Raw genomic sequence first — 115,343 nt, 5'->3', positions numbered from 1 at the left:
ATATAGGCTATGGTCCTAAAGATTTCCTGGTGAATGAATATAACGCTTTAGTTTCTCCCTGTTTTGATACTCAACACTTTGCCATGAACATGGAAAGACTTATGGCTGATGAGAACTTACTCAGTCAACTTGGAGAGAACAGTCGAAAAACCTATCTTGAAAATACGAAATATCTAAAGTTATGGATAAGCTATTAAAGGAGTGTGAATGATGACTAAAACATCAAAATTATTAAATACCCCCGGTCTTTTCGTTAAGGATGCTTTTAAGAATATTCTGGGTGGAAGATCAAAAGAAATAATTAATGCAGTAAACACAACGCCAACGGTTGAAACAATCACTGAGCCTCCATTACTAAAATATGATAATGAAAAATTAAACATTCATTTAATAGTCATCGACACTATAAGTGATAAAATAAAATTCAAAGAAAGCTTAGTAAGGTATCAGTATCGTAGTATTATTAAGTACACTAATTTTAAAAGTCTCTCATACATTAGCCAAAGTATAATAAGCAACAACAGTGACATAAGTGTTTTTAAAAACTACAGTGAGGCTTTCAAAAATAAGATAAGAAACATCAGTCCAAAACGAGAATTATTTATATTTATAGATTTGAACTTTCTATTCCTTAAGAAGGTTACGAATAAAGATTTTATATCTCCAACGGGTATTCCTTATACTTTTATTAAGAATAAAAAAAGGAACATCGACCGAGTAAAAAACACCTTCGCAGAACACTTCTGTGAATTTGATTATAATTTTTCACCCGCTGAAAAATTCTGTTGCGTTGATAATATGCAACTTTGTCATTACAACAACATACTTGAGTCTGTCAGTAACCCACATGATTACTTATTCGAGTTCTTACCCATTTCTAACACTATGACTAAGGGAGAGCAAAGTATAATTAAATGACCCATTCAGTTTGCCCTGCTTGATAGAGGATATGAAGAAAAATTCATCTGGATACAATCTGTGCATGGCTCGAAAAGATGTCCTCTCGCCGTAACATTCAACAAGATGAATGATAAAAACGATGACTATGCTATGTTTTTAGATACGATTGTTCCTCATGTTTCACGTGACGAACACTATTTATCCGTGAAGCAGGAATTGAGTCATTAAAATAAAAAAATAAATTAGTCCATTCTCAAAAATCACAGGGTGGATTAATTTTAAAAATGAAACCCAATAAGATGCTAACTATTTCTCTTAGAAAAATCAGGAAATTCAAAAGAGCACCAATACTCTTTTTGAGAGATTACCTATTAAAACGACACCCTTTAATCTTAAATCATAACAATATAATCAATGCAACAGAAGGTATTATTGTTAGTGCTTTACAAAACTCAATAGCTTCCTTCAAACCTGCCTTCAAAATCGATGTTGTATACACCTGGGTCGATGCAAATGATTCAGCATGGTTGCAAAAAAAAAGGCTGCACAGCAATGCAGACATATCATATGCACTTTATGCAACTGAAGAATCAAGATTCAGTAACCATAATGAACTCTATTACTCTCTACTCAGTATTGAAAAAAATATACCGTGGGTAAATAGGATATTTATAGTCACTGACCATCAAACACCATTAATTCCAGATAGCCTCAAGGATAGAGTGGTGTTAGTTGATCATTCCGAAATCATCCCACAACAATATCTGCCCACATTTAACTCACATGTAATTGAAGCTTACCTACACAAAATTAAGGGATTATCAGAACACTTTATTTACTTTAACGATGACTTCTTTGTTGCTCAAAAAAACACCCCTGAGCATTTCTTCAAGTCAAATGGGATAGCGAGTTTATTTGTCAGTAACAAAAGCACTTCATATTCTCCAGGTAAAGAAAGAACAACAGCAACGTTATCAGCATGTCAAAATTGTAACGGTATTTTCGAATCAAAATTTGCTGTTCGATTTGACAATACACTGACTCATACTTATGTACCTTTGATTAAATCTGTTTTTGAAGAAAGTACGTCTATGTTTCAACATGAAATCGCTGCATTTTCCAGAAACAAATTCAGAGCGACGAATGACTTAAATGTTGCTACCTTCCTCGTTCCATATCATCAATATATTCTGGGTAAATCCGCGCCGAATCTGGACATCTGTTTTTATTTTAATATCCGTTCTCCTGCATCAGGCAGTTTCTATCGAGCGCTTATTAATGGCAAAAAAGACAATAATCTCCCACATTCATTTTGTGCGAATGACTTTAGCTCTAATGAATTTAATCATGATGGTTACAGTGAAAGATTGAATGAATTTCTATCATCATTTTTTATCTCGTAAAGTCATGACGTAAAAAGAATGACAAAGCTTCTTTATAGTGATTGCAATCGAAAAACATTTAAAATGAATAGGAACAACGTTGTTATGAATGATAGTTATGAGAAACAGATTGCAAGCTTCATTGCAGCAGGGAATGTTGTTATAGGTAAACCCGAAAAAGTTTTAGGTGATTTCAGTCTAAATTTCCAATCAGGTAAGAACTCCAGCATTACTTTCAGCGAAGGATGCATATTAAATAATGTATCTATTAATATGGAAAATGGTAACGGTGAATGGAAAGTTGGTAAAAAAACCTACATTCGCGGACGTTACTTTATTGGTGCTGGATCTAAAATTGAAATCGGAGATCAAACAGCAATGAATCGTCATGTACTTATTGTTGCTACTGAAGGCGCATCAATCACCATAGGCAAGGATTGCCTTTTCTCTGACATAACGATGTCTACGACAGATTGGCATTCAATCATTGATGATATGACTGGAGAAAGAATAAATCCTGCCAAATGTATCGTCATTGAGGATTCAGTATGGTTGGGTGAGAATGTCACAATTCAAAAAGGCATTACGATTGGAAAGAATAGCATAATTGGCTCCAAAGCATTAGTGACAAAAACCATTCCGCCCGGAAGTTTAGCCGTTGGTATTCCTGCAAAAATAATCAGAGAAAACGTCAGGTGGCAGCGCGCACTCATTCCTATGGACTTCCTGCCAGCAGAACCTTACTAAACTAAAATAGAGTAAATATTCAATGGGAACCCGCAATAGACGAACCATGCTGCGCTTGAGTGTCAGCATGGCGTTAATTAACAACGCTGAAATTGAGCTCATTTAAAGTTTTGCACGTCTTCTAATTCACTCCAAACTTTACTCGAAAAAACGTTCCATTGGTAATAATGGATATTAACTTGCGTCTGGCAGGTCAAATGTGACATAAAATTTTTGAACAAATAATCATCTATAGTAAATTGATCCCGCCAAAAAAAATCCAAACCCGACTGAAACGTTACTCCTCGAATGTCGTACAATGCCTCTCCCATCACTTTTATCCGCTTACCATGCATCAACGCTAAAATCCCTGCGGTGCTGTTGATCGTAACCACACCTTGAGCATGTAAAATTAATTCCCGCAAAGGGAGGTCATGAATATAAACTACTCTATCTATAATATTTAAACGCTTGCAGAGCTCATTGATCAGCGCTGCGTAATTGCGATGCCCACAATCCATTGGATGATGTTTAATCACCAGATAAGTATCCGCTGGTGCATGCTGCGCAAAGGAGCACATTACCTCATAGATATAATCCCGCACATCATTATAAGGGCTATGATGCTCTATTTGGCTGTCATTATAAACCTGTAAAATCGCCAGGTAATAGCGTTGATCTAGCTCAATCGTTAATCTATTAAGTATATATCTCTGCTTAAATTGATATAATGTCTTGCGCCACCCAGCACGAAACCAATATGTGGCTTCGCGCCAAGGTGAAAATGGTTTATGGTGACAATATTGGTCAAAAGTATGTCGATAATACCAGCTAATGAAGTAATACCAACTGGCATGCGCCATCTTGCGAATTTTAGATGGATAACATGCCTCTATTTTTGCTGCTGGCTGCGCCAGTAGCTGTCGATAGAACTCAGCATCGCGCGGCAATGAAGAGTTGGCATTGACACCGCCCTCCTCGAGCGTAATAAAATTTGGTCGCAGATATCCTTCTTCGAAAACAAAAAATCTAACCCCTTGCGTATGCGCCCAGCCTTTCGCTACCTTATGTAGCGTCCGGCAATCGCCAAAGCATAAAATCGTATCAAATTCATAATCCCGCTTAACTTGGTTGAGCCAAGCCGAAAACTCCTTTTCTGTTTGCATGAACGCGAGGTATTTACGTTTACGGCAATAGAAGCGGTCGCCGCCGTTGAATACGACATTCACGGCTTTACGCCCTAATGATTCCAGCCAATAAGCCATGTCATTAAAGAAAGGCCCCATTGGGCCTTGCAACAACAGGAACTGCTTTCCTTTTAGCAGCTTTTTAATAGCTTCACTCATGGTTTAAAATGCTAACTTAACCTTAATAAACATTGATAACTTTTTTCCCATCCGCATAAGTCTGTCTCGCCAATTTTTATCAATCACCATATTTGCTCGTGGTGTATTGATGAGAATTTCAATGGCTTCTTCGACTGAAATAGCATCCAGTCGTAACGGATGAATGTAAGTTGGATAGGCAATTAATGCTTGATAGATTAAATCGTAAAGGCCTAACTGTTTCACACGGCGGAAACAATCATGCTCGTCATATGTTAATCCCCATCCAGCATAGAATGGCATGCCGTAGCAGTACACGCGTTTGCCATGCAATAAAGCTTCGAATCCTGAAAGCGATGTCATGGTATGTACTTCATTGGAAACCTGAATACATTGAATAATGTCTGCATCCAGCGCCTGATAATCAGCATATTGATTAATTTCTCTATCAGTAATATGCCCTTTGCGGTTGCCTACTACTACATCTGGATGTGGCTTGTAAATAATGTATGCCGCAGGATTACGCTCCCGTACGGTTCGTAACAAATCCCGATTAGTACAGATTGTAAAGGTGCTGGTCTGAATAGATGCATCATTTTCTACCTGACCTGGCACCAATAATACACGTTTCCCTTTTGAATCGGCTGGCAAAGTAAAATCAACTCCAAGATTGTATTTACTGATTCTGTTATTTACGAGTCGATGATGAACCTTCCTCGCCTGCGAACATTGAGCATCGGTTAATTCACTTTCATTGAGCAACACCTCTAAATCACTGGGTCGCGTGGCATCGTAATAAATACCACGTTTATCCAATACCAAGGACAACGGCGGCATAAGATCTGAACCCAGGCCCGAAGAGCGTAAAAAACCATCTTCCATCCGCCAAACAGGTAATTGTTGGGCTTGCGCTTTTTCCAACCAACGCTGCTCGCCAGCAATTCCCCACACCACACACGCGGTAGCCAGCTTATTACTTTTTGAAAAACTCAGCGTATTGGTAGCGGTACGCAAAAACGGTTTAAGGATGGTGTATTTCCACATCGATAAACCCGGCGCCCAAAGGTGTCCGATACGTGGTAGCTGATAGTTGCGTTGCAATTGGATCCAATGCAAAACATCAAACAGCGTTGCGGGCTCGCCGGTCAACGGGTGGATATAGCGGCTATAGCGCAAGTAGGCCGCCGCAAACAGTTGCTCAAGCGTAGCGTTGCCACGCCGTTCACTTAGCTGCTTAGCTTGTGGATGGCGATCGTCGGTCAATCCCCAACCGGCATACCAGGGTTGGCCAAAGCACGTCACCGGTTTACCTGCCATCAATGCTTCAAATCCATACTGCGAAGTCATGACATAGACACGTGAGACATGCCGCAACAGAGATTGTGGGCTCACATCATCAGCCATGAGATGTATATGATGCGTGGATTGGAAGGAGTGGTAATATCCCGACTTCTTGCCTTGTAGTACGTCCGGATGGACCTTTATCCAGACCACGGCACCAGGATTTTCCCGCATCGCCGCCTCTAACATCAGGACAAAATTATTCGGCCCCGCATTGCCATAGGTTACGGACATGTCACCTAGCGTTTGGTCAATAACTAATACTACATTGCTGGTTGCACATGCTCCTGCAATAAAAGCCGGGGCCTGATTATATTTCGATAAATCTTGCTCAACGATGATGCTCATTGCTCGTTTGGCGTCATCGGCAAGCCGTTGATTAACTTCTCTTTCCTGGATCATCTTCTCTAACTCGCTGGGCCGGTTAGCATCGTAATAGATCCCCAATCTATCCAGCACCAGTGAAAAAGGTGGCGCGCCATTAACGCCAAGATCCAGCGAGCGGATATAGCCATCTTCCAGTCGCAGCACTGATTTTCCTACACTACGCGCCCACGCCACTGGCTGACGTGTATTGGGACGATATCCCCACACTGCAATGGTGGTCACGGCATCGGCGACAGGCCGTTGCAGCGATAATTTCTGGCACGGCTGGGCCAGGAAATTACGCAAAAATGGAATTCGCCAGATGCCCGAAGAGAATATACCAATCATCACGATGCACCCTTACAGCGTAAGAACCACTTTCGCCGCAACGGCTAATTGATACAGGATGGTGGAAATGCCACGCGTCACTTCGATGCTCTTCGATTCATACTTCGGCAGCACCATTAACTCATCACCTGGATTCAGCGCACCGACATCTTCCGCGTCTTCGGCTGCGCCGTTCTGGCGAATAACGATGACGCGCGCATTACCGGACTTCTGCGTAAAGCCACCACTTTTGGCGATGTAATCTTTCGCGCGTAAGCCTTTCTCCCAGCTCACTGCATTCGGGAACAGCACTTCACCATGTACCAGCACCAGTGAGGTTTTCTGAGGAATGCTAATCACATCACCATCTTCCAGCAGGGTGGCCGCGAGGTTTTTCTCGTTCAGAATGACTTCACCTTTTGGCACGACCTGACGCGCTTTCGCCACAAATCGGCTGACCAATTGCGCTTCCTGGAAGCGAAGGCCAGCCTCTTCCTTGGTGGATGATTGCGCAGAAAGCGAGGCTTCCTCTAACTTCTGCAACGCCAGGTTCATCATCTCTTTCTGGCGGGAGGCCACAGAGGGACGATACAGCTTGATAGCGCTCATCTGCGACATACTATTAGGTCGAATCTGCTTCAACACCGCCTGCATGTTGGATCCGTAAGGCAGTACCATCGCGTGTTCACCTGAGTGTGCGCCTTCAACGCGGACCTGAATCGTGCTGGCATAGCGATCGGTGCTCACAATCAGTCTGTCACCATCTTGCAGGAAGCGGCCGTTCGCCTCGCGAATTGGATAATATTCGCTGCGCTTTGCTAAACCTTGCTGGCGCACAATAGTAATATGCGTCGCACCCGGTTTGACTCGCGCCCAGCTCAAAGCTTCGGTGACAGGAATAGTGCTGTTGCGAAATTCAAAGTTATAGCTATTGAATACATCGCCTTGCACATTGAACGTATGCTGACGCGGCCCGACCACAATGGTGTCGCCATCGGCAAATTGTGATAATCCCAATTTACCGTTAAGCAAAAAATCATACAGGTTGATATTGGATCGCACTTTATTGCCACGTTTCACTGCAATATCGACGTAGCTACCACGTTCAGGATCAACGCCGCCCGCTTTAATCAAATAGTTCAATAGGGAATCCGACGTCACGCCGCCATATAAACCCGGGCTGTGAACAAAACCGGTGACGTAGACTTTCACAGGCTGTGCCTGTAATAGCGATGCATACACACTGACGTTCGCTTGGTAGACCTGCTTCACTTTGCTGGTAATCAACGCGTTTAGCTGGCTGTTACTGATGCCAGCAACTTTTACCGGCCCCACATTTGGCAGAAAAATGTTGCCTTTGGGATCAACCTGCAACGCGCCGTCAAAAGTAAATGCGCCCCATAAACGCACCTGAATGCTATCTCCTGGATTCAGGATATAGCCGGGATTGAAACCTACGCTTGCCCCGTTCTCTCCGCTATTGCCATTAAACAGCTGGGCACCAAACATACGGCTAAGTACCACAGGTGCAACTGGCACAGGCGTATCATCAAATCCGCTGTTATTGCTGCTGATATTTACCGGTGCCGAATTGAGCAAAGATTATGTTTTAACGCCGGTTAAGTTTGCATCAGAATTAATATTTAAGGCCGCATTGGCCTGCGCAGTGAAGCAAGCTGCGATCATTACAAATGATTTTAAAATTTTCATAACAGACTCATTCTGCGACAGCATTAATCCCGATGATCTTCAATCACTGCCAATAACAGTTTCAGGGTGCCAAACATTAAGCAGCACACCAGCAACCAGCAGGCGATCAAATACGGAATGTTGGGGAAAGTGGACTCTTGCGGCTGCTGCGGTGAACTGATCACCGAAAGCACTTTCAGTTTGCGAGCGGCTTCCACGCGTGTTTTTTCGATGGAGGTCAGCGCGAGCTTGTAAAGCTCATTATCAAAGGTGACACGCGATCTAATCTCTTCAAACTCCACCGCCATGCGGTTGAGTTTGTCGCCCTGCGGCGCGGTGATTTTGCCTTTCTCGTTATCGATCTGCGCCTGCATCGAGGCAATGGCGTTACGTACGCTGACAACTTGCGCAGCGTCATCACGCAGATAGGTCAGCAGAGTACGCAGCTCCGCTTCCATCTGGATCTTCTGGCCCATCAGCGTGTTAACCAGTGAACTGGCTGCTAACGCTTGCGCTTCAGGATCCAGCACATTGTTGCTGTTCTGATACGCCAGCAGCTCGGATTTACTGTTATCCAGGCGTGAGCGGGACTTTTCCATCTCCTTTTCCGCAAAGGTCAGCTGATCACGCGCAATACGGTGCGACAACTCATTAATGAAGCGTTCGGACTCTTTCAGCACCGCTTTATTAAAGTTAAGGGCAAACTCCGGCGTAAAGCCTTGCGTGCGAATAGCCAGCAATCCGGCTTTATCGTCATACGTTACGCTGATACGTTCACGATAATAACGCAGGAATTTTTCGGCAGTTTCATCAGGAGACAGATGGTGCAAGAAATCCAGCCCGCTTTGGCTGAAGGCTTGACGGAAATTAAGTTGTTTATCTAGCACTGCCAGCATATCCGGCGAATTGATGTACTCCTTTAAGTAAAGTGCATCTTCCACCGAACTGGGATTAATCGCCCCTAACAACAAGCCAAAATTCACGCTATTGCTGGCAAGATCATCTGAGCGTTTAATCGCGACTTTGGATTCGCTCACAAAACGCGGCTGACTGAATATTGCCAGATAAATAATCAGCAACGTCATTGGGAGAAAAATGATCGCTTTTCCGAGGTGCCGTTTAAGATTGGCGAAAGAAACAACGCCTAATCTTTTTTCAAATTTTGATAAGGTGGAATTCTCTTTTATTAACATGGAGCAATCATCAAATATTCATAAGCGTGCCGTAGCACATCATTGAGGTTCGGCCTGCGGCTCTGCGCATTAATAACCCTGCCGCCCCTCGAGGAAAATCCAATATTTCGGGATGTTTTTTGGTGACAAATTGCAGCGCATTAAATAAAAGTACCGCGTCCGTCTTCCCGCGCTCGAAAATAAAACCACATTGATTTGTTCATAATTTCATGTGCGTAACGTATCAAAGCGCTCAGCTTAGCGTTAAGCGCACTTAGCGCCTTTGAGAAACGGCTTGTTATCGTTCACTTCGGGAAACCCTTTTCTCTAATAACAAGCCGGCTCAAGACATTTCTTGCTGTAATTAATTATATAAGTGCGGGATTTATATTTAACGGTTCGTGTAATAGTTGCCGAAACTTCATGGTGCCCTCATCAATCACCCAAATAAAAAACCGCCGTTTCCTGAGGAAAACAGCGGTTTTAAACTAACGCATTATACCGTTCCAATCAGCGTTCGCGCATCGCCTCTTGCGCTTTGTTAAACGGCTTAATTAGATAATCCATCACCGTCTTCTCACCGGTTTTAATATCCACGGTAGAAACCATGCCGGGACTGATGGAGAAGCGCTTACCGGCTTTATTCTGCACGTAGTCGTTATCGGTGCGGATAAACACGCGGTAATAGTAAATTTCCGGTTTCACCTCATCCTGAATGGTATCTGGCGAGATGCTCTCCACCACGCCGTTCAGGCCGCCATAAATGGCGTAGTCATACGCCGAGATCTTCACCACCGCCCGCTGGCCGGGACGGATAAAGGCGATATCGCGCGGTGACAAACGCGCTTCAATCAGCAGACGATCGTTCATCGGCACAATGTTCATCAGCTCGCCATTCGGTGGGACCACGCCGCCCACGGTGGAGACTTTGATGTTTTTTACGATGCCGCGCATCGGCGAACGGATGGTCAGTCGCGTCACCGTGTCTTCACGCCCTTTCACCACTTGCGCCATGCTGTCGGCTTCGGCGTTGGCTTTCGCCAGCTCCTCACGCGCCTGCACGTAATATTGCGAACGCATATCGGTGAGTTTCAGCTCCAGATCTGATTTATCGCGCTGCAAACGCAGCACTTCCACGCTACTGGCGGCACCGGTTTTGGCCAGACGCTGCGTGATGACCAGCTCGCGGTTAGCCAGCGCCAGCGACTCTTTAAACTGCGCAGTCGCATCAGTGAGCTGTGCGCGGCGGGTTTTATACAGCCGCGTTTCTGACGCCATCAGATCGGGGAACTTATTCAACTCTGCCGGGAAACTCAGCGGCTGATCGTTCACTTCCGCATTGAGACGCGCGGCGGCAGCCAATGCCGCACGATAGCGTGCCGCACTTTCGCCGACGTTGGATTGCGAGCGCGTGGCATCGAGGCGCGCCACCACTTGCCCGGCCTGCACCTGATCGCCTTCGTGCACATACAGCTCGGTGAGGATGCCGCCTTCCAGCGATTGCAGCACCTGATCGCGCGAGCTGGGGATCACTTTGCCGGTGCCGGTTGAGACTTCATCCAGCACGCCAAACCAGGCCCAGATCACCGTAACGAGGATCAGTGCGGTGCTGATGACGATCAGCCGCACTGCGCCGGTGTAATGGGTTTCTGATCGCAGCTCGCCGAGCAGATCGTCGGAAGAATCCACTTCTGCCGCCGTCACTAAGCGCAGTTTTGCCGGTAATTGTTTGATCATGATTGCGCCTCCGGCAGGTTGCCGTTAGCACGCGGTGCCGGCAAGGCGTTCTCTTTCGGGCTGTCCATCACCAGTTGTCCCTCTTTCAGCACCAGCACACGATCCACTAGCGCGAGGATCGCCGCACGGTGCGTCGCCACGATCAAGGTGCGCCCGTTGAGCCACTGACCGAGACGTTCGATAAACTCTTTCTCGGTGTGATCGTCGAGCGCCGCCGTCGGTTCATCCAGCAGGATGATGTTGGGATCGCGCAGCAGCATGCGCGCCAGCAGCAGCGACTGACGCTGTCCGCCCGAAAGCCCAACGCCGCCTTCCATGATCGGATGGTCGAGGCCGAGCGGCAGACGACGAATGAAATCTGCGCCGCCGCTGACGGTAAGTGCACCAAAGATGGCATCATCGGTGGCGTGCGCCGCGCCCATGGTGAGATTCTCGCGCAGCGTGCCGTGGAACAGCCGCGCATTTTGCGTTAGCAGGCCAACGTTACGCCGCACATCGGCCACATCAATGTGCGGCAGGCTGAGGTTATCCAGCCGCAGTTCACCGCCGACCAGATCGATGCCGCCAATCATCGCCTGCAGCAAGGTCGATTTACCCGAACCGTTGCGTCCCAGCACCGCAATACGCTCGCCCGGTTTGATGGTCAGGCTTTTAATGCGCAGCGCGATGTTCATCGAATCGGTGTAGTAACGGAACATTGCATCGGTGAACTGATAGTGACCAAACAGCACCGGCGTGTGGATCCGCGTTTCGTCTTTGCTGTTTTCCACCGGCAAATTCATCAGCGCATCGAGGCTGCCTTTCGCCGCTTTCACCTGCTGCCAGCGCGCCAGCACGCCGCACAGCGTCGCCATCGGCGCGATCATGCGCGAGGAAAGCAGCGACGCCGCCACAATCGCACCGGTGGTGATATCGCCGTTGATCACCATCGGCGCACCGATCACAATCACGCTGGCGTATACCAAACCCTGCACCGTCACGCCCCAGGTAATCAGCGAGTGCATCACTTTGCGCATCTCCACGCCGGATTGCGCGGTAATGCGAATGTAGCTGTTCCACTGTTGCAGGAAGCGATCTTCCGCCTGCATCAGCTTGATATCTTCCAGCCCTTGCACGCTCTCCACCAGCACCGCATTTCGCAGCGTCGACTCTTTCAGGTTCTGCTGCGCCAGCTTCGCCAGCTTCTTCTGGCTCAGCACGCCTGGCAGGATCATCAGCAGCACCGCCACCGGCGCAATCCACGCCAGCTGCGGCGCGATAATCGCCATCACCAGCATGAACAGCAGGAAGAACGGCATATCGACAATCGAGGTGACTGTGGTGGACGTAACCATTTCGCGGATCGCCTCTAGCTCGCGCAACTGCGAGATAAAGGTGCCGGTCGAGCGCGGCACCGCGCTGTTACGCAGCCGCAGTGCGTGACCAAATACCCGATCGGAGACGCGCATATCGGCACGCTTGCCCAGCAGATCGGTCACGTGATCGCGCCCAACGCGCAGAATATAAGTGAACACCACCGAGATGATCACGCCGATATACAGCACATACAGCGTGGGATAGGACTGCGCCGGAATCACCCTATCGTACACCTGCATCGAGAAGATAATACCGACCAGCGCCAGCAGGTTGATCAGGAAGGATCCGAGCATCACGTAGCCGTACGGCCGCAGATCGTGCAGCACCAGACGGCGCAGCCAATCCGGTTTTACCGTGGCGAGATAGCGATCGACGCGGCTATCTTTGGCGGCGGTAACTGGACGCAGCGCGGCGGCAAAGCGGATTTCCGGCAGCAACGTCTCCAGCGCAATTGGTGCTGGCTGTTCATCACCGGCAAAATGCACCCGCACTTCATCGTCGCCATCAAACTGGGTGATAACGCCCACCTGACCGTCGGCCAGCTCGATCGCCAGCGGCAAGCGCCAGCTGGTGATCTCCCACTTATTCTCTTCATATAATTGCAGCGATAAGCCGGCCTGGCGCGCCAGATGGCGTAACGCTTTATCGCGCGACTGTTTGCCCTGCCATTCGGCAGCGGCCATGATCATGCCCGGCGAACAGGGCAAGCGATAATGGCTGGCAATCAGGATGATTGCGGTGGCCCATCCGTGTAAGGGCTCGTTTCCCCCGGACGCGCTATCAGGCGCGTCGGGAATCTGTAATTGCGTCATGGCTGGATCTCCACGGACTGGATCCGCTGATTATTCAAAGCAAACGCCGACCGCATATGCCCGGTGCTGTAGAGACAATCGAGCTGCAGTGAGCGTAACTGGCTGATGGTTTGCTGCAATGTGAAACGGGTCTGGAACACTTCCTGCTCGGCGTTGAGCACGTCCAGCAGTGGACGCGTACCGAGTTGCAGATACTGATCCTGATAGAGCGACTGGGTTTTCTCGCCCAGCGTCTGTTGCCGTCCCATGATCGCCAGGCTGAGCGCCAGGCTTTGCGACGCGTTCTGCGACTCGCTTAGCTGCTGACGCGCTTTAAGCCGCGCCGAGTTGACGGCCGCATTGGCGGCCTGCAATGCATTGGCGGCCGCGTCCCGGCTGGCGGTGATGCCGCCGCCCTGATAGAGCGGCATTTCTACTTTCACAAACGCCGAATATTGGGTGCGATCCAGCGATTCGCTGCCGGAATAGTGATTATTGAGATAATGCGTCACCTGCGGTTCCAGCGAGATAGTTGGCATGTTTTGCGCGTTAGCATTATCGAGTTTGGCCTGCGCCTGATTGGCCTGCGCCCAGGCCGCCAGCACCGACGGATTGAGCTTGTCATCGGCTTTCGCCACCTGACAGAACTGGGTGAGTTTGGTGGGAAAATCGTCGCTGACCTTTTTCACCAGCGGCCAGCCAAGATAGGTTGCCAGCGTGGCGCGCCAGCGGTCGAGGTTGGCTTGATACTGCGTTAGGGTGGTACGCGCGCCTTCGATACGCGCATCGGTTTGGGTGGCATCCGAAAGCGACGCCGCGCCTTCTTCATTACGCTGGCGCGCCAGATCGCCAATCTTACTCAACGCCGTGAGCTGCTCACGCGCAATTTTGACCAGTTGCTGATAACCCTGCACTTCCACCAGCGCCGAGGCGGTATCGTGCGCCACGGTATCAATGCTCACCAGCACGTTGGCCTGCTCCTGCGCCACGCCCGCTTCGGCGGAACGCACTGAACTGCTGACCTTGCCGAAGTCATACAACATCTGTGAAACCGACAGCACAAAAGACGGGCTGAAGCCCTTTTCGCTGTAAGCATTGCTGTAGCCGTTGTTCATGCCGGCACTGATTTGTGGATAGTATTTGGCTTTCGCCACATCAACCTGATTAGCCTGCTCCAGCATTTTTCCTACTGCCTGAGCGATATCGGGATGCCACTGAACGGCGCGCTGCACCGCCTGGTTGATGGTGAGAAAGTCGGGGACGTTGGCGAGGGCGGGTTCCGCCACTTCACCGGTTAATGAAGGCAGTTCTTGCTGTTGCGCTAAACCTGCTGAGGTGATGTGCCCCGCCCGGGTTAACGCGTCACTGACCGCTAAAAGTGGAGAACTGTAAAGTAAAGCCATGCCCGCACAGAGAACGCTGAGCTTAAACGAACGGCGAAAAGTTGCGCCTGAGTGCATCAGTTCCATCGATAGTCCACCAGTCAATAAAGAGAAAGGGGCGCATCCCTGCGCCCTAACTGCATCCCTGCATCACAGAGCGATTACGCCGTGTGGTTTTGGTGCGGTTGTTGCAGCAGCTCCTCCAGAGAAACGTTCACGCCTTCCAGCGTAATCAGCTGAGTGGTGCTGTAACCCGTACCGGTACCATCACGGTCAATGGAAAGCACCGTATTGCCATCTGAAGTATGATCCACTTTCACGAAATCATTAATATTACTTGTGGAATCATTCCAGCCGATAAGCAAGTTACTGACGTCAATTTTGTCGCCTTGCGCGACATTGAAGTCGGTCCAGGTATCGTGACCGTTACCGCCGGTAGCATCCGCACTCGCCAGTAAGTGATACACCAACGTATCTGCGCCGGCACCGCTGGTGATGGTGTCGTCGTAGGCACCGCCGGTTAGCGTGTCAGCCCCCGTGGTTCCTGTGATGGTTGGATGCAGCTCAATGGTGAACGACTGCGTGGTGATGGTGCCATCGCTCGCCGCCAGGGTGTAACTGAACACCTCTTTATGGGTAATGGATTGTCCATCCACGCCCGCATTCAGTGAATAGGTGTAGTTACCGTTGGCGGCAATACTCAGCACACCAAAGTCGCCGGCAATCGACGTCGTACCCACGCTGTGAACCGTGGTGATATCGCCGTGTTCATTAGTGATACTCAAGGTTCCGGTGTGCGTGCCCGATGCTGAACCGTAGATGCTGCCGCTGGCGTCGTGGTCATTGGTGGCTTCGGCCACCAGACTGTTGGTCGCCAGCAGCGTGCTGGTGGATGCACCGTTGTGCAGGTTCACCGTCAAGCTGGCCGAGGTCACCGCGCCGCTGGCATCACGCACCGAATAGGTGAAGACGTCGGTGGCTGGTACCAGATCGGCATCCAGTCCCGCCTTCAGCGTATAGGTGTAGTTACCGTGCGAATCGATGGCCAGCGTACCGTAGCTGCTGGTGATCACCGTGTTACCGGTAGCCGCAATCGCATTGCCAGTCACCTGGGTGACCACCGTACCGTTCGGCACCGTACCGGCGACGGAGCTGGTATCGTTGGTCAACAGGTTGCCGGTGACAGTTGCCGCCACGGTCAACGCCAGCGTTGTAATATCCGACGTGGTGGTGACGGTAGTCGATGGCAACACGCCAACACCGGTGCTGGTGCCCAACAGCACGGCATAGTTACCTGTACCGAGGTTGCTGTAAGTCACGTTGCCACCGGTTTGTGTACCAATGGTCAGAACCGTGGTGATGTAGTTGGCGTTGCTGGATTTCAGCGCCCAGGTGCCGTTCGCCTGCTGTTGATAGAGGTACAAGGTATAAGTCGATGTCAGCGCCGCCAGGCTGGTGGCCGAGGCGTGTAATGTCACCGTGCGCGTATCCCCTGCGCCAACGTTAAACATATAGGCGTTAGTGCTGCTCAATACTCCCACACCCAGCACGCTGCCGAGGTTAACGCTCAGCAATGCGACGCTGGTCGAACTGGTATTGGCATTGGTGATGGTGCCGATTTGGGTGGTGTAATCCACTTCGTTGACATCATTCGCTGCCACGATTTGAATCGCACCGGTCAGCGGGGTGCTGGTCGATACGTTGCCTGCGCGGTCAGTCTGAATCACCGACAACGAAGCACCGGTGGTTTGCGCCGTACTCAGGCTCACCGACCATGAACCGCCGCTGCCTACCGTCGTTGTACCCAGCGCGTTACCGCCCGCATCACGTACCGTTACCGTTGCCCCCACTTCACCGCTACCGGTGACCGTGGTACCGGCACCGTTGATTGCCAGGCCACTTACCGCCGCAGGCGGCACAGTATCGACGTTCACCGTCACCGCCGTGTTACCGGTGCTGACGTTACCCGCCGAATCGGTCACCGTTACGCTCAACGGATGCGCACCGTTCGCCAGTGCGCTGGGGGTGTAAGTCCAGCTGCCACCGGCGCCAACCGTTACTGAACCCAGCGCGGTGGTGCCATCGTAGATGGTGACAATCGCCCCCACTTCCGCCGTGCCGTTCAGCACTGGCGTGGTGTCCCGGGTGTACGCGCCATTGGTCAGCGTCACCGGCGTGCTGCCGGCGTCGTCGGTAATGGTGAGCGTACTGGCCGTTGGTGCCACGGTGTCGATGCGCAGCGTGGTCGAGGCGTTCGGGCTGACGTTGCCCGCCGCATCGGTTGCCGTCACGTTCAGTGTATGGATGCCATTGCTCAGCGCAGTTGAGACGAAGCTCCATGTGCCACCGCTGCCCACCGTGGTGGTGCCCAGCAGTGTGGTGCCGTCGTACACGCTGATCCGTGCCCCGACTTCGCCGTTACCGGTCAACAGCGGCGTGCTGTCGTTGGTAATGCCGTTATTCGGAATGGTCACCGCCGTGCTGCCGTTGTTATTGGCAGCGACCAGGTTGGTGACCGCCGCTGGCGGCGTGGTATCGATAATGACCGACGCCGACGTCGTCCCGCTGACGTTACCGGCCGTGTCCGTTACCGTCACGCTCAATGGATGCGTGCCCTGCGTGAGCGCGGCGGTGGTGAAGGTCCATGCGCCAGTGCTACCCGCAATCGCCGTGCCTAACAAGGTGCCACCATCGTAGATCGAGACGCGGCTGCCCGCTTCCGCCACGCCGCTCAACGTTGGCGTGGTGTCGTTGGTAGCACCGCCGCTCGGCACCACGGTACTGGTGACATCATTGGTGATCACCAGCGTTGACGCCGCTGGAGCCACGGTATCCACCGTAATGGAAACCGTCGCCGATGCCGCACTGGTGTTACCCGCTGCATCGGTCACCGTCACGCTCAGCGGATGGGAGCCGTTGCTCAGGGTCGCGGTGGTGAAGCTCCATGCACCTGAACCATTGGCGGTGGTGGAACCAATCACGGTGGTACCGTCGTAGATGGTCACAATCGCGTTGGCTTCCGCCGTGCCGCTCAGGGTTGGCGTGGCGTCATCGGTAAAGGCACCGTTCGCCAGCGGCCCCTGAAGAGTGCCGACGTCATCATTGATCACCAGATTGGTCACCGGATTCGGCGCCACGGTATCAATCGTCAGGGTGGTTGAGGCGTTCGGGCTCACGTTACCCGCCGCATCGGTTGCCGTGACGTTCAGCGTATGTACACCGTTGCTCAGCGCCGTCGAGACGAAGCTCCATGTGCCACCGCTGCCCACCGTGGTGGTGCCCAGCAGCGTGGTGCCATCGTAAACGCTGATCTTCGCGCCAATCTCTCCGGAACCGGTCAATAGCGGCGTATTGTCGTTGGTCACGCCGTTGTTCGGAATGGTCACCGCCGTACTGCCGTTATTGTTAGCGGCCACCAGATTGGTGACTGCCGCTGGCGGCGTGGTATCGATGATTACCGAGGCCGAGGTACTGCCACTAACGTTACCCGCAGCGTCGGTGACCGTAACGCTGAGTGGATGCGTGCCGGCGGAGAGTACGTCGGTGGTGAAGGTCCACGCGCCTGTGCCATTCGCAATCGCCGTCCCCAGCAACGTCGCGCCATCATAAATCGACACGCGGCTGCCCGCTTCCGCCACGCCGCTCAGCGTTGGGGTGTTGTCGTTGGTGAAGCCACCACTCGGCACCGTGCTACTGGTGATGTCATTGGTGATCACCAGCGTTGAGGCCGCTGGCGCCACGGTGTCTACCGTGATGGAAACCGGCGTGGTGGCGGCACTGGTGTTACCCGCTGCATCTTTCACCGTTACGCTCAGCGGATGCACACCGTTGCCTAGCGTGGCAGTGGTGAAGTTCCACGCACCGCCCGCGCCGGCCACCACTGAACCCAGCACCGTGGTGCCGTCGTAAATGGTGACAATCGCATTCGCTTCTGCCGTACCACTCAGCGTTGGCGTGGCATCATCGGTCACCGCACCGTCCGCCAGTGGCCCCTGAATGCCGCCCACATTATCGTTGATCACCAGGTTAGTGACGGGCGCCGGTGCCACGGTATCCACCGTTAGAGTCAGCGTTACATTCGGGCTGACGTTGCCCGCTGCATCCGTCGCCGTGACGTTGAAGGTGTGCGCCCCCTCCGCCAGCGTTGGCGTGGTGAAGCTCCATGCGCCGTTAGTGCCTGCGGTAACAGAACCGATAATCGAGGTGCCATCGCGGATAATCACCAGACTGCCCGCTTCTGCCGTACCGCTCAGCGCTGGCGTGTTGTCATTGGTGCTGCCGTTATTGGCAATCGCCACCGGCGTACTGCCGTTGTTGTTGGCCGCGGCCAGACCGGACACCGCCCCCGGCGCGACGGTATCGATAATCACCGTGGCCGAGGTGCTGCCGCTGACGTTACCCGCCGCATCGGTGACCGTGACGCTCAGTGGATGAGCGCCTTGCGTCAGCACATCGGTGGTGAAGGTCCATGCGCCGTTGCTGCCTGCCACTGCCGTACCCAGCAGGGTGCCGCTATCGTAAATCGACACGCGGCTGCCGGCTTCCGCCGTACCGCTCAGCGTTGGCGTGCTGTCGTTGGTTGCACCACCATTCGGCACCGTGGTGCTGGTGAGATCACTAGTGATTAACAAGGTTGCGTTGGCTGGCGCCACCGTATCGACATTGACCGTGAAGTTGGTCGCCGCGCTGGTGTTACCGGCTGCATCGCGTACCGTCACGCTCAACGGATGCGATCCGTCGCTCAATGCGGCTGTGGTAAGGCTCCACGCACCATTGCTGCCCGCCACCACAGAACCCAGCACCGTGGTGCCTTCCGAGATAATCACGATGTTGCCAGCGGTAGCATTACCGCTCAGCGTTGGCGTGTTGTCATCGGTCGCCGCACCGCTGGTGAGCGGTCCTTGTGTTGCACCTACGTTGTCAGAAACCACCAGATCGGTGACTGGCGTTGGTGCTGCCGTGGTCACAGTGAAGCTGATCGCCGCATTCGGGCTGACGTTACCGGCGAAATCGGTCGCCGTCACGTTCAGGGTATGCAGACCATCAGCCAGCGTGGGTGACGTGAAGCTCCATGCGCCGTTGCTGCCTGCGGTGACAGAACCGATAACGTCGGTGCCATCACGGATCACCACCACGCTACCCGCTTCCGCCGTACCGCTCAGTGCTGGCGTGTTGTCATTGGTGCTACCCCCCGCAGCAATGGTCACCGGCGAACTGCCGTTGTTGTTGGCAGCAGTCAAACCGCTCACCGCCGTTGGTGCGACGGTATCTACGATCACCGTTGCCGTGCTGGATGCCGCGCTAGTATTACCGGCGGCATCTGTCACGCGCACGGTGAGCGAATGGCTGCCTTCGCCCAGTACCGGTGAAATAAAGCTCCATGCTCCGCCTGTTCCGGCAGCAACCGAACCGAGCAAGGTCGTACCGTCGTAAACGGTGATCACACTGCCCACTTCTGCGGTACCGCTCAGCGTCGGCGTGTTGTCGTTGGTCGAACCGCCATTTGGCACCACCGTGCTGGTGACGTCGTTGGTGACCACCAGCGTCGAGGCGTTGGGTGCCACGGTATCGACAGTGAGGTTCACGACATCAGAGCGCGGACCGACGTTACCCGCAGCATCCGTCACGGTGACGCTCAGCGCATGTCCGCCCTGACTCAGCGTTGGCGACGTGAAGCTCCATGCGCCGAGATCATTAGCGGTGGTTGAGCCGATAACGGTGTTGCCATCATAAATGGTGACAATGCCGTTGGCTTCAGCGGTGCCGGTGAGTTGCGGAGTGCTGTCGTTGGTCGATCCGTTGTTAGCAATCGGCACGGGCGAGCCACCGTTGTTATTCGCAGCGGCCAGGTCGGTGACTGCGACAGGGGCAATGGTGTCGATGGTTATCGTAATCGGATCCGATTGCACCCCGTCATTACCGCCAGAATCCGTTACCAGAACTGAAAGTGCATGAGAACCGTCAAGTAATGCTGTTGGCGTGTAAGTCCATTGCCCATCAGCACCGGCGGTGACACTTCCCAATTCAGTTGTACCGTCAAAGATTCTGACAATGTTGCCTGCCGTCGTCAGTCCGCTTAAGGCTGGCGTGCTGTCTTTGGTGTTTGCACCATCGCCCAAAGCAACCAGGGTGCTACCGCTGTTATCGGTGATTTGTAGCGTAGTGGTTGCAGGTGGCAGACCCGCTTCAATGTCGATAGTGAATTCAGAGGACGCTGGGCCTACATTTCCTGCCAGATCCTTGACCGTAACGGTAAAGGTATGGCTGCCATTACTGAGCGCCGCAGGGGTAAAGGTCCACGCACCATTAGTGGCGGTAACTGTACCCAGCAATGTTGTGCCATCGTAAACAGACACCACGCTGCCAGTTGCGGCAGAGCCACTTAATGTCGGTGTGTTGTCATCGGTGATTGCGCCATTCACCAGGTTGCCGGTACTACCACCGACGTTGTCGTTAACCACCAAATCGGTGACCGCCGCTGGTGCCTCAGTATCAATATTAATCGTAATCGGTATCGCTTCCGGGCCCGTCGTGCCCGCAGCGTTGGTGACTGAAACGGTAAAGCTGTGCTGGCCATCATCTAAAGCCGCAGTTTCAAAGCGCCACTCGCCGTTGTCGCCTACCGTGGTGGTGCCAAGAAGATCGCTGCCCTCGTAGATGTTGATGATGGTGCCCGCTACACCGGTTCCGCTCAGCAAAGGCGTGTTGTCGTTGGAGTCACCGTCATCCGCCACCTGCACGGTGGTAGTGGCCGCATTATTGTAAATAGCAAAGCTCGACACCGCTGCCGGCGTAGAGGTGTCCACCGTCAATGATACCGAGGCATTGGCGCTCACGTTGCCCACCGCATCGGTCACGGTGACATTCAGCGTATGCGTTGCGTCCGTCAGCGCGCTGGTGGTGATGCTCCATGCGCCGTTGCTGCCTGCTACGGCTGAACCCACTAAGGTGGTGCCGTCATAGACGCGAACAATCGCGTTGGCTTCCGCCGTGCCGCTGATGGCTGGCGTGCTGTCATTGGTAATGCCGCCATCGGCAATGGTCACCGGTGAGCCACCATTGTTATTTTGCAGCAGCAGATCGTCAGCCGTTTGCGGTGCGGTGGCATCCACCACCACGGTAAAGGTCGAGGATGGCGAACTGACGTTGCCGACCTCATCGGTTACGGTAGCGGTCAGCGTATGCGAACCCTCAGTTAAGGTCGGTGAGCTGAAGCTCCAGGTTCCGCCCGCCGTTGCGGTGGTCGAGCCGATAACGGTGGTGCCATCATAAAGAGTGACCAGGCTGCCCGCTTCCGCTGTGCCACTCAGCAACGGCGTGTTGTCGCTGGTGGTGGCGCCGTTCGGCACCAGTACGGGCGTCCCGCCGTTGTCATTGTTCACCACCAGCGTGGCTGGCGCTGGAACCACGCTGTCGACGGTGAAATCAATCGCCGCTGACGCTGTACTCACGTTGCCCGCCGCATCCACCACGGTGGTGCTCAGGCTGTGCGCGCCCTCATCCAGCGTGGGTGAGGTAAAGCTCCACTGGCCGTTACTGCCCACCGAAGCGCTACCGATGATGGTTGTGCCGTCACGGATAATCACCGTGCTGCCCGCTTCGGCGGTACCGGTAAGGAATGGCGTGTTGTCGTTGGTGAAGCCGCCGTTGGTGATAGCCACCGGCGACGTGCCTTCATCATTACTGGCGACCACGTTCAGCGCTGCCGCTGGCGGTGTGGCATCAATCACGACGCCAATGGTGCTCGGCGCACTGACGTTTCCTGCCGCATCGCTGGCCGTGACGCTAAAGGTATGGGTTCCATCCGCCAGCGCGCTCGCCGGCGTGAAGGTCCAGGTTCCGCCCGCCCCGACGGTGGTGGATCCCAACACGCCGTTCTGATCGGACACGGTGATGATGCTGCCCGCTTGTCCAGAACCGCTCAGCACCGGTGTGCTGTCGTTGGTGAGCCCGCCGTTCGGAATGCTAACGGGTGTACCAATATCGTTGGTCAGCGTCAGGCCGGTCGCCGCTGGTGGTGCCACGGTATCTACGGTGACGGTGATGGTGCTGCTTGCCGGTCCGGTGTTACCTGCGGCGTCACGCACCGTCACGCTCAGGTTGTGCGTGCCATCGGTCAGATTGGGTGAGAAGCTCCAGGCGCCCTGCGCATCGGCGACGGCGCTGCCCAGCACGGTGGTGCCGTCAGACACAATCACAATGCTGTTGGCTTCTGCGGTACCGCTCAACTCTGGCGTGTTGTCGTTGGTGGTGCCGTTGTTAGCAATCGGCACCGGCGAACCGCCGTTGTCGTTGTTCAGCACCAGTCCGGTTGCCGCAACAGGCGCAACAGTATCAACGTTAAAGGCAATGGCTGCGGAGGCAGGACCGACGTTACCCGCTGGATCGGTGACGGTCGCCGTCAGGCTGTGCGCACCTTCACCCAGCGTTGGCGTGGTGAAGCTCCACTGTCCGTTACTGCCAACAATCGCGGTGCCCAGCACGGTAGCGCCATCCAGCACGGTCACGGTGCTGCCGGCTGCTGCGGTACCGCTGATCGCCGGTGTGGCATCGTTGGTGGTGCTGCCTGCCTCAATCGTAACCGGTGAACTGCCGTTGTTGTTGTTCAGCGCGATCGCACCTGGCGCCACTGGTGGCGTGGTATCAATGCTGAAGTTCAGGGCCGCGGACGGCGAACTGACGTTACCTGCGGCGTCGGTCACCGTGGTGGTCAGGCTGTGATCGCCCTCGCCCAGCTCCGGCGAAGTGAAGCTCCAGCTGCCGCCGCTGCCGACCACAACAGATCCCAGCACGTTGCTGCCGTCAGAAACAATCACGATGCTGCCTGCTTCAGCGCTGCCGCTCAACACCGGTGTGGTGTCGTTGGTGGCGCCGCCTGCAGCAATCGGTACCGGCGTTTGGCCGGAATCATTACTCAGTTGCAGCCCTGTCGCCGCATTCGGTGCCTCGGTATCGACGGTAAAGGCGATTGCCGTAGACGGAGCGCTGCTGTTGCCTGCGGCGTCAGTGACGGTTGCCGTCAGGCTGTGCGCGCCCTGGCTCAGCGCTGGCGAGGTGAAGCTCCAGGTTCCATCGGTGCCAACAATCGTCGAGCCCAGCACGGTGGTGCCGTCACGCACGATGATGATGTTGTCCGCCTCGGCGGTACCGCTCAGCACCGGCGTGGTGTCGTTAGTGGCTCCGCCCGAGAGGATTGGCGTTGGCGTGCTGCCCTGATCGTTACTGAGTGCTACCGTAATCACGGCTGGCGGCGCGGTGATATCGATGGTAACCGCGTACGGCGTAGAGGCCGGGCCGACGTTACCGGCCGGATCGGTGACGGTAGCGGTCAGGCTGTGCGCGCCCTCGTCCAGCGGATTGGCCGGAGTGAAGCTCCATTTGCCATCGGTGCCGACGGTGGTGCTGCCCAGTACCTCGGTGCCATCACGCACGGTGACGACGCTGCCCGCTTCGGCACTGCCGCTCAACACTGGCGTGGTGTCGTTGGTGCGACCGCCGGTATCAACAGGAATCGCCGTGCCGCTGTTGTTATTGCTGAGCTGCAGATCGGTGGCGGCGGCTGGCGGTGAGGTATCCACGGTAAAGGTAACCGGCGTGGATGCGCCGCTGCTGTTGCCCGCCGCATCGGTGACGGTGGTGGTCAGGCTGTGTGCGCCCTCGCCCAGCGCGATCGTTGGCGTAAAGCTCCAGTTGCCGTCGGTGTCCGCCGTGGCGGTGCCCAGCACGGTGGTGCCATCCAGTACGGTGATGGTGCTGCCCGCTTCGGCGCTGCCGCGCAACACGGGCGTGCTGTCGTTGGTGATACCGCCAGCGGCAATCGCCGTGCCGCCGTCGTTACTCAGTTGCAGGCCGGTTGAGGTTGCCGGTGGCTGCGTATCCACGGTGAAGTTAATCGGCGCAGACGGATCGCTGACGTTACCCGATGCGCTGGTGACGGTGGTGGTCAGGCTGTGCGCGCCTTCGCTCAACGCCGGCGTACTGAAGCTCCAGCTGCCGCCGCTGCCAACCACAACGGTGCCGAGCACGGTGGTGCCATCCAGTACGGTCACGGTGCTGCCCGCCGCTGCGCTACCGCTGAGCACCGGCGTGGTGTCATTGGTCGCGCCGCCGGACGCAATCGGAACTGGCGTGCCGCCGTTGTCATTGTTCAGCTCAAGATCATCTGCGACTGGCGGTTGGGCGGTGTCGATATTGACGACGATGGGGGCCGATGCCGGGCCAACGTTACCGGCCGGATCGGTGACGGTCGCAGTAAGCGTGTGCTCTCCCGCCGTCAACGGTGCGGTTGGGATCACGCTCCAGCTGCCATCGCTGCCAACGGCTGCGCTGCCGATCACGGTAGTGCCATCACTCACCGTGACGATGCTGCCCGCTTCTGCGATGCCGCTCAGCGCAGGTGTGGTGTCATTAGTGGTGCCGCCCGCAGCAATCGGTACCGGCGTCGCTCCTTCGTTGTTGCTGAGTTGCAGACCCGTTGCCGCCGCAGGTGGCGTGATATCCACGGTGACCACAATGGGCGCAGAGGGCGCACCGGTGTTGCCCGCCGGACTGGTAACGGTGGCGGTCAGGCTGTGATTGCCCTCGTTCAGCGCTGGCGTGGTGAAGCTCCATGTTCCGCCGCTGCCGACAGTGACGGTACCGAGTACGGTAGCGCCATCAGAAACGGTAATGGTGCTGTCCGCCGCTGCGGTGCCGCTCAATACTGGCGTTGCATCGTTGGTTGCCGCACCAGAGGGAATAGGAACAGACGTGCCGCTGCTGTCGTTACTCAGCTGCACACCGCCCGGTGCTGGCGGTGCCGTGGTATCGATGGTGAAGGTCAATGGCGCGCTGGCCGCGCCGGTATTGCCCGCCGCATCGGTCACGGTGGTGGTCAGGCTGTGTGAACCATCGCCGAGCACCGGAGAGGTAAAGCTCCAGTTGCCATCGTTGCCGACGGTCACCGAACCCAACGCCGTGCTGCCATCAGACACCGTCACGACGCTGCCCGGCTCCGCACGACCGCTCAACACCGGCGTGACATCGTTGGTGGTGCCGCCATCCGCGACCGGCACCAGCGTGCCGCTGCCATCGTTGCTCAGTTGCAAATCGGTCGCCGCTGCCGGTGGCGTGGTATCCACAATCACAATCACCACCGACGACGCAGGGCCGACGTTACCGGCCGTATCGGTGACGGTGGTGGTGAGATTGTGCTGCCCTTCACTCAGCGGATCGGTTGGTGTAAAGCTCCAGTTGCCGTCGATGCCGGTGATTGCGGTGCCCAGCACCGTAGTGCCATCGCTCACCGTCACGGTGCTGCCCGGTTCGGCGGTGCCGTTCAGGGTTGGCGTGGTGTCGCCGGTAGTGCTACCTGAAGCCAGCGGTGTGCCATCATCGTTGGTGAACTGCACATTGCCCGCTGCGGCAGGCGGCTGGGTATCGATGGTCACCGTCACCGGCGTAGAAGCCGGGCCAGTATTGCCAGCGGCATCGGTAACGGTTGAGGTCAGGCTATGATCGCCATCGCTCAGCGGTGGCGTGGCGTAACTCCAGCTGCCATCGTTGCCCACCGTGGTGGTGCCGAGCACGGTGGTGCCATCCGAGATGGTCACTGTGCTGCCAATTTCACCGCTGCCGCTCAAGGTTGGCGTGTTGATATTGGTGCTGCTGCCTTCCGGGATCGGCACACCTGCACCATCTTCCAGCGCCACGCCGGTTGGCGCGGTCGGCACCACGGTATCAATGGTGATGTTGATGGTTGGCGAATCGGTCTCCACGCCGGTTGTGGTGTTGGTGGCGACCGCGTGGAAAGCGTAAGTGGCATCGGCCAGCGCCGCAGGCGTGAAGTTCCACTGCCCATCGCTACCCGCGACCGTGCTGCCAATGATGGTGGTGCCGTTATACAGCGTGATCAGATCGCCCGCGCCCGCCTGGCCGCTAAGAATCGGCGTGGTGTCGTTAGTGCTGGAGTTGTTTGGCAGTTCAACCAGCGTGCTGCCGCTGTCGTCGGTCACCACCAGCAGGCTGCTGGTCGCCGGAACGCCAGCATCGACATTGAGGGTAAATACCGGCGACGACGGGCTAACATTGCCTGCCGCATCGGTGACGGTGGTGGTCAGGCTGTGTTGGCCGTTAGTCAGCGCGGCATCTGGCGTGAAGCTCCAGCTACCGTCGCTGCCCGCTGTCGCTGAGCCCAGTAGCGTGGTGCCGTCATAAACGCGCACCACCGATCCCGCTTCGGCGGTGCCGCTCAGGGTTGGCGTGCTGTCGTCGGTGATAGTGCCCGAAGTCAACGGACCGGTGCTGCCGCCGACGTTATCGTTCACCACCAAACCGCTCACCGGCGCTGGCGCAGTGGTATCTACGCTGAAGGCGATCGGTGTGGTCGCCGGGCTAACATTGCCCGCCGCATCGGTCACGGTGGTGCTCAGGCTGTGATTGCCCTCCGCCAGCGTCGGTGTGGTAAAGCTCCAGTTACCGTCGCTGCCGACCGTCACGGTACCCAACACGGTGGTGCCATCGAGTATAGTAACGGTGCTGCCCGCTTCCGCGCTGCCGCTTAAGACTGGTGTCGCATCATTGCTGGCCCCGCCAGCGGTAACTGGCTGCGTAATGCTGCCCGCATCGTTGGTGAGTTCCACGTCGGTTGCGGCATCGGGCGCGATGGTATCCACGGTGATGTTGATGGTGGCGGTATCAGTGACGTTGCCGTTGGCATCGGTAATGGTGCCGTGCAATGCATGCGGACCATTGCCTAAACCGGTGACATAGAAAATCCACTGACCGTTACTGCCCGCCGTGGTGCTGCCCAGCACGGTGGTGCCGTCATACAGGGTTATGATATTGCCGGGCCCCGCCAAACCGGTTAATACCGGGCTGTCATTGTTGGTGCTGCCGCCGTCAGTCAGCTGACCCACTGTATTGCCGTTTTCATCCGTCACTTCCAGCGACGATGTGGCTGGCGGGATAGCCGCATCAACGTTGATCACAATCGGCGGACTGGCTGGGCCGACGTTACCGGCGCTGTCCGTGGCGGTGACGGTGAGGGTATGGCTGCCATTGCTCAACGCTGGCGTGGTGAAACGCCATGTGCCGTCGGTGTCCACGGTGGTGTTACCCAGCAGCGTGGTGCCATCGTAAATACTGATGGTGGCATTCGGCTCGCCGGTGCCGCTCAGGGTTGGTGCGCGGTCATCGGTGGTATCGCCGGACGTTAACGGTCCTTGTACCGCGCCGACGCTATCTTCGATCACCAGATCGGCAATAACGGCTGGCGGCGTGGTATCCACTGTTAAAGTAACGGCTGGCGACGCCGGACCGGTGTTACCGGCCGGATCGGTGACGGTGGTGGTGAGGCTGTGGTTGCCGTCACTCAGGGTTGGCGAGGTGAAGCTCCAGCTGCCGTCGCTGCCCACCGTTACGCTGCCGAGCACGTTGGTGCCATCCAGCACGGTAACGGTGCTACCCGGTTCTGCGGTGCCGCTCAAGGTTGGCGTGTTGTCATTGCTGGTGCCGCCAGAGGCAATGGGTACCACGGTGCTGCCGCTGTTATCGCTCAATTGCAAGTCGCCAGCCGCTGCCGGCGCGGTGTTATCAATAGTGATGTTGAGGGTGCCGGAATCGGTCACATTGCCATTGGTATCAGTGGCCGTGGCGTGGAAGGCATAAGTCCCGTCGGCCAGCGCAGTGGCTGGCGTAAAGCTCCATTGCCCATCTGCACCCGCGACGGTGCTGCCGAGCAGCGTGGTACCGTTATATAACTCGATAAGCGCGCCCGCCGAGGCCAGACCGCTCAAGGTTGGCGTGGTGTCCTGCGTGGTGGAACCTTCTGGCAACAGGCGAAGTGTGCTGCCGCTGTTATCGGTGATTTCCAGCGTGCTGGTGGTTGGCGGTACGCCAGCGTTGACGGTGAAGCCAACACCGGTTGTCGCCGGGCTGACGTTACCTGCCGCATCGGTCACCGTTACGCTGAGCGAATGGCTACCGTTGCTCAACGTTGGCGTGGTAAAGCTCCAGGTGCCGTCGTTGCCAACGGTGACGCTGCCGAGCAGCGTGCTGCCATCATAAATTTTGACGATGGCGTTGGCTTCACCGTTACCGGATAGCGTGGGTGTGCTGTCGTCGGTGGTGCCGCCCGCGGTGATTGGGCCGGTTGCAGCACCGACGTTATCGCTGATCACCACATTGCTGGCACCCGCAGGTGCCTGAGTATCCACGGTGAAGGCGATCGGCGTCGAGGTTGGACCCACATTACCTGCCGCGTCGGTGACCGTGGCGGTCAGGCTGTGACCGCCTTCGGTTAAGGTCGGCGCAGTGAAGCTCCATGACCCATTGCTGCCCACGGTTGCCGTACCGAGCACGCTATCGCCATCACGCACGGTGACGGTGCTACCCGGTTCAGCGGTGCCGCTCAGCACCGGCGTGGTGTTATTGGTCGCGCCACCGGCGGCAATCGGTTGTAGCGTGCTGCCATCGTTATCGCTCAGCGTTACGCCACCGGCCGCAGCAGGTGCGACGGTATCCACCGTGATGGTGATGGTTGGCGTTTGCGTCACGCTGCCCGCGTTGTTATCAACGGTGGCGTGCAGCGCGTAGGCACCGTCAGCCAACGCAGTTGGGTTAAAGGTCCACTGACCATCGCTGCCCGCAACCACGCTACCCAGCACCGTGGTGCCGTTATACAGCGTGATCAGCGCACCCGCCGTCGCCAGGCCGCTCAACGTTGGCGTGTTATCCTGAGTACTGGCGCCGTTGCTGAGCTGCACCAGCGTGTTGCCGGAGTCATCGGTGATTTCCAGCGACGTTGTGGCAGGCGGAATAGCGGCCTGCACGGTGATTTCATAAGGGGCTGATGGCGCGCTGACGTTGCCAGCCGCATCGGTCACGGTCACCGTCAGGCTATGGCTGCCGTTACTCAGGGCGCTGGTGGTGTAACTCCAGCTGCCATCGGAACCCACGACCGCCGTACCCAGCAACGTTTGCCCATCGTAGACGCTGACAATCGCCCCCACTTCACCGCTGCCGGTAAGCGTCGGCGTGTTGTCATCGGTCGTCCCGCCGTTATTTACGGTACCGCCGCTGCCGCCTGAATTATCGTTAACCTGCAGGTCGATGACTGCTGCTGGCGCTTGCGTATCCACGGTGAAAGTGATGGTCGCTGGCGTGCTGACGTTGCCCGCCGCATCGGTGGCGGTGATGCTCAACGTATGGCTGCCCTCACCCAGCGCTGGGCTGGTAAAGCTCCATGCGCCATTGCTGCCCACGATGACACTGCCGAGCACCGTATCGCCATCGCGGATAGTGATAATTGAGCCCGCTTCTGCGGTTCCGCTCAGCACTGGCGTAGTGTCTTTGGTCGCGCCGCCGTTAGCTATGGGCTGCGCAGTCGAACCGCTGTTGTTGATGACGCTCAGGTCGCCAACCGTTGCGGGCGCCACGGTATCCACGGTGAAATCCACCGGATTGGTCGCTGGGCTGGTGTTCCCCGCCGCGTCGGTGACGGTAGCGGTCAAACTATGCTGACCCTCCGCCAGCGCTGGCGTGGTAAAGCTCCAGCGGCCATCGGCGCCAACGGTCACGGTGCCGAGCAGCGTGCTGCCATCGTAAATGCTGACAATCGCGCCCGCTTCAGCGGTGCCGCTCAGCGTGGGTGTGTTGTCATCGGTAATGGCACCCGCGCCAATCACGCCCTGGTACGGACCTACGGCGTCGGTGATCACTAAATCCGTGATGGCGGTTGGCGGCGTAGTGTCGTTTTCACCGGGATCGGTGGGATTGGTTGGGTTGGTTGGGTTGGTAGGATTAGTTGGGTTGGTGGGATTGCCGCCGTTGTTACCGTCATCGGGATTGGTCGGCGAGGCATTACCGCCACCACCACCTGAACCGGCAAACAGCGCACCTAAGCCCGCCAGCGCCGCACCACCGATACCAAAGGCGGCAATGGTGCCGTTATTGGTGGTGTTTTCCGCTAACAGCCCTTCGGTGCTGTCGATTGAAACGTACTGGAAACCTTCTGTACCGGGATCTTCAACCCACCACATGGCGCCGCGATCGTCCTGCAGAACCAGATCGCTATCGCCATTCGGGCTATAAAAATTATGAATAACAACCACTTCACCAGACTTCGTGGTGACGACTAAATCATTACCATTGCGTGTGAAAGACTTAATATCAGACTGATTAAGATGCAGCTTCACCAAACTCGGAGCGGTCAAATTAACTTGATTTCCACTCAGCTCAGAAGCAACGGTCCCACCTTTTGGGGTTACTGAGATATTATTCATGTTATCGAGATCCCGCAGTTTCCATAATCACGCCCGGTATCAGCAGACACCGGCTTTTACAGCGAATAATCGCGACGATTATTCACTTCTTCTCTTGATCGATTTCATACAGGCTGAGAATGAAATCGCGTTGAGTTTTGTTTAGCCGCCATCCTGATAACTGATTGGTTTTATTTCTTAAAATCACCACGGGAAAAATATATTTATTCTCAAGCGGCCGGGCACAAATGACGTGAAACGCATAAAGCCTAGGCTTTGACATTTTTTTACTTCCCCGAGGGATGAAACCAACCCAATAATTTCAGGATTAAGCTAATAAATCATCGAGATAGACGCTCTGCCACAAATAGCCCTGCATGCCATAAATTGCTTTATGCGACAGCAGGTCGACCTGTTGTTGATTTTCAACACCCTCAACGATGACGCCGTTGCATAATTCGTTGAGATGGTCGAGCAGAATGTCAAAGGTGCGACCGTCGCCAAATTGCCAAAAAAATTCTTTGTCAATCTTGACGATTTCAAATATTCCGCTATCAAACATGGAAAGGTTGGAATAACCCGGACCAAAGTCATCGAGCCATAAAGGGGCCGGCGTCACTTTCGCGACACCTTTTAAAATCAACAGATCGGCGCTATTAAATCGCGCAGTAAAGAATGCTGATATTTCCAGACGCAACAGCGTCAGTTGAGCCAGTTTTTCTTGTATTTCAGCATCTTTAAAAATGCTGGCTACGATATCTCTATCAACATTGATACTGACAATCTGGTCGAACCCTTTCTGGTATAGCTGAATAAGTTTTTCGATCTGGTGGAGGAATAACTGCCATTTAACGTCAGCAGAAAGCTGACTGAAGAACCCAACATCCCTTTCAGGGTTACGCTTATTATTGATATCTGCGTCGTCTGCAAGACGCGTTAACAATTCCCTGGCAATCACCTGGCCGGATAAATCGTAAACCGGCTCCAACAAGAACACTGTCTTCGGTTGATTGCTCATTTCATATCCTTACTGCAACTGCCTGATAGCCTTAAACTGTCAGGATTTCTCATGTAAGAAGTAAGGTAAACATTGATAAAACTTAATGTCTTAACTGAAGGTTAACGTACTACTTACACTTTGAGAAATAGATTTCAGTAAACACTTCAGGCAACTTCAATCGTTTAAATCAATCAATAACGTAAGTAAATTTCTCTAAAATTCACAAAAGCTCAGAAAATTCTTAACTTAATTTAACTTATCGTTTACTTTAATAGATCTGTAAAAACCTTATCGAATTGAAAAATAATGATAAAAAAAGATTCTGCACGATTTGATAGCTCTCCTTAACTCAAATTGCAAAATGTTTTATCTGGCATCTATGTTTCCAAAAAGCGCCAATAACCACTAATTTCTATGGTGACTATTAAAACATTAATGTTTAAATTTTTATTATGCATTACAAAGAATACATAACAGAATAACTGCTTAATCCATGATGAATCAGTAAGTAAGGTAAGGATATTAAGAAAATAATCAGCGTTGCCGACTCGCTTTATTAGAGAAAAGAAGGAGATAGCATTTGGGGAGGTAAATGTGGGATTTACGTGGCGGGTTACAAATAAGCCAAAGGTGATCGTCTTCACAAATCAAATTAAATTATTGTTGCCATGCGCGGATATAGCAGGAAAAGCGAAAACCGAGCCCTTGCGAGCTCGGTTTAAGAGCAGTTAATCACTCATCTTCTAAATAGGTATAACCGTACAAACCACTCTCGAATTCAGACAAGAACTGCGCGCGCAGCTCTTCATCTATATCCGTTTGTTGCGTTACCTGATCGCGGAACAGCGTCATCAAATCGTTAGGATTCAGCTGCACGTACTCAAGCATATCCGCTACGGTATCGCCCTCATCCGACAGCTGAACTTCCACGCTGCCATCCGGGAACGCAAACACATCAACCGCTTCGGTATCACCGAACAGGTTATGCATGTTGCCGAGAATTTCCTGATACGCGCCCACCATAAAGAAGCCGAGCATCGGCGGATTGTCGATGTCGTATTCCGGCATCGGCATGGTGGTGGCAATGCCATCGCCATCGACGTAGTGATCGATGGTGCCATCGGAGTCACAGGTGATGTCGAGCAACACCGCACGACGCTTCGGCATTTTATTCAGCCCTTCCAGCGGCAGCACCGGGAACAGCTGATCGATGCCCCACGCATCCGGCATTGACTGGAACAGCGAGAAGTTGACGTAAATCTTATCCGCCATGCGCTCCTGCAGCTCATCAATGATCGGGCGATGCGCGCGGTTGCTGGGATCGAGATGCTGCTGAATGTAGTGGCAGATGCTCAGATAAAGCTGCTCTGCCCAGGCGCGCTGGCCGAGATCGTAGGTGCCTGATGAATAACCGGTATGGATGTCGAACAGATCCATTTGGCTATCGTGCAGCCATTCGCGCAGCGAACGACGCACGTCGGGTTCGTGCATCTCCTGCCACGTATCCCACAGGCTCTGAATCGGACGCGGTGAATCGGCATCCGGTGCCACCGGCGTGCTGAACTCGTTACGCTCAACACCAATGATGTTGGACACCAGCACGGTGTGGTGTGCCGTCACCGCACGACCTGACTCGGTGATCACGGTTGGATGCTCCAGCCCGTTCTCTTCACAGGCATCGCCAATCGCCCAAATCACGTTGTTGGCGTATTCGTTCAGACCGTAGTTGACCGAGCAATCTGACTGCGAGCGGGTTCCTTCATAATCCACGCCCAAACCGCCGCCCACATCGAAGCATTTGATGTTAACGCCCAGCTTCGCCAGCTCCACGTAGAAACGCGCCGACTCACGCACGCCGGTCGCGATGTCGCGGATGTTGGACATCTGCGAACCGAGATGGAAGTGCAGCAGCTGCAGGCTATCGAGACGGCCCGCTTTGCGCATGATATCGACCAGCTGTAACACCTGCGATGCCGCCAGGCCAAATTTCGATTTTTCACCGCCGCTTGACTGCCACTTGCCTGAGCCCTGCGACGCCAGACGCGCGCGGATACCAAGACGCGGAATCACATTCAGACGCTCGGCCTCTTCCAGCACCAGACGCACTTCGGTCATCTTCTCGATCACCAGATAGACTTTGTGGCCGAGCTTTTCACCGATCAGCGCCAGACGAATGTATTCGCGGTCTTTATAGCCGTTGCAGACAATCACCGAACGGGTTTTACCGGCGTGAGCCAGCACAGCCATCAGCTCGGCTTTCGAACCGGCTTCCAAGCCCAGCGGTTCGCCAGAGTTGACCAGCGACTCGATCACGCGCTTATGCTGATTCACCTTGATTGGGTAAACCAGGAAGTAGTCACCTTTATAGCCGTAAGATTCACGCGCGCGTTTGAAGGCGGCATTAATCGAACGCAGACGATGCTGGAGAATCTGCGGGAAGCAGAACAGCGCCGGCAGACGTTGACCGTCGGCTTCGCGCTCTTTCACCAGCTTCGCTAAGTCAACGCGCACTTCCGGCTGATCCGGATCGGGACACACGCTGATGTGCCCCAGCTCGTTGACGTCGTAATAGTTGTTTCCCCACCAGGCAATGTTGTAGGTACGCAGCATTCTGCTCGCTTCCTGATCGTTCATCGCCACCTCCTGCATGGAGCGGAGTACACCTTGTTCGCCAGCTGACGAACCCTTGATATTCTTCATGTCGTCAGACATCGCGAACCTCAATTTTCCGTTGAAATATGAATTTGTTACCGAGTTTTGTCATGGTGGCGCCAGGTAAAAATTGCCTCATCCTGCTTGCTGCCTCTGTAAGGTTGCACTGTGCAATGCTGACTCTAAGTGTAAAACACCGCGCCAAAGTCGGGGCAAATAGCCTGAGACTTCCACGGTCAGTAGACAGCGAAATAGAGTAATAGATGCAGAGAAATGTTAACCGGCGCGCGTGTCGGGAGAATGAACACAACGTCGATAAGAGAAAAAAACGGGTTTGGAGTGTGAAAGGAGTGCCAGCGCGCCGGAACAGCGCAGTGAACCAAAGCGAGAGAAAGAGTGGTTCATTACTTTAATCACCTCCATCGCCTGCTTAAAGCATGCGAGAAACGGCTTGGGTGAAGGTCAGACTAAATGGCATCTGACGGCGCGACGCACGGCGGCGTCATCCTTTGCGGCTGTGGTCGACAGCAGCGGCGTTTTATACAGCCACGCGGGGTAAATTGCAAAATCTTTGTCAGTAACTGCGCGCGGTGTCAGGAAATGATTCCACTTAGGATGTTGCGGAAAATGCGGGATCGGAAAAAGCACTGGAAAAGTGCTCACTGAGTAACCTAGAATAGCCGTCCAGATGGTTTTCCATCTAAACTGATTAACATTCAGGCGGTGTGAGTTAATGCTCTCGCTGCCACTGCTTGCGGCTTTGCCTGAAGGGGCGTCGAGTCGGTCTGATCCCGCTTACGCTATGCAGTCGTATTCAAACCATTTTTAAGGTAAAGAACAGAATGGCTAAACACCTTTTTACATCTGAGTCCGTATCAGAAGGACATCCTGATAAAATCGCTGACCAAATTTCCGATGCCGTGCTGGATGCGATCCTCGAGCAGGATCCGAAAGCGCGCGTGGCCTGCGAAACTTACGTGAAGACCGGTATGGTGCTGGTTGGCGGTGAAATCACCACCAGCGCATGGGTGGATATCGAAGAGATCACCCGTAATACCGTACGTGAAATCGGCTATGTCCATTCCGATATGGGCTTTGATGCGAACTCTTGCGCAGTGCTGAGCGCGATTGGTAAGCAATCTCCAGACATCAATCAGGGCGTTGACCGTACCGATCCGCTGGAACAAGGCGCGGGCGATCAGGGCCTGATGTTCGGCTACGCCAGCAACGAAACCGATGTGCTGATGCCAGCGCCGGTCACCTACGCGCACCGTCTGGTGCAGCGTCAGGCTGAAGTGCGTAAAAGTGGTTCACTGCCGTGGCTGCGTCCGGATGCAAAAAGCCAGATTACCTTCCAGTACGATGACGGCAAAATTGTCGGTATCGATGCAGTTGTACTCTCGACCCAGCATGCTGAAGATGTGACCACCGCCGATCTGCGTGAAGCGGTGATGGAAGAGATCATCAAGCCGGTTCTGCCGACTGAGTGGATCACCGCCAGCACCAAATACCACATCAACCCAACTGGCCGTTTTGTCATCGGTGGTCCAATGGGCGACTGCGGTCTGACCGGTCGTAAAATTATCGTTGATACCTACGGCGGTATGGCGCGTCACGGTGGCGGCGCGTTCTCAGGTAAGGATCCGTCAAAAGTCGACCGTTCTGCCGCTTACGCCGCACGTTATGTGGCGAAGAACATCGTCGCGGCTGGCCTGGCTGACCGTTGTGAAATCCAGGTTTCTTACGCCATCGGCGTGGCTGAGCCAACCTCGATCATGGTTGAAACTTTCGGTACCGAGAAAGTCTCCACCGAGCAGCTGACGCTGCTGGTGCGCGAGTTCTTCGACCTGCGTCCATACGGCCTGATTCAGATGATGGATCTGCTGAAACCGATCTACAAAGAGACCGCAGCATACGGTCACTTTGGTCGTGAGCACTTCCCGTGGGAGCAGACTGACAAAGCCGCGCAGCTGCGCGAAGCGGCGGGTTTGAAGTAACAGACTCCTCTGCGGGCTGATGCCCTCTCCCACGGGAGAGGGCGACGCTGCACGATTTGACATCGAAGCTCGCTTTTGGCGGGCTTTTTTTATGCCTTTGCATCGTCAGGCACATTTTTCTCCGCCGTCTACACTTCTTTCACCTCGCTTACAACTTAGTGATAACGATTACATTTTGAAATCCTTTATCAATCGGCAATTTAGAGATTTTTCAGCGTAGTTATTACTCTGAAAATGCGTTATTTTCAGCGTCGTCTGATAGCCGGTATTTAGTGCGATGTCAGAAACTTAAAGGGTGCTATACCTTACTGGTTACGTAACTATTTCGGGCGGAAAATGCTGGATTGCAGGGTTTCAGCGTGTGTAACCGATTACACTGGTGTGATCTTACTCACTTTTTTCCGCCGACAGGTTTCATAACATTGATAACAACAACGATGGATAAACTTTGGAGGCTTCATGCCTGGTAATAATCACAAGAGCAGAACTTCAAATAAGGTCATGACCTTGTTTGTCTGCTTCTTAGCGGCGCTGGCCGGCTTGCTGTTTGGTCTGGATATCGGTGTTATCGCCGGTGCTCTGCCTTTCATCGCGAAAGACTTTAACGTCACTGCCCACCAGCAAGAGTGGATCGTCAGCTCAATGATGTTTGGTGCTGCCGTCGGTGCTGTCGGCAGCGGCTGGATGTCATCGCGTCTGGGTCGTAAAAAGAGCCTGATGGCCGGTGCGATTCTTTTCGTTATCGGTTCACTGTGGTCTGCGGGTGCAACCAGCCCGGAAATGCTGATCGCCGCGCGTGTGGTGCTTGGCCTGGCCGTGGGTGTTGCCTCTTACACCGCGCCGCTGTATCTCTCGGAAATCGCACCAGAGAAGATTCGCGGCAGTATGATTTCGCTGTATCAGCTGATGATCACCATCGGTATTCTGGCGGCGTATCTCTCCGATACCGCGTTCAGCGACGCTGGCGCATGGCGCTGGATGCTGGGCATCATCACTATTCCTGCGGTACTGCTGCTGATTGGCGTCTTCTTCCTGCCCAACAGCCCACGCTGGCTGGCGGCTAAAGGTGACTTCCGCAGTGCTGAGCGCGTGTTATCGCGCCTGCGTGATACCAGTGAACAAGCAAAACGTGAACTGGATGAAATCCGTGAAAGCCTGAAAATTAAACAGTCGGGCTGGCAGCTGTTCCAGAGCAACAGCAACTTCCGCCGCGCAGTGTTCCTTGGCGTGCTGTTGCAGGTGATGCAGCAGTTCACCGGCATGAACGTCATCATGTACTACGCACCGAAGATCTTCGAAATCGCTGGCTTTGCTAACACCACGCAGCAAATGTGGGGCACGGTGATTGTTGGTCTGGTGAACGTGTTGGCGACCTTTATTGCTATCGGTTTGGTGGATCGCTGGGGCCGTAAACCTACGCTGCTGCTGGGCTTCCTGGTGATGGCGCTGGGTATGGGCATTCTCGGCACCATGCTGCACATCGGCATCCATTCTCAAGAAGCGCAATACTTCGCGGTGGCGATGCTGCTGATGTTCATCATTGGTTTTGCGATGTCTGCTGGCCCGCTGATTTGGGTACTGTGTTCCGAGATTCAGCCGCTGAAAGGCCGCGACTTCGGTATCACGGTGTCCACCGCGACCAACTGGATTGCCAACATGATTGTCGGTGCGACCTTCCTGACCATGCTGAATACGCTGGGCAACGCGCCAACCTTCTGGGTTTACGCCGGTCTGAACGTGTTCTTCATTCTGCTGACGCTCGCGCTGATTCCAGAGACCAAAAACGTCTCGCTGGAGCACATCGAGCGCAACCTGATGTCCGGCAAAAAACTGCGCGACATCGGTCAGAAGTAATCCCGATGAGCGAATGCAAGGGCTGCCAATTGGCAGCCCTTTTTATTTGAGATCGTTCCGGCAACCTTTTATGCTGCCCTCCATGAAAACACCGCGCCTTCCCATCGCCTTACAACAAGCCGTTATGCGCTCGCTGCGCCACTATTTACAGCTGGCCAACGAGAAGCTGGAACGTCGCTTTGATGAGCCCTCGCTGGTTTATCAGCAGCGCGGCACCGCTGCAGGCACTGCATGGCTGGAGAAGTGGGAAATCCGCATCAATCCGGTGCTGCTGCTGGAGAATCAGCAGGCATTCGTTGATGAAGTGGTGCCGCACGAACTGGCGCATCTGCTGGTGTGGAAAACCTTTGGCCGCGTGCCGCCGCACGGCAAAGAATGGAAATGGATGATGGAGAGCGTGCTCGGCGTGCCTGCGCGCCGCACCCACCAGTTTGAAATCGCCTCGGTGCGCAGCAACACCTTCCCCTATCGCTGCCGCTGTCAGCAGCATCAGCTCACCGTACGGCGCCATAATCGTGTGCTGCGTGGAGAAAGCGAATATCGCTGTGTGCACTGCAAATCCCTGCTGCAACCCGGTGAGTATTTATCGAATTAGTTCAGCAACCTAGCCTAATCTCATATCCCGTGCGTCATCATTCTGTTACCCTGCCGCCCTTTTTCAGGACCAGGTTAATTTTTGGAATATGTCTCGCAAAACGTTGCTGTTACTTACCTTGTTAGTTGCCCCACTTAGCGCTTACAGCCTCAGTTTCACTCACTATCATCAAAACAATTTTAGTCAGGCCAAAGCCTATGCGGCGCAGATCAACGCAGATGCGCCCGCCGACTTTTACTGCGGCTGCAAAATCAGCTGGCACGGCAAAAAGGGCGTACCGGATCTAAGCAGTTGCGGCTACAGCGTGCGTAAGAACGCCAATCGCGCCGAACGCATTGAGTGGGAACATGTGATGCCCGCGTGGGAGTTCGGCCATCAGCGTCAGTGTTGGCAAAACGGCGGCCGCAAAAGCTGCAGCAAAGATGCCGATTACCGCCGCATTGAGAGCGATCTGCATAACCTGCAGCCGGCGATTGGTGAAGTGAACGGCGACCGCAATAATTTCCAGTACAGCCAATGGAACGGCGGCGAACAGCAGTACGGTCAATGCAGCATGAAGGTCGATTTTAAGCAGAAACTGGCGCAGCCGCCGGAGCGTGCGCGTGGCGCCATTGCCCGCACTTACTTCTATATGCGCGACCAATATCACCTGCGCCTGTCGCGTCAGCAAACCCAGCTGTTTACCGCGTGGGATAAGCAATATCCGGTGACGAGCTGGGAGTGTGAGCGCGACAATCGCATCGCCAAAGTGCAGGGAAATCACAATTCCTACGTACAGCAGGCTTGCCAGCGCTAAAAGCGCTACCCTACACTAGCTTTTTTCGATTGCGCCGTGTCCGCTGACACGGCATAACGCTGGCAGGAACCGCATGCGTATACCTCGCATTTATCATCCCGAATCTCTCGAAGTTAACAGTGAAATCTTCCTCGATGAAGATGCCGCTAACCATGTTGGACGCGTGCTGCGCATGACGGCCGGTCAGCAAATTGAGCTGTTTGATGGCAGTAATCTGACTTTTAGCGCCGAAATCACCCAGGCTGATAAAAAGCGTGTAAAAGTAAGGGTCCTTGCCAGCCAGGCTGATGACCGTGAATCCCCGCTGCATTTACATCTCGGTCAGGTGATGTCGCGCGGTGAAAAAATGGAATTCACTATCCAGAAATCGATCGAACTTGGCGTGAATGTGATTACGCCCTTGTTTTCTGAACGCTGCGGCGTAAAGCTGGACGCCGAGCGGCTGGCAAAAAAAATTCAGCAATGGCAGAAAATCGCGATTGCCGCCTGTGAACAGTGCGGCCGTAATCGTGTGCCGGAAATTCGCGAGCCGATGACATTGCAAGCCTGGTGCGCGGAAGCCGAAGACGGTTTGAAGCTCAATTTGCATCCGCGCGCCAGCCACAGCATCAACACGCTGCCGCAGCCGGTAGAGCGCCTGCGCTTGCTGATTGGGCCGGAAGGTGGCTTAACCGCCGATGAAATTGCCATGACCGCGCAGCAGGGTTTTACCGATATTCTGCTTGGACCCCGCGTGTTGCGCACCGAAACCACTGCACTCACCGCCATTACGGCACTTCAGGTGAGGTTTGGTGACCTCGGTTAAGCGATACTTTCGGGTTCGAACGTAACTTCACAGCACAACGCTTTCGGGGTAAATGCTTCCCCATTTAGGAGAGAATAATGATTAAGCTTGGCATCGTTATGGACCCGATTTCGTCCATCAATATTAAAAAAGACACCAGCTTCGCCATGTTGCTGGAAGCACAGCGCCGTGGTTACGAAATTCATTACATGGAGATGGGCGATCTCTCCCTGCGCGGTGGCGTGACTTACGCGCGCACGCGTCTGCTGAGCGTTGAGCAGAACTACGACAACTGGTACACGTTTGGCAGCGAGCAGAATATCCCGCTGGCCGATCTTAACGTGGTGCTGATGCGTAAAGATCCGCCGTTCGACACCGAATTTATCTATGCCACATACCTGCTGGAACGCGCAGAAGAGCAAGGTACGCTGATCGTGAACAAACCGCAGAGCCTGCGCGACTGCAACGAGAAGCTGTATACCGCATGGTTCGCCGACCTGACGCCAGATACGCTGGTCACGCGTAATAAAGAGCAGCTGCGCGCCTTCTGGCAGGAGCATGGCGACGTGATCCTTAAGCCGCTGGACGGCATGGGCGGCGCCTCGATCTTCCGCGTGAAACAGGACGATGCCAACTTCGGCGTGATCACCGAAACCCTGACTAATCACGGCCAGTACTTCTGCATGGCGCAGAACTATCTGCCGGCGATCAAAGACGGCGACAAACGCGTGTTGGTGGTGGATGGCGAACCCGTACCTTACTGCCTGGCGCGCATTCCGCAAGGCGGCGAAACGCGCGGTAATCTGGCAGCCGGTGGCCGTGGTGAAGCGCGTCCGCTGAGCGATAGTGACTGGGAAATTGCGCGTCGCGTTGGCCCCACGCTGAAAGCCAAAGGGCTGATTTTTGTCGGCCTGGATATTATCGGTGATAAACTGACTGAAGTTAACGTGACCAGCCCAACCTGCGTACGTGAAATCGAGGCCGCGTTCCCGATATCGATCACTGGCATGCTGATGGATGCCATTGAGAAACGCCTGGGCTGATGCCGTCGGAGTCTCCACTCCGTGAACACCCAAAACCGGCGCTGCCGCGGCTGCGCCGGTTATTTTTGGTATACGAGTGATAATGAATTTACAGCATCATTTTCTAATTGCGATGCCGTCGCTGCAGGACCCACTGTTCAAACGCTCGGTAGTCTATATCTGCGAGCACAATGAAGATGGCGCCATGGGTTTGATCGTTAATAAGCCAATGGACAACCTGACGGTCGAAGGCATCCTTAAAAAGCTTAAAATTAGCGCATCCGAACGCGATCCTGCCATCAAACTGGACAAGCCGGTGTTTGCCGGTGGTCCGCTGGCGGAAGATCGTGGTTTCATCCTGCACTCGGCGCAGCGCATTTACTCCTCGAGCATTCGTATTTCAGACACCACGGTGATCACCACCTCACGTGATGTGCTGGAAGCGATCGGCACCACATCACAGCCCGATAACGTGCTGGTGGCGCTGGGTTATTGCGCCTGGGAGAAAGGTCAGCTGGAAGAGGAGTTGCTGGAGAATGCCTGGCTTACCTCGCCCGCTAACACCAATATTCTGTTCCAGACGCCCATCGCTGAACGCTGGCGTGAAGCGGCACGCGGATTGGGCGTCGATATTCACAACATTGCCACCGATGCAGGGCACGCCTGATGGCCAGTGAAACCTTACTGGGCTTCGATTTCGGCACCAAAAGCATCGGCGTTGCTGTCGGTCAGCAATTAACGGGCACCGCGCGCGCGTTGACGGCTCTAAAAGCGCAGGATGGCACGCCGGACTGGAAGCTGATCGAAAAGCTGCTGAAAGAGTGGCAGCCCGATTATGTGGTGGTGGGCTTGCCGCTGAATATGGATGGCACCGAACAGGAACTTACTGCGCGCGCACGTAAGTTCGCCAATCGCCTGCATGGTCGTTTTGGCGTACGCGTCGAGCTGCAGGACGAGCGCCTGAGCACCGTTGAAGCGCGTGCCGATCTGTTTGAACGCGGCGGCTTTCGCGCGTTGCAGAAAGGCCAGGTTGATTCCCAATCCGCGGTGATTATCCTCGAAGATTGGTTTGATACGCATTAAAGCCATCCAGATCTGGCACATGGCGTAGCGGCGCATTTATTGCGCATTGCCACGGATGAGCAGGGCAGCGGCATAAATATGCGCGATGAATCGCGCCGCTACAATGGGTTGGTTTTCCGCCTTTGAGCGCCTATCTGGCTCTCTTCAAATCATCCCCGCCGCCTGACGCCCCTGCTCGCTCTGCGCAAAGGTTTGCATGCCCGCCTGCGCGCCGGTTTGCAACACGCCAGGCAACTGATGCATCTTGCCTTCGCGGATCAGGTTCGCCACCGCCGGCGTCGCCACCAACACTTCAAACAAGCCAATCCGCCCGCCCGCTTTTGCCGGCACTAAACGTTGCGCCAGCACCGCTTTCAGGCTGCCCGCTAATTGAGTGCGCACCAGGTTTTTCTCCTCAGCGGGAAAGACATCCACCAGCCGATCAACCGCCTGGGTTGCGCCGCGCGTATGGAGCGTAGCCAGCACCAGATGTCCGGTTTCTGCTGCAGTGAGCGCCAGGCGGATGGTTTCGCTGTCGCGCAGTTCGCCGAGCAGAATCACATCAGGATCTTCACGCAGCGCGGCTTTCAGCCCGTGTTGAAACGAGGCGCAGTGCGCACCCACTTCGCGCTGTTGAATCAGCGAGCGTTGGCTGCGATGCACAAACTCAATCGGATCTTCCAGCGTCAGAATGTGTCGCGCCTGCTGACGATTCAGACAATCCACCATTGCCGCCAGCGTGGTCGATTTGCCGCTGCCGGTGGCGCCGGTAATTAAAATCAGCCCCTCTTCCAGCTGTAACAGCTGGCTCACCACCTCGGGCAGATGCAGGCTGCTGAGATCGGGCGCCTGGCTGGCAATCAGCCGCAGCGCCAGCGATAAGCCGTGACGCTGCATAAACAGGTTGGCGCGCAGCCGTATGCCGCTGGCAAGCGTAATAGCGAAGTCAACGTGGCCGTTCTCCTCCAGCTCGGCCTGCTGCGACGTCGTTAGCCACTGCTGCATAAAGACTTCCAGCCAGCCGCCATCCAGCGCGCTCTGCTGCGGAATCGGCTCCAGCACGCCTTGTCGCCGCCAGTGCGGCAAATGTCCGCTGCAAAGGTGCAGATCGGCGGCGTTATGCTTTACACTAAGGGCCACTATTTCATCCAACTCCATTTAGCTTCTCCTGACTATGACTTCCATTGAGCACAACTTACAGCAAGTGCGTGAGCGTATCGCCGCCGCCGCCGCACGTTGCGGCCGCGCGCCAGAAGAAATTACGCTGCTTGCAGTGAGCAAAACCAAACCTGCGAGCGCGGTCGCAGAAGCCATTGCCGCTGGACAACACGTGTTCGGTGAGAATTACGTGCAGGAAGGGGTTGAAAAAGTGGCTGAGCTGGCCGCACATCCTGATTTGCAATGGCACTTTATCGGCCCGCTGCAATCCAATAAAAGCCGTCTGGTGGCGGAAAACTTCGCCTGGTGCCACACCGTGGACCGCCAGCGCATCGCGCAGCGTCTGAACGATCAGCGCCCGGCGTCGTTGCCGCCGCTCAACGTGTTAATTCAGGTAAATATCAGTGACGAGAACAGCAAATCTGGCATCATGCTGGAGGCGTTGCCGGAGCTGGCACAGCAGATCGCCGCACTGCCGAATTTGCGCTTGCGTGGGCTGATGGCGATTCCGGCGCCAGAGTCAGAATACGCACGGCAACTGGCGGTGTGTCAGCAGATGGCCGCCGCGTTTCAAACCTTAAAACAGGACTATCCTGACGTCGATACGCTTTCTCTGGGAATGAGCGACGATATGGACGCGGCAATCGCCGCGGGCAGCACCATGGTGCGTATTGGCACCGCCGTTTTTGGCGCGCGGGATTATGCGCGACCTTCACAACAATAATTGAGGAACCTCATGTTAACACTGACGTTTTTAGTCAAAACGCTGATCGATTTGTACGTGATGGTGCTGCTGCTGCGCATCTGGATGCAGTGGTCGCGCTGTGACTTCTACAACCCGCTGGCGCAGTTTGTCGTGAAGATCACCCAACCGATTATCAAGCCGCTGCGCCGCGTCATCCCAGCCATTGGCCCGATTGATACCGCATCGCTGCTGCTGGCCTTTGTGCTGACCACGCTGAAATATCCGATCCTGCTGCTGATTCAGGTCGGCGTGTTCTCCGTTGATCCCACCAACCTGCTGGTTGGCCTGCTGTCGCTGGTGAAGTCCGCCGGTTATCTGGTGTTCTGGGTGATCATCATTCGTTCGCTGATGAGCTGGATCAGCCAGGGTCGCGGCCCGGTGGATCAGGTTCTGATGCAGCTGACTGAACCGCTGATGTCACCGATTCGCCGTATTCTGCCGGCGATGGGCGGTATCGATTTCTCTGCCATGATTGTGATTCTGGTGCTGTACGCGCTGAATTTCCTCGGCATGGACCTGTTCCCAGGTCTCTGGTATTTGCTGTAATTCGTCTATCTGGAACTGTTATGCAAAAAGTTGTACTCGCGACCGGAAATCCCGGCAAAGTCCGCGAACTGGCCGATCTGTTAGCGGCCTTCGGACTTGATATCGTGGCGCAAACCGAACTCGGCGTTGAGTCGGCGGAAGAAACCGGCCTGACCTTCATCGAAAACGCCATCCTGAAGGCGCGTCATGCGGCTGAGATTACCGGTTTACCGGCGATTGCCGACGATTCCGGTCTGGCGGTCAATGCGCTGGGCGGCGCGCCGGGGATCTACTCCGCGCGCTATGCGGGTGTTGATGCCAGCGACCAGCAAAATCTGGATAAGCTGCTGGTGGCATTGGAAAACGTGCCGGATGGCAAACGTCAGGCTCAGTTCCACTGCGTGCTGGTTTACCTGCGTCACGCTGCCGATCCCACGCCGCTGGTGTTCCACGGTAGCTGGGCTGGGGAAATCACCCGCGCGGCAGCGGGCGCAGGCGGTTTTGGTTACGATCCCATCTTTTATGTCCCTGAATTGGGTAAAACGGCGGCAGAGCTGAGTAAAGACGAAAAGCGCGCCGTCTCTCACCGTGGTAAAGCATTGACGCTGCTGCTGGAAGCGATGCGCAATGCCTGAGTTTTCACCTACGTTGCCGCCATTAAGCCTGTACATCCATATTCCGTGGTGTGTGCAGAAGTGTCCGTACTGTGATTTCAACTCTCACGCGTTAAAAGGCGAGGTGCCGCACATTGAGTATGTGCAGCACCTGCTCAACGATCTCGAACAGGATTTACCGCTGACTGGCGGCCGTGAAGTGCGCACTATTTTCATCGGCGGCGGCACGCCAAGCCTGTTGAGCAGCAATGCGATGCAGATGCTGATGGACGGCGTGCGTGCGCGTTTGCCGCTGGCGGCCGATGCGGAAATCACCATGGAAGCCAATCCAGGCACCGTTGAAGCCGATCGCTTTAGCGCCTACCAGAAAGCCGGTATTAACCGTATTTCGATTGGCGTGCAGAGTTTCAGTCCACAGAAGCTTGAGCGTTTAGGCCGCATTCACGGGCCGGAAGAAGCCGTGCGCGCCGCCCAGCTGGCTGAAGGATTAGGCCTGCGCAGTTTTAACCTCGACCTGATGCACGGCTTGCCGGATCAGTCGCTGGGGGAAGCGCTGGATGATCTGCGCCAGGCGATTGCGCTCAATCCGCCGCATCTGTCGTGGTATCAGCTGACGATTGAGCCGAACACCTTATTCGGTTCGCGCCCGCCAAAACTGCCGGATGACGATGCGCTGTGGGATATTTTTGAGCAAGGTCATCAACTGCTGAGCGCCGCAGGTTATCAGCAATATGAAACCTCGGCGTATGCCAAACCGGGTTATCGCTGCGAGCACAATCTCAACTATTGGCGCTTCGGGGATTACCTCGGCATTGGCTGTGGTGCCCACGGTAAGCTGACGCAAGCCGATGGTCGCATCGTGCGCACGGTGAAAACCCGTCATCCGCGCGGCTTTATGAAAGGCAACTATCTCGATAAGCAGCACGTCGTGGCCGAGAACGACAAGCCGTTCGAGTTCTTTATGAACCGTTTTCGTCTGCTGGAAGCCGCACCGCGCGCCGATTTCCGCCGCTATACCGGCATGGATGAGCAGGTGATTCGCCCGCAAATCGATGCGGCGATAAGTGCAGGATACGTGGAGGAAACCACGGAGAGCTGGCAGATCACTGAGAAAGGCAAACTGTTCCTGAACTCGCTGCTGGAACTGTTCCTGACGGAAGAGTAATGAAAAATGCCCGGCTTATACCGGGCATTTTTTTTGCGTATTAGCCGTAAGTAATTTCAATTTCCTGATTCACTAACAGTGTGTAATGCGCCTGGCTATTGGTTAACAGTGTCCAGTTTTCCCCGCCGATCTGGACTTTATTCTGCGAAGTTAACCAGCCGTCGCTGAATTGCGTGCGATCAAGCGTGATGCGGTCACCCATGTCGCCATCAATCATCAATTGCTGACTATCGTCGTTAATAAATAGCCCCTCACCGCCTTCATTCAGTAACGAGTGCAGATCGAGATTAAGCAGATTATTACCTTTGCCACTTATATCTATTTTCTGCAAACCTTCCACACGTGCACTTAGCGCAGCAAAATCAATTATCTGGTTTTCACCCGAAAAAATAATATTTGCCGCTTTCACCAGATAATGAGACGGATAAGTATTTAACCAGCTCGCGACATCATAAATGTGGCGTTCTCCTGGGATGGGCAAATAGCTCGTCCCATTCCCATCATCTCTTGATTCACTTTCATAATTGGCTTGATATTGGGGTGACGGGATGAATCTCACCGGATAATTTGCAGAGTAGGAACTTTCATTCCCTGCTTCATCTATCGCCTTCACACCAAAATTATTCAGCCCTGCACGCATATCTTGCTGCGGAGTCATTCTCCAGTCACCCTGACTATTTGCATAAGCCGATCCCACCGCCGTACCATCCTGATACAAAATCACCAGGCTGTTAACTTCGGCCTTACCGATAAAATCCAGACGTGCATCGTCGGTATTTTGCCCTGGCAATACCGATTCAATGGGTCCCCTATCATCGAGCACCTGCATAATGAGGGGCTGAATTGTTGTGGTATCAATCAGCAGCGTGACGGTGCTGCTCCATTTACTGACGTTGCCAGCATGATCAATGTTACGTACGCGAAAATTCCATTCACCATCGGAGAGATTTTGCGGTGGAGTCCACAGCCAGGTGCCATCACTGTCTACCGCAACGGTCGCGGTTGTTACCCAACTGCCGTTTTTGCTGGCGTATTGAACGCGTACATATTCATTAGGGTCGCCAGTGCCATACAGCTCAGGGCGGCGATCGTCAGTGGCCCGGATGAGATCAAACTGTCCGCGATACAAACCAACATCATCCTCAAAGTAATTGATGGTGGCGCTATCCGGTTTCTCGGTATCAAGCTGAAATGGCCACTTTAGCGACGGCTGGCTGCGATTATTTGCCCGGTCTTCTGCCACGGCACTCAACTCATATGCACCGTCGTTAGGCAGGTTCACTTCCACCTCCCATTTGCCATGCTGATTAGCGGTTACCGAAGCCAGGGGCGTTTTGCTGTTTTTGTTGTAGATGTATACCAGGCTATTTGCTTCTGCCTCGCCACGCACGACAGGATTTGCGTCGTTGGTGTAACCATGTCGCTTAATGCTATTGCCGTTATGTATTCCACCCGCTGCATAGTCTTCGATTGCAGTAATTTGCGGCTTGTCAGGCGCGATAGTATCAATGTTGTAATTGACCGAAACGATATCACTTTGGTTATTAGCGCGATCAACGGCAATAAAGGTCAGCACATGTTCACCGTCAGGCAACGGTTGAGAAGGCGTCCAGGAAAAACGGCCGCCACTCACTGGCACACTTATTGGGTTTTTACCATTGACCATGATGATGACTGCAACGGTATCTGGCGAATGCGCACTGCCTTCCCATCGCTTCTGCGCATCGTTATACCAGTCGGATTGAATATGCACGGTGTGAGGTGAAGGGGTATTACTGGAAGCAGAGGCGTTAAAAAATAACATAAAAACTCCTTAAAAATAAATAATTTCAATGAGTTGCCAACTCACTTTCATCTTTATTATTTTGGTGTTTTTACGGTTATCAGATTCGTCCCGAATCTAAGGTTCTTAAATGCAGTGCATCTTAAAAGCAAAAAGCCAGCCGGGACTGGGCTGGCTTTGTTAGCTGAAGCAAATCATTAGCTTTTAACGTTCTGCATCAGTCCTTTGCGCTGCTCTTCCAGCACGGTTACGCGGTTGCATACTTCATGGCCGAAGTTCTGGAAATCCTGCTCCTGCTTATTCCACTCCGCCTGCACCGACTGTTGTAAACCGCCAAGGTTGCCCATAATGGCCTGCAGTGGATTGCTGCCACTCGCCGCCTGGCTGCTGCCCATTTCGTTGAGACTATCCTGCATGATGCCGCCTAGCGTGCTCTGCACCAGCTTCTCGCCTTCCGCGCGCACCTGATCGATAGCCTGATGATGGAACGTCAGTCCGTCGGGACGATGCTCAATAATGCGGTTCATTTGTTGCTTGAGCTGGCCATCCAGTTTGGTGAGACGATTACGCACATTGCTGTTCGCGCCGAGCTTGTCGACAATCACTTTATCCAGCGCCACGCGGCTGCGCTCCAGACGCGAGGTTGCGCCGCTATCGATCCACGGCAAATCGCGACGCAGCGCGGTCTGGTAGTCGATGGCTTTCTGGCGCGCGGCGTTATCAACGTTGACCTTCTGGCCATTAAACTGCACGTCACCCTGCGGAGTGATTTCGAGGTTGCCGTTGGTTCCCACCACCTGCACGCTCTGCGGTTTAATGATCACATCATCCTGTGGCTTGACGCTGCACTCGTATGCAGCCTGAGCCTGAGTTGCCGCCAGCAGCAGCGCGGCGATAAGTGCCTTACGAACCATGAAATCTCCCTTTTTACGCGCTGAAAGGTCGGGCGTTGAGCGTCGCAGCCATTTTTGTGGCGGCCAGCGCGCAGCATCCGGAGCGTACATAAGTACGTGAGGAATGCGAGCACTGCCCGGTGCAAAAAGGGCAAGTAAGCTAGCCCGATACGATCTTTAGTCCCACCAAACGTCGAAGAGTTCAGTCACCTGCACATCCGTCAGGTTATGAGCTTCCAGCCACTTACGCACCAGTTCGCGGTGCTCGTCGGTGCATTTGCCGGTTTCCTGCAAGCACACCAGACCTTCCCACACCAGATAACCGCTGCCGTCATACGCCAGACCGTTCGGCGCGATCACTTCATTAATGAACTGATCAACAGTGGCGTCGATTTGCTCCTCGGTGGTGCCTTCGGCGAAACGCCAGGCGACGGAGAAGCCTAATTCCTGAAACTCATCAATATGCAGTTTTTTACGCAAACGACGGCTACGCTGTACGGCCATTATTTCACCCTCTCAAACATCAGATCCCATACGCCATGGCCCAGTCGCTGCCCGCGCTGCTCAAACTTGGTTAACGGACGCGTTTCAGGACGCGGCACGTAATTGTTACTTTCCGACTGATTTTTATATCCGTCGATGCTGCTCATCACTTCTAACATGTGTTCGGCGTAGGCTTCCCAGTCGGTCGCCATATGGAATACGCCGCCCAGCTTCAATTTGCGCATCACCAGCTCAGCAAACGGCACCTGTACGATGCGACGTTTGTTATGACGCGCTTTGTGCCACGGATCCGGGAAGAACAGCTGCACCATGCGCAGCGAGTTATCCGGAATCATCTTCTGCAGCACTTCTACCGCGTCGTGACACATTACGCGCAGGTTCTCCACGCCCGCTTCCTTCGCCGACGCCAGGCAAGCACCCACGCCCGGCGCATGCACTTCCAGGCCAAGGAAATTCTGATGTGGATTGTTCTGCGCCATGGTCACCAGCGAGGCGCCCATGCCGAAACCGATCTCCAGCACTACCGGCGCGTCACGGCCAAACAGCGTCACCAGATCCAGCGGCTCCTGCTGGAACTCCACGCCCATCTCCGGCCATAAATTATCGAGCGCGAGCTGCTGTCCTTTCGTTAAGCGCCCCTGACGGCGCACAAAACTGCGGATACGGCGTAATGGCCGCCCGTTCTCATCAAATTCTGGGGTGATGACGTCATTAATCATGTTGAAGCCTGCTGGTTAGCCTGTTCTGGGAAACGGGCATTATGCAAAGTTAGGAAGCAGAAGCAAGCCTTTGCAATGTTCCGGTTTACACCCTGAGGTCTCTGTGCTGGAATTCCTGCCTGATTGTAGAGTAAACACGGAAAATTTCCTTCTTATGATGCAAGCGCCGACGTTCGCGCAACAAGTGCTGGATTGGTATCAGCGCTTTGGCCGCAAAACCCTGCCGTGGCAGCAGGAGAAAACGCCGTACAAGGTATGGCTCTCTGAAGTGATGCTGCAGCAAACCCAGGTTGCTACCGTCATTCCCTATTTTGAACGCTTTATGGCGCGCTTCCCGACGGTGGCCGATCTGGCAGCGGCACCGCTGGACGAAGTGCTGCATCTGTGGACCGGTCTCGGCTATTACGCGCGCGCGCGCAATTTGCACAAAGCCGCGAAACAGGTGGTGGAGAAGCACGGCGGCGAGTTCCCGCGAAACTTCGACGATGTCGCAGCGCTGCCGGGCATTGGCCGTTCTACCGCGGGCGCGGTGTTATCGCTGTCGCTCGGTCTGCACTTCCCAATTCTGGATGGCAACGTAAAACGCGTGCTGGCGCGCTGCTACGCGGTGGGCGGCTGGCCGGGTAAAAAGGAGGTTGAAAAACGGCTATGGCAGATCAGCGAAGATGTGACGCCAGCGGCAGGCGTAAGCCAGTTCAATCAGGCGATGATGGACCTTGGCGCATTAGTATGTACTCGCTCACGCCCTAAATGTGAAATCTGCCCGCTCAACAGCAGATGCGTAGCTTATGCCAACAACAGCTGGGCGGCGTATCCCGGTAAGAAACCCAAACAGACCTTGCCAGAACGTAGCGGCTGGATGCTGATGATGCAGGATGGCGATGACGTGTGGTTAGAGCAGCGCCCGCCGGTTGGCCTGTGGGGCGGACTGTTCTGCTTCCCGCAGTTTACAAGTGAGCAAGCGCTAACTGACTGGCTAACTGAGCGCGGCATTTATGTTAAACCGCAGCAGCTCACCGCATTCCGCCATACCTTCAGCCATTTCCACTTAGACATTGTGCCTATGTGGCTCGCAAAGCCTTCCGCTGGGTCGCTGATGGATGAAGCGGGCGGTCTCTGGTATAACTTAGCGCAACCACCGTCAGTGGGTTTGGCGGCGCCGGTTGAGCGCTTGCTGCATGAATTGCGCCATCCCCAGCAGCTTACGCGTCGAGCAGACGTGACCGAAGAGGAAGAGTAATGAGCCGCACCATTTTTTGTACTTATCTGCAACGCGACGCTGAAGGTCAGGACTTTCAGCTCTATCCTGGCGAATTGGGTAAGCGCATCTTTAATGAGATCTCCAAAGAGGCCTGGCAGCAGTGGATGTCCAAGCAAACCATGCTGATCAATGAGAAGAAATTGAGCATGATGAACCCGGAAGATCGCAAAGTGCTGGAGAAGGAGATGATCAATTTCCTGTTCGAAGGCAAAGATGTGCACATTGAAGGTTACACCCCGCCAGAAAAATAACCGTTCAGGGCTTCCCTTTGAGGCCCTCTTTTTCGATTCAGGCACGCATTAACAATGAATAAAAAACTGATAGCGCTCTTGGTGATTGCACCACTTTTGGTCTCCTGCTCCGGACAAAAAAAATCGCAGTTTCATGAAGAGTGGGTCAAGGACACCAACGGTTTCGATATTTTGATGGGCCAGTTTGCCCACAATATTGAAAACATTTGGGGAATCAATGAAGTTCTGATCGCCGGACCGAAAGATTACGTCAAATATAGCGACGGTTATTACACCCGCAGTCACATCAACTTTGACAGCGGTAGCATCACAATTGAGACCATTTCCGGCACCGATCCGATGGCCAGCCTGCGTCAGGCGATCATCACCACGCTGTTGATTGGCGAAGATCCGGGCAATGTCGATCTCTACTCCGATGCCAATGATATTCAAATCAGTAAAGAGCCGCTGCTGTACGGCCAGGTGCTGGATAATACCGGCCAGCCGATCCGCTGGCAGGGCCGCGCCGGCAGCTTTGCTGATTATCTGATTCAAAACAAACTGCAGAAACGCACCTCCGGATTGCACGTCATCTGGTCGGTTACCATTCCGATGGTGCCAAACCACCTCGACAAACGTGCGCACAAATATCTGCCAATGGTGCGTAAAGCCGCTGAACAATATGGCGTGGATGCGTCACTGATTCTGGCGATTATGCAGATTGAATCGAGCTTCAACCCGTATGCGGTGAGCCACGCTGATGCGCTGGGGTTAATGCAGGTGGTGCAGCATACCGCCGGTGTTGATGTGTTCCGTATGAAGGGCAAAGGTGGCAAACCGAGCCGCAGCTATCTGCTTGATCCTGAGAATAATATTGATGCGGGCACCGCGTATTTGTCGCTGCTGCAGAGAAGTTATTTAGGTGGGATTCAGGATCCGACATCACGGCGTTATGCGGTGATCACCGCGTACAACGGCGGTGCGGGCAGCGTGCTACGCGTGTTCTCCAGCGATAAGGATCGCGCGTTCTCGTCAATAAATAGTATGTCGCCGACGGAAGTTTACCAGACGCTGACCACCAACCATCCATCGGCAGAATCACGGCGTTATCTGTATAAAGTGAGCCAGGCGCAGCGCAGTTATCGACGATTTTAAGCTGGTGCGGTTTGTCCCTCATCCCAACCTTCTCCCGCTCGCGGGAGAAGGGGCCGATCCAGCACGTACGTAACAATGAGCGCCCTCTAAACATTCCCTCTCCCGCGTGCGGGAGAGGGTTAGGGTGAGGACAAGTGCAATCAGCTCACCATCATATTCGCCACCAGATGCTTACGCCCGTGCTCATCTTCTTCGGTGTAAACCCCTTGCAGCTCTGGCGAGAAGCCCGGCAGCAGATTGATGCCCTCTTCCAGCGCGAGGAAATAGCGCTGTACCGCGCCGCCCCACACTTCGCCTGGCACCACGCACAACACGCCCGGCGGATATGGCAACGCGCCTTCGGCCGCTATGCGCCCTTCAGCATCGGCAATCTTAACCAGCTCCACTTCGCCACGAATATAGGCCTGATGCGCATCCTGCGGATTCACTTGCACCGGCGGGAAGCAGGCTGAGCGGAACATCGCTTTCTGCAGATCCTTTACGTCAAAACTGACGTAGAGATCGTGCATCTCCTGACACAAGCGGCGCAGCGTGTAGCCTTTGTAACGCTCAATATTCTTGCGATAAACGCTCGGCAGCACTTCCGCCAGCAGCGCATCCTCGCGCACGTGCTGCTCAAACTGCACCAGCATCGCCACCAGATGCGCCATCTTCTCAGGCGTTTTTGCTGGCGTCAGCAGGAACAGAATCGAGTTGAGGTCGCACTTCTCCGGCACGATGCCGTTCTCGCGCAGATAGTTGGCCAGAATGGTCGCTGGAATGCCGAAGCTGGTGTACTCACCGCTGGCGGCATCAATCCCCGTGGTGGTGAGCAGCAGCTTGCAGGGATCCACCAGATACTGCTCCTGTGCATAGCCTTCAAAACCGTGCCACTTTGCGCCCGGCTCAAGGCTGAAGTATGCCGGATCGATGGCGATGGCTTCCGTTTCCGCCGCTTGCCACAGCTTGCCGTGCACTTTCTCCGGCAGGAACGGCTGAATCATTTCGCAACGTTCAAGAATCGCTTTACGCGCATCAATGCCGATGGTGACGCACTCGTGCCACATGCTGCGTCCGGCCTCGCCTTTATGCATGCGGGCATTGATGTCCAGCGCGGCAAACAGCGGATAGAACGGGCTGGTTGAGGCGTGCAGCATAAACGCATTGTTGAGGCGTTTGTGCGGACAGAAACGCTGCTGCCCACGGATGTGATTGTCTTTCTTATGGATTTGCGACGTCTGTGAGAAACCGGCCAGCTGCTTGTGTACCGACTGCGTGACAAAAATGCCCGGATCGTTCTCGTTCAACTCCAGCGTCAGCGGCGAACAGCCGGCCATCAGCGGAATAAACTGCTCGTAGCCAACCCACGCCGAATCAAACAGGATGTAATCGCACAGATGTCCGATGCGATCGACCACCTGACGCGCGTTGTACACCGTGCCGTCGTAAGTGCCGAGCTGAATAATCGCCAGGCGGAATGGACGTTGATCGTTGGCACGATCGGGCGCTACTTTGGCAATTTGATCACGCAGATAAGCATCGTCAAAACAGTGCGCATCAATGCCGCCGATAAAGCCAAACGGATTACGCGCCGCTTCCAGATACACCGGCGTGGCGCCCGCCTGAATCAGTGCGCCATGATGGTTGGATTTGTGGTTGTTGCGGTCAAACAGCACCAGATCGCCGCGCGTCAGCAGCGCGTTGGTGACCACTTTATTGGCGCTGGAGGTGCCGTTAAGCACGAAGTAGGTTTTGTCGGCGTTAAACACTTTCGCCGCGAACTTCTGCGCATCTTTGGCTGAGCCTTCGTGGATCAGCAGATCGCCGAGCTTGACGTCGGCGTTGCACATATCCGAACGGAAGACGTTCTCGCCGTAGAACTCATAGAACTGACGTCCCGCCGGATGTTTGCGGAAGAAGGCACCACCCTGATGTCCCGGGCAGGCAAACGTGCTGTTCTGCATATCGACGTAGCGCGTGAGCGTGTCGAAAAATGGCGGCAGCAACTCGGCTTCATACGCCTGCGCGGCGTCCTCCAGCGCGTCCCACTCTTCTGGCGCGCCGTTGATTTCGCCAGTGACGCCCGGCAGCTTCAGCACTTCTTCATCGAACGCATTGGCGACAAACACCGGCAGATTAAAGCCGACCTTGCGCAATAGCGTCAGCACGCCACTGCGCGTGTCCGACAAGGTGATCACGACCGCAGCGACATCGGTAAAGTCGGTATTGTCCAGCGTCACCACGTCGCGCGCAGTGTTAAGACTAAGGGTTGGCGCTACAGCAACGCTGGCAGCAATTTTCAATGGGTTCATAACACAAATCCCTGAGAGAGGATGAGTGGGTGCCGATGGCACAGCAATGAGGAGGTTTCCTCGGCGAAGTCAATCTGGGAGTTGAACACTAACTGGGGCGCAATCATGTCATCTTTTTTTTGCCGGAACAACCGCTGCGCTGGCCCTCTCTCGCAAGCGGGCGAGGGCGCCGTCCGAGCGAGAGTTAAGGTATGCTGGATCAGTTCCCTGTCCCACCTGTGGGAGAGGGTTAGGGTGAGGGCAAAAAAGGAGTACTATACCCCCACTTTCCTCAACCAGCCGGAGGCTGCATGTTCAAGGCATTGGTCATTGAAAATGATGAACAGGGATATCGCACATCCCTGAAAGATCTGTCAGAAAAACAACTGCCCGATCAGGATGTCACCCTCGAAGTAAGCTACTCCACGCTCAACTACAAAGACGCGCTCGCCATCTGCAACAAAGGCCCGATTGTGCGGCAATTCCCGATGGTGCCGGGCATCGACTTTGTTGGTCGGGTGATCAGCAGCCGCCATGCCGAATGGCAGCAGGACGACGTGGCGCTGCTCACTGGCTGGGGCGTAGGCGAAAAGCATTGGGGCGGGCTGGCGCAGAAAGCCAGCGTCTCGGGCGACTGGCTGGTACAAGTGCCGGCCGCACTGAGCCCGCTACAAACCATGGCAATTGGCACCGCGGGCTTCACCGCCATGTTGTGCGTGCTGGCGCTGGAAAAAAAGGGCATCACGCCGCAGCACGGCCCGGTTTTAGTCACTGGCGCGAGTGGCGGCGTTGGCAGCTTCAGCGTCAGCTTGCTGGCACGTCTCGGCTATGAGGTTATTGCTTCCAGCGGTCGCGCCAGCGATAGCGATTACCTGATTAACACGCTGGGCGCGACGTCGATTATCGATCGCGCAGAGCTGAGCGATCCGGGCAAACCGCTGGCGAAAGAGCGCTGGGCGGCGGCGATTGATAGCGTCGGCAGCCACACGCTGGCCAATGTGTTAGCGGGCATCAAGCGCGATGGCGTGGTAGCCGCGTGCGGCATGGCGCAAGGTTTGGATCTGCCGACCAGCGTCGCGCCGTTCATTTTGCGCGGCGTGGTGCTGGCGGGCGTGGATAGCGTGATGTGTGCAAAACCGCTGCGGCAGCAGGCGTGGCAGCGCCTGGCGGAACTGGTGGATGGCGACCTGCTACAGCAGTTAACCAAGGTGATTCCGCTGAGCGAAGCGCGCGAAGGTGCCAAGCAGCTGCTGGCCGGTAAAGTACGCGGCAGATTGATCGTCGATTGCAGATAATCGCACATCACGTAGCGGCGCAATTTATGGCGCGTCTTTTCACAGAGCGCGATAAATCGCGCCGCTACGGTCTCAGGCACGCAGTTGAATCTGCGGCCTGCCCTTCTCATTCTGCATCACCACATCCAACTCCGCCTGATACCAGCGCGTCAGCGTGTGTTCGGTCATCACCTCATTGGGTGCGCCTTCCGCCACCAGCTTGCCCTGATGCAGTAACAGCACGCGATCCGACCACAGCGACGCGAGGTTAAGATCGTGCAGCACGGTGCAGACGCTGAAGCGTCCGTTGCGCGTCAGGCGATGCAGCAAACGCAAACTGTGCTGCTGCCAGAACAGATCCAGCGCGGAAGTGGGTTCGTCGAGAAACAGCCAGCCGCGCGGGCCATCATCGTGCCACAGCTGAGCCAGCACGCGCGCCAGCTGCACGCGCTGCTGTTCCCCACCGGAAAGCGATCGATAGTCGCGCTGTGCCAGCTCAAGGCTGCCGGTAATGTGCATCACCTCGTCAATCACCGCTTTGGAATGAGCGCGCGGCCAGGGCGCGCGGCCCATCGCCACCACATCGGCGGCGGGCAGCGGAAAACTCACGCTATTTTGCTGACGCATCACCGCGCGGCGCTGCGCCAGCGGTTCCCGCGGCCAACTGTTTAGCGGACGATCGCCGAGCCAGCACTCGCCCGCTTGCGGCGTGAGAAAGCCGGTCAGCAAGCGCAGCAGCGTGGATTTCCCCGCGCCGTTGGGGCCGATCAGCGCGATCATTTCGCCAGGCTGCAAAGTCAGGGAAACGTCGTCGATCAACGCGCGTGAGCCGTGGCTAAATCGCAGCCCGCGTGCCTGCATGCAGTCACTCATTCATCCCCCTTTGCTCACGCAGAATCAGCCAGAGAAACCACGGGCCGCCCAGTAGGCTGGTTAACAGGCCAACCGGCATTTCCGCCGGCACCACCACGGTGCGCGCCAGCGTATCGGCCAGCAGCAGCAAAATCGCGCCCGCCAGCGCCGAACCGGGCAGCATCCAGCGATGATCGCTGCCGAGACAGAAACGCATCAGGTGCGGCACCACTAAACCGACAAAGCCGATAATGCCACTCACCGCCACGGCGGTGCCTACCAGCAACGCGCTCAACACCAGCAGCTGACGCTGCGTGCGCTTAACGTCGATGCCCATGTAATGTGCATCCTCTTCGCCGAGCTGCAGCAAATTGAGACGACGCGCGCGCAGCTGAATCGCTATCAGCGCCGGCAGAATCAGCACCGCGCACACCGCCAGGCTCGGCCACTGCGCCGCACTCAAACTGCCCATGCCCCACAGCGCCAGCTGACGCAGTTGCTGATCGTTACTCAACCACGACAGCACGCCGACCGCCGCGCCGCATAAGGCGTTGATGGCGATCCCGACCAGCAGCAAGCGCGACAAATTGCCCAGCGCCAGACGGCTAAAGCTGAAGATCAGTAGCGTCACCACCAAACTGCCCACAAAGGCCGCGAGTGTTGGCAGCCACAGCGCCAGCAGCGGCGGCAAGCCGAGCGGGATAACGATCGATATCGCCACCGCTAAACCCGCTCCGCTGCTGATGCCGAGCAAACCGGGATCGGCCAGCGGGTTGCGAAACAATCCCTGCATCACCGCGCCGGACACCGCCAGCGCCATGCCGAGCAGCACCGCCAGCAGCACGCGCGGCAGACGGATGTTGATCCAGATTTGCCACGCCATATCGCTGAGCGGCGCACGCAACAAAGTGCGCATTGAAAGCGGCATCGCGCCGAAGTTGGCCGCCATCAGCATCACTATCAGCATGCAGATGGCCATCAAACCGAGCCAGCGCATCACGGATGTAGTTGCCATATTTTTCCCCTAAATAATTCAAGGTGCAGGAAGGCAGCAAGTGTTCGAATCCCCAGGAGCTTACACAAGTAAGTGACTGGGGTGAGAACACGCAGCTAACGCGCCTGCGGCTTGAAGTATGACGGGGAAGCCGCTTCGGCTGCGTGGCGCAGTTTGATAATCGCGCCCGGCGTATCAAGGCCAAAGCTCAGCAGCGCCATCTCATCCACCACCAGCAACGCGCGATGCTGACCGGCTGGCGTCAGTGCCAAACCTGGCAGCGACCACACTTTCTCTTCGCCGCCCAGCGTACGCAGGCCATCTTCACCCACCACGATCAAATCCGGTGCCGCCGCAACCACGCCTTCCTGCGACAGCTGCTGATAGTGCGGCACCGCCGCCATCGCGTTAATCAGACCCGCGCTGCGAATCGCGCCGTCCGCGCCAGTTTGTGCGCCCGCCGCCTGAGTGCGCATGCCGCCGTGCGCCATGATAAACAGCACTTTGATCGGCAACGGTTTTTGTGGGATCTGCGCGCGCTGCTTGTTGACCTTCTCGATCAGCGCGTTGGCTTCCTCTTCACGATGCAGCGCCTTGCCGATGGTAGCGATTTTTTCCGCGATGGCGTCGAGGCTGTTTTTGCCGGTGACATCCACCACTTTTACGCCAGCTTGCGCCACTTGCTGCAGCACCAGCGACGGTTTTGCCAGCTCGCTGCTCAGCACCAGTGTCGGTTTCAGTGCCAGAATCCCTTCGGCATTCAACTGCCGCATATAACCGACATCCGGCAACTTGTTGGCCTGCGCCGGATGCTGGCTGGTGCTGTCACGCGCTACCAGATCCTGCTGCGCATCCAATGCATAGATGATTTGCGTGACGTCACCGCCAATCGAGATCACCCGCTCGGCCGCAACAGCAGGCAGCGCCAGCGCAGTCAGCAGCAACAGAAGTTTTCTCATGCTAACGCCTCCAGCGACATCACCTGCTCGCGCCAGCGCGCCTGCTCCGGCGTGCCTTCGCTGCGCTGACCGTACAACTGCGCGATCTGCGTGCCGTCGGCGGCAAACAGTTCCAGGCTGGTGACGAAGCCGTCGCCGCTCGGTTTGCGCGTCACCCAGCTTTCGCTGATGTGATCCGCCATCAAATGCAGTGTGAAGGTGGGATTGAAGATGTTGATCCAGTTATCCATCGGCATCAGCTTCTGCACCGCGCCGGTGAAGATCTGCGTGCAGCCACGGTTGCCGATAAAAATCATGATTTCATTGCCATCCTGCTGCGCCAGATCCAGCAGCTGCGCCAGCGAGTCATTACTCACCTGACGCGCCAGATCGTCCGCCACCGCGCGGAACGCCTGCGGGCGCGAGATGTTGTGACGCTTCAGCAGACCAAAGAACTGATGCACATCGGTGATGGCGCGCCATTCGGCTTCCACTTTGCTGGCATCAACCGCCCTGCTGTATTGCGACGCGCTGGCGGGCTGCGGATCTAACACCGCCGCGTTCTCCAGCACAAACGCCGCAATCAGCGCATCCCACGCGGGGCGATCGGTATTTTCAGTGGGGTAGATTTTCAGCACCGCATCAGCGTGGCGATCAAAAATCTGGATGCTTTGACGTTCACCGTGGGCGCTCAGCTCACGCAGGAAGAACGCGCTGTGCCACTGATGCGGGAACAGACGCTGATCGAGCGCGCGCGGGTTGAGAATTAGTCCGGCGTGTTCGCCGAGGTGCAGGTTTTCATATTTGCCCACCTGCTCGTGAACCGCATATTCATTGCGGGTGATGCTTTTGGTTTCACCCACCGCCGCCAGTGCTGCCAGCAGCGCAGGGAAATCAGCTTTTAACGCCTTTGCATCCTGGCCGACACGCGCTTCACACAGCTGCGCTTCGCCAATGCCCATCAGCGCGGCGAGATCGCGCGCGTACTTTTTCGGATGCTCGCCTTTCAGCGCCAGATAGTGATCGTAACGTGAGTTCATTGCCTTGCTCCATGAAAATGCCCTGCGCTGCCGCAGGGCGAAAAGGGATTAGAAATCGACGTTCACACCCAACTGGAAGGTGCGGCCTGGCATCACCGCCAGGTTGATGTCGTTGCGTTCCTGGGCGTTGCTGCTGGTCAGCGTGCGGCTGCTGGTGTAATCCCAGTATTTGCGATCGGTAATGTTGTAGATACCGCCGCTCAGCTTGACGTTTTTCGTCGCCTGCCAGTAAGCCGTTGCATCCACCATGCCGTAACCCGGCACGCGCATATATTCCGTGGTGGAATCGGTGATCGCCGTGCCGGTGTTGGTGTAGCTTTCGCGGTTGGTCGCCGTGGCCTGCTTGCCTTTCACGAAGGTGGCGGTCAGCGCGGCGCCGTAGCCGCGCGCTTTGTCATCCCACGCCAGGCCAACAATCGCTTTCAATGGCGCGACGCTATCGAGATCGATGTACTTGTCACCGGCGTAGCTGGACTTGGATTTACCTTCGTTATAGCCCAGCGCAAAGGTGCTGCTCAGGCCATCGACCTGCGGGAACCAGGTGCCGTAATTCACTTTGGTGGATATCTCAGCACCATAAATGTAGGCCTTATCGCGGTTTTCAGCCTGATAGCTGGTGTAGATGTTGCTCGGAACGTTGACGAACATCTCCGGATTGGTGGCGCGGCGATAGCGGGTGTAGGCGATGAAGTTTTTGTACTGGTTATAGAACACCGAGGTGTTGACCGTTACACCTTCTGTCGCCTGGCCTTTCAGGCCCCACTCAAAGTTGTTGCTGGTTTCGGTTTTCAGATCGGTGTTACCAATCAGCGCATATTGCGCGCTACCCGCATAGCTGGAACCCAGGTTCCATGAGCCATACAGCTGGCTGGTGGTGGGGAACTGCACGCCGCGTTTGTATTGCAGATAGGTGGTCAGCGCTGGCGTTAAATCGTACTGGAAGGTCAGCGATGGCAGCACCTGCGTATCGGAGTTAGTTTTGCCATACAGCGCATCAACCTGCTCTTCGGTCAGCACCGTGCTGCCGGTGGTGAGATCGCCGAGATTTTTCGGCTTAGTGCTTTGATACATCACGCGCACGCCGGGGATGACCGCGAAGTTGTGGCTATCTAGATCGAAATTGATCTTATCTTGCAGGTATCCTGCCACCGCAAAAGTGCGGCTGTCAGACTGCGGTTGGGTGATGGCGCTAAAGGCGCTCGGCGCTGGCTCCTGGCGGAACGGACGCTCGCTGTTGTCCAGGCGCGCATTGACACCGGCACTCAGCTCGTGGCGGCCCAGCGTTTTGGTGCCGCGCGTGTCGAAGCCATAGCTATCGACGTTGAAATCGGAATAGACAAAGCCGTACTCGCTCGCGCTGGTCGGCAGATAGGTATTGTCGTGCGCCTGAGTTTGCTGCCAGTAAAGGCGCGTGGTCAGCGTATCGATAAAGTCGTTATACGGCGTCCACTCATCCGCCAGATTGATGCCCCAACGGCGCGTATCGCTCTGCTGCTGCGCGGTGCCCCAAACGGTGTTGCCGCTGGTATCCCAGGTATCGTAATGGCTGTGGTTGGTTTTGTGGTAGTAATCAAAGGTGGCGCTCAGCTTGTGCTGATCATTCGGCTGCCAGATCCCGGACGTCATAAAGGCGTCAGAGTGCCAGTTGGCCGGATAAGCCTGTTTCACGTCGCTGTTGTTGCGGGTTTCCTGGCCGTCGCGACGGCTGTAAACAAATAGGCCGCGCAGCTCGTCATCGCCAGCAGCGGCGGTGATGCCGTTGTGCCAGCTGCGATTCGATGAGTCGTAATCGCTCTGGTAACCGAAGTAACTATTTTTGTCGCTGCTAAGGTAATCGTCAGCGGTTTTATTGTGGAACGAGACGTTACCGCCAATCGAGGTATTCGGCTGATCCACCGCCGTGGCGCCCTTCTCAATATCAACGCTGCCGAACAGGTAGGGATCGATGTAATCGCGGCCAATACCAAAGGTGTTGTTGCCGGTGCGGCTGACATAAGGGCGGCCGGTGGCATCCGGAATCGGAATGCCGTCGATATCCATACCGACGCGGTTACTCTCCAGACCACGAATGTTGTAACCGGTGTAACCCGCGCGGTCGAAACCGCTTTTGCCGGCAGAGGATCCGCCGCTGGATCCGGTGGCGCTGATCAGCGGCTCATAACGCATGATCGAACCGAAATCGTTCGCACCGCGTTTTTGCAGCTCTTGTGCCGTGATAGTGGTTTTATTGCCGGCCTGCTGTTTTGGCGCGGTGACGGTGAGAACCGGTTCATTGCTGGTGCTATCGCTGGCGGCAAAGCTGCAAGCGGCATGAATAGCTGAAGATAAGATGGCAACTTTGAAAAGACGTTGCTGGGCCGTTCCCTGAAAGAGTGAAGACATGCGCGAAATACCTGGTTAATTGTTAGTATTCGCTCACTTGCTTGCTGCCGGAAAGTACGGACCTTGGTTAAAAGACCGTAAAAATTATGGACTTATTTTTTGTAATAAATGATGTCGAAAGGAATGTAATGCAAGTGGTAATCATTATCAACTAGCAGTAAGCTAAGATGTATCTTGGACCGCACATTTTGTTAACTTCATTATCTAAATGAGACACGTTATGTCACAGAAACCAGCGATTACCATTCATTACTGCACACAATGTAACTGGCTGCTGCGTTCCGCCTGGATGGCGCAGGAGTTGCTGCATACCTTTGCCGAGGATTTAAGCGCGGTAACGCTACAGCCGGGAACCGGCGGCGTGTTTGAGATTACCATTGATGGTCAGGTGATTTGGGAGCGTAAGCAGGAAGGCGGATTCCCGGATGCGGCAGCGCTGAAGCAGCGCGTGCGCGACCTCTGCTGGCCGGATCGCGCGTTGGGGCATGTGGATAAGAAGAAGAGTTGATTTGGGGTTCGTGCGTTATCGGAATAAACGGATGTACACGCACCTAAGGTCGTCATTCATGGCGACCTGCTAACTTTTAGCGATCTTTTCCGCCGCTTCCTGCAGGGCGTTGATCACTATCTCCAGCGCCTCATCCGAAATATCTTCCTGCGCCAGACGATGATTCAAGGTGTGTTTGATCAGATGAATCGCCTGTTCGACCTGCGGAATGCTGCGGTTATTCACCAAAATCGCCAGCGAGGTTAATCGCTCGATAATCGCATTCACGTTGTCACGATTCTCCGCCAGCAGCGCCTCGCCGCCTTCATTCAGCGCATAGGCTTTACGCGATGCCTGCGCATCGACCACGCGAATCGCGTCCATCTCTTCGAGCAGCGTCAGGTTAGGATAGATAATGCCGGGGCTGGGTGAGTATTCACCTTTGGAGAGCTCTTCAACCGATTTGATCAGCTCATACCCGTGCGCAGAGCTGATGGCGAGAAAGTGCAGCATTAACAAGCGGATATCGCTGGCATCCAGCATCCGCTCCCGACGCTTCTTGCGTGCGCCTGCACAGACGGTGCGCTGTGCGTGATCGGACTGCCATGGAAAATCCCGCTGCTGTTTCATTGCCTTCCTGAGCGCTAATTAAGGGAGGTTGATAGTAGTCTGCCACCTGGCAAAATTCAACACAGGCGGCAGCGCGCGCGGCGTTGGCGTTATTTTTGATGCCAATAAGCTACGGCGCGCACGAAATCGGTATGTGCACCGCGTCCCTGGGTGAAGTAATCGCTCAGCAGTTTCACCGCTTCGCCCTCGCCCGTCAGCCAGATGAAGTATTCAGTGGCAGGCAGCGCAATCCTATCCAGCTGCGCCTTAATCGGTGCCAGGTTATCGGCCTGCATGGTGCCGCTGCCCAACCAACTCACCTGCACATTCGGCAGATCACCGAGATAATCACGGCCGGTGGCTTCATCGGCATAGGCCAGCAGATGAATTTCCTGCGCCTGGATTTCGCTGTAACGACGTTTAAAGGCGGGCAGACCGGTCTCATCACAGACGTAAATCTGGCAGGCGTAATCCGCCGGGATCACCAACGAACCGCGCGGGCCGCCCATCGCGATTCGATCGCCCACTTTGGCTTGGTTTGCCCAGCTGCTGGCAACGCCGCCATCGTGGATGTAGAAATCGATGGTCAGAGAATCGACGCCGTTAAATTCCAGCGGCGTGTAATCACGCGCGGCAGGACGCACGCCATTCGGCCAAACGATGCCTTCATCGGTGATCTGCGGTAGCGCCAGCTCTGCACCAGCATGTTCCGGGAAGAACACTTTGATGTGATCGTCAAACGATGGCGAGTTGAAGCCGGCCAGATCGCTGCCGTTGAAAACAATGCGCCAGAATTCACCGGCAATCAGCGTCTTGCTGACCACGCTGATGTGGCGGAAACGCAGTTCATTGCGCACACGACGTGGCGCGCGTTCGGAAGGGTGAGTTTGCAAGTGGTGTCTCCCTAAAAGATAGTGAAAGTCATTCTCATCTGATGGGGAGAGAATAGTTATGATATATCTTCGACGCAATGCCGAAAAATGCTATTGGAAAATTGGCATGTTTAAACAGCGCGATAAATCGCGCCGCTACGATGAAGAGCAGTGAGGGATAAGGTGCAAATGACAAGCTGGAATTGTAGCGGCGCAATTTATTGCGCAATACATAGATGCGTTTGACTGCCGAGACCGCGCTTAGATTGCAGCGGTCGCGGATTTTAAAAACGGATTACGCCTGGCGATTGCCGCAGGTCACGAAACTGCCATCATCCTGGCTATGTTTCGGCAGCACATTGTCGCCCAGAATTTCATGCTGCGCACAATGCGGTTGATGCGGATGCAGTCCGCCCGGCGGTGAAAAAGGCTCAGCCATTTGTGCACTTGCCAGCGAAGAAAACGCTACAAGCGCTGTCATGAGGAACAACGGTAGAAGTCGCATAATTTTTTTGTCTGTTCACTATAGCGGCCCGGAATGGACCAGAAATGCAGGTGATTATCCAGCCTGATGTGTGGCGGCTGGTGATTTACGCGGCCAATCAGGTTTCAATGAAGAATTTTACGCTCATTACACCAGTGAGTTTATAAAATCGTGCGGTTTGTCACGGTTTACCGCACGAATTATGCATTACTTATCCGTCACCGGAATATAGAAGGTGCCTTGCAGCAGATCGGGCGTGCTGTATTTCAAATCCAGCTTAAGCAAATCTTTACCCGCACGGCGTGCCACGCCCAGCGCTGGCAAGTGGTTGTAGTAAATCTCCGCGGTGAACGCGTTGATCTCTTCCGGCGCGCCGTGCCAGTCAATCTCCGCACACAAACCCCTCTCGCCGGTCCAGTTCTGCACGTTACGCGGCAGCACATCGGCGTATTGACTCTCCAGCGCCTGGAACAGGCTGATGTGTTGCTGGTCGGCAGAATGCACGCCCGGACTGAACTGAAAGCCCAGCCAGCCGCGGTTCACATGCTGACCGGCAAAAGTGATGAAATCGCGCGTATGCTGCGCCACCACATGATTTTGATGATCGATGTATTCCCCGAAGCGGCATTCCCACTCAATCACTTCGCCACACAGCTGAATCTCCGGCTTCTGCGCCAGACGCGCATTGACCCACTCACGCTGCGTGGAGATGCGGCTGTGGAAATCCTTCATCAGCATTTCCGGAATGCGACGATAAGCACCCGGCGTCATCGAGAAGTGGCTTTTAAACACACGGGTAAAATTCTGCTGATTATCAAAACCAAAGCGCACCGCAATATCGATCAGCGGCATACTGGTCAGACGCAGCGCCATCGCCGCCATGGTCAGACGACGTTTGCGCGTGTAGGACGCCAGCGTTTGTCCGGTCATCTCTTTGAACATGCGCTGCATGTGCCATTTGGAGTAACCGGATTTCAGGGTAATCAGATCGATGTTGAGCTCGTCGGTCAGGTTCGCTTCTATCCAGTCCACCAGATCGTTGATGTACTGTTTTTTTACATTCAGGCTGAGCATGATTTTGATAGTCGAATGAGGTGGTTAACGTCATGAATTTGCGTTATTCGTCACATAAATATAACAAAAACGTATTACCAACGTAAGGAAGAGTAAAGGTAGCGCAGCGGGAAAAGCATTAATTGCTTAGGTTACTAACGTTTTTATCGCGCACGAAAAGAAAAAAGGTCGTCACGAATGACGACCTTGCGGTGATATCAACTGCTTGAAGCGGTGCGCGGGCTCAGTGCGAACGCATGCCTGCTGCCGTCATCATCATACGAAACAGTGATGCCACCACACCGAGTGCCAGCACGCTTGCGCCGTAAATGACTACCAGCCACATCACCTGCTTCCACCACGGAATCTTCGTTTCAGAGTGAGTTTTCATGTTGCTGACCTCGGTTTTCATATCAATGGTATCCTTCGTCGGCTTTGATTTTTCCGCGGAACACGTAGTAACTCCAGAAGGTGTAACACAGAATTACCGGAATAATCAGCAGGCCGCCCACCAGCATAAACGCCTGGCTGCTCGCCGGAGACGCCGCCTGCCAGATGGTGATTGACGGTGGAATGATGTTCGGCCAGATGCTGATACCGAGGCCCGAGAAGCCAAGGAAAATCAGCGCCAATGTCAGGATGAACGGCGAGTAATGCGCTTCACGTTTGATGGCGCGCACAATCCCCCACGAACACAGCACCACCAGTACCGGAACCGGCAGGAACCAGAACAGGTTCGGACGCGAGAACCAGCGCTGCGCGATATCCGCGTGCGTCAGCGGCGTCCAGATACTGATAATGCCCACCACCAGCAGCAACGTCAGCGTCAGCGGCGTCGCCAGCGCAGACATCTTACGGTGCAGATCGTGTTCGGTTTTCATGATCAGCCAGGTACAACCCAGCAGTGCATAGGCGATGACCAGACCGACGCCGCAGAACAGCGGGAACGGCGCTAACCAGCTCATCGCTGAACCCGCATATTCACGGCCCACCACCGGGAAACCATTCAGAATAGCGCCCACGGCCACGCCCTGACTGAAGGTGGCCAGCAGTGAACCGGCAATGAATGACTTATCCCAGAACGCACGGTGTTCTAGCGTGGCTTTAAAGCGGAACTCAAACGCGACGCCACGGAAGATCAGGCCAATCAGCATCGCCGTCAAAGGAATCGACAATGCATCCAGCAGCACCGAGTAGGCCAGCGGGAACGCGCCATACAGTGCCGCGCCGCCCAGCACCAGCCAGGTTTCGTTGCCATCCCAAACCGGAGCAACGGTATTAACCATCATGTCGCGTTCGATGGGATCTTTATTGAACGGTAACAGCAGGCCAATGCCGAGATCGAAACCATCCATCACGATGTACATCAAGGTGCCAAACACGATGATGGCAAACCAGATAATTGAAAAGTCGATCATCTTAGTGCTCCCCACTCTTTTCGCTATGGGTTTTGGCCGCCGACAACGGACGCGCTGGCGTGTGATGCTGACCCGGACCACCGTGATCAACCTCTTTACCTTCGCCGGTCACCGGACCCTCTTTGATCAGACGCATCATGTAGAGGTAACCGACACCAAACACCGACGAGTAGACCAGAATGAACGCCAGCAGGCTGATGCTCATGTGCATATCGCCATGTGCCGAGACCGCATCAATGGTGCGCTGCACGCCATATACCACCCACGGCTGACGCCCAATCTCGGTGGTAAACCAACCGGCCAGAATGGCGATCAAACCCGATGGACCCATCAGCAGCGTGAACCACAGGAACGGACGCGAGTGATACAAACGGCCTTTGAAACGCAGCCACAAAGACACCACGCCGAGCGTAATCATCAGCAGGCCCAGCGCCACCATCACGCGGAATGACCAGAAGATGATGGTGGAGTTTGGACGGTCCTCTTTCGGGAAGCTCTTCAGCGCAGGAATTTGCTTCTCCAGGCTGTGCGTCAGAATCAGGCTGCCGAGGTACGGGATTTCCAGCGCGTACTTGGTGCGCTCCTGCTCCATATCCGGCACACCGAACAGAATCAGCGGCGTGGCTTCACCCGGCTTGTTTTCCCAGTGTCCTTCAATTGCCGCGATTTTCGCAGGCTGATGCTCAAGGGTGTTCAGGCCGTGCGCATCACCGATCATCGCCTGAATCGGTGCCACGATCAGCGCCATCCACAGCGCCATCGAGAACATCTTACGAATCGCTGGATTGTCGTTACCGCGCAGTAAATGCCATGCGCCCGACGCGCCGACAAAGAAGGCGCTGGCCAGGAAGGCACCGACCGACATGTGAAACAAGCGATAAGGGAACGAGGGGTTGAAGATGATTTTCAGCCAATCTTCCGGTACCACGATGCCGTTCTGGATGATGTAGCCCTGCGGCGTATGCATCCAGCTGTTTGACGCCAGAATCCAGAAGGTGGAGAAGATGGTGCCGAGCGCGACCATGCAGGTTGCAAAGAAGTGCAAGCCTGGACCGACGCGGTTCCAGCCAAACAGCATTACGCCAAGGAAGCCCGCTTCAAGGAAGAAGGCGGTTAACACTTCATAGGTGAGCAGCGGGCCGGTGATACTGCCAGCAAACTGTGAGAAACCGCTCCAGTTAGTACCGAACTGGTACGCCATCACCAAGCCGGATACCACGCCCATGCCGAAGTTAACGGCAAACGCTTTTGACCAGAAATGGTAGAGATCGCGATAGGTCTCGTTACGGGTTTTCAGCCACATCCCTTCAAGCACCGCCAGGAAACTGGCGAGCCCGATGGTGATGGCTGGAAAGATAATATGGAAGGAAACAGTAAATGCGAACTGAATCCTGGCCAGATGAAAGGCGTCTAATCCAAACATTGCTTACCTCATTGCCACAAATTACACCGAATTTTTACTTATAATTAACAAGCAGAGCGCAGCGGTTATTTCGCCGTGCTTAAAGAAATGTCGCGCCAATGTAAAAGGAAGTGGTGCGAACAAAAAGATACAGGGGAAGTCGGTAAAACTATAACAGTGTTTTTTGATTTCGATCATTGTTTTCAGCAGAAACTAATACTTTAAAAATCACGACGTTAAGGTTAATCACCCTCATTCATTGTGACAATATTGTTATTGTTTTCCGCCTATTCCCGCTGTGCTTATCAGGTAAGCACTTCATTTATTTATTTTTTAGTGCGAAGAAAAATGGCGTTATTTACGGTAAATACGTTGAGCATGTAAATATTTCCGGACAGCGCAGGATGATCAGAATTGTTAATTAAAAGCTAATATTTTTAGAACAAAAAGATATATTTCTGCTGTTTATTAAACAGGTGATGTAAACGCAGTGACGTTAACCTGCTGCGGCATGGTATTTGCCAGCGGCGACAAGCTGTGCTTTTTTAGAGCAGTAATCAACCAGTTAAACAGCGAAGGAGAGGTTATGGCCCGTCTTACTGCACAGGATTTCCCTCAGGAACTGCTCGAGCTTTACGATTACTACGCGCACGGCAAAATCAGCAAACGCGAATTTATCGCGATGGCGGCGAAATTCACCATCGCCGGCATGACCGGCGCCACGCTGCTCAGCGCCATGAGCCCCAATTATGCGCTGGCGCAGCAGGTGGAATTTACCGATCCGGCGATCAAACCGGAATACATTCACTATCCGTCACCGCAAGGTCACGGCGAGGTGCGCGGCTATCTGGTGCGACCGGCCAATGCATCCGGCAAAGTGCCTGCGGTGGTAGTGGTGCACGAGAATCGTGGCCTCAATCCCTACATCGAAGACGTGGCGCGACGGGTAGCGAAAGCCGGTTACATCGCGCTGGCACCAGATGGTTTGAGCTCGCTGGGCGGTTATCCGGGGAATGATGATGAAGGCAAAGTGATGCAGGCCAAAGTCGACCCCACCAAGTTGATGAATGACTTCTTCGCCGCGATTGATTTCCTGATGCACCACGAAGAGGGCACCGGCAAAGTGGGTATCACCGGCTTCTGCTACGGCGGCGGCGTAGCCAATGCGGCGGCCGTCGCGTTCCCTGATTTGGCCTGCGCGGTACCGTTCTACGGCCGTCAGCCTAAAGCGGAAGATGTGCCGCGCATCAAAGCGCCGCTGTTGCTGCACTACGCCGCGCTGGATAAAGGCATCAACGAAGGTTGGCCAGCCTATGAAGAGGCGTTGAAAGCCAATCACAAAATCTATGAAGGCTATGTATATCCCGGTGTGAATCATGGCTTCCACAATGATTCGACGCCGCGTTATGACAAAGCCGCCGCCGAATTAGCATGGAGCCGCACGCTGGGTTGGTTTGAGAAGTATTTACGCGCTTGAGGGTGCGGCGGTCGCCATAAATGGCGGCCCTTCTCAATGCGCCTTCAAAATCCGATGCACATTGCTCTCCAGCCAATCCGCCAGTCCGGTCACCTGCCCTTCCACTTCGCGGCCTAACGACGTCAAACGATACTCAACGTGCGGTGGCACCACGTCATAGGCAATGCGTTCAACAAAACCATCCTCTTCCATATAGCGCAGCGTCTGCGCCAGCATACGTTCGCTGACGCCGCCAATCTTGCGGCGCAGCTCGCTAAAACGCAGAGTTTCTTCGCGCAGCGCCAGCAAAATCAGTACGCTCCAGCGGCTGGTAATGCGCTTCAACACGTCGCGTGACGGGCAATTCACGTTAAGCAACTCACCGCGCGTAAACTTTTCACTCAACTTTTCAGACATTTAACTCAGCTTCTCCAAACTAACAAATCCGTAAGTACTTACTAAAAGTTAGTTTATCGCTTAGGCTGTTTTCATACCAGTTCAACAGGAGAACAACATGATTGCGATTACAGGTGCCACAGGCCAACTGGGCCGTCTGGTGATTAACGCGTTATTGAAAAAAGTGCCGGCTAGCGAAATCATTGCGGCGGTGCGTTCGCCCGAGAAAGCGGCCGATCTGCAGGCGCTGGGCGTAACGCTGCGAGCGGCGGATTACAGCCAACCGGAAACGCTGCAAAGCGCCTTTGCCGGTGTCGATAAACTGCTGCTGATCTCTTCCAGTGAAGTCGGCCAGCGTGAAGCGCAGCACAAGGCGGTGATCGATGCGGCAAAAGCCGCTGGCGTTGGCTTTATCGCCTACACCAGCTTACTGCATGCCGATACCTCGCCGTTGGGTTTAGGCGTTGAGCATCGTGCGACTGAAGCCCAGCTGAAAGCCTCAGGCATTCCTTTCGCGCTGCTGCGTAACGGCTGGTACACCGAAAACTACGCGGCGAGTATTGCGCCCGCGCTGGCGCATCATGCCTTTATTGGTGCGGTCGGCGAAGGTCGCATCGCTTCCGCGGCGCGCGCTGACTATGCGGCGGCAGCGGCCGAAGTGATCAGCCGTGACGATCAGGCGGGCAAGGTGTATGAACTGGCTGGCGACGACAGCTACACGCTGGCGCAGTTCAGCGCCGAGATTGCTAAACAGTCTGGCGAGCAAGTGGATTACATCAATCTGCCACAAGCCGAATTTGCCGCCGCGCTGAAAGGTGCCGGTTTGCCAGAGGGCTTGTCAGAGATGCTGGCAGATTCAGATGCCGGCGCCGAAAAAGGCGGTTTGTTTGACGATAGCCATACGCTAAGCAAACTGATTGGCCGCCCCACCACGCCGTATGCGGACGTGATAAAGGCGGCGTTGCAGAAGTAAGGTGCGGTCTGATGCCCTCACCCCGACCCTCTCCCACGGGGAGAGGGAGTCGCTGCCACGTGTTAACTCGATCGGTTCCCTCTCCCTGTGGGAGAGGGAGTCGCTGCCACATGTTAGCTCTATCGGTTCCCTCTCCCGCCTGCGGGAGAGGGTTAGGGTGAGGGAAATACAGCTCTATTTCCGCTGCGTTTGCCATAAATTGATCAAGCCACCCCACGCTTTTCTGCGCAAATTTTAGCGATTTTCTTAAATACAGATATTTCTGTGCAGCTATTTAAACATCCATCCTAAAAGCCGCTTTCATTTCCTGAAATATAGTCCGTTGTAATCCCTGAAAAATCATAAAAACACCGGATCCATCGACATGATTTATTACGTTCATAGATAAATCGCATTGTTGTTTCGCCCGTTCAGAGCTCTATAATTTGTTCTTTACGCATTCAAGAATTTACCAGGAGGCTGCTATTAATACTAACCAACAGCAATATAACGCTTTCGAGGATCGACGCGCTGATGCTGAACTGGAGTATCAATATAATCCTCACGAGTTCGTTCGCGAAGGTATGCAGGATTCGGAGCCGGAACCCGAGCTGATTGAAGGTTTGCCCGCGCCGGATGCGCTGACGCCTGCCGATCGCTACATGGAACTGTTTGAGCAGGTACAGACATCGCACATATTTGCTGACAGCAAAACGTTTCCGGACTGCGCACCAAAATTCGATCCGCTGGATATTTTAATCCGTTTTCGTCGCCGTAAACGCGCAGCGGATTTTGATCTGGAAGCATTCGTGCACGAACATTTTTATTCACCTCAGGTGAATGAGAGTTTTTATGTTTCCAATCCAGATAAAACCTTAACCGAACATATTGACGATCTGTGGCCGGTGTTAACAAAAATGCCACAGCAACATTTAGCGCACTCATCGCTGCTGCCGTTGCCGAAACCTTACGTGGTGCCCGGCGGCCGATTTGGAGAAACCTATTACTGGGACTCCTACTTCAGCATGCTCGGTCTCGCCGATGCAGGCCGTGACGATCTGCTGCGTCATATGGCGGATAACTTCGCCTGGCTGATTGATAACTACGGTCACGTGCCGAATGGCAACCGTACTTACTACCTCAGCCGTTCGCAGCCGCCGGTGTTTGCGCTGATGGTGGAACTTTTTGAAGAGGATGGCATTCGCGGTGCGAAACGCTATCTCGATCAGCTGATGAAAGAGTACCAGTTCTGGATGGACGGCGCGGGTGAGCTGATGCCGCATCAGGCCTATCGCCACGTGGTGCGCATGCCAGATGGTTCGCTACTCAACCGTTACTGGGACGATCGCGACACGCCGCGCGATGAGTCGTGGCTGGAAGATATTGAAACCGCGAAGAAATCAGGTCGTCCGGCCAACGAGGTTTATCGCGATCTGCGTGCCGGTGCCGCATCGGGTTGGGATTACTCTTCACGCTGGCTGCGCGATCCGCAGCGTCTGGCGAGTATCCGCACCACGCAATTTATTCCGATCGATCTCAACGCGTTCCTCTACAAGCTGGAGCTGATGATTTCGACGCTGTCGCACGCTAAAGGTGAAGAGTTAACGGCGCTGGCGTGGCAGAAAAAAGCCGATGCGCGTAAGCAGGCGATTCATCGCTATCTGTGGGATAACACAGCCGGGGTGTACCGCGATTACGACTGGCGTCGCGAACGCTTTGGCGCCTTCACCGCTGCTGCGGTGGTGCCGCTGTTCCTCGGCCTCGCCTCGCCCGAGCAGGCGCACCTGCAGGCCGTTGCGCTGCGTCATCTGTTACTGACGCAAGGCGGCTTGTTGACCTCAATGGTGGAGAGCGGCGAACAATGGGATAAACCCAATGCTTGGGCGCCGTTGCAGTGGATGGCGGTGGTCGGTTTGAATCACTACGGTGAAGAGACGCTGGCGACAGAAATTGCCGTTAACTGGCTGAATACGGTAAATAATTTCTATTCACTGCATCATAAGCTGGTGGAGAAGTATGACATCAGCGGCGATCGCGCCCGTCCGGGTGGCGGCGGCGAATATCCGCTGCAGGACGGCTTCGGCTGGACTAATGGCGTCACCCGCAGATTGATGACCATGTATGGGCATTTGCTGGCGGATTGAGATTGGTGCGGCTTGATGCCCTCACCCTGACCCTCTCCCACAGGGAGAGGGAAACGCTGCCATATGTAAGCTCGATCGGCCCGGGGAGAGGGAAACGCTGTCACATATCCACACGTATCCGCTCGATCCGTCCCCTCTCCCGCCTGCGGGAGAGGGTTAGGGAGAGGGTTAGGGAGAGGGTAAAAGCTACCCCGCCAACCCAAAACCCTGCTTACCATTCTTCTTAATCTGATACATCGCCTCATCGGCCCGCGTCAGCGCTTCATCGAAGCTGTCGCGTTCCTGCACCTGCGCAATGCCAATTGACGCACCAATCTGCGCATGTCCATTATCAATATCAAACGGCGTCAGCGCGGCATCCAGCACCGCCTGCATCATAATGCGCACTTTCGGATAGTCGATCAGGAACGGCATCAGCAGCACAAACTCGTCGCCGCCGAGTCGGCCAATCACCACGTTTGGCGGCACCACGTCGATGATGCGCTGGCTCAGTTGAATCAACACCTCATCACCACTGCGATGTCCCAAGGTATCGTTGACGTGTTTGAAGTTATCAAGATCGATAAACGCCACGCACAGTGGGCCCAGCGCTTTCATCCTGCTGAACTGCGTATTTAGCGCATGGCGATTAGTCAGTCCGGTTAGCGGATCGTGATGCGCCAGCGATGAGAGCTGCGCTTCGTACTGCTTCTCTTTGGTCATATCGATGTGCGTGCCGGTGACTTTGAGCGGATTGCCCGCTGCGTCCCATTCGGTAACGCGTCCGCGATCCAGCACCCATTTAATGTTGTCGTTTTTGCCCAGCATACGGTGCAGCGCTTCGTAATAAGGCGCGCGCCCTTCAATGTGATCGTAAAAAGCTTTGAGCACTTCGTCGGCGTCATCCGGATGCAGGCGTTCGCGCCACACATCGAACTGCGCTTTGGTCTCTTTCGGCTGAAAACCCAGCATCGCCCCCCAGCGACGATTAAAAATCACCAGCTTGCCGCTGGGAATATCCAGCTGCCACAAACATAAACCGGTTCCATCCAGCGCTGCACTCAGCTTATTACGCGCGTCATGCGCTATACGCTTTAACCGCGCATTATGTTTTTTCAGGTTCTGAATCTGCTGACGCAGCGCTTCTTCTGACATGGTTGGCTGAAGGAGAGGAAATAAGCGCTATTTTGCCTGCCGGGAAGTTTCTGTAAATAAAACAAATGAAAAGCCGATTAGCAGCGGCAAATTGGAGAAACTTCAGGAGTTACGTCGAAAGTTTCCTGTCAAAACAGCTGACTTAACTTACTTAAGTACCAGCCTGTAGTAAGCCCCGCCTACATACGTAAGAAATTTCTTAAAAAGCATTTAATAACCGTTGAGTTTCGTGCCGCTGTGAAGGGTCACTGGCGCATTAAAGCGCAGCCAGAGGGCCGCACCGCCGCACGGCAGTGCCTAAAGCAGCAAAGAAAACTGAGAATCAATTCGTGGGCAAACGCATTTTTAGCATGATTTTTTTGTTGGGCTTTTGCCTGTCGGCCTGGAGCGCCACCACCTTAAAATTCACGCCGCGTTACGGTCTGGTTTCCCCTGAAGTGACGCTGAATGCAGAGGGACAGCAGTGGCTAAAACGTCATCCGGTGCTGCGCATCGGCGTATGGAGCCATACGTTACCGCCCTATTCGGTTGAATTCGAAGAGGACACCTTTGAAGGACTGTCCGCCGATTATCTGGCCATCATCGCGAAAACGCTGAATCGCCCGGTCGAAGTTAAGCGCTATAACACCCGTCTCGATCTGGTTAACGCGCTCAATAACAAGCAAGTCGATTTAATTCCTTACTACCCGCAGGCTGCTAATCATGAAACCAAACTGGCGCTGAGTATTCCCTATTCGCTGGCGCAAAGCGTGTTGATTAGCCGCCGCCAGGCAAAATTTGATCGTCAGCTGAATGATAGCCGCTATCGCCTGATGTACTACGGTGACGACGAACTGAAAGCGCTGCTGCATAAACGCTATCCCGAAGCCACATTAGCGCCCGCCTCACCGCCGCTCTGGGCCTATACCGATACCGCTTTCAATGAGGACATGGTGTTCTGGAGCAACTCCGCCACGCAGCGTTATTTATCGCAGCGCGGCTTGCAGAACATCATTGAAGGCCATAGCACGCCTTACATGAATGATGTGGATGCGCGCTTTGCCGCCCGCGCGGACAATGCTGAGCTGATCGACGCCATTAATGAAATTCTTAAAAATATCCCGCTACGTAATGCCGTACAAATTGCCGAAGCCTGGGGGCTTGATTACCGGTCGGTGGTGAAGAATCATCCTTTGGACCTTAGCGAAGCCGAAGCAAAATGGCTGGCGGAGCACCGCGACATCACGGTGAATTACGACCCTACACATCTGCCTTTCACCTTTCTCGACAGCAAACAGCGTGTCGCCGGACTCAGCGTCGATTTGTTAAATCTCATCTCGCAACGCACCGGTATTCGTTTTCATTACAACCCAATGCGGGGCTTGAGCAATATGCGCGATGCGCTGGTTAATCAACGCGATTCCCTGATTGTGGTGAGTGACGGCGCGTCAAAGCAGAGCCCGCAGATTCAATACACGCGATCTTATGTCTATTCGCCTTGGGTGGTGATGACCCGCAGCGACAGTAACTGGCACAGTTTCGATGAGATGACAGGGAAACGCATCGGCATCTACGAGCGTTCTTATTATCGCTTTGATCTGCGTCGCCGCTGGCCAACCATCGATTTTAGTGAAAATGCGGTTTCGCTCGACTCCCTCGGGCAGCTGCAGGACAAAGAGGTTGACGGCTTTATCGTGCCCTACGAATCGGCGCAATATTTGCTGAATAACCACTTCAACGATCGCTTCAAAGTGGCGTTTGTCGCACCGTTGCCGATGTTTCGCATGGCGATGGCCACCAATGTGGCGGATGAGCATCTGAATTCAATCCTGAATAAAGCGCTGTCCGATATTCCGCAGCCAACCATGCAGTCACTGATGGAGCGCTGGATCAAGTACACGCCGCCCGCCACCAGCACGTCCTGGCAGAGCTATCGCAGTTACGTGCTGCGTATTGCTGCGGTGGCCGGCATTTGCCTGCTGTTTTTCCTGTGGCGTAACCATCTGCTGAAATCGTCGCTGGCGAGGCAGCGCCAGCACGAGCGCGAAATCAGCAACCAACTGCACACGATCGAAACGTTGTTAGAAGACGTGCGTAAAGCGAAGCGTGCGGCACTGCGCTCCAGCGAGGCGAAAAGTACTTTCCTTTCACATATGAGCCATGAAATCCGCACGCCGTTGGCGGCACTGATTGGCCTGTTGGAGATTGAACATTTAGGTCAGAGCGACGAAGCGCAGCGGCAAAAGAATATCGATTTGGCGTGGGAATCTTCCCGTTCACTGCTCTCGCTGGTCGGCGATATTCTCGACCTGGCGAAAATCGAATCCGGTCATTTCAGCATTCGCCACATGCCGATGTCACTGAGCGATGTGGTTTACGACACTGAAGCGCTTTTCCGTCAGGTGGCGCTAAATAAAGGGCTGGCGCTCAATGTCATGCTGGATATCGATCAGGACAGCGTGCTGTTCGATCCCGTGGCGTTGAAGCAGATCCTGGCGAACCTGGTCAGCAATGCCATTAAGTTTACCGCGCGGGGTGAAGTTGAAGTGGCGCTTTACCAGGCAGATATCACTAAACCCGAATACGTACTGGAAGTCTGCGACAGTGGGGTGGGTCTCACGCCAGAACAGCAAAAGGCGATTTTCGAGCCCTTTGTTCAGGTGGATCAGGGCACTAATCGCGTCAGTGGCACCGGACTGGGTCTCAACATCTGTCGCCGTCTGGCGGTGATGCTGGGAACCGAGCTGCATGTAGAGAGCGAGCCCGATGAGGGCAGCGTATTTATGCTGCGCTTCATCGCCCAGCCCGCCACGCTGACTGAAGCAGAAGCTGAGCCAGTTGATGACGTTGTGCACGCATCCTTAAGAATGCTGGTTGTGGATGACAACGCCACCAATCGCCTGCTGCTGGCACAACAGTTGCGTTACGCCGGGCATCATGTGTTGGTGGCAGAAGACGGTGAAACGGCGCTGGCACTGTGGCGCGAACATGACGTTGATCGTGTGATCACCGATTGCAATATGCCAGGCATGGATGGCTTTGAATTTACCCGCCAGTTACGTATTGAGGAGAAGCTAATGAATCGCCGCGCAGTCCCGATTTATGGTCTGACGGCGATGGCAGAAGAGCGCGTTGCACAACTCGCGACGCAGGCTGGCATGGATGGTTGCCTGTTTAAACCGCTGGAGCGCACCCAGCTGCTGCGAGTGGTCACCGGCAGCGCTGCCAGCAGCATGCGTAATGAAACCCTGCTTACCCTGGAAAACCTCGCAGCCAATGATCCGCAAGCCTGGCGCGATCTGGTCACCACCGCTCAGCAGCAAAATGCGCGCGATCTTGCACAACTGGAGCAAGCTGCCATGGCGGAGGACTTCCCTGGTGCACACCACGCTGCACATCAATTACTTGGCAGCGCCAAATTACTGCGCGCTGAAAGCCTACAACAGAGTTGCCTCGCCGCCGAGCAGGCAGCCGAACAACGAGAGAGTGCGTTCCTGCAGCAGCTGATTCCCGCAGTCGCTACAGCAGTGGCCGAACTGGAAGCGATCTTCCTCCACGCACTAAAAAATAATCCTGATAATGAGGTGAAACCATGAAACAAGATGCAATCTGGCAGGTTGCCGTATTAGACGATCATCCACTGATCGGCAAAGCAATTCAGTATCGTCTGGCGCAGGAAGCGCTGCTGGAGCTGGCTGGCGCCTTTTCGCAACGCCAGCAGCTGATGGCATTTTTGCAGCGTCATTCAGTGGACGTGCTGGTGCTGGACTACATGCTTGGCGAAGACGAACTCGACGGCCTGCAGATGGTGAAACAGCTGCGCGCGCGTTATCCCGATTTGAAAATCCTGATCTCCTCGGCAGTAGAAAAACCGGCAATAGTGCAACTGCTGTTAAAAGCGGGTGTGCATGGCTTTGTGGGTAAAAGTGAAGATCAGGAAGTGCTGATTACCGCCCTGCATCAGGTATGCCGTAACAAGCGTTTTCTCACCGCTGATATGCTGCTGGAGATGGATAAGTTTCAGGAAAGCGATCGGGAAATGCATGACTATTTATTGCCGCGTCAAACTGGCGAAGATATCACGCTGCTGCTGCGCAATCTCAGCCCACGTGAGATCGAGGTGATCCGTTGCTATCTGGATGGATTAAGTATTACGCAAATCGCCGGAAAATATGCGCGCAGCCGTAAAACCATCAGCGGGCAAAAACAGACTGCACTGCGTAAATTGGGTCTGCGATCTGATTTGGAATTATTCAAATACAAAGAGCATTTCGGTGAAATTGTGCTGCATCACTGATGCATAAATTGTGTTCTGTGACGCGGATCAAGGCTTATTGGCCGCGCTGCACTGTCATGATGTTTACTAGAATGGTAGTTTATCAGTTATCACAGACACGATAACGGTGGATGACATTATGCAACTGACAATGCGTTGGTTTGGTCCGAAAGAAGATAAAGTTTCGCTGGAATATATTCGTCAGGTGCCGGGCGTGCGCGGCGTCGTGGGCGCGCTGTATGACGTGCCGGTAGGTGAAACCTGGCCGAAAGAGAAAATTAACGCGCTGGTTAAGCAGGTGCATGCCGCCGGGCTGACCGTGGAAGTGATCGAAAGCGTCAACATTCACGACGACATCAAAATCGGTCTGCCAAGCCGCGATCGTTACATCGAAAATTATCAGCAGAGCATCCGTAACCTGGCCGAAGCGGGTGTGAAAGTGATTTGCTACAACTTCATGCCGGTGTTCGACTGGATGAAGACCGACATGAACTACGTGCTGCCAGACGGCTCGCTCACCATGGCGTTCGAGAAGAAAGGCATTGATAAGAGCCTCGACGAAGTGGTGCAGGAAGTGCTGGGCAACGCCAATGGTTTCGCCCTGCCGGGCTGGGAACCGGAGCGTCTGGCAAAAGTGCAGGATCTGTTTGCCCAATACAAAGATGTTGATGACGCTAAGCTGCGTGAAAACCTCGCTTACTTTCTGAAAGCGGTGATCCCGGTATGTGAAGAAGTGGGCGTGAAGATGGCGATCCACCCGGACGATCCACCGTATTCGATCTTCGGCCTGCCGCGCGTGGTGAAGAACCGCGACGATCTCGACTGGATCTGTAACGTGGTCGATTCCGAGGCTAACGGCATCACGCTGTGTACCGGATCGATTGCCGAAGATCCGAGTAATGATGTGTACGCCATTCTGGCGGAGTTCTCGCGCCGCAAACGTATTCCGTTCGCCCATGTGCGTAACATCAAGATTATTCGGGATAAAGATTTCTACGAATGCGCGCACCCAACCGAATACGGTTCGCTGGATATGTATAAAGTGCTGCAATCAATGCATGACAACGGCTTCGATGGCTACATCCGTTCGGATCACGGCCGCTTTATCTGGGGCGAAACCGGCCGTCCGGGCTACGGTTTGTACGACCGCGCGCTAGGCACCACCTATCTGCTGGGATTGTGGGAAGCGCTGAGTAAGCGCTGAGTTGGGTGCGCTTTGTCCCTCACCCTAACCCTCTCCCGCAAGCGGGAGAGGAACTTTTTGCTCCCTCTCCCCGTGGGAGAGGGCCGGGGTGAGGGCATCAACGCGCAGCAGCCTTCACCGCACAAGCTATCAAACTCGCCTTCCCCACTTGCCGTTAAATATATACAGTCAAACTGTACATATTCAGCGGGGAATCACCATGTCAGAACATAACAAAGCCGTTGTGCGTCGATTCAATCAGCAGGTGATTGCCGAAGGCGATCGCCAGGCTTTCGATCAACTCGTCGGCGAAAACTTCATTAACCGCTCAGCGCCAGCCGGCGCGCCCAGCGATCGCGAAAGTCTTTGGCACACCTTCGATCAGATCCTGCGCCCCGCTTTCTCCCATCTTCAGGTGCACGTTGAAGATCAAATCGCCGAGCGCGATTGGGTCACCACGCGCAAAACAATAACCGGCGTTCACAGCGGATCGCTGATGGGCATCGCGCCCACCGGTTTACCCGTAACGATCGCGGTGATCGATATGGTGCGAATTGAAGAGGGAAAATACGCGGAACATTGGGGCATGAACACGCTGGCGGCGGTGATAACGCAGTTAAAGCAGTTTGCGTAACGCAGCCAGCCCTTTTTGCAGATCGTCGCGATCCTGCTGGTCGAGTGTTTCATTGATGCGCGCCGCAAGCCAGTCGGCACGCTGTTGACGTGCGGCCGCCAACGCAGCGCGCGCCTGATCGCTCAGCACAATCACCTGCGCCCGCGCGTCCTGCGCGCTTTTTTGTCGCAGCACCAAATCTTGCGCCTCGAGTTCGTTAATCACTAATCGCATGCTTTGATGCTTCACGCCGCGCAGCCGCGCGAGATCGGCGATAGAAAGCGCGTCATGGCTGTCGAGCAGATCTAAGGTTTCATATTGCGAGGTGCGCACGGTCGCGGTGCTGACGCGGACGTTACGTACCAAATGACTGACCATCTTACGGAGCTCTTCCGCCAGCTGCTGGGTTTCATTTTCAGTGCTCAAAGGGGCGATTCCTGCGCGCTATCGTCGGTCCATTATAGGAAACCTATTGCCTAATGCCTCAGTTAAGCACCCTATCAAATCACCGCACATTTCGTAGCGGCGCGATTTATCGCGCAATGAATTGCGCCGCTACAATGTGTGCTCTCAGTGATTAAGGGTTTTCATATCTTAACTGACGAGCATTAGGAAACCTATTGCCAGGCTTTAAACAACAAACTGGCATTCACGCCGCCAAAGCCAAAACCGTTGGAAAGCGCATAGGTCATTGCCGTCGGCTGTGGCTTGAGTGCCACCAGATTCAGCCCAACAGCCGCTTCATCCGGATGCTGCAGATTGAGCGTCGGCGGAGCAACCTGATCGCGCAGCGCCAGAATCGAGAAGATCGCTTCCACGCCACCCGCCGCACCGAGCAGATGTCCGGTGGCCGATTTGGTGGAAGTGATTGCCACCTTGCTGCCAGCAAACAGCGAGCTAATTGCTGCCAGTTCGCCCTTGTCGCCGACCGGCGTCGACGTGGCATGCGCATTGATATGCTGCACCTCGCTCGCCGTAATGCCCGCCTGCGCCAGCGCGGTTTCCATTGCCCGGCGTGCCCCTTCACCATTTTCCGGACCGGCGGTGAGATGGTAAGCGTCTGCGCTGGTGCCGTAACCCACCAGCTCCGCCAGCGGTGTCGCGCCGCGCGCCTGCGCATGTTCCAGCGATTCAATCACCAGCAATCCCGCGCCCTCACCCATCACAAAACCGTCGCGGTCGCGATCAAACGGACGCGAAGCCTGCTCTGGACGATCGTTAAAGCCACCCGACATCGCTTTCGCTGCGGCAAATCCGGCCAGGCTCACGCGATGGATCGCCGCTTCGGTGCCGCCGCACAGCGCAATATCCGCTTCGCCGCTGCGAATTAGCCGTGCTGCATCGCCAATCGCCTGGGCACCCGCCGCGCACGCCGTCACCGGCGCGCCAATTGGCCCACGAAAACTGTGTGCAATCGAAACGTGTCCGGCGGCCAGATTGGCGAGAAACGAAGGAATAGTAAACGGCGACAAGCGACGCGGCCCACGCTCGGCGGTGGTTTCAACCGCGTTGGCGATTTCGTTAAAGCCACCGATACCGGTGGCGATCACCGTGGCGGTGCGCTGCTGTTGCGCACTGTCCTGCGGGAACCAGTTGGCTTGCGTCAGCGCTTCATGCGCTGCCACCAGCGCGAACTCGATAAAGCGATCCATTTTCTTGCGATCTTTGGCGGCGATAATGCCGTCGGGATTAAAACCGTGCTGGGGATCCTGCTCCAGCGTCGGCACCTGTCCCGCCACTTTGCAGGCGATATCCTGCACCATCTCTGGCGGCAAGGCGCTGATGCCCGATTTCCCCGCTAGCAGCGACTGCCAAACCGCTTCCGTGCCGCAGCCCAGCGGCGATACCAGCCCCATGCCGGTAATGACAATTCGTTTCATTTTTCATTCCTTAATCTGCGGATGCTTACTTGCGCGTTAGCGTTATGACTGCGGCTGGTGCAGCGGCGGCGGCGCAAATTTCTGGGTGTTATCTCCAGCGCGTTTTTTCTGCAGATAATCATGGCGATAGTGCATCATCGGCTCCGCTGCCGGGCCGGGCACCATCTGATAGTTATCCAGCGTCAGCGGCTGGCCGTTTTCGCTATCGACCAGCTGCATCTTCACCGGACGCTGCGTAGCGCTTTCCACCAGCTGCATCTGGCGACCTTCCGGCGAGAAATGCGTGCTGCCCCACTCGGTGAGCGCCAGAATTACGCCGCGAAAATCGCGACCGACGGCCGTCAGGTGATATTCGAAGCGCGCCGGGCTGGTGCTGTAACACACCTTCTCCAGCAAGCCATCGTCCACCAGCTCTTTCAGCCGCCGCGACAATATGTTGGGCGCTACACCGCTGCTTTTCTGAAACTCATCGAAGCGCGTAAAACCGGCCAGCGCATCGCGCATAATCAGTATGCTCCAGCCATCGCCAATGCGCCCAAGGCTGCGCGCGATGGGACAAGGCATGTTGTGGAGCGTTTGGTTTTTCAAGGTTAGCTATCCCACATCGGTTTGATGGCGGATACTGTTGCAGAGTGACTTTCATTTTGCAAGTAACTTGCAGAATGAAAGTGATTTGGCGGTGGCTTCTTTGCACAAAAAAGTGCGCCGCTACGGTTGGGCGCACTTGATCGTAGCGGCGCGATTTATCGCGCGGATTGGGTCAGGTCCGTACCCGCAATCTCGCCTCAATCTTATCGGCGATCTTGGTCACCACATAGGCAATCACCATGTAAAACACCACCGCCACCAGGAAGGCTTCGAGGTAGTAGAAATTCAGCGCCGCGGTCAGTTGCGCCTGGGCGAAGATATCCACCACTTCGATGGCAAACGCCAGCGACAGCGCTTTCATGATCACCATAAAGGCGTTGGCCAGATCGGGAATCGCCGCCACGATAATCTGCGGGAACATCACGCGGCGGAACAGCTGGCCGCCGCTGTAACCGAGCGACAGCGCTGCATCCGATTGTCCGCTATCAAATGAGTTGAGCGCGCCCTTCCACACTTCCGCCTGAAACGCCGCGACGCAGGCGCTCAGGGCGACGATGATGATCACCCAGTTCGGCAGCGAGTGCGCATTCACTTTCACGCCAAACAGCGTGGCGACGAAATCCAGCGCCGGCGGCAAACCGTAATAGGCGAGGAAAATCACCACCACCATCGGCACGCCTTTAAAGGCAATTTTGTAGGCGATCACCAACTGGCGCAGCACAGGAATGCGGCGATGTTCAATAAAGGCAAACAGCCCGCCGAGCAGCGTTGAACAGATAAACACCGTCACCGCCATCAGCAGCGTCACCGGCACCGCATCGAGAATGCTCCAGAAGTCCGGCAGTAAAACCTCAAGATCAAACATGGTTTCTCTCCCTTATCAGACGCTGGTGAATTTGACGCGTGCAGCAGTTTTCGAGCTGTACTTCGCGTGACGTTGTTCGAAGAAACGGATAATCAACCAGGCCACGCCGCACAGCAGCGAATAGAGCACCGCCAGCACCAGATAAGTGCCGAACTGATATTGGTTGTAGTCGCGTTCCATGATCAGATGCGCAGTCGCCATTACATCCGCCGCACCGATGTACATCACCAGCGCCACGTTATGAATCAGATAGATAATCGCATTGCCGTAACCCGGCAGCGCATAGTGCACCGCTTGCGGACCGACAATACGCAGCATTTTCTGGCGGAAGCTGTAGCCCATGCTGTCGGCGGCGTCATGCTGGCCGCTCTCCACGGCGAGAAACGCCGGGCGCATCACTTCCGACAGATAACCGCCGTGATACAGGCTCAGGCCAATCATCGCCGCGATGTTGGCGGTGACAAAATCGCTGAAGCCAAACTGCTCGGCCACCAGCGGCAAGCCATAAAACGCGACAAACAGCTGCAGCACTACCGGCACGCTGCGCGCGTATGAGACGTATAAATCCACAAACTGGCTGATAACCGGGATGCGGCGCACGCGGAACACGGTGGCGATCAGCGCCAGGAAGAACCCGACGATCATCGCGACAAACATTATGCCAAGCGTCAACGGCAGCGCCGAGAGCAGCTCAGGAATCATCGAAGTCAGATTCACGGTGAAACACTCCTGCTAACAATGAAGCAACGCCCGGCTCAGCACCGGGCGCAGCTTTAGTGAATCCTTACTTCATGTACTTCGTGACGTCTTCGCCAAACCACTTCTGCGCCAGCTTATCCAGCGTGCCGTCCGCTTTCAGCTGTTGCAGAGTTTTGTTGATGTCATCGTTCAGCGCCTGGTTCTCGGCTGAACGGTGAATCAGCACGTAAGTGTTGTTGATGGCAACCGGCTCGCTGGCTTTGATCGCCAGTTTCTGGTTGTCGATCACCGTTTGCTCGCCGAGGTTCGAAGGCAGGATCAGCGCATCATATTTGCCACGCTGCACCTCTTTCAGACGATCCGGATAAGGCACGCCAGCGCTCGAAGCTTTGATCTCAACTTTGTCGTTCGGGTTGTCCTGCTGCCACTGTGTCACGAATTTGTACACGCCGCCGCCGGCGGTAACCGGCACAATCTTCTTGCCGACCAGATCTTTCATGCTGTTGATGGTGCTATCGCTGTGGCTGTAGATCTTCATCAGGCTGGCACCGATCGGCGCATCCGGGATCAGGAACTGTTTGCTGCGCGTTGGCGCTTTGTAATAACCGCCGGTCGCCATGTCATATTTGCCGGTGGCGAGGCCCGTTTCCTGGGCGATATCCGCCGCACCTTCCATCACAAATTTGTACTGCGGCAGTTTAGCGTTGATGGCTTTCAGCACGTCCGGCTCGTAGCCCTGCGGCTCGTGACCAATCGCGCCCCACGACAGCGGTTTAGACTCCGCCGCAGTGGCGATTTTGATGGTGCGCACCGCGTCGGCGAAGCTGTTACCGCTGATGAGTGCCAGCGCGATGATGCCAGGCGCGGCCAGGCGACGTAAAGTGGTTTTGATTGCAGGCATGTCGTTGATTCCTTTAATTATTAGAATACGCGTTCTGAATTGAGGAACTGAGCAAGTCGCGGCAGGGTTGGATTATCAAATATCTCAGTCGGGCTGCCCTGCGCGGCCACCACGCCCTGATCCATAAAGACGATGCGGTTCGAGATACTTTTGGCGAACTGCATTTCGTGCGTCACCAGCAGCGAGGTAATGCCGGAGGACGCCACATCTTTAATCACTTTCAGCACCTCGCCCACCAGCTCCGGATCGAGCGATGAGGTCGGTTCATCAAACAACATCACATCAGGACGCACCGCCAGCGCGCGGGCGATGCCGGTACGCTGCAGCTGACCGCCGGAAAGCTGCGACGGATAGTGATCGAGTTTGGCGCCCAATCCGACGCGCTCCAGCTCCTGCACGGCGATATCGCGCGCTTGCTGTTTGCTTTTGCGTTGAATGACGATCAGCGGATCCATCACGTTTTCCAGCACCGTCATGTTTTTGAACACGTTGAACTGCTGAAACACCATCGCGGTGCGCAGGCGGATCGCCTGGATCGCCGCTTTATCCGGTGCCTGATAATCCATGCGGATCTGATCGAGCTGAATGGTGCCCGACGCCGGTTTCGCCAGATAGTTAATGCAGCGCAACAGCGTGGTTTTACCGGTGCCGCTTGGCCCGATGATCGACACCACATCGCCGCGTTTCACCGACAAATCGACACCTTTCAGGATCGGCGTGCTGCCGTAAGAGAGCTTAATATCGTTGAGTTCTAACATGCAGCAGCCCTTATTTGTTCAGGTCAGCATGGCCAAGCACATGCATTAGACGGTTAGCCCAGCCAAAAATGGCGATGGCGTGGATCAGATCGATAATCTCCTGATCGTTCATGCCGACCGCGTGCAGTGCCGCCATATCTTCGGCGCTGGCTTCTGACGGCGTCACCGACAGGCGGCGGGCAAAACGGTAGATCGCCGCATCACGCTCGCCGAGCACATCCGCACGATCAAAGTAGATGGCGCTCACCACTGCATCACTTTCGGCCAGCTGCGCATGGCGACGCGCGTGCACCACCGCGCAATATTTGCAGCCGTTAACGATCGACGCGCCCAGCGCGCCGAGTTCACGATCCGCGCGATCCAGCCCGCCATCGACATACATAATGGCGTTGAAGAGCACGGTACGCGCCACGTAGCTGTCGGGATCGTGCGCTAACGTGCGCACATATTCGGAGATTTTCTTGTTGGATGGCGTCACTTTCATCGCATCGAGCTGCGCGGGCGTGGCCTCTTCTACCTCAACCGGCGCAATATACGGATGCCAGTGCAGCGGCTTGAGATTAACCGACGGAATCATGCAGACCTCAGCAAACGTAATCCGGCCGCGACGCGCGTCTGGAAGTTAATAAAAGCGATCAGCTCGGAGAGCGCCACAATCTGCGGATTGCTCAATCCGGTCTGCTCCAGCAGGCGAATGTGCTGCTCCGTGGCGTGCATTGGCTGCTGGGTAATGAGATCGGCGTGGCGCGCGATGCTCGCCAGCGGTTCTGGCAGATCGGTGGCGCCTGCCGCCAGCGCCAGCAGCGCCTCTGACGGCTGCAACGCCGCCAGCTGCGTCTGATAATCCTGTTGCAGCGCGGCATCGTTATTCAGCTGCGCCATGCGCTGCGCCAGCGCAAAACGTACATCCGGCGCTAAACCCTGATCGTCGTTGGGTGCCAGCACCGAGATGCGGCACTGCTCCGCGCCGTCAACAAATTCCGGACGCAGGCGGCGCGTGCCGTACAGCACATCTTCAGCGTTTAAGCCGACTGCGCGATCAATTGCGTCACTCACTGCGCGTTCTCCTGGTTGAGTAAGGGCGTGGAATCCACCCATTCATCGCCCTGCAATTCAGGGGTGTCAAAAGCCTGTAAGTTGGCGTAATGCTGCTCGACATCTTCAGCAAACAGCGAAGCGGTAATGCCGCGCACCAGACGATCGGCACCGGCGCTCACCGCCGGAATATCGCCGGAGACTTTGCCGTGCGTCAGCATCGCGGCATCGTTGAAGCAGTGAATGTGCGCCAATAGCGGGCATGCGCCTGGTGTCAGTTCGCGAAATTCAAAGGCGGGGCCGAGATCCGGCGCTTCCAGCAGATTGGCCCGCGGCGCGCCCATTTCGGGCTGATAACGTCCGTCGCGCCAGCTGCGGATATGTGGCGCGAGCGCGGCAAACTCCGGGCGGTCGTGGAAATCGTTACTAAAGCCGGTAGCCGCAATGAGGTAGTCGTAGCGCAGCGCGCCTTGCGTGGTTTCGATCAGCAGCCCATTGACCTCTTGCTTGACCGCTTTGATGCCGCAATCAAGCAAGAAGCGAGCATTGGCATGACGCGATACGCGCAGCGTCGATGAGCGCGGCGGCGGCGTTTGCGTGGTGGCGGTGTAATCGACAAACTTCCACTTCCACGCGTCCGGCAGCTGATGCATGCCGTGCACCACGCCCTGACTGCCGATGCCGGTCATTTTGTTGATGCGCGGCATCTGCTTACGACGAATCAGCAGATCCACCGCGCCCGCGCCGTTTTCCAGCGCGGTGGCGGCGTTATCCATTGACGATGCACCTGCGCCAATCACCGCGATGCGTTTGCCCTGCAGGGCAGCGAAATCAATGTCGTCGGCGGAGTGCGCCCAGAACTGGCGGCTAATACCTTGCAGGAAATCCGGCACGGCGAAGCCGCCAAGACCAGAACGTCCGGTGGCCAGCACCAAGCGGCGAGTGTATATGCGGCCGGTTTCGGCACCGCTTACATCGAGCGCAATCAGATCGCCAGCAAAGCCAATGTGGGTGACGCGCACATTGTTGCGCACCGGCAGATTCAGCACCTTGCGATACCAAATCAGATAATCCATCCACTGCGCTTTGGGAATTTTATCCAGCGCTTGCCAGGCTTCTTTGCCCCACTGCGCGGTGAACCACGCGCGGAACGTCAGTTGCGCCATGCCGAGCGCCGGGCCTTGTAGAGATTTCGGTGAACGCAGCGTTTCCATGCGCGCAAAGGTCACCCACGGACCTTCCAGCCCAGCGGGTGTGGCGTCATACGCCACCACATTGCTGATGCCGCTGAACTGCAATTTCGCCACCGCCGCCAGCCCGCACATGCCCGCGCCGATCACCACCACGTCACGCACGGGTGCGCCATCCTGCGTGCGCTCGGGCACCCAGGATTTAGCGGGCAGTTCAAGATATTCCAGATCCTGCTGAAGCTGAGCTTCCAGCGCGGCAAGGCCATCGGCGGCATAAGTCATACATGTTTTCCCAGAAATAAGCGGCGGCCAGGGTGCGGACGAAACCACCAAATCGCGTAAGTGATTGTGCATTTCCATTATCCTGATAACACATAGTTAATGGTCATTAATCACTAAATCACATAGTAAGAGCTAAGGTTTCGCATAATCCTCTTGCCCTAAAACAGAGTCAATAATCGCGCTCAGCTTTTGACCAATGGATTTCTTATATCTTATGCCGGAAATGTTATAAGGCTTTTAAAAGAAGATTTTCATACGCAAGCTGATGACTGAAATCACGTACATTCCGTAGCGGCGCGATTTATCGCGCAAAACATTGCGCCGCTACAAAATACGATTGGGGTGAGATATTTAATCCTGATTAATCAACCGCATAATACGCGGATGCTCGCTGGCGGGCAGACGCTCAAAACCCGGCAGCAAATCGGCGGCCGCGCTGGCTAACGCCTCAACCAGCGCCTGCGCGGCAGCTGAAATCTGTCTTCCCTGCGGCGTGATCACGCCAAAGTAGTAGGGAATATCCTCCTCAATTGGACGAATCGCCACACCGGCCAGCGGCATGCCCCAACCGGTGACCGGTTCGAGAATCGCCACGCCCAGCCCGGCGCGCACGCAGCCAAGAATATTGGCGGAGGAGTTGGTTTCGATGGTTTCGTGCAGCGGCGTTTTGACCATTTTCAGCGCCTTTTCGTAGCGCCCGCGCAACCGCTGCGGGCTCCACGGTGCAATCAAACGGCGTCCCGCCAGGCTGCTTAACGACAGCTGAGATTGCGCCGCCAGCTCGTCATGCTCTGGCAGCGCCACCACGCATTGCGACTGGCCAATCCAGTGCAGCTCCACCGCGTGATGCTCCAGCGGCAAACTGCATAAACCGAGATCGGCTTCGGCAGTGATCACCGCATGCGCCGTCTGCACGGCGGATTCGCTGATGATCTGCACTTTATTCTGCAGGTTCAGCGCGGCCAGCGCCTGCGGCAGCAAACCCGCCGCCAGTGCCGGCGTGGCGGCGATGCTCAGCGGACGATGCTGCTGATGGGCGATCTCCTGCGCGCGCAGGCGAATCTGCTGCAGTGAGAGCAGCGCTTTCTGCACGTATTGATGCAGCTGCAGCGCCTCTTCCGAAGGATGAATGCGCGGCCCGTTGCGGATAAACAACGGATAACCCAGCGATTGTTCCAGCTCCTGAATCAAACGCGACACCGCCGGCTGCGAGCGATTGAGCGCCTTCGCCGCCGCCGTGACGCTACCGGCAGAGATCACCGCCGAAAAGGCTTCCAGCTGCCGCAAATCCAGGTCGTTTAAAATGGTCATCGCGCAATTTTTCCCTAACTCATTGATCGTTCCCGACATTGGCGCGGGAAAGTTTTCATCATAGAGAGAGTGGTGGGAATTAGCCACAGGGTGGAAAGTGCGCATTGCCCCTCACCCTGGCCCTCTGCCGCAGGCGGGAGAGGGAATTGTTAGACTCCGCAGCGGCCAGTTTCCTCTCACTCTGGGAGAGGGAATTGTTAGACTCCGCAGCGGCCAGTTCCCTCTCCCTCTGGGAGAGGGTTAGGGTGAGGGAAATCACAACTTATCCGTCAGCTCACGCTGATGCTCATGCAACAGGCGCAGCATCTCGCGCAGAAACCGATCTTCGTTGCCCTTCTGCCAGGCAATGCTCAATGGCAATCCTTTAATCTGCTCCGGCAGATCCAGCGCAATATAGCTAACGCTGTCGCTGTTCATGGTGCGATACGAGGCGGGCACCACCGCCAATCCCAGCCCCGCAGCAACCAGGCTCAGGATGGTTTGCTTCTCTTCAGCAAACTGCGCGATGTGCGGCGTGAATCCCGCCAGTTTAAACAAGCTCATGGTGAGATCGTGACTGTGCGGGCGTGTGCGCCGGTCTGGAATGATTATCGCTTCGTGTTGAAAATCAGCCACCGCCACCCGTTCACGATCCGCCAGCACATGCTGAATCGGCACCGCCAGCACGCAGCTTTCGCGCGTGATAAAGCGCACCGCTAATGACGCATCAATACTTTGCGGCTCGCGAATAAAAATCATATCCAGCCAACCCGACTTTAATTTCGGAATTAAATTAATGGTTTTGTCTTCAATAATATGAATATCGCTGTGCGGATGCAGCGGAACAAATAAATTAAGTAACGCCGGAACTAATCCACGCGCGGCACTATCAATCGCGCCAATACGTAATGTGCGGCGTTCATCTTTTAATCCCACTTTAAAACGTTTCGCCAGCGCATCAAATTGATCGATTAATTTGCTGGCGTCGTCAAAAAAGAGCGCGCCTTCGGCAGTTAATGAAACATTACGCGTCGATCGATTTAACAGACGCACGCCGAGGTCCTCTTCCAGTAAACGAATGAAGCGAGAAAGTGACGCAGGCATCATTTCCATCTTTTGTGCGGCACGACCAAAATGCAGTTCTTTACCGACCGCAACAAAGCAACGCAATTGATTTATATCCACATTCCCCTCACCCGTTGATTATGCAAATAGTTTATATAATCCACATCTGATGATAAGCCAAAGTAAAACTGCATACTGAACTCGATTACAAAAAATAACACCACCCTACACAATCTGGAGCACTTTAATATGAACTCTCACCTCGAAAAAAGGGTGATGCGTAAAGTGACGTTACGCATTGTGCCCTTCATCATGCTGCTCTACTTCATCGCTTTTCTCGATCGCGTCAATATTGGTTTTGCTGCATTAACTATGAATCAGGATTTAGGTTTCTCGCCCACGGTATTTGGCTTTGGCGCTGGAATCTTTTTCCTCGGTTATTTTCTATTTGAAGTACCGTCGAATTTAATTCTGCATAAAGTCGGCGCCCGCATCTGGATTGCGCGCGTCATGATCACATGGGGATTGGTGTCCGGCTGCATGGCATTTGTGCAGGGCACCACCAGCTTCTACCTGCTGCGCTTTCTGCTTGGCGTGGCAGAAGCCGGTTTCTTCCCCGGCATCATCCTCTATCTCAGCTACTGGTTCCCGGCGGCGAAACGAGCGCAGGTCACCGCCATCTTTATGGCTGCGGCCCCACTTTCCACTGCGTTAGGTTCGCCCATTTCCGCCGCATTACTGGAGATGCATGGCCTGCTTGGCTACGCCGGTTGGCAATGGATGTTTGTGCTGGAAGCAATACCGGCACTGATATTCGGCATCGTGGTGCTGTTTTACCTCACCGATCGCCCGGCGAAAGCCAAGTGGCTCACCGATGAAGAACGGGCGTGGCTGGAAAAGACCATGCAGGCCGAAGAACAGGCGCGCGCGGCCAATCAAAGCCACAGCAGCGCCTGGCGCGGACTGGCCGATAAGCGTGTGTTAGCGCTGGCGCTGGTCTATTTCGGCACATCCGCAGGCTTGTACACGTTGGGCATTTGGTCACCGCAAATCATCCGCAGCTTCGGCGCGTCCTCAATAGAAATTGGTTTCCTCAACGCCTTCCCGGCGGTACTGGGCGTGATCGGCATGATTCTGTGGGCGCGCCATTCGGACCGCACCAAAGAGCGCAGCTGGCATGTTATCGGTGCCTGTTTGCTGGCGGCTGCCGGACTGATTTATGCCGGGAACGTCAGCACGCTGTTTACGGTGATTATCGCCCTGACGCTGGTCACCGTCGGCATCAGCGCCTCCAAACCGCCGCTGTGGAGCATGCCGACGCTGTTCCTGAGCGGTCCCGCGGCGGCCGCGGGCATCGCCACCATCAACTCTATCGGCAACCTTGGCGGTTTTGTCGGCCCGATGATGATTGGCGTGATCCGTCAGCAAACGGGCAGCTATACGTGGGGACTCTATTTTGTTGCCGGGCTGCTGGTGCTATCGGCGATTGTAGTTCTGATTCTCTCTGCCCGCGGCAAAACACCGCATCCCGCAGAGCTTGCTCATCCTCATACACATTGACCTAACTGGAGAAACATCATGCGTAACTACTCAATTGCCGCGATTCCTGCGGATGGTATTGGCCCGGAAGTGATCTCTGCTGGCGTAGCCGTGCTGCACGCGTTGACGCGTCACGATCCGCAGCTGACGTTTACGGTGCAAACCTTTGACTGGGGCTCGGATTACTACAAGCAACACGGCGTAATGATGCCGGAAGATGGCCTGCAAACGCTGAAGACGTTTGATGCGATTTACTTTGGTGCGGTCGGCGCGCCCGACGTGCCGGATCACATCACGCTGTGGGGTTTGCGTTTGCCAATTTGTCAGGGCTTTGACCAGTACGCCAACGTGCGTCCGACCAAAATTCTGCCGGGCGTCACCTCGCCGCTGCGCAATCGCGGCCCCGGCGATCTCGACTGGGTGATTGTGCGGGAAAACTCAGAAGGCGAATATTCCGGTAATGGTGGGCGCGCGCATCGTGGTTTGCCGGAAGAAGTCGGCACCGAAGTGGCGATCTTCACCCGCGTTGGCGTGACGCGCATTATGCGTTATGCCTTCAAACTGGCGCAGTCGCGTCCACGCAAGCTGCTGACGGTGGTGACCAAATCCAACGCCCAGCGTCACGGCATGGTGATGTGGGATGAGATTGCCGCTGAAGTGGCGCAGGAGTTCCCGGATGTGCAGTGGGATAAGATGCTGGTGGATGCGATGACGCATCGCATGACGCTGCATCCGCAGAGCCTCGATACCATTGTCGCCACCAATCTGCACGCCGATATTCTGTCGGATCTGGCCGGAGCGCTGGCGGGCAGTTTAGGCGTGGCGCCCACCGCCAATATCGATCCTGAACGTCGCTTCCCGTCGATGTTCGAACCGATTCACGGCTCGGCGTTTGATATCACCGGCAAAGGCATCGCCAACCCAATCGCCACGTTCTGGACGGCGGTGCAGATGCTGGAGCATCTCGGCGAGCGGGATGCTGCGGCGCTGATTATGCAAGGTATTGAATATGTCTGCGCTCAGGGCATTTTGACACCGGATGTTGGCGGCACAGCGAATACGGCAGAGGTGACGAAAGCGGTGATAGCGTTTATTGAGGCAAAAGCTACCGTGGCAGAAACCATCTGATTTTATCCAGTGCGCATCCTGTCATCGCACATTGCTTAGCGGCGCGATTCATCGAGCAATGAATTGCGCCGCTAAGACCTATACATTCTGTGATTTTGATTTGCACCTGCTGCGCTTTTCATTAAAAGTCTTTGCATCCTTCTGTTTTCGCAGGACCTCGCATGATCGACTCAGGCAGAGAAGCCAGACCGAATTCCCATCGCACCCTGCTGTTAGCGTTGTTGGTTGCCGTGACCTTCTTTATGGAAAACCTCGATGCCACGGTGATCACCACCGCGATTCCGCAGATGGCGCGCGACTTCGCCTCCAGCCCGGTAGCGCTGAACATTGGCGTCAGCGCCTATTTATTGGCGGTGGCAGTGTTCATTCCCATGAGCGGCTGGCTGGCGGAGCGCTTTGGCGCGCGCACGATATTCGCCAGCGCCATCCTGATTTTCACCCTCGCCTCGATCTTTTGCGGCTTGAGCGACACGCTGCCGACGTTCACGCTGAGTCGCATTCTGCAAGGGATTGGCGGCGCGATGATGGTGCCGGTCGGTCGCATGGTAGTGCTGCGCGTCACGGAGAAAAAGGAGATGGTGAAAACCATCGCCTTTATTACCTGGCCGGGTTTGATTGCGCCGGTGCTCGGCCCGCCGCTGGGCGGATTGATTGTCACCTACGGGCATTGGCCGTGGATTTTCTGGCTCAATATTCCGCTCGGCATCCTCGCCATTATCGCCACCGCTTATCTGGCGCCGCAGTTTAAAAGCGAACAGCGGGGGCCGTTTGATGTGCGCGGCTTTGTGCTTACCGCCACCGCCTGCACCTCATTAATTATCGCGCTGGAAGCGCTCGGGCAGATGCATCTCAGTTTTGGCATTCCGCTGCTGCTGCTGGGCATGCTGTGCAGCTGGCTGGCGTATCGTCACAGCTTCCGCCATGCGCAGCCGTTGCTGCCGTTTAGCGCGATGAAAATTGCCACCTTCCGCAATGCGGTGATTGGCGGCTCGTTCTTCCGCGCCTCAATCAACGCGGTGCCCTATTTGCTGCCGTTGCTGTTTCAGCTTGGCTTTGGCTGGAGCGCGGCGCAGGCCGGTGCGATGGTGCTGTGGGTATTTGCCGGAAACCTGGCGATGAAGCCAGCGACAACCTGGTTGATGAAGCGCTGGGGCTTTCGTCGCGTGCTGATGTTCAATGGCATGATCAGCCTTGCAGCGATGCTCGGCTGCTTGCTGCTCAATCCGTCGCTGGGCTACTTCGCGATTGCCGCGATTCTGTTTGTTGGCGGGCTGTCGCGCTCGCTGCAGTTCAGCTGCTACAACAGCTTGGGCTTCGCCGATGTGCCGCAAAACAAGATGAGCGATGCCTCGGTGGTGTTCAGCATCTTCTTCCAGTTCAGCATGAGCGCGGGTATTGCGCTGGCGGCGCTGTTCCTGCGCGCATCCATGTTGTGGCAGGAGCATAGCGAAATTGCGCAAAGCGATATTCATATCGCCTTTGCCGGTGTGGCGCTGTTGGTGCTGCTGTCGCTGTTTGACGTAACGCGACTGGAGAAAAACGCCGGTGCGCAGGTGCTGGTAAAATAATCCCAACGCACTATTTATGGTTAAAAAGCAGAAATAGTGCGCTTCGCTTAAAATAATCCCTTTTTTATTAGCATTTATATTTATTAAACCCCTTTTAAGATTATGGCTAATGATCTGGTCGCCACTCTTTCTCTAAGAAAAAAAATAAAAGCATCAGGAATTTTAATTCATTTCATCACGTTGGAAGAGAAAAAAATTATAAGCGCAGCGGTCAATTATTTTCTCTCACCCATTAATCGCGAAGCTTTAATTATCTTTTTTGCCAAATCAACTTATTTTAATTATGAAAAATAACTGAACGATTTCAATCCTCTTAGGATAATTCCTAATTCCAATTGGTTGTACGTTTGGCTTTTAGGGCTAACCTTAAGTAGCAAATGAAATATGCGTTATCCCCTTTATCTGAGGTATTCATTATGACAGCACCACGTGGCGGTTCTGGCAATTTTGCCATGGACCCGGAAAGAGCCCGCGAAGCGGGTAAAAAAGGCGGCCAATTAAGCGGCGGCAATTTTCGTAATAATCCAGAACGTGCGATTGAAGCGGGACGAAAAGGCGGTAAAAAAAGCCGTCGAGTCGTCGATAAATCTCCCGCATAACGTTATTGCGGCTGGCCGGTAATTCGGCAACAGCCGCAATCTCCTTTTATTTATTTGTCAGGAAAATATTATGAGCCACAACAGCGAAGAGCACTTTCTCGATTGGGTAAAAGATGCCCATGCCATGGAAAAACAGGCTGAAAGCATGCTGGAAAAAATGGCCTCGCGCCTTGAACACTATCCCGACCTTAAACTGCGTATCGAGCAGCATATTGTTGAGACTCGTGAACATCAGACGCTGGTGCAGAGCGTGATCGATCGCTACTCCACTTCTCAATCGGTATTGAAAGATCTCGCCGGCAAAATCTCCGCTTTCGGTCAGTCGATTGGCGGCGTGATGGTGGAAGATGAAGTGGTGAAAGGCGCGATCAGCGGCCACGTGTTTGAGCACCTTGAGATTGCCAGCTACACCTCACTGATTGCGGCGGCGCAGCATCTCAACGATCACGAAAGTGCCGATATCTTCTCGCGCATCCGCGAGCAGGAAATCGCCATGGCCGACTGGACCTTGACGCATTTGCCGGACGTGACCGAACAGTATTTGATTCGCTCCGCTACGCCAGGCGTGGAAGCTAAGAAGTAGCTCCCGCACGATTCTTCCATTTTTCGCAACAATGACTTCGCTAACCCGGCTATTCTGCCGCTAAATTGTCTGTGCGAACCTTATGGCAAGGCTCGGGATTATCCCGAGCAACACCTAAGGAACCGCAACATGAAACTCTATCACTTCCCGCTTTCTGGTCATGCTCACCGCGCACGTCTGTTCCTGTCGCTGCTGGATTTACCGCATGAAGTCATCGATGTTGATCTCAAATCTGGCGAAAACAAAACGCCGGAATTCCTCGCCATGAATCCGTTTGGTCAGGTGCCGGTGCTGGAAGATGACGGCGTGTTTATTGCCGATTCCAACGCCATTCTGGTCTATCTGGCGAAGAAAAGCGGTCGCAGCGAATGGTTGCCGGAAGATGCGCAGGGCGCGGCGGCGGTACAGCGCTGGCTCACCGTGGCAGCCGGTGATATCGCCTTTGGTCCGGCTGCGGCGCGTTTGATTACCGTATTTGGCCGCCCGTTCAATCCAGAAGAGGTGATTGCCCGCGCGCATCTGGTGCTGTCACGCATTGAGCAGCATCTTGAAGGCCGTGAATGGCTGGTTGGCGATCGCCCGACTATCGCCGACGTCGCGCAGTACAGCTATATCGTGGGTGCGCCAGAAGGCAATGTCGATCTCTCCGGCTATCCGGCGGTGAACGCGCTGCTGCGTCGCATCGAAGCGCTGCCGGGCTTTGTGCCCTTCCCTCAAACTGCGGCTGGCCTGCGCAGCATCGCCTGAGTCCACCATCATGAGCAAGAAACGGCCGGTTTGGCATCAGGGTGAAATTGCGCTTCAGCAACAGGCGGGCGTGGCGGAACGCATGGCGGACGTTGGCCAGCGCGTGATCCGCGATCACATGCCCGATCAACACCGCGACTTCTACGCTCAGCTGCCGTTTATTGTGGCGGGCAGCGTGGATGCGCACGGCGATGCGTGGGCCACGCTGCTGGAAGGCCAACCCGGTTTTATCTTCTCGCCGAATGCCACCACGCTGGATATCGAGGCGCGTCCGCATCAAGGCGATCCCGCGGCGGCGGGCATGCAGGATGGCGCGCCGATTGGGCTGCTGGGCATCGAACTGCATACGCGGCGACGTAACCGCATGAACGGCGTGCTGCAGGCGATTGGCGCTGGTTTTCGCGTGCAGGTGGAACAGAGTTTTGGCAACTGCCCGCGCTATATCCAGCTGCGTGACTTTCACTTTGCACATCCTCCCGCTGAACCTTATCGCGGTGAGGTGGAAACCCTGAGCGCGCTGGATGATGCCGCGCGCGCCAGCATCGGCGCGGCGGATACCTTTTACGTCGCCACCTATGCCGAACGCCAGGTTGATGCCTCGCATCGCGGTGGTAAACCGGGTTTCGTGCGCGTCAGTGAAGATGACCTGCTGACCATTCCCGACTTCAACGGCAATCTGTTTTTCTCCACGCTGGGCAACATTCACCAGAATGGCAAAGCGGGGTTGCTGTTTATTGATTACGCCAGCGGCGACACGCTGCAGCTGAGCGGCGATGCCAAAGTGATTCTCGACTCGCCCGAGATCGCCGCCTTTCAGGGTGCCGAGCGGCTATGGACGTTTCGCCCGCGCCGTATCGTGCGTCGTCGTGCCGCCCTCGCCTTACGCTGGTTAACGCCGCCGGATGGCGTCGCACCCAGTTCGCTGATGACCGGCGACTGGCAAGCCGCCGACGAACGCCTGCGTGCAGCAGATCTGGCATCGCGCTGGCGTCCGTTCAAGGTGATTAAGGTGGTGGATGAGAGCGCCACGATCCGCTCGTTTCATTTAGTGCCGGATGATGGCGCGGGTCTGTTGCCGCATCTGGCCGGTCAACATCTGCCGATTCGCCTGCAGTTGCCCGGTACGGATAAGCCGCTGATGCGCGCCTACACGCTTTCGGTCGCGCCATCGGAGAATTTTTACCGCATCAGCGTCAAGCGCGATGGCGTGGTATCGCGTTACCTGCACGATCATCTTCACACCGGAGATACGCTGGAAGCGCGTGCGCCGGCGGGTGATTTTACTCTCGACGCCAGCGAACCACGTCCGGCGGTGCTGCTTGCCGCCGGCGTGGGCATCACGCCGATGCTGGCGATGCTGCGACATCTGATATACGAAGGAGTGCGCAAACAGCGCCTGCGCCCTACGTTTCTGTTCCAGTCGGCGCGCAGCAAAGCCGAGCGCCCTTTTGTGCGCGAACTCGACCAGTTGCTGGCGGCGGCGCACGGCGCGGTGAAACTGGTGCGCGTGCTAAGCCAGACGGCGGATGCAGAACCGGATGTTGATTACGATTTTGCCGGCCGCATCGATATGGCGCTGCTCTCGCGGGTGCTGCCGTTTAACGATTACGACTTCTATCTGTGCGGTCCGCCGCAATTTACCCAGGCGCTGTACGACGGGCTGCGCGCCTTGAATATCGCCGACGATCGCATTCACGCCGAAGCCTTTGGGCCGTCGTCGCTGCAGCGCACCAACGATATTGTTAAAGAAGCAAAACCGCTATTGCCGGTAGCAACCCAATCGGTGCCGGTGAAGTTCATGGATTCACTGAAAGAGGCGCGTTGGGCGCCGGATACCGGTTCGCTGCTTGAGCTGGCTGAAGCGCGTGGCCTAAGCCCAGCGTACAGCTGTCGCGCCGGACATTGCGGCAGCTGTAAAACCAAACTGCTGCAAGGCGCGGTGACTTACCCAACGCCACCGAGCGCGCAAGTGGCGGATGATGAAGTGCTGATCTGCTGCGCGCGGCCGGCGCAGCAGGAGGATGAGGTGCAGGCGATTCAGCTGGCGCTGTAAGATTTATCACGCTTTGTTTTTGTAGATATCAGGCCGGGTAATCGTCCACGCGTAGTTCGGCTGGTTAATCGGTTGATAGCCAAACTTTTCATACAGCCACGGCGCCGTGCTGGTGAACAGCGTAATTCTGCGCAGCCGCGCAAAAACCGGATGCGCATGAATACACGCCATCAACCAGCGTGCCAGGCCGTTTCCCTGATACGCGTCGAGCACGTAAACATCGCACAGATAAGCGAAGGTGGCGTAATCCGTGATGAGCCGCGCAAACCCAATTTGTTCGCCCTGATGGTAAAGACCAAAGTTAAGGCTGTTTTGTACCGAAGCATTGACCGTCTCTTCATCAATGCCTGCTGCCCATGTCGAAGTGGTGAGATAACGGTGTATGGCGGCGAGGTCCAGTTTATTTTCATCCGTGCTGATCAAATAACCCTGTTTGTTCCACTCTTCTATGACGAACTCACTCATCTCTGCGGCCTACGATAATTGGGTTGGGGTGTAAGAGAATTTATGAAGGATTGTTGTGGGCGACAAGCGATTCTTTATTTGGACATAGCTGCTGTGGTTAGGCTGATTTCTGGAGTTAACCTTTTTACAGGCTTATCAATAATTCAATTGGCAGTGCTGATTTTATCAAACAAATTTTAGAGATAAATACTTATATCCAACTGTTTTATATTAAATAAAAAAAAATAAAAACTACGCCATTCAAAAAAAACATTAGTTCAAAACGTTAGATCAACCCATAAGAAGCCCTAACAATTTTTGGCACTATATTCCATTCATTGTTACTATCACCCACGGTTATTACATGGTTAATGAGGGAACGATGGCATTGAATGGAACACTTATTCTGAACGGCGCGGATTACGCACCATTAAACATCTATGGCGTCGGCGTTTTCATGGCGTTTTCTGGTAACGGCGCTTATCGAAATCGAGGTGGATGCGGCGCAGCTTCGGGTGACGGCCCATTGCCACCCGGGAAATACTGGGTTGTCGATCGCGGCGCGGGTGGTTTCTTTGGTAAGCGAAAGGCGGAATTACAGGACGCCTGGAACAAGTACACGAAAGGCGTGGCCTTTGGCCGAAGTGAATGGTTTGCACTCTATCGGGAGGATGCAGCCATTGACGACGAAACCTGGTATGAGGGCATGCGCCGCGAATTATTCCGGCTTCATCCGGGAACCGTGTCAGAAGGTTGCATCACCATCCCCCACAACTCCGATTATGCGCGTATCCGCCAGGCGTTTATGAACACATTAATGGTGCCCGTGCCAGGCAAGCCTTCGCTGATGGCCCGAGGATTAATTGAGGTTGTTGCCAATGGCTCAAACACTTGCCCGTAGGGCCGCAAAATGCGTTTTCTTCATACTAGTAACGCTGGCTGTGGGCAGATCGCTCGGTGGCGCTGAAACGTACATCTCACAGAATTTCGCACGAAAGGTTGCCGTGTTAATAAGCGGCGAATCCAACATTGAAACTCTCTACGACGCCTATTTCTACATTGATGTTGTCATCGTGGTGTCCATCACCACGGCTATTTACTTAATAACCATGAAGTTAATCAAAAAAATAAGGAGCAAGTAAAATGCCAAACCCTCCGTATATGTGGCTTAAAGATGATGGTGGCGCAGATATTCGAGGATCTGTCGATGTTCACGACCGTGAAGGCAGCATTGAAATTATCGGCATGAGCCACGGCATTAACCTGCCAGTGGACGGATCTAACGGTAGGATCACCGGTACGCGCCAGCATTCATCAATGATGATTGAGAAAGAAGTGGATAGCTCCACGCCTTATCTGTACAAGGCAGCAGCCACCGGGCAGACGCTAAAAAGCGCTGAACTTCGCTTCTATAACATTAGCGATGCTGGCCAGGAGGTTTGCTATTACACGGTGCTGATGGAAAACGTGAAAGTCACCGGCGTTAACTGCGGCGTGGCAAATGTGAAGCTTGCAGGCAATGACAAACTAAACCATACGGAAAGCGTCAGTTTGCAATATGAGAAAATCACGTGGCGAATTGTGGATGGCAATATCCAATACACGGATGCATGGAACGAGCGTCCAACCGCTTAAAACAACCTTCCTGCTTTTGAGATGCAGAGACTCAAGCACCACGTCGAGCCGTAATCGTCGCAAGATTGTATGAAGAGTGATGAAACCCAGAAAAGCAAAAACCAGCCATAAGCTGGGTTTTCAGAATGTTGGTGCCCGGACGCGGAATCGAACCACGGACACGGGGATTTTCAATACCATCTCAGAAAGTGACCGGCAAAAGCCGGTCAAAAGAATTTTTTACATAACAAGGATGTTTTGCTTAAAGACAACTCATATGTAGAACACAATTTTTCGTTCATAAGTAACTTACCGATTAATTACGTTATTATTTACGTCTAAAATCTGTACGCTTCTCATCACTTTCACTGATTGACCTAATAACTTTGCATGGGTTTCCAGCAGCGACAACATTACTAGGGATATCACGATTGACCACACTACCTGCACCAATGACTGTATTATCGCCTATTGTAACTCCTGGTGTTATCGTCACTCCCGCGCCAATCCAAACATCATTCCCAATTTTTACAGGAAGTGCATATTCTAAACCTGCAGCCCGACGAGCAGGATCAAGGGGATGTCCTGCCGTGTAGATTCCTACGTTAGGTGCAATAAACACGTTGTTTCCTATGTCTACTCGCGCTCCATCGAGGATAACTAGATTATGGTTTGCGAAGAAATTTTCTCCGACAAAAATATTCGTACCGTAATCACAAAAGAAAGGGGCTTCAATTGTGATGTTTTCACCAAGGCTGGCTAAAATATTTGTCAAGGTTTTCTTCTTTTCGATTTCCTCTGCCGGGCTAAGGTTGTTGAAATGGAAGCAGGCCTCTTTGGCATTTCTTCTCTTCAACAAAATTTCGGGATCGTTGTTGGCATCATATAGGCAACCATCAACTACGTGAGTTAAGGAGTTAATTAAATCTTTCATATTCGCTCTCTTTTTCTTTTATTTTTGGCTTAGTTATCTAACGGTAGCTTTACTTCTTCCGTCTCTTGACTGGTAAATTAACGTGATAAATGCAATAAGTATTAGCAATGCGACCGGAACCATAGCTAGCCTCAAGGTATAATGCTCACCAATAAATCCAAGAGCAGGCGGCCCAACAAGAAATGAAATATAGCCTGCTGTTGAAGCGATAGTGACCCGTAAGTGACTATTTTTACCACTTTCGCCTGCAGTGGAAAGTGCTAGAGGAAATCCAAGGGATGCCCCCAAACCCCACAGCAATACTGCAACAGCAACCAGGAGTGGTGATGGTGAGAAAATAACGGTGATAAGCCCCACCAGTGCGGCAGCGGCACTCCATTTCAGAACAAGAAATTTGCCGAGCTTATCGACTACAGGAGTTCCGCAAAAGCGTCCAACCACCATGCAAAGTGTGAAGCCTGCGTATATCATCAGTCCTTGAGTTTCGCCGAACTCATGTCCATCTATCATGAGCAAGGGTAGCCAATCGTTAGCGCTTCCTTCCGCGAGCGCCATAGCAAGAACAACGATACTAATTACAATTAAACTTGGGTCTTTTAACTCATCAAAAATCTTCCTGAAATATCCCTTTTTATTGTCATCATGGGCATTCGAGTTTGTGTGTGGAAAACGCTTCATCAACATCACAATAACAACCAGTAAAAGGGCTGAGACTAAGGCCAGATGTTGCACCGTTGAGACATTTTGTGATGATGCGGCCATACCAGATAGCGCGCCCAGGAATGTTCCCAGGCTGAAAAAACCGTGCAGAAGAGTCATAAGGGATTTCTTCAACTCACGCTCAATCTCAGCACAGCAGATATTTATGGCGACTTCCGCCCAGCCCAAACCCACTCCAAACATAAATAATCCAGCGCCCGTCAGCCCAAAGCTTTGTGCCCCAAGCCCTGCAGCCAGCAACATCAGACCAGCACTTAGTAAGAACATCCCCAGAAGAGAGCAGATTTTTACGCTGAACTGATTCAATAATTTACCGGCGCTTAAAATGCCCGCCATGCATCCTGATGAGAAACTGAACAGGATGAATCCCATCTCTTCCGTCGAAGCAGACAACCCGTTACGTATCGCTGGCGTCCTGCTTATCCATGAAGCAAGGGAGAATCCATTCATGAGAAAAAACAGATAGAGCACTTTAAGTCCGACTTGGCCTTTCATGGGAACCTCAGAGGATAGAATGCATTAGCACCTGTCGTACTTAAGTACGACAGGTGCTAATGCTGACACTCTCCAGCAACAAAATCAATCAGCCTTTCAAATCAAGATCGATCCAGTGTCAACTTTGTTAAGAGGGTTTTCAGATCTTCACGGGAGAGTGTTTCAGTGCTGAGATGCTGATGAACGGTAAATCCCTCAATGATGGCATCAAGGATTACAGCAAGCTTGTAATCAAAGTGAAGTGACAGAGCATCGCGACTTCTACGCAGCCATTCCTGAGAGATAAGACGGATATCTGCATTTCGCGATGCGTAAGCGTACAGCTCGAAACTCATTAGCATATTACGAGGTGCAGCGACAATATCTCCACAAATCAGGTCTATAACTGCTTCAATGGCTTCACCGGTATCCTTTGCTGATACCAAACGCAACCTGAAATTAATCGATACCTGCTCTGCAAGTAGTGTAAAAGCCGCTTCGAGAATTTCGTCCACAGTTTTGAAGTGATAAGTCAGCGTGCCCGGCGAGATTCCGGCCTGTGCAGATATCTTACGGGCGGTTGCTCCTGCCACACCGCTGTTGATAATAACATCCTGAGCGGCCGCTATGATTCTGCCGCGCATGTCCTGTTCTGAAGAATGTGCTGCCATGAGCGTTCTTTACCTTAAATTGCTCGTGAAGATCACAATAATCCCGGTTTGAGATATCCTAATCCGCATTGAACATGATGAACAACTGCCGGGACCATGACCAAGCATCCATGACATATTAAACGTTCACATGTTAGCATGCGCTGAAACAGGAGGTGGACTCAATGGCTGAAGAAATAAAAAATAATATTCAGAGTAATTTAAGGCTGTTGCTGTCTTCATGTAATTCTATTGCAGACATGTGCCGTAAGACTGAAATCAACCGGCAGCAGTTTAACAAGTATCTTGCGGGACATCATATTCCTTCCAGAAGCACGCTCAATAAGCTTTCACGATATTTCAATCTGAGCGCTGAGGATTTATATCTTTCCCCCTCTAAGTTTAAAGCTTTATTTGAATCCAATGATGCGGATGCAAGAAACGCCCTTATGGGGTCTGTTAATTTCAATCAGTTTATTTCCCTTGCAAAACTGACTTCAGGTAATCTTAGAGATTATCTTGGTGTTTATCACCGCTATCATTACTCATCGATTTATAAAGGTAAGGTTTTACGCTCCGTAACCATAATTTATGAACGCGAGAGTGTAATTGAATACTCAACGATTGAGAGATTCCCCCTATTGGGTCAGCCCGGAAAAACAGGCTATGTTTTTCGATACAATGGCTTTTGCTTCATGATGGGAGACCGTATCTTCATGATTGATAGTGAGCAGAAGCAGAATAATGAGATGACATTCACTATATTAACTCCACAACATAGAAGGCCTGTGAGATACCTTCACGGCATTATTACAGGCATCGCATCCACATCATTCAGGCAGCCCTTTTCATCCAGGGTCTCTTTTCAGTATGCAGGTGAAAGTAAAGTAACCCGGAGTTTGATTAAGTCAGCGACAATCCTTTCTGACCTTAATCTTGTCCCACAAGAAATACTTAATTATCTCGATAATGACGAAGCTGGAATTTTATGGGGAGGCTCGGGATAAAAAGTGAGTGTGGCTTCCCGCCTCACTCACAAATGAATCCAATTGGCTACTATGTAGCAAACACAACAACAACGTATTACACAAGTACAGAGATTTTATATTCGGGATATTTGATTATTTAGCCGCACCGCCGTATGGCACATCCTGATGGCCGTAGCGTCGAACCCTGAGATTTGCCTGCTCCGCATGTCCAACAAAGCCCTCCATCAGGCAAAGACGTGAGCAGTGTGCTCCAATCAATGCTGAGGCTTCATCGGTCAACACACGTTGATAAGTACAGGTTTTGAGGAATTTGCCCACCCACAGCCCACCGGTGTAGCGCGCTGCTTTATTGGTAGGAAGCGTATGGTTTGTGCCGATAACCTTATCTCCATACGCCACGTTGGTACGTGGGCCGATAAATAAAGCACCAAAATTTTGCAGGTTTTGCAGGAAGTAATCATCGTCAGAAGTCATAATCTGGACATGTTCAGATGCATAAAAGTCTGACATTTTCGCCATCTCAGCATGATCTTCGCACAGAATAATCTCTCCGTGATTTTCCCATGCCTGGCGAGCGATCGCTGCTGTTGGCAAGATTTCCAGAATGCGTTCGATTTGCTTGAGAGTTTCTTCCGCAAGCTTGCGGGAATTAGTGATCATCACAGCCGGTGAATCTGGACCATGCTCAGCCTGGCCCAGAAGGTCAGTTGCGCACATTTCTCCGTCAACGGTTTCATCCGCAATCAGTAACGTTTCTGTCGGACCCGCAAAAAGGTCAATACCTACTTTACCGAAGAGCTGACGTTTAGCTTCTGCAACGTAAGCATTTCCAGGGCCAACAATGATATCTACCGGATCAATCGACTCTGTGCCGAGCGCCATTGCGGCAACGGCCTGAATACCGCCAAGTGCATAAATCTCGTCAGCGCCACCCAAATGCTGAGCAGCGATAATATAAGGTGCCAGAGCCTGTTTATAAGGAGGTGCAGCTGTAGCAATACGGCGCACATTAGCTGATTTTGCCGTAACGATAGACATGTGTGCAGAAGCAAGAAGAGGGTATTTTCCGCCTGGCACATAACACCCAGCAGCTGAAACAGGGATGTGCTTATGTCCCAGAATGATACCAGGAAGTGTTTCTACCTCTAGGTCCAGTAGGGTTTTGCGCTGCGCATCTGCGAATTTACGCACCTGAGCCTGAGCAAACAGAATATCGTTGTACTCAGTTTCAGACAGAACGTTCAAACATTTCTCAATTTCGGCTGTGGTTAGGCGAAAGTCATCTCTGTCCCAGCCGTCAAAACGCTGGGACAGCTCCCTTACAGCCGTATTACCGCGCTTCTCAATATCGAGAAGAATTCCGGAAACGTTGTCTTTAAGTTGCTTATTTTCAGCTTGTGCTTTTTCGCTATCGGCAGCGCTTTTGATCCATTCAGCCATTTTAAACCTCATAAATTGTTTCACTCATGCATGAGTGTTTCTGGTTACGAGGTCAAAATAGAGGGACTGCAATACGAAAAGAATTTCTCAATTAAAATAAAAAGTGAAGCACAGTGACGCAACTTTGTAACTTCAAGAAAGCTGTCAAACCTTAACAGACACGCGCAAACCGGGTACTGCCGTGGTATTGCGAACGATAAGTTCTGTAGGAAAGATTTTTTTCTCTGGATTTGCGGACCCACCTGAAGCGATATGTTCCATCAACAATTTGGCCGCGTAGATTCCTTTTTCAGCGGTTGGCTGCCTGATTGTAGTGAGTGCGAACTCACGCGATTCAGGCACATCATCAAATCCCACTACCGAAAGTTGCTTAGGTACAGCGAACGATCGTTTTCTGGCAACCGATATGCACGCGAGAGCCATCACATCAGAGGTTGCAACCACACCTGTAATTAATGGATTATCAAGAAGTTGCTCACTGGCTTTTTCACCCGCTACCCGATCAAAACCTCCCACTTCATAAATCGTCAGGGAATCAGTTGGAATCCCGGCTTCACTTGCAGCTTCGAGATATCCCTGAACCCTTTTTCGGGCAATCATTTCATTGGAGCGCTGAATACGGTCCAGCGACACGATCCCTTTAAAGCCATCTGGTATCAGACGCTCAACAAGAATGCCAATATGACTATGGCCAAGAGAAATCAGATGGTTAATCTGCATTTTGGCCGCTTCTTTATCATCAATACCTACGTAACTGACATCCGGGATAGCCGGAGAATCAATGATAACGACAGGGATCTGCTGCTGCACGATAGTCTGAATCGCCGGATGATCGTCTGGCAAAGTAGAAACGAGAAGCCCATCAATGAGGCCGCGCATCGGCATGACGGCTGGAGATTTTCTATTCTGCCTTATGGACTGGTTATTCATTGGAATAAGTGTCAAAGCAACATTCGAAAGTTCATTCACGCTGCTAATCCCTTTCAGGAGTGACATCACCCAAGGGTCTCCAAATGCGTAGGACAAATGATCCATGACGATGAGTCCAATGGCTCCGACTTTTCCAGACCGGAGGCTTCTGCCACGCGCATCTGGACCCGCATAGCCGAGACGCTCTGCGACCGCGAAGACATGCTCACGCATCTCTTTTGAAATTTTGGGCGATCCGTTATAGGCATAGGACACAGCGGGCTGTGATACACCGGCTTCCCTGGCAACATCCTTCATTGAAACCATCTGTTTCCTTCTTCTCCCAAGTTAGATAAATCCATCATAAGTGATCTTATTAACATTTTCCCGGCTGGGGTTCTGTTAACAAAGTGCGCCAGTTCACATCATATGAAAACACTATGGCCCAATCGTTAACACCACATTGACATAGTGACAACTCTGCGATTATTTTTCTCCACAGGTTATACGTATAACCAACCGAGTAAGTTGAACCGAGAAGGATGGAAGTATGCCAAAAGTATTGTACCTGTACGGGGGCTGGCCGGGCCACTTTCCCTATGAAATCGCTGCCTGGGCAAGAGGTCTGTATGAAGAGCTTTCCTTTGATGTCGAAGAAAGCACAGACATTTTTACCCTTGACCGCGATCTAAAAGCTTATGACTTGATTGTCATCGGCTGGAACAACGCTGTGACGACTGAAACGCTAACAGCCTCTCAGGAAAAGCACCTGCTTGAAGCTGTCGAGTCTGGAACAGGTTTGGTTGGCTGGCATGGTGCAGGCGCTGCTTTCCGTTCGAGCCTTCGTTATCACATGTTGCTTGGAGGCTCATTCCTGGAGCACCCAACTGGTGAAGGTTTCCCTCATCCGTATACGGTCAATGTTACCGATAACGAGCACCCTGTCAGCGCTGGAGTCAACGATTTCCCGGTTGCTTCAGAGCAATACTACATGGAGACCTCTCCGGGTATCCATGTACTGGCTGAAACGACTTTTGACGGCAATCCAATGCCGTGGTTGAAAGGGCAAAAAAGTCCGGTGGCGTGGGTACGCAACTGGGGAGAGGGCCGCGTTTTCTACCACTCAATTGGCCATGATACCAGCAATCTCCAAGACCCCAACATCCGCAGATTAACCAAGCAAGGGCTGGCATGGGCTTGTCGCCAGACTCAACTCAGTAAATGAAGGACAAAGTAATGACAAAATTAACGGGTAGCCAGGTGGTGGCTCAAACGCTGAAAAACTATGGCGTTGAATATGTCGCTGGTATTCCGGGCCATGGCATCTGGACACTGACAGACGCCTTCCTGGAAGAAGAATCAAAACTGAAATTTATCCAGGTATTTCACGAGCAGAGTGCCGTTCACCTCGCTGATGGATACTACCGTGTATCAGGAAAACCAATGGTTGCTGTCACTTCCATCGGTGCCGGTGCGAGTAACACCGTAATTGGTATGGCGACGGCTTTTACTGACTCAACCAGCGTGATGTTGATCACCGGTGGACCACCAACTCACATGCGTGGACATGGCCTGCTGCAGGAGCTGGAGCGTTATACCGATAATGACTTCCCTAAGATTGCTGAAGCTGTAAGTAAGCGTCACTGGGTTGCCACCCGCGTAGAAGAAATGCCATTTATCATGCACCGCGCATGGAGTTCAATGGCGACTGGTCGTCCGGGTCCGGTACATATCGAGATCCCAATGGATGTGCAAGCTGAAGCTGCAGAAGTAGAACTGCATGCTATTGAAGAGCGTCTGCCAATCGGCCGCGTATTCCCTGATCCAGAAGCAATCACTGCTGCTGTGTCTCTGCTGAAAGAGTCTCAGCGTCCGGTCATGGTTATTGGTGGCGGCGTTATTACGGGTGAAGCCTGGAATGAAGTTCATGCGCTGGCTGAAGCGTTGCAGATTCCTGTGGTCACGACCTGGAACGGTAAAAGTGGCTTCCCGGAAGATCATCCATTGTTTGCCGGTAGCGTAGGTCAGACGGGTACGACTTGCGGTAACTCGATTGCTGCAAACGCTGATGTCATCATCGCCGTTGGCTGCCGCTTTACTGACTGGTCTTCATCAAGTTATGCGAAAGGTGTGACATTCTCTATTCCGCCATCACGCCTGATCCATATTGATATCGATCCGCATGAAATCGGTAAAAACTATCCGGTAACTGTCGGTATTGTTGCTGATGCCCGCCATGCATTGGCACATATCATCAAAGAACTTGACGGTGAAAAAACCGATCGCCCTGAATACATGCAGGTTCTAAGACAACTTCAGGATGAGTGGGAATCTAAGCTCTCTAAGCGTCGTGATTCTGAGCGTTTCCCGTTCACGTCACAGCGCCCACTGGGTGCTCTGCGCAAAGTGTTCCCGCGTGACACTATCGTGGTTGTTGGCTCCGGTAACACCCAAGGTGCAGTTAAGCAGACCTTCCCAGTTTATCAGCCACGTACGCACCTGACCTCAGGTGGCTTCTCATCAATGGGCTGGGCTGTTCCAGCAGCGATTGGGGCAAAACTTGCTGCGCCGAATCAGCCGGTGGTTTGTATCTTAGGTGATGGTGACTTCCTGATGACTTCTCAGGAAATTGCTATCTGTAAGACTAACGGCATCCCAGTTGTATTCCTGATCCAGAACAACGCCGGTTACATGTCTATCCGTGGTGGCCAGCGCAAGCAGACCAGCCGACATATCGGAACTGAGTTCACCACACCGGATGGCGAACCGTACTCACCAGATTACAAAGCAATGGGCGAGTCGTTTGGTCTCAAGTCATGGCGTGTTGAGCGTCCTGAGGATCTTGAACCTATCCTGCAACAAGCTTTGGATTGCAACGAGCCGGTTCTGATCGAATTACCTACCGATCGTGATGCAGCAGGTCCGTTTGTTCCTGGATGGTGGGATTTCCCAATCCCGGAATACATCACTGATGAACGTCAGGATGAATACAAGGTTCTGCGCCAGTCAGAGCAGCATCTGTAAGGGTCATAAATGAACACCATCAAAATCTCCTCACAAGAGATTGATAACTCTGCGCCGGTTACCCGGCGCATTATTGACACCGTCGAACCTGATTCGGCGGGCAATATTGAATGTGATGTCGTGATAATTGGATCAGGGATGGGGGGCTCGACGTTTGCCCACGGTATAAAGGATAAAGGCCTGAAGGTGGTTATTATTGAACGCGGTGATTTCCTGCCGCGTGAGAATGATAACTGGGATGTTAATGCTGTATTTGCGGACGGAAAATATCGTAATGCCGAATCCTGGTTCGACCGGGATTACAATCCTTTCAAACCCGGAGTGTTTTATTACGTGGGGGGAAACACCAAATTTTATGGTGCTATGTTGCCCCGCTGGCGTGAAGAAGATTTCCAGGACCTGAAACATCGTGACGGTTTATCACCTGAGTGGCCGATCACTTACGCTGAGCTGGAGCCTTATTACTGTAAGGCAGAAGAGCTGTTCAAGGTTCATGGCAATGCAGGCACAGATCCAGTAGAACCCTGGCGTTCACAGGATTACCGGTGGAAGGGGCTGAAGCATGACCTGGCTTTACATGACCTGGTCAAGAGTATGCAAAAACAAGGGCTAAAACCTTTTTCTATGCCAGCTGCGGTTGATTACGGTGAAGGACGTCCTTGCGTGTTGTGCTCAACCTGCGATGGCTATCCGTGCATGATTGATGCAAAGAATGACGCTGAGGTCAGCGCATTACGTCCAGCGATGAGTGCTGGTAGCGTTCGCCTGTTAGTTAAAACCCGAATTGACCGTCTTATCACTGACGATTCTGGAAAAAATGTTGTAGAAGCAACAGGAACACGCAACGGTAAAACTGTGCGAATCAAAGCGAAGCGCTTTGTGCTCGCCTGTGGTGCTGTAAATACATCTGCTTTGCTTCTCAAGTCCGCTAATGAGCATCACCCATCCGGGCTTGGAAACAGTTCTGATCAGCTGGGGCGCAACTATATGGTTCATAACAGCACCTTTATGATTGCTGTTAACCCATTAAAACGTAACAGAGTTCAGTTCCAGAAAACAATTGCGTTCAACGACTGGTATTTGAAGTCTGCGAGCAATGAGTTCCCGCTGGGCAATGTGCAAATGTTGGGGAAAATCAGAAAGCCAATGATCACTGGAATGAAAAAGTGGGTACCTGGTTTTGTTGCCAAATATCTCACTGATCATAGCGTTGATCTTTATATCACTTCGGAGGATTTACCCACTCAGGAAAATCGGGTTATTTACGATAAAGATAAAGATGCAATAAAAATCCACTGGACTCCAAATAATCTACAAACGCATAAGGAACTTGTTGCTAAAACCAAACAGGTTCTGAGGCGTGCGGGATATCCGCTTGTTTTAACCGAACGCATGGGAATTGCAACCAACTCCCATATGTGCGGAACAGCGGTCATGGGTGCAGATAAAAATAAAAGCGTTGTAGATGTTAACTGCAAAATTCATGACTTAGAAAATGTCTGGATTGTCGACAGTTCAACATTCGTGTCATCCGCAGCACTGAATCCTGCCCTGACAATAGCCGCGAATGCGCTTCGGGTGGCAGAACAGTTCTGAATATTGAGCATCAGCTAACAGAACGAGGAAAGAACAACATGAGTCGTGATAATTCGCTTGTCACGCCACGGGTTCGTATGGCCCGTATGGCAACATTTGTAGGTTTCATGTTAATCGGCGCGATGATGTATATCTGGTCGACGAGCGTTTCTGCATTTCGAAGCAATATGGGACTTAGTGGTGCACAGGGAGATGTGGACTTTGGCATGATTGCATTGGGGATCGGTATCGGAGCTGCACTCGGCTCCATAGCAATCGGGAAGTTCATTGATATTTTTGGACCCAAAAAAGTTGTCACGTTCACCGTTGTTCTTTACCCGGTGTCAATGATCGCCCTAGCGTATGTCACTCACTACTGGTTCGCGTTTTCTATCTGTATTGTGCTGGGACTTTTGCGTGGTGCAACGGATACGGCTCTGAATGCGCACGGTGTTCAGGTAGAGCGCTTTTATAAGCGCTCTATTATGTCTGCATTTCATGCCAGTTATTCGCTGGGAGGATTTATCTTTGGCATGTTTGGTAGCTATTTGGTCGGGCTCTATCCAGAAAGCGCGACCGTACCCTTTACCGTATGTGGTGTAATCCTGCTGGTGATCAGTATTTTCATTTCGCGTTTCCTGCTCGATAAGTCCGAAATGGTTGCTGATTCATTGGAAGAAAAACGGATTCATGAGTCGAAAAGCGCAAGTACACCGCTGAGTCTGGCGATCATCCTCATCATGTCAGGTTTTGGTGTATTGTTGCTTTGCTCAATGATGGGTGAAAATGCTATCAGTGATTGGGGACAGGAATATCTTAATCGCGAAGTTGGGACCAGTGTTTCGACTGCTGGATTTGCTATTAGTCTGTTTATCGGCGCACAATTCGTCGGACGTATATTTGGCGATTTTATTGCAGAAAGAATCGGCGCGATAAAAGTAGTATTTATCTGCGGACTCCTCTCAGTAATTGGTTTGTCGTTAATTTCCTATTCCTCCGACAGCACTCTTGCAATCATCGGCTACGCAATGTTTGGACTTGGTCTGTCCTGTGTTGCTCCGTTGATGCTTTCAAGTGCAGGCCGTAAAGATCCTGCCAATGCTGGGCGTAATATCGGAATAGTAAATGGTATTGGTTACACTGGGATGTTAGTGTCCCCTGCAATTCTGTCATTCGTAGTGCATCAGTTTGGCCTATCTAACCTGTTTGTTTTCCCGTTAGGTTTATTAATTGTATTCACCATCTTCTCGCCAATGATCATGCGTATTAAGTCAGATGACAAGAATCAGAATCGCTCTGTAAGCAGTGTAGTTTCAGGGTAAGGATTAATTAAAAACTTCAGGCGGATTTAATCTGCCGGGCAACCTTCGCCTTTAAAAGCCCCTTGCAACGCTTAGGAAAGCATTGTCAGGGGCTTGATGTCTTTATTTATGCTCCTTTAGGTAAGAACTTAAGAGGGCATAAATAAGCATGTTATATTTTCAACATAATAATCAACCTGAAGGCCGTAATTCATGGCCTTTAATTACAGTCAAATTACACCGGACCTTTGCCATGAGCGAAACTTTTCGAAAGGAAGAAGACTTACTTGGTTTTAGGATGATTTCGGATAATCACTTCTATGGAATACATACTGTTCGTGCGGTGGAGAATTTCAGAATAAGTGGTACGAAGATGATGCATCATCCTTCATTTATTAAAGGGTTGGTTGCAGTAAAAAAAGCCGCCGCCTTGGCTAACTTTGAACTGAACTTGGTTTCAGAGGAAGTTATGAAATCAGTTGTCTTTGCCTGTGAAGAAATTCTGGATAGAGATAAATATCTCGATCAGTTTCCCATAGATGTCTTTCAGGGTGGAGCCGGAACCTCTACCAATATGAACGTCAATGAGGTTATTGCAAACATTGCTCTGGAATATCTGGGGAAAAAAAAAGGAGCATATGATCTCATCAATCCTAATGACCATGTAAACAAAAGCCAGTCAACCAATGACGCATACCCAACAGGATTCAGGATTGCCTTGTATCAGGAGGCATGCGAAACACTCCTCTCATTAAATGCACTACGTGAAAGCTTCGAGGCAAAAGCCGCCGAATTTGATGGCATTCTCAAGATGGGGAGAACTCAGTTACAGGATGCTGTTCCCATGACGCTCGGTCAGGAGTTCAGGGCATTCGCTACAGCATTAAAAGAGGAGGATAAAACAGTCAAGTATGCTGCAAGCCTCCTACTGGAGGTAAATCTAGGTGCAACAGCAATCGGGACACGAGTAAATAGCCATTCTTCTTACCAGACCATTGCTGTTAAAAATCTCGCTGAGATAACAGGCTTGGCTTTGACATCT

90 protein-coding genes and 2 pseudogenes (2 of these 92 cut by a window edge) are annotated in these 115,343 nt (G+C 54.0%); 44 read left to right on the top strand and 48 right to left on the bottom strand.

The genetic code is table 11. The features are described 5' to 3' along the window. The 4 genes from MWH02_RS16760 to MWH02_RS16745 all read left to right on the top strand — a co-directional run. Window positions 1-197, top strand: the final stretch of a protein-coding gene (locus MWH02_RS16760; protein WP_271461070.1) for a glycosyltransferase. The gene continues 2,191 nt to the left of window position 1, outside the view; only the last 197 of its 2,388 coding nucleotides appear in the window; its start codon lies off the left edge, out of view; the stop codon is at window positions 195-197. Window positions 198-207: 10 nt separating this feature from the next. Then, on the top strand, window positions 208-918 hold the full coding sequence (locus MWH02_RS16755) for a hypothetical protein (RefSeq protein ID WP_271461069.1): 711 nt from the start codon (window positions 208-210) through the stop codon (window positions 916-918). A 266-nt stretch (window positions 919-1,184) separates the two neighbouring features. Continuing rightward, window positions 1,185-2,303 carry a stealth family protein gene (locus MWH02_RS16750; protein ID WP_255610360.1) on the top strand — a complete coding sequence of 373 codons (1,119 nt, stop codon included), beginning with the start codon at window positions 1,185-1,187 and terminating at the stop codon, window positions 2,301-2,303. An 84-nt stretch (window positions 2,304-2,387) separates the two neighbouring features. Next, window positions 2,388-3,029 (top strand): acyltransferase, encoded by a 642-nt coding sequence (locus tag MWH02_RS16745; protein ID WP_192412055.1) that lies wholly within the window; start codon window positions 2,388-2,390, stop codon window positions 3,027-3,029. Window positions 3,030-3,127: 98 nt separating this feature from the next. Here MWH02_RS16745 and MWH02_RS16740 read toward each other — a convergent pair whose 3' ends face one another. From MWH02_RS16740 to speA, 10 genes and pseudogenes are all read right to left on the bottom strand, one after another. Then, window positions 3,128-4,354, bottom strand: coding sequence for a capsule polysaccharide biogenesis protein (locus tag MWH02_RS16740; protein ID WP_101761925.1), 1,227 nt, complete (start codon window positions 4,352-4,354; stop codon window positions 3,128-3,130). Window positions 4,355-4,357: 3 nt separating this feature from the next. Then, window positions 4,358-6,388, bottom strand: a complete 2,031-nt coding sequence (locus MWH02_RS16735) for a capsule polysaccharide biogenesis protein (RefSeq protein WP_271461080.1) — start codon at window positions 6,386-6,388, stop codon at window positions 4,358-4,360. A 12-nt stretch (window positions 6,389-6,400) separates the two neighbouring features. Then, a pseudogene (locus tag MWH02_RS16730) lies at window positions 6,401-8,077 on the bottom strand (polysaccharide biosynthesis/export family protein). Between the two features lie 23 nt (window positions 8,078-8,100). Then, on the bottom strand, window positions 8,101-9,249 hold the full coding sequence (locus MWH02_RS16725; protein WP_271461068.1) for a capsule biosynthesis protein: 1,149 nt from the start codon (window positions 9,247-9,249) through the stop codon (window positions 8,101-8,103). Between the two features lie 489 nt (window positions 9,250-9,738). Continuing rightward, entirely contained in the window at window positions 9,739-10,965 is a 1,227-nt protein-coding gene (locus MWH02_RS16720; protein WP_271461067.1) for an HlyD family type I secretion periplasmic adaptor subunit, read from the bottom strand. After that, entirely contained in the window at window positions 10,962-13,133 is a 2,172-nt protein-coding gene (locus MWH02_RS16715) for a type I secretion system permease/ATPase (RefSeq protein WP_271461066.1), read from the bottom strand. Before MWH02_RS16715 ends, MWH02_RS16720 begins: the two co-directional genes overlap by 4 nt. Next, window positions 13,130-14,581, bottom strand: a complete 1,452-nt coding sequence (locus MWH02_RS16710; protein WP_271461065.1) for a TolC family outer membrane protein — start codon at window positions 14,579-14,581, stop codon at window positions 13,130-13,132. The genes MWH02_RS16715 and MWH02_RS16710 overlap by 4 nt, the downstream gene beginning before the upstream one ends. Window positions 14,582-14,655: 74 nt before the next feature. Next, window positions 14,656-30,756: an Ig-like domain-containing protein gene (locus MWH02_RS16705; protein ID WP_271461064.1), complete on the bottom strand. Its 16,101-nt coding sequence runs from the start codon at window positions 30,754-30,756 to the stop codon at window positions 14,656-14,658. A 307-nt stretch (window positions 30,757-31,063) separates the two neighbouring features. Beyond that, window positions 31,064-31,753 (bottom strand): EAL domain-containing protein, encoded by a 690-nt coding sequence (locus MWH02_RS16700; protein WP_271461063.1) that lies wholly within the window; start codon window positions 31,751-31,753, stop codon window positions 31,064-31,066. A 714-nt stretch (window positions 31,754-32,467) separates the two neighbouring features. Beyond that, on the bottom strand, window positions 32,468-34,447 hold the full coding sequence (gene speA / locus MWH02_RS16695; RefSeq protein WP_101761914.1) for a biosynthetic arginine decarboxylase: 1,980 nt from the start codon (window positions 34,445-34,447) through the stop codon (window positions 32,468-32,470). A gap of 782 nt (window positions 34,448-35,229) precedes the next feature. Between speA and metK the strand changes: the two genes are divergently transcribed. From metK to ruvX, 8 genes are all read left to right on the top strand, one after another. Next, window positions 35,230-36,384 carry a methionine adenosyltransferase gene (metK, locus tag MWH02_RS16690; protein ID WP_061720231.1) on the top strand — a complete coding sequence of 385 codons (1,155 nt, stop codon included), beginning with the start codon at window positions 35,230-35,232 and terminating at the stop codon, window positions 36,382-36,384. Window positions 36,385-36,843: 459 nt separating this feature from the next. Further along, window positions 36,844-38,238 carry a sugar porter family MFS transporter gene (locus MWH02_RS16685; RefSeq protein ID WP_101761913.1) on the top strand — a complete coding sequence of 465 codons (1,395 nt, stop codon included), beginning with the start codon at window positions 36,844-36,846 and terminating at the stop codon, window positions 38,236-38,238. 82 nt (window positions 38,239-38,320) lie between these two features. Then, entirely contained in the window at window positions 38,321-38,833 is a 513-nt protein-coding gene (locus tag MWH02_RS16680) for a SprT family zinc-dependent metalloprotease (RefSeq protein WP_271461062.1), read from the top strand. An 88-nt stretch (window positions 38,834-38,921) separates the two neighbouring features. Next, on the top strand, window positions 38,922-39,629 hold the full coding sequence (gene endA, locus MWH02_RS16675) for a deoxyribonuclease I (RefSeq protein WP_192236412.1): 708 nt from the start codon (window positions 38,922-38,924) through the stop codon (window positions 39,627-39,629). Between the two features lie 73 nt (window positions 39,630-39,702). Further along, window positions 39,703-40,434, top strand: coding sequence for a 16S rRNA (uracil(1498)-N(3))-methyltransferase (rsmE, locus tag MWH02_RS16670; RefSeq protein ID WP_271461061.1), 732 nt, complete (start codon window positions 39,703-39,705; stop codon window positions 40,432-40,434). A 77-nt stretch (window positions 40,435-40,511) separates the two neighbouring features. Continuing rightward, a complete protein-coding gene (gene gshB, locus MWH02_RS16665; protein ID WP_110868023.1) occupies window positions 40,512-41,456 on the top strand; it encodes a glutathione synthase in 945 nt (314 codons plus the stop codon). Between the two features lie 82 nt (window positions 41,457-41,538). Then, entirely contained in the window at window positions 41,539-42,102 is a 564-nt protein-coding gene (locus MWH02_RS16660; protein ID WP_137386422.1) for a YqgE/AlgH family protein, read from the top strand. Beyond that, window positions 42,102-42,518 (top strand): Holliday junction resolvase RuvX, encoded by a 417-nt coding sequence (ruvX, locus tag MWH02_RS16655; protein ID WP_061720236.1) that lies wholly within the window; start codon window positions 42,102-42,104, stop codon window positions 42,516-42,518. Before MWH02_RS16660 ends, ruvX begins: the two co-directional genes overlap by 1 nt. A gap of 144 nt (window positions 42,519-42,662) precedes the next feature. On the opposite strand, the gene MWH02_RS16650 is transcribed toward ruvX, so the two are convergent. Then, entirely contained in the window at window positions 42,663-43,655 is a 993-nt protein-coding gene (locus MWH02_RS16650) for a type IV pilus twitching motility protein PilT (RefSeq protein ID WP_271461060.1), read from the bottom strand. Between the two features lie 16 nt (window positions 43,656-43,671). On the opposite strand from MWH02_RS16650, the gene MWH02_RS16645 reads away from it, so the two are divergent. Genes MWH02_RS16645 through hemW form a run of 4 tightly spaced genes read left to right on the top strand, consistent with a single transcriptional unit; the run spans window position 43,672 to window position 46,704 of the window. Continuing rightward, window positions 43,672-44,379: a YggS family pyridoxal phosphate-dependent enzyme gene (locus MWH02_RS16645; protein WP_192412067.1), complete on the top strand. Its 708-nt coding sequence runs from the start codon at window positions 43,672-43,674 to the stop codon at window positions 44,377-44,379. Window positions 44,380-44,391: 12 nt separating this feature from the next. Next, window positions 44,392-44,946, top strand: a complete 555-nt coding sequence (locus MWH02_RS16640; protein WP_008107240.1) for a YggT family protein — start codon at window positions 44,392-44,394, stop codon at window positions 44,944-44,946. A gap of 20 nt (window positions 44,947-44,966) precedes the next feature. Continuing rightward, window positions 44,967-45,560 carry an XTP/dITP diphosphatase gene (locus MWH02_RS16635; RefSeq protein WP_110868025.1) on the top strand — a complete coding sequence of 198 codons (594 nt, stop codon included), beginning with the start codon at window positions 44,967-44,969 and terminating at the stop codon, window positions 45,558-45,560. Next, on the top strand, window positions 45,553-46,704 hold the full coding sequence (hemW, locus tag MWH02_RS16630) for a radical SAM family heme chaperone HemW (protein ID WP_271461059.1): 1,152 nt from the start codon (window positions 45,553-45,555) through the stop codon (window positions 46,702-46,704). Before MWH02_RS16635 ends, hemW begins: the two co-directional genes overlap by 8 nt. A 40-nt stretch (window positions 46,705-46,744) precedes the next feature. Here hemW and MWH02_RS16625 read toward each other — a convergent pair whose 3' ends face one another. From MWH02_RS16625 to trmB, 4 genes are all read right to left on the bottom strand, one after another. After that, window positions 46,745-48,508 carry an Ig-like domain-containing protein gene (locus MWH02_RS16625; protein ID WP_271461058.1) on the bottom strand — a complete coding sequence of 588 codons (1,764 nt, stop codon included), beginning with the start codon at window positions 48,506-48,508 and terminating at the stop codon, window positions 46,745-46,747. 176 nt (window positions 48,509-48,684) lie between these two features. After that, on the bottom strand, window positions 48,685-49,401 hold the full coding sequence (locus MWH02_RS16620) for a YggN family protein (protein ID WP_110868028.1): 717 nt from the start codon (window positions 49,399-49,401) through the stop codon (window positions 48,685-48,687). Between the two features lie 156 nt (window positions 49,402-49,557). Further along, window positions 49,558-49,884: a YggL family protein gene (locus MWH02_RS16615; RefSeq protein WP_008107231.1), complete on the bottom strand. Its 327-nt coding sequence runs from the start codon at window positions 49,882-49,884 to the stop codon at window positions 49,558-49,560. Next, entirely contained in the window at window positions 49,884-50,603 is a 720-nt protein-coding gene (gene trmB / locus MWH02_RS16610) for a tRNA (guanosine(46)-N7)-methyltransferase TrmB (RefSeq protein WP_008107230.1), read from the bottom strand. The genes MWH02_RS16615 and trmB overlap by 1 nt, the downstream gene beginning before the upstream one ends. Before the next feature lie 154 nt (window positions 50,604-50,757). Here trmB and mutY point away from each other — a divergent pair, with 154 nt between their 5' ends. Genes mutY through mltC form a run of 3 tightly spaced genes read left to right on the top strand, consistent with a single transcriptional unit; the run spans window position 50,758 to window position 53,249 of the window. Continuing rightward, window positions 50,758-51,843, top strand: a complete 1,086-nt coding sequence (gene mutY / locus MWH02_RS16605; protein ID WP_271461057.1) for an A/G-specific adenine glycosylase — start codon at window positions 50,758-50,760, stop codon at window positions 51,841-51,843. Then, window positions 51,843-52,115 (top strand): oxidative damage protection protein, encoded by a 273-nt coding sequence (locus MWH02_RS16600; protein ID WP_007890330.1) that lies wholly within the window; start codon window positions 51,843-51,845, stop codon window positions 52,113-52,115. Before mutY ends, MWH02_RS16600 begins: the two co-directional genes overlap by 1 nt. Window positions 52,116-52,169: 54 nt before the next feature. Continuing rightward, on the top strand, window positions 52,170-53,249 hold the full coding sequence (gene mltC / locus MWH02_RS16595) for a membrane-bound lytic murein transglycosylase MltC (RefSeq protein WP_192236401.1): 1,080 nt from the start codon (window positions 52,170-52,172) through the stop codon (window positions 53,247-53,249). 140 nt (window positions 53,250-53,389) lie between these two features. On the opposite strand, the gene MWH02_RS16590 is transcribed toward mltC, so the two are convergent. Next, a complete protein-coding gene (locus MWH02_RS16590) occupies window positions 53,390-55,540 on the bottom strand; it encodes an ornithine decarboxylase (RefSeq protein WP_271461056.1) in 2,151 nt (716 codons plus the stop codon). A gap of 290 nt (window positions 55,541-55,830) precedes the next feature. Between MWH02_RS16590 and acuI the strand changes: the two genes are divergently transcribed. Beyond that, window positions 55,831-56,814, top strand: coding sequence for an acrylyl-CoA reductase (NADPH) (gene acuI / locus MWH02_RS16585; RefSeq protein WP_271461055.1), 984 nt, complete (start codon window positions 55,831-55,833; stop codon window positions 56,812-56,814). Between the two features lie 72 nt (window positions 56,815-56,886). On the opposite strand, the gene MWH02_RS16580 is transcribed toward acuI, so the two are convergent. The 5 genes and pseudogenes from MWH02_RS16580 to MWH02_RS16560 form a co-directional block, all read right to left on the bottom strand. Next, a complete protein-coding gene (locus tag MWH02_RS16580) occupies window positions 56,887-57,666 on the bottom strand; it encodes a heme ABC transporter ATP-binding protein (protein ID WP_271461054.1) in 780 nt (259 codons plus the stop codon). Continuing rightward, window positions 57,659-58,660 carry a FecCD family ABC transporter permease gene (locus MWH02_RS16575; protein WP_271461053.1) on the bottom strand — a complete coding sequence of 334 codons (1,002 nt, stop codon included), beginning with the start codon at window positions 58,658-58,660 and terminating at the stop codon, window positions 57,659-57,661. The genes MWH02_RS16580 and MWH02_RS16575 overlap by 8 nt, the downstream gene beginning before the upstream one ends. A gap of 95 nt (window positions 58,661-58,755) precedes the next feature. Continuing rightward, window positions 58,756-59,598 carry a heme/hemin ABC transporter substrate-binding protein gene (locus MWH02_RS16570; RefSeq protein WP_101761893.1) on the bottom strand — a complete coding sequence of 281 codons (843 nt, stop codon included), beginning with the start codon at window positions 59,596-59,598 and terminating at the stop codon, window positions 58,756-58,758. Continuing rightward, window positions 59,595-60,617, bottom strand: coding sequence for a hemin-degrading factor (locus tag MWH02_RS16565; protein WP_271461052.1), 1,023 nt, complete (start codon window positions 60,615-60,617; stop codon window positions 59,595-59,597). The genes MWH02_RS16570 and MWH02_RS16565 overlap by 4 nt, the downstream gene beginning before the upstream one ends. Before the next feature lie 48 nt (window positions 60,618-60,665). Then, window positions 60,666-62,888, bottom strand: a pseudogene (locus tag MWH02_RS16560) (TonB-dependent receptor domain-containing protein); the annotation flags it as partial. A 331-nt stretch (window positions 62,889-63,219) separates the two neighbouring features. Here MWH02_RS16560 and MWH02_RS16555 point away from each other — a divergent pair. Beyond that, on the top strand, window positions 63,220-63,507 hold the full coding sequence (locus MWH02_RS16555) for an Rdx family protein (RefSeq protein ID WP_101761890.1): 288 nt from the start codon (window positions 63,220-63,222) through the stop codon (window positions 63,505-63,507). A gap of 69 nt (window positions 63,508-63,576) precedes the next feature. Here MWH02_RS16555 and MWH02_RS16550 read toward each other — a convergent pair whose 3' ends face one another. From MWH02_RS16550 to MWH02_RS16540, 3 genes are all read right to left on the bottom strand, one after another. Continuing rightward, entirely contained in the window at window positions 63,577-64,116 is a 540-nt protein-coding gene (locus MWH02_RS16550; RefSeq protein WP_271461051.1) for a PadR family transcriptional regulator, read from the bottom strand. An 89-nt stretch (window positions 64,117-64,205) separates the two neighbouring features. Further along, the gene (locus tag MWH02_RS16545) at window positions 64,206-64,988 is read right to left on the bottom strand and encodes a siderophore-interacting protein (RefSeq protein ID WP_271461050.1); all 783 of its coding nucleotides are present in this window, start codon (window positions 64,986-64,988) and stop codon (window positions 64,206-64,208) included. A gap of 274 nt (window positions 64,989-65,262) precedes the next feature. After that, window positions 65,263-65,406 carry a hypothetical protein gene (locus MWH02_RS16540; protein WP_167391184.1) on the bottom strand — a complete coding sequence of 48 codons (144 nt, stop codon included), beginning with the start codon at window positions 65,404-65,406 and terminating at the stop codon, window positions 65,263-65,265. Here MWH02_RS16540 and MWH02_RS23110 point away from each other — a divergent pair, their 5' ends adjacent. Then, window positions 65,407-65,463, top strand: a complete 57-nt coding sequence (locus MWH02_RS23110; RefSeq protein ID WP_137386906.1) for an SEC-C metal-binding domain-containing protein — start codon at window positions 65,407-65,409, stop codon at window positions 65,461-65,463. A gap of 195 nt (window positions 65,464-65,658) precedes the next feature. Here MWH02_RS23110 and MWH02_RS16535 read toward each other — a convergent pair whose 3' ends face one another. From MWH02_RS16535 to MWH02_RS16520, 4 genes are all read right to left on the bottom strand, one after another. Beyond that, a complete protein-coding gene (locus MWH02_RS16535; protein ID WP_271461049.1) occupies window positions 65,659-66,525 on the bottom strand; it encodes a helix-turn-helix domain-containing protein in 867 nt (288 codons plus the stop codon). Window positions 66,526-66,748: 223 nt separating this feature from the next. Further along, window positions 66,749-66,916 carry a DUF2474 domain-containing protein gene (locus MWH02_RS16530; RefSeq protein WP_101761885.1) on the bottom strand — a complete coding sequence of 56 codons (168 nt, stop codon included), beginning with the start codon at window positions 66,914-66,916 and terminating at the stop codon, window positions 66,749-66,751. Window position 66,917: 1 nt separating this feature from the next. Then, window positions 66,918-67,922, bottom strand: coding sequence for a cytochrome d ubiquinol oxidase subunit II (gene cydB, locus MWH02_RS16525; RefSeq protein ID WP_271461048.1), 1,005 nt, complete (start codon window positions 67,920-67,922; stop codon window positions 66,918-66,920). A 1-nt stretch (window position 67,923) separates the two neighbouring features. Then, window positions 67,924-69,345 (bottom strand): cytochrome ubiquinol oxidase subunit I, encoded by a 1,422-nt coding sequence (locus tag MWH02_RS16520; protein WP_101761884.1) that lies wholly within the window; start codon window positions 69,343-69,345, stop codon window positions 67,924-67,926. A gap of 565 nt (window positions 69,346-69,910) precedes the next feature. Between MWH02_RS16520 and yghX the strand changes: the two genes are divergently transcribed. Beyond that, window positions 69,911-70,801: a YghX family hydrolase gene (gene yghX / locus MWH02_RS16515; protein ID WP_137386438.1), complete on the top strand. Its 891-nt coding sequence runs from the start codon at window positions 69,911-69,913 to the stop codon at window positions 70,799-70,801. A 33-nt stretch (window positions 70,802-70,834) separates the two neighbouring features. Here yghX and MWH02_RS16510 read toward each other — a convergent pair whose 3' ends face one another. Next, window positions 70,835-71,197 (bottom strand): winged helix-turn-helix transcriptional regulator, encoded by a 363-nt coding sequence (locus MWH02_RS16510; RefSeq protein WP_101761882.1) that lies wholly within the window; start codon window positions 71,195-71,197, stop codon window positions 70,835-70,837. A 97-nt stretch (window positions 71,198-71,294) separates the two neighbouring features. On the opposite strand from MWH02_RS16510, the gene MWH02_RS16505 reads away from it, so the two are divergent. Beyond that, window positions 71,295-72,149, top strand: coding sequence for an SDR family oxidoreductase (locus tag MWH02_RS16505; protein ID WP_271461047.1), 855 nt, complete (start codon window positions 71,295-71,297; stop codon window positions 72,147-72,149). 464 nt (window positions 72,150-72,613) lie between these two features. Beyond that, complete coding sequence (treF, locus tag MWH02_RS16500; RefSeq protein WP_052026007.1) at window positions 72,614-74,272, top strand: alpha,alpha-trehalase TreF; 1,659 nt, start codon at window positions 72,614-72,616, stop codon at window positions 74,270-74,272. A 186-nt stretch (window positions 74,273-74,458) separates the two neighbouring features. Here treF and MWH02_RS16495 read toward each other — a convergent pair whose 3' ends face one another. Then, window positions 74,459-75,406: a sensor domain-containing diguanylate cyclase gene (locus tag MWH02_RS16495; RefSeq protein WP_192236376.1), complete on the bottom strand. Its 948-nt coding sequence runs from the start codon at window positions 75,404-75,406 to the stop codon at window positions 74,459-74,461. A 350-nt stretch (window positions 75,407-75,756) separates the two neighbouring features. Between MWH02_RS16495 and MWH02_RS16490 the strand changes: the two genes are divergently transcribed. The 4 genes from MWH02_RS16490 to MWH02_RS16475 all read left to right on the top strand — a co-directional run bounded on the left by MWH02_RS16490 (window position 75,757) and on the right by MWH02_RS16475 (window position 81,478). Next, complete coding sequence (locus tag MWH02_RS16490; RefSeq protein WP_271461046.1) at window positions 75,757-78,981, top strand: transporter substrate-binding domain-containing protein; 3,225 nt, start codon at window positions 75,757-75,759, stop codon at window positions 78,979-78,981. Further along, window positions 78,978-79,682 carry a response regulator gene (locus MWH02_RS16485; RefSeq protein WP_137386443.1) on the top strand — a complete coding sequence of 235 codons (705 nt, stop codon included), beginning with the start codon at window positions 78,978-78,980 and terminating at the stop codon, window positions 79,680-79,682. Before MWH02_RS16490 ends, MWH02_RS16485 begins: the two co-directional genes overlap by 4 nt. A 118-nt stretch (window positions 79,683-79,800) precedes the next feature. Then, window positions 79,801-80,865, top strand: a complete 1,065-nt coding sequence (gene uxuA, locus MWH02_RS16480; RefSeq protein ID WP_271461045.1) for a mannonate dehydratase — start codon at window positions 79,801-79,803, stop codon at window positions 80,863-80,865. 199 nt (window positions 80,866-81,064) lie between these two features. After that, the gene (locus tag MWH02_RS16475; protein ID WP_137386445.1) at window positions 81,065-81,478 is read left to right on the top strand and encodes an ester cyclase; all 414 of its coding nucleotides are present in this window, start codon (window positions 81,065-81,067) and stop codon (window positions 81,476-81,478) included. On the opposite strand, the gene MWH02_RS16470 is transcribed toward MWH02_RS16475, so the two are convergent. From MWH02_RS16470 to MWH02_RS16415, 12 genes are all read right to left on the bottom strand, one after another. Beyond that, the gene (locus MWH02_RS16470) at window positions 81,461-81,883 is read right to left on the bottom strand and encodes a MarR family winged helix-turn-helix transcriptional regulator (protein ID WP_101761875.1); all 423 of its coding nucleotides are present in this window, start codon (window positions 81,881-81,883) and stop codon (window positions 81,461-81,463) included. The genes MWH02_RS16475 and MWH02_RS16470 overlap by 18 nt on opposite strands. Window positions 81,884-82,074: 191 nt before the next feature. Further along, a complete protein-coding gene (gene fabF, locus MWH02_RS16465; RefSeq protein ID WP_271461044.1) occupies window positions 82,075-83,337 on the bottom strand; it encodes a beta-ketoacyl-ACP synthase II in 1,263 nt (420 codons plus the stop codon). Between the two features lie 42 nt (window positions 83,338-83,379). After that, a complete protein-coding gene (locus MWH02_RS16460; protein WP_101761873.1) occupies window positions 83,380-83,925 on the bottom strand; it encodes a winged helix-turn-helix transcriptional regulator in 546 nt (181 codons plus the stop codon). A gap of 172 nt (window positions 83,926-84,097) precedes the next feature. Beyond that, window positions 84,098-84,790 carry an amino acid ABC transporter permease gene (locus MWH02_RS16455; RefSeq protein WP_061720264.1) on the bottom strand — a complete coding sequence of 231 codons (693 nt, stop codon included), beginning with the start codon at window positions 84,788-84,790 and terminating at the stop codon, window positions 84,098-84,100. Window positions 84,791-84,805: 15 nt separating this feature from the next. Then, window positions 84,806-85,492 (bottom strand): amino acid ABC transporter permease, encoded by a 687-nt coding sequence (locus MWH02_RS16450; protein ID WP_154155525.1) that lies wholly within the window; start codon window positions 85,490-85,492, stop codon window positions 84,806-84,808. Between the two features lie 82 nt (window positions 85,493-85,574). Continuing rightward, entirely contained in the window at window positions 85,575-86,390 is an 816-nt protein-coding gene (locus tag MWH02_RS16445; protein WP_271461043.1) for a transporter substrate-binding domain-containing protein, read from the bottom strand. 20 nt (window positions 86,391-86,410) lie between these two features. Beyond that, window positions 86,411-87,148 carry an amino acid ABC transporter ATP-binding protein gene (locus MWH02_RS16440; RefSeq protein ID WP_271461042.1) on the bottom strand — a complete coding sequence of 246 codons (738 nt, stop codon included), beginning with the start codon at window positions 87,146-87,148 and terminating at the stop codon, window positions 86,411-86,413. 10 nt (window positions 87,149-87,158) lie between these two features. Beyond that, a complete protein-coding gene (locus MWH02_RS16435) occupies window positions 87,159-87,725 on the bottom strand; it encodes a peroxidase-related enzyme (protein ID WP_110867262.1) in 567 nt (188 codons plus the stop codon). Continuing rightward, on the bottom strand, window positions 87,722-88,204 hold the full coding sequence (locus tag MWH02_RS16430) for a CMD domain-containing protein (RefSeq protein ID WP_222234781.1): 483 nt from the start codon (window positions 88,202-88,204) through the stop codon (window positions 87,722-87,724). Before MWH02_RS16430 ends, MWH02_RS16435 begins: the two co-directional genes overlap by 4 nt. Next, window positions 88,201-89,655, bottom strand: coding sequence for an NAD(P)-binding domain-containing protein (locus MWH02_RS16425; protein ID WP_222234782.1), 1,455 nt, complete (start codon window positions 89,653-89,655; stop codon window positions 88,201-88,203). The genes MWH02_RS16430 and MWH02_RS16425 overlap by 4 nt, the downstream gene beginning before the upstream one ends. 351 nt (window positions 89,656-90,006) lie before the next feature. Continuing rightward, window positions 90,007-90,966, bottom strand: coding sequence for a LysR family transcriptional regulator (locus MWH02_RS16420; RefSeq protein WP_192236355.1), 960 nt, complete (start codon window positions 90,964-90,966; stop codon window positions 90,007-90,009). Between the two features lie 255 nt (window positions 90,967-91,221). Beyond that, window positions 91,222-92,130 carry a LysR family transcriptional regulator gene (locus MWH02_RS16415; RefSeq protein WP_271461041.1) on the bottom strand — a complete coding sequence of 303 codons (909 nt, stop codon included), beginning with the start codon at window positions 92,128-92,130 and terminating at the stop codon, window positions 91,222-91,224. A gap of 129 nt (window positions 92,131-92,259) precedes the next feature. Here MWH02_RS16415 and MWH02_RS16410 point away from each other — a divergent pair, with 129 nt between their 5' ends. The 7 genes from MWH02_RS16410 (at window position 92,260) to MWH02_RS16380 (ending at window position 100,227) form a co-directional block, all read left to right on the top strand. After that, on the top strand, window positions 92,260-93,570 hold the full coding sequence (locus MWH02_RS16410) for an MFS transporter (RefSeq protein WP_101761864.1): 1,311 nt from the start codon (window positions 92,260-92,262) through the stop codon (window positions 93,568-93,570). An 18-nt stretch (window positions 93,571-93,588) separates the two neighbouring features. Next, window positions 93,589-94,677, top strand: a complete 1,089-nt coding sequence (locus tag MWH02_RS16405) for a tartrate dehydrogenase (RefSeq protein ID WP_271461040.1) — start codon at window positions 93,589-93,591, stop codon at window positions 94,675-94,677. Between the two features lie 161 nt (window positions 94,678-94,838). Next, on the top strand, window positions 94,839-96,245 hold the full coding sequence (locus MWH02_RS16400; RefSeq protein WP_271461039.1) for an MFS transporter: 1,407 nt from the start codon (window positions 94,839-94,841) through the stop codon (window positions 96,243-96,245). Window positions 96,246-96,661: 416 nt separating this feature from the next. Beyond that, on the top strand, window positions 96,662-96,844 hold the full coding sequence (locus MWH02_RS16395; RefSeq protein WP_101761861.1) for a con-10 family general stress protein: 183 nt from the start codon (window positions 96,662-96,664) through the stop codon (window positions 96,842-96,844). 70 nt (window positions 96,845-96,914) lie between these two features. Beyond that, a complete protein-coding gene (locus MWH02_RS16390; protein WP_137386456.1) occupies window positions 96,915-97,427 on the top strand; it encodes a ferritin-like domain-containing protein in 513 nt (170 codons plus the stop codon). Between the two features lie 129 nt (window positions 97,428-97,556). Then, entirely contained in the window at window positions 97,557-98,174 is a 618-nt protein-coding gene (locus MWH02_RS16385) for a glutathione S-transferase family protein (RefSeq protein WP_192236345.1), read from the top strand. A 10-nt stretch (window positions 98,175-98,184) separates the two neighbouring features. Further along, the gene (locus MWH02_RS16380; protein WP_271461038.1) at window positions 98,185-100,227 is read left to right on the top strand and encodes a 2Fe-2S iron-sulfur cluster-binding protein; all 2,043 of its coding nucleotides are present in this window, start codon (window positions 98,185-98,187) and stop codon (window positions 100,225-100,227) included. 6 nt (window positions 100,228-100,233) lie between these two features. Here MWH02_RS16380 and MWH02_RS16375 read toward each other — a convergent pair whose 3' ends face one another. Further along, on the bottom strand, window positions 100,234-100,692 hold the full coding sequence (locus MWH02_RS16375) for a GNAT family N-acetyltransferase (RefSeq protein ID WP_271461037.1): 459 nt from the start codon (window positions 100,690-100,692) through the stop codon (window positions 100,234-100,236). A gap of 361 nt (window positions 100,693-101,053) precedes the next feature. Here MWH02_RS16375 and MWH02_RS16370 point away from each other — a divergent pair, with 361 nt between their 5' ends. Both MWH02_RS16370 and MWH02_RS16365 read left to right on the top strand, forming a co-directional pair. After that, complete coding sequence (locus MWH02_RS16370; protein ID WP_271461036.1) at window positions 101,054-101,572, top strand: DUF2778 domain-containing protein; 519 nt, start codon at window positions 101,054-101,056, stop codon at window positions 101,570-101,572. Between the two features lie 242 nt (window positions 101,573-101,814). Then, window positions 101,815-102,306, top strand: coding sequence for an Hcp family type VI secretion system effector (locus MWH02_RS16365; protein ID WP_271461035.1), 492 nt, complete (start codon window positions 101,815-101,817; stop codon window positions 102,304-102,306). Window positions 102,307-102,613: 307 nt separating this feature from the next. Here MWH02_RS16365 and MWH02_RS16360 read toward each other — a convergent pair whose 3' ends face one another. The 3 genes from MWH02_RS16360 to MWH02_RS16350 all read right to left on the bottom strand — a co-directional run bounded on the left by MWH02_RS16360 (window position 102,614) and on the right by MWH02_RS16350 (window position 105,084). Beyond that, complete coding sequence (locus MWH02_RS16360; RefSeq protein WP_271461034.1) at window positions 102,614-103,219, bottom strand: sugar O-acetyltransferase; 606 nt, start codon at window positions 103,217-103,219, stop codon at window positions 102,614-102,616. A 33-nt stretch (window positions 103,220-103,252) separates the two neighbouring features. Continuing rightward, window positions 103,253-104,434, bottom strand: coding sequence for an MFS transporter (locus tag MWH02_RS16355; protein WP_271461033.1), 1,182 nt, complete (start codon window positions 104,432-104,434; stop codon window positions 103,253-103,255). 101 nt (window positions 104,435-104,535) lie between these two features. Continuing rightward, entirely contained in the window at window positions 104,536-105,084 is a 549-nt protein-coding gene (locus tag MWH02_RS16350) for a TetR/AcrR family transcriptional regulator (RefSeq protein WP_271461032.1), read from the bottom strand. 164 nt (window positions 105,085-105,248) lie between these two features. Here MWH02_RS16350 and MWH02_RS16345 point away from each other — a divergent pair, with 164 nt between their 5' ends. Beyond that, a complete protein-coding gene (locus MWH02_RS16345; RefSeq protein ID WP_271461031.1) occupies window positions 105,249-106,070 on the top strand; it encodes a helix-turn-helix transcriptional regulator in 822 nt (273 codons plus the stop codon). Window positions 106,071-106,184: 114 nt separating this feature from the next. Here the strand turns inward: MWH02_RS16345 and hisD are convergent, their stop codons facing one another. Next, window positions 106,185-107,492, bottom strand: a complete 1,308-nt coding sequence (gene hisD / locus MWH02_RS16340) for a histidinol dehydrogenase (protein ID WP_271461030.1) — start codon at window positions 107,490-107,492, stop codon at window positions 106,185-106,187. Between the two features lie 144 nt (window positions 107,493-107,636). Beyond that, window positions 107,637-108,719 carry a LacI family DNA-binding transcriptional regulator gene (locus MWH02_RS16335; RefSeq protein WP_271461029.1) on the bottom strand — a complete coding sequence of 361 codons (1,083 nt, stop codon included), beginning with the start codon at window positions 108,717-108,719 and terminating at the stop codon, window positions 107,637-107,639. Window positions 108,720-108,951: 232 nt separating this feature from the next. Here MWH02_RS16335 and MWH02_RS16330 point away from each other — a divergent pair, with 232 nt between their 5' ends. The 5 genes from MWH02_RS16330 to aspA form a co-directional block, all read left to right on the top strand. Further along, window positions 108,952-109,626 carry a ThuA domain-containing protein gene (locus MWH02_RS16330; protein ID WP_271461028.1) on the top strand — a complete coding sequence of 225 codons (675 nt, stop codon included), beginning with the start codon at window positions 108,952-108,954 and terminating at the stop codon, window positions 109,624-109,626. Between the two features lie 11 nt (window positions 109,627-109,637). Next, window positions 109,638-111,425 carry a thiamine pyrophosphate-binding protein gene (locus tag MWH02_RS16325; RefSeq protein ID WP_271461027.1) on the top strand — a complete coding sequence of 596 codons (1,788 nt, stop codon included), beginning with the start codon at window positions 109,638-109,640 and terminating at the stop codon, window positions 111,423-111,425. Window positions 111,426-111,434: 9 nt separating this feature from the next. After that, complete coding sequence (locus MWH02_RS16320; RefSeq protein ID WP_271461026.1) at window positions 111,435-113,021, top strand: GMC oxidoreductase; 1,587 nt, start codon at window positions 111,435-111,437, stop codon at window positions 113,019-113,021. Window positions 113,022-113,059: 38 nt separating this feature from the next. Further along, on the top strand, window positions 113,060-114,322 hold the full coding sequence (locus MWH02_RS16315) for an MFS transporter (RefSeq protein ID WP_271461025.1): 1,263 nt from the start codon (window positions 113,060-113,062) through the stop codon (window positions 114,320-114,322). A gap of 232 nt (window positions 114,323-114,554) precedes the next feature. Beyond that, window positions 114,555-115,343 carry the 5' portion of an aspartate ammonia-lyase gene (gene aspA, locus MWH02_RS16310; RefSeq protein WP_271461024.1) on the top strand. 606 nt of this gene lie beyond the right edge of the window, so the window shows 789 of its 1,395 coding nt (coding positions 1-789); its start codon is at window positions 114,555-114,557; the stop codon falls past the right edge of the window.

The organism is Pantoea leporis (genome assembly GCF_028048155.1).
Lineage (GTDB): Bacteria > Pseudomonadota > Gammaproteobacteria > Enterobacterales > Enterobacteriaceae > Pantoea > Pantoea leporis.
The sequence above is the reverse complement of the archived record's forward strand: the minus strand, read 5'-3'. Positions and strand labels throughout refer to the sequence as shown.

Excerpts from the sequence above, each read along its gene's own strand:
- MWH02_RS16735 (WP_271461080.1), bottom strand. The coding sequence starts at position 6,388 with ATGATTGGTATATTCTCTTCGGGCATCTGGCGAATTCCATTTTTGCGT.
- speA (WP_101761914.1), bottom strand. The coding sequence starts at position 34,447 with ATGTCTGACGACATGAAGAATATCAAGGGTTCGTCAGCTGGCGAACAA.
- MWH02_RS16370 (WP_271461036.1), top strand. The coding sequence starts at position 101,054 with ATGGCATTGAATGGAACACTTATTCTGAACGGCGCGGATTACGCACCA.
- MWH02_RS16625 (WP_271461058.1), bottom strand. The coding sequence starts at position 48,508 with ATGTTATTTTTTAACGCCTCTGCTTCCAGTAATACCCCTTCACCTCAC.
- MWH02_RS16385 (WP_192236345.1), top strand. The coding sequence starts at position 97,557 with ATGAAACTCTATCACTTCCCGCTTTCTGGTCATGCTCACCGCGCACGT.
- MWH02_RS16640 (WP_008107240.1), top strand. The coding sequence starts at position 44,392 with ATGTTAACACTGACGTTTTTAGTCAAAACGCTGATCGATTTGTACGTG.
- endA (WP_192236412.1), top strand. The coding sequence starts at position 38,922 with ATGTCTCGCAAAACGTTGCTGTTACTTACCTTGTTAGTTGCCCCACTT.
- MWH02_RS16660 (WP_137386422.1), top strand. The coding sequence starts at position 41,539 with ATGAATTTACAGCATCATTTTCTAATTGCGATGCCGTCGCTGCAGGAC.
- MWH02_RS16725 (WP_271461068.1), bottom strand. The coding sequence starts at position 9,249 with ATGTTAATAAAAGAGAATTCCACCTTATCAAAATTTGAAAAAAGATTA.
- mutY (WP_271461057.1), top strand. The coding sequence starts at position 50,758 with ATGATGCAAGCGCCGACGTTCGCGCAACAAGTGCTGGATTGGTATCAG.
- MWH02_RS16685 (WP_101761913.1), top strand. The coding sequence starts at position 36,844 with ATGCCTGGTAATAATCACAAGAGCAGAACTTCAAATAAGGTCATGACC.
- MWH02_RS16425 (WP_222234782.1), bottom strand. The coding sequence starts at position 89,655 with ATGACTTATGCCGCCGATGGCCTTGCCGCGCTGGAAGCTCAGCTTCAG.
- ruvX (WP_061720236.1), top strand. The coding sequence starts at position 42,102 with ATGGCCAGTGAAACCTTACTGGGCTTCGATTTCGGCACCAAAAGCATC.
- MWH02_RS16635 (WP_110868025.1), top strand. The coding sequence starts at position 44,967 with ATGCAAAAAGTTGTACTCGCGACCGGAAATCCCGGCAAAGTCCGCGAA.
- MWH02_RS16375 (WP_271461037.1), bottom strand. The coding sequence starts at position 100,692 with ATGAGTGAGTTCGTCATAGAAGAGTGGAACAAACAGGGTTATTTGATC.
- mltC (WP_192236401.1), top strand. The coding sequence starts at position 52,170 with ATGAATAAAAAACTGATAGCGCTCTTGGTGATTGCACCACTTTTGGTC.
- MWH02_RS16395 (WP_101761861.1), top strand. The coding sequence starts at position 96,662 with ATGACAGCACCACGTGGCGGTTCTGGCAATTTTGCCATGGACCCGGAA.
- MWH02_RS16620 (WP_110868028.1), bottom strand. The coding sequence starts at position 49,401 with ATGGTTCGTAAGGCACTTATCGCCGCGCTGCTGCTGGCGGCAACTCAG.
- MWH02_RS16520 (WP_101761884.1), bottom strand. The coding sequence starts at position 69,345 with ATGTTTGGATTAGACGCCTTTCATCTGGCCAGGATTCAGTTCGCATTT.
- cydB (WP_271461048.1), bottom strand. The coding sequence starts at position 67,922 with ATGATCGACTTTTCAATTATCTGGTTTGCCATCATCGTGTTTGGCACC.
- MWH02_RS16390 (WP_137386456.1), top strand. The coding sequence starts at position 96,915 with ATGAGCCACAACAGCGAAGAGCACTTTCTCGATTGGGTAAAAGATGCC.
- MWH02_RS16380 (WP_271461038.1), top strand. The coding sequence starts at position 98,185 with ATGAGCAAGAAACGGCCGGTTTGGCATCAGGGTGAAATTGCGCTTCAG.
- MWH02_RS16755 (WP_271461069.1), top strand. The coding sequence starts at position 208 with ATGATGACTAAAACATCAAAATTATTAAATACCCCCGGTCTTTTCGTT.
- MWH02_RS16325 (WP_271461027.1), top strand. The coding sequence starts at position 109,638 with ATGACAAAATTAACGGGTAGCCAGGTGGTGGCTCAAACGCTGAAAAAC.
- MWH02_RS16700 (WP_271461063.1), bottom strand. The coding sequence starts at position 31,753 with ATGAGCAATCAACCGAAGACAGTGTTCTTGTTGGAGCCGGTTTACGAT.
- MWH02_RS16410 (WP_101761864.1), top strand. The coding sequence starts at position 92,260 with ATGAACTCTCACCTCGAAAAAAGGGTGATGCGTAAAGTGACGTTACGC.
- MWH02_RS16615 (WP_008107231.1), bottom strand. The coding sequence starts at position 49,884 with ATGGCCGTACAGCGTAGCCGTCGTTTGCGTAAAAAACTGCATATTGAT.
- MWH02_RS16575 (WP_271461053.1), bottom strand. The coding sequence starts at position 58,660 with ATGGCAACTACATCCGTGATGCGCTGGCTCGGTTTGATGGCCATCTGC.
- MWH02_RS16365 (WP_271461035.1), top strand. The coding sequence starts at position 101,815 with ATGCCAAACCCTCCGTATATGTGGCTTAAAGATGATGGTGGCGCAGAT.
- MWH02_RS16445 (WP_271461043.1), bottom strand. The coding sequence starts at position 86,390 with ATGCCTGCAATCAAAACCACTTTACGTCGCCTGGCCGCGCCTGGCATC.
- MWH02_RS16350 (WP_271461032.1), bottom strand. The coding sequence starts at position 105,084 with ATGGCAGCACATTCTTCAGAACAGGACATGCGCGGCAGAATCATAGCG.
- MWH02_RS16485 (WP_137386443.1), top strand. The coding sequence starts at position 78,978 with ATGAAACAAGATGCAATCTGGCAGGTTGCCGTATTAGACGATCATCCA.
- MWH02_RS16335 (WP_271461029.1), bottom strand. The coding sequence starts at position 108,719 with ATGAAGGATGTTGCCAGGGAAGCCGGTGTATCACAGCCCGCTGTGTCC.
- MWH02_RS16540 (WP_167391184.1), bottom strand. The coding sequence starts at position 65,406 with ATGGCTGAGCCTTTTTCACCGCCGGGCGGACTGCATCCGCATCAACCG.
- MWH02_RS16710 (WP_271461065.1), bottom strand. The coding sequence starts at position 14,581 with ATGGAACTGATGCACTCAGGCGCAACTTTTCGCCGTTCGTTTAAGCTC.
- rsmE (WP_271461061.1), top strand. The coding sequence starts at position 39,703 with ATGCGTATACCTCGCATTTATCATCCCGAATCTCTCGAAGTTAACAGT.
- MWH02_RS16330 (WP_271461028.1), top strand. The coding sequence starts at position 108,952 with ATGCCAAAAGTATTGTACCTGTACGGGGGCTGGCCGGGCCACTTTCCC.
- MWH02_RS16550 (WP_271461051.1), bottom strand. The coding sequence starts at position 64,116 with ATGAAACAGCAGCGGGATTTTCCATGGCAGTCCGATCACGCACAGCGC.
- uxuA (WP_271461045.1), top strand. The coding sequence starts at position 79,801 with ATGCAACTGACAATGCGTTGGTTTGGTCCGAAAGAAGATAAAGTTTCG.
- MWH02_RS16740 (WP_101761925.1), bottom strand. The coding sequence starts at position 4,354 with ATGAGTGAAGCTATTAAAAAGCTGCTAAAAGGAAAGCAGTTCCTGTTG.
- MWH02_RS16590 (WP_271461056.1), bottom strand. The coding sequence starts at position 55,540 with ATGAACCCATTGAAAATTGCTGCCAGCGTTGCTGTAGCGCCAACCCTT.
- MWH02_RS16360 (WP_271461034.1), bottom strand. The coding sequence starts at position 103,219 with ATGAAAGATTTAATTAACTCCTTAACTCACGTAGTTGATGGTTGCCTA.
- MWH02_RS16680 (WP_271461062.1), top strand. The coding sequence starts at position 38,321 with ATGAAAACACCGCGCCTTCCCATCGCCTTACAACAAGCCGTTATGCGC.
- MWH02_RS16720 (WP_271461067.1), bottom strand. The coding sequence starts at position 10,965 with ATGATCAAACAATTACCGGCAAAACTGCGCTTAGTGACGGCGGCAGAA.
- MWH02_RS16455 (WP_061720264.1), bottom strand. The coding sequence starts at position 84,790 with ATGTTTGATCTTGAGGTTTTACTGCCGGACTTCTGGAGCATTCTCGAT.
- MWH02_RS16715 (WP_271461066.1), bottom strand. The coding sequence starts at position 13,133 with ATGACGCAATTACAGATTCCCGACGCGCCTGATAGCGCGTCCGGGGGA.
- MWH02_RS16745 (WP_192412055.1), top strand. The coding sequence starts at position 2,388 with ATGAATGATAGTTATGAGAAACAGATTGCAAGCTTCATTGCAGCAGGG.
- hisD (WP_271461030.1), bottom strand. The coding sequence starts at position 107,492 with ATGGCTGAATGGATCAAAAGCGCTGCCGATAGCGAAAAAGCACAAGCT.
- MWH02_RS16705 (WP_271461064.1), bottom strand. The coding sequence starts at position 30,756 with ATGAATAATATCTCAGTAACCCCAAAAGGTGGGACCGTTGCTTCTGAG.
- MWH02_RS16565 (WP_271461052.1), bottom strand. The coding sequence starts at position 60,617 with ATGAACTCACGTTACGATCACTATCTGGCGCTGAAAGGCGAGCATCCG.
- MWH02_RS16505 (WP_271461047.1), top strand. The coding sequence starts at position 71,295 with ATGATTGCGATTACAGGTGCCACAGGCCAACTGGGCCGTCTGGTGATT.
- MWH02_RS16530 (WP_101761885.1), bottom strand. The coding sequence starts at position 66,916 with ATGAAAACCGAGGTCAGCAACATGAAAACTCACTCTGAAACGAAGATT.
- MWH02_RS16420 (WP_192236355.1), bottom strand. The coding sequence starts at position 90,966 with ATGACCATTTTAAACGACCTGGATTTGCGGCAGCTGGAAGCCTTTTCG.
- trmB (WP_008107230.1), bottom strand. The coding sequence starts at position 50,603 with ATGATTAATGACGTCATCACCCCAGAATTTGATGAGAACGGGCGGCCA.
- MWH02_RS16535 (WP_271461049.1), bottom strand. The coding sequence starts at position 66,525 with ATGCTCAGCCTGAATGTAAAAAAACAGTACATCAACGATCTGGTGGAC.
- yghX (WP_137386438.1), top strand. The coding sequence starts at position 69,911 with ATGGCCCGTCTTACTGCACAGGATTTCCCTCAGGAACTGCTCGAGCTT.
- MWH02_RS16475 (WP_137386445.1), top strand. The coding sequence starts at position 81,065 with ATGTCAGAACATAACAAAGCCGTTGTGCGTCGATTCAATCAGCAGGTG.
- MWH02_RS16580 (WP_271461054.1), bottom strand. The coding sequence starts at position 57,666 with ATGAGTGACTGCATGCAGGCACGCGGGCTGCGATTTAGCCACGGCTCA.
- MWH02_RS16440 (WP_271461042.1), bottom strand. The coding sequence starts at position 87,148 with ATGTTAGAACTCAACGATATTAAGCTCTCTTACGGCAGCACGCCGATC.
- MWH02_RS16315 (WP_271461025.1), top strand. The coding sequence starts at position 113,060 with ATGAGTCGTGATAATTCGCTTGTCACGCCACGGGTTCGTATGGCCCGT.
- MWH02_RS16345 (WP_271461031.1), top strand. The coding sequence starts at position 105,249 with ATGGCTGAAGAAATAAAAAATAATATTCAGAGTAATTTAAGGCTGTTG.
- MWH02_RS16570 (WP_101761893.1), bottom strand. The coding sequence starts at position 59,598 with ATGAGAAAACTTCTGTTGCTGCTGACTGCGCTGGCGCTGCCTGCTGTT.
- MWH02_RS16495 (WP_192236376.1), bottom strand. The coding sequence starts at position 75,406 with ATGTCAGAAGAAGCGCTGCGTCAGCAGATTCAGAACCTGAAAAAACAT.
- fabF (WP_271461044.1), bottom strand. The coding sequence starts at position 83,337 with ATGAAACGAATTGTCATTACCGGCATGGGGCTGGTATCGCCGCTGGGC.
- MWH02_RS16490 (WP_271461046.1), top strand. The coding sequence starts at position 75,757 with ATGATTTTTTTGTTGGGCTTTTGCCTGTCGGCCTGGAGCGCCACCACC.
- MWH02_RS16400 (WP_271461039.1), top strand. The coding sequence starts at position 94,839 with ATGATCGACTCAGGCAGAGAAGCCAGACCGAATTCCCATCGCACCCTG.
- MWH02_RS16510 (WP_101761882.1), bottom strand. The coding sequence starts at position 71,197 with ATGTCTGAAAAGTTGAGTGAAAAGTTTACGCGCGGTGAGTTGCTTAAC.
- MWH02_RS16750 (WP_255610360.1), top strand. The coding sequence starts at position 1,185 with ATGAAACCCAATAAGATGCTAACTATTTCTCTTAGAAAAATCAGGAAA.
- MWH02_RS16600 (WP_007890330.1), top strand. The coding sequence starts at position 51,843 with ATGAGCCGCACCATTTTTTGTACTTATCTGCAACGCGACGCTGAAGGT.
- gshB (WP_110868023.1), top strand. The coding sequence starts at position 40,512 with ATGATTAAGCTTGGCATCGTTATGGACCCGATTTCGTCCATCAATATT.
- hemW (WP_271461059.1), top strand. The coding sequence starts at position 45,553 with ATGCCTGAGTTTTCACCTACGTTGCCGCCATTAAGCCTGTACATCCAT.
- MWH02_RS16320 (WP_271461026.1), top strand. The coding sequence starts at position 111,435 with ATGAACACCATCAAAATCTCCTCACAAGAGATTGATAACTCTGCGCCG.
- MWH02_RS16645 (WP_192412067.1), top strand. The coding sequence starts at position 43,672 with ATGACTTCCATTGAGCACAACTTACAGCAAGTGCGTGAGCGTATCGCC.
- metK (WP_061720231.1), top strand. The coding sequence starts at position 35,230 with ATGGCTAAACACCTTTTTACATCTGAGTCCGTATCAGAAGGACATCCT.
- MWH02_RS16450 (WP_154155525.1), bottom strand. The coding sequence starts at position 85,492 with ATGATTCCTGAGCTGCTCTCGGCGCTGCCGTTGACGCTTGGCATAATG.
- MWH02_RS16355 (WP_271461033.1), bottom strand. The coding sequence starts at position 104,434 with ATGAAAGGCCAAGTCGGACTTAAAGTGCTCTATCTGTTTTTTCTCATG.
- acuI (WP_271461055.1), top strand. The coding sequence starts at position 55,831 with ATGTTCAAGGCATTGGTCATTGAAAATGATGAACAGGGATATCGCACA.
- MWH02_RS16405 (WP_271461040.1), top strand. The coding sequence starts at position 93,589 with ATGCGTAACTACTCAATTGCCGCGATTCCTGCGGATGGTATTGGCCCG.
- MWH02_RS16650 (WP_271461060.1), bottom strand. The coding sequence starts at position 43,655 with ATGGAGTTGGATGAAATAGTGGCCCTTAGTGTAAAGCATAACGCCGCC.
- MWH02_RS16555 (WP_101761890.1), top strand. The coding sequence starts at position 63,220 with ATGTCACAGAAACCAGCGATTACCATTCATTACTGCACACAATGTAAC.
- MWH02_RS16435 (WP_110867262.1), bottom strand. The coding sequence starts at position 87,725 with ATGATTCCGTCGGTTAATCTCAAGCCGCTGCACTGGCATCCGTATATT.